The 115,343-nt window shown below is 55.9% G+C and carries 105 protein-coding genes and 1 tRNA gene (2 of these 106 cut by a window edge); 84 read left to right on the top strand and 22 right to left on the bottom strand.

What is annotated here, in order from left to right; translation table 11 throughout:
• From tssH to ACHH0Z_RS00625, 18 genes are all read left to right on the top strand, one after another.
• Window positions 1-1,295, top strand: partial view of a type VI secretion system ATPase TssH gene (gene tssH / locus ACHH0Z_RS00540; RefSeq protein WP_045409277.1) — the 3' portion only. 1,360 nt of this gene lie to the left of the window's left edge; only the last 1,295 of its 2,655 coding nucleotides appear in the window; the start codon falls outside the window, past its left edge; it ends in the stop codon at window positions 1,293-1,295.
• Entirely contained in the window at window positions 1,292-3,793 is a 2,502-nt protein-coding gene (locus ACHH0Z_RS00545) for a type VI secretion system Vgr family protein (RefSeq protein WP_045409275.1), read from the top strand. The genes tssH and ACHH0Z_RS00545 overlap by 4 nt, the downstream gene beginning before the upstream one ends.
• A complete protein-coding gene (locus tag ACHH0Z_RS00550) occupies window positions 3,790-4,620 on the top strand; it encodes a hypothetical protein (RefSeq protein ID WP_052672933.1) in 831 nt (276 codons plus the stop codon). Before ACHH0Z_RS00545 ends, ACHH0Z_RS00550 begins: the two co-directional genes overlap by 4 nt.
• Window positions 4,617-6,545 (top strand): alpha/beta hydrolase, encoded by a 1,929-nt coding sequence (locus tag ACHH0Z_RS00555; protein ID WP_045409274.1) that lies wholly within the window; start codon window positions 4,617-4,619, stop codon window positions 6,543-6,545. The genes ACHH0Z_RS00550 and ACHH0Z_RS00555 overlap by 4 nt, the downstream gene beginning before the upstream one ends.
• 439 nt (window positions 6,546-6,984) lie before the next feature.
• A complete protein-coding gene (locus ACHH0Z_RS00560) occupies window positions 6,985-7,554 on the top strand; it encodes a hypothetical protein (RefSeq protein ID WP_045409272.1) in 570 nt (189 codons plus the stop codon).
• A gap of 245 nt (window positions 7,555-7,799) precedes the next feature.
• A complete protein-coding gene (locus ACHH0Z_RS00565; RefSeq protein ID WP_102046737.1) occupies window positions 7,800-9,755 on the top strand; it encodes a DUF3274 domain-containing protein in 1,956 nt (651 codons plus the stop codon).
• A 101-nt stretch (window positions 9,756-9,856) separates the two neighbouring features.
• Window positions 9,857-10,906, top strand: a complete 1,050-nt coding sequence (locus ACHH0Z_RS00570) for a hypothetical protein (RefSeq protein ID WP_047722559.1) — start codon at window positions 9,857-9,859, stop codon at window positions 10,904-10,906.
• Complete coding sequence (locus ACHH0Z_RS00575) at window positions 10,896-12,830, top strand: DUF3274 domain-containing protein (protein WP_045409267.1); 1,935 nt, start codon at window positions 10,896-10,898, stop codon at window positions 12,828-12,830. The genes ACHH0Z_RS00570 and ACHH0Z_RS00575 overlap by 11 nt, the downstream gene beginning before the upstream one ends.
• 88 nt (window positions 12,831-12,918) lie before the next feature.
• A complete protein-coding gene (locus ACHH0Z_RS00580; protein WP_044597853.1) occupies window positions 12,919-13,182 on the top strand; it encodes a PAAR domain-containing protein in 264 nt (87 codons plus the stop codon).
• Window positions 13,182-14,618, top strand: a complete 1,437-nt coding sequence (locus ACHH0Z_RS00585) for a hypothetical protein (protein WP_045409260.1) — start codon at window positions 13,182-13,184, stop codon at window positions 14,616-14,618. The genes ACHH0Z_RS00580 and ACHH0Z_RS00585 overlap by 1 nt, the downstream gene beginning before the upstream one ends.
• 5 nt (window positions 14,619-14,623) lie before the next feature.
• Window positions 14,624-18,028, top strand: a complete 3,405-nt coding sequence (locus ACHH0Z_RS00590) for an ImcF-related family protein (RefSeq protein ID WP_045409258.1) — start codon at window positions 14,624-14,626, stop codon at window positions 18,026-18,028.
• Window positions 18,028-19,629, top strand: coding sequence for a type VI secretion system protein TssA (gene tssA, locus ACHH0Z_RS00595; protein WP_045409256.1), 1,602 nt, complete (start codon window positions 18,028-18,030; stop codon window positions 19,627-19,629). Before ACHH0Z_RS00590 ends, tssA begins: the two co-directional genes overlap by 1 nt.
• A gap of 42 nt (window positions 19,630-19,671) precedes the next feature.
• Window positions 19,672-21,426 carry a type VI secretion system baseplate subunit TssF gene (gene tssF, locus ACHH0Z_RS00600; RefSeq protein ID WP_045409253.1) on the top strand — a complete coding sequence of 585 codons (1,755 nt, stop codon included), beginning with the start codon at window positions 19,672-19,674 and terminating at the stop codon, window positions 21,424-21,426.
• A complete protein-coding gene (tssG, locus tag ACHH0Z_RS00605) occupies window positions 21,390-22,475 on the top strand; it encodes a type VI secretion system baseplate subunit TssG (protein ID WP_045409251.1) in 1,086 nt (361 codons plus the stop codon). Before tssF ends, tssG begins: the two co-directional genes overlap by 37 nt.
• Complete coding sequence (gene tssJ, locus ACHH0Z_RS00610; RefSeq protein WP_032675272.1) at window positions 22,453-22,998, top strand: type VI secretion system lipoprotein TssJ; 546 nt, start codon at window positions 22,453-22,455, stop codon at window positions 22,996-22,998. Before tssG ends, tssJ begins: the two co-directional genes overlap by 23 nt.
• Window positions 22,998-23,453: a type VI secretion system baseplate subunit TssE gene (tssE, locus tag ACHH0Z_RS00615; protein WP_025912749.1), complete on the top strand. Its 456-nt coding sequence runs from the start codon at window positions 22,998-23,000 to the stop codon at window positions 23,451-23,453. Before tssJ ends, tssE begins: the two co-directional genes overlap by 1 nt.
• Before the next feature lie 14 nt (window positions 23,454-23,467).
• Complete coding sequence (locus ACHH0Z_RS00620; protein WP_025912748.1) at window positions 23,468-23,938, top strand: hypothetical protein; 471 nt, start codon at window positions 23,468-23,470, stop codon at window positions 23,936-23,938.
• Window positions 23,939-24,042: 104 nt separating this feature from the next.
• Complete coding sequence (locus tag ACHH0Z_RS00625) at window positions 24,043-25,374, top strand: VasL domain-containing protein (protein WP_045409248.1); 1,332 nt, start codon at window positions 24,043-24,045, stop codon at window positions 25,372-25,374.
• A gap of 40 nt (window positions 25,375-25,414) precedes the next feature.
• On the opposite strand, the gene ACHH0Z_RS00630 is transcribed toward ACHH0Z_RS00625, so the two are convergent.
• Window positions 25,415-25,486: transfer RNA gene (locus ACHH0Z_RS00630), tRNA-Arg, on the bottom strand.
• Window positions 25,487-25,561: 75 nt separating this feature from the next.
• Window positions 25,562-26,491 (bottom strand): formate/nitrite transporter family protein, encoded by a 930-nt coding sequence (locus ACHH0Z_RS00635; protein ID WP_023325783.1) that lies wholly within the window; start codon window positions 26,489-26,491, stop codon window positions 25,562-25,564.
• Window positions 26,492-26,806: 315 nt separating this feature from the next.
• Here ACHH0Z_RS00635 and mlaA point away from each other — a divergent pair, with 315 nt between their 5' ends.
• Window positions 26,807-27,559 (top strand): phospholipid-binding lipoprotein MlaA, encoded by a 753-nt coding sequence (gene mlaA / locus ACHH0Z_RS00640; RefSeq protein ID WP_008502619.1) that lies wholly within the window; start codon window positions 26,807-26,809, stop codon window positions 27,557-27,559.
• Window positions 27,560-27,603: 44 nt separating this feature from the next.
• Here mlaA and fadL read toward each other — a convergent pair whose 3' ends face one another.
• Window positions 27,604-28,887, bottom strand: coding sequence for a long-chain fatty acid transporter FadL (gene fadL / locus ACHH0Z_RS00645; protein ID WP_008502618.1), 1,284 nt, complete (start codon window positions 28,885-28,887; stop codon window positions 27,604-27,606).
• Window positions 28,888-29,259: 372 nt separating this feature from the next.
• Between fadL and ACHH0Z_RS00650 the strand changes: the two genes are divergently transcribed.
• The 4 genes from ACHH0Z_RS00650 to sixA all read left to right on the top strand — a co-directional run bounded on the left by ACHH0Z_RS00650 (window position 29,260) and on the right by sixA (window position 33,975).
• On the top strand, window positions 29,260-29,544 hold the full coding sequence (locus ACHH0Z_RS00650; RefSeq protein ID WP_008502617.1) for a YfcZ/YiiS family protein: 285 nt from the start codon (window positions 29,260-29,262) through the stop codon (window positions 29,542-29,544).
• Window positions 29,545-29,822: 278 nt separating this feature from the next.
• Entirely contained in the window at window positions 29,823-31,133 is a 1,311-nt protein-coding gene (gene fadI / locus ACHH0Z_RS00655; RefSeq protein ID WP_021241580.1) for an acetyl-CoA C-acyltransferase FadI, read from the top strand.
• Window positions 31,133-33,280, top strand: coding sequence for a fatty acid oxidation complex subunit alpha FadJ (gene fadJ / locus ACHH0Z_RS00660; protein ID WP_045409245.1), 2,148 nt, complete (start codon window positions 31,133-31,135; stop codon window positions 33,278-33,280). Before fadI ends, fadJ begins: the two co-directional genes overlap by 1 nt.
• A gap of 209 nt (window positions 33,281-33,489) precedes the next feature.
• The gene (sixA, locus tag ACHH0Z_RS00665; protein ID WP_014884683.1) at window positions 33,490-33,975 is read left to right on the top strand and encodes a phosphohistidine phosphatase SixA; all 486 of its coding nucleotides are present in this window, start codon (window positions 33,490-33,492) and stop codon (window positions 33,973-33,975) included.
• A gap of 46 nt (window positions 33,976-34,021) precedes the next feature.
• On the opposite strand, the gene smrB is transcribed toward sixA, so the two are convergent.
• A complete protein-coding gene (gene smrB, locus ACHH0Z_RS00670; RefSeq protein ID WP_023344606.1) occupies window positions 34,022-34,573 on the bottom strand; it encodes an endonuclease SmrB in 552 nt (183 codons plus the stop codon).
• Between the two features lie 145 nt (window positions 34,574-34,718).
• Here smrB and prmB point away from each other — a divergent pair, with 145 nt between their 5' ends.
• Genes prmB through ACHH0Z_RS00700 form a run of 6 tightly spaced genes read left to right on the top strand, consistent with a single transcriptional unit; the run spans window position 34,719 to window position 39,267 of the window.
• Complete coding sequence (gene prmB / locus ACHH0Z_RS00675) at window positions 34,719-35,651, top strand: 50S ribosomal protein L3 N(5)-glutamine methyltransferase (RefSeq protein WP_008502612.1); 933 nt, start codon at window positions 34,719-34,721, stop codon at window positions 35,649-35,651.
• A 60-nt stretch (window positions 35,652-35,711) separates the two neighbouring features.
• Window positions 35,712-36,797 (top strand): chorismate synthase, encoded by a 1,086-nt coding sequence (gene aroC, locus ACHH0Z_RS00680; RefSeq protein WP_023325780.1) that lies wholly within the window; start codon window positions 35,712-35,714, stop codon window positions 36,795-36,797.
• Between the two features lie 2 nt (window positions 36,798-36,799).
• Window positions 36,800-37,624: a penicillin-insensitive murein endopeptidase gene (gene mepA, locus ACHH0Z_RS00685; RefSeq protein ID WP_008502610.1), complete on the top strand. Its 825-nt coding sequence runs from the start codon at window positions 36,800-36,802 to the stop codon at window positions 37,622-37,624.
• Window positions 37,624-38,433, top strand: a complete 810-nt coding sequence (locus ACHH0Z_RS00690; RefSeq protein WP_045409242.1) for a sulfite exporter TauE/SafE family protein — start codon at window positions 37,624-37,626, stop codon at window positions 38,431-38,433. Before mepA ends, ACHH0Z_RS00690 begins: the two co-directional genes overlap by 1 nt.
• The gene (locus ACHH0Z_RS00695) at window positions 38,433-38,978 is read left to right on the top strand and encodes an elongation factor P hydroxylase (protein WP_008502608.1); all 546 of its coding nucleotides are present in this window, start codon (window positions 38,433-38,435) and stop codon (window positions 38,976-38,978) included. The genes ACHH0Z_RS00690 and ACHH0Z_RS00695 overlap by 1 nt, the downstream gene beginning before the upstream one ends.
• A 13-nt stretch (window positions 38,979-38,991) precedes the next feature.
• Window positions 38,992-39,267, top strand: coding sequence for a YfcL family protein (locus ACHH0Z_RS00700; protein WP_008502607.1), 276 nt, complete (start codon window positions 38,992-38,994; stop codon window positions 39,265-39,267).
• A gap of 97 nt (window positions 39,268-39,364) precedes the next feature.
• On the opposite strand, the gene mnmC is transcribed toward ACHH0Z_RS00700, so the two are convergent.
• Window positions 39,365-41,362: a bifunctional tRNA (5-methylaminomethyl-2-thiouridine)(34)-methyltransferase MnmD/FAD-dependent 5-carboxymethylaminomethyl-2-thiouridine(34) oxidoreductase MnmC gene (mnmC, locus tag ACHH0Z_RS00705; RefSeq protein ID WP_045409240.1), complete on the bottom strand. Its 1,998-nt coding sequence runs from the start codon at window positions 41,360-41,362 to the stop codon at window positions 39,365-39,367.
• A gap of 158 nt (window positions 41,363-41,520) precedes the next feature.
• Between mnmC and fabB the strand changes: the two genes are divergently transcribed.
• Together fabB and ACHH0Z_RS00715 are read left to right on the top strand one after the other, a co-directional pair.
• Window positions 41,521-42,738, top strand: coding sequence for a beta-ketoacyl-ACP synthase I (gene fabB, locus ACHH0Z_RS00710; RefSeq protein WP_008502605.1), 1,218 nt, complete (start codon window positions 41,521-41,523; stop codon window positions 42,736-42,738).
• Between the two features lie 207 nt (window positions 42,739-42,945).
• The gene (locus ACHH0Z_RS00715) at window positions 42,946-44,124 is read left to right on the top strand and encodes an MFS transporter (protein WP_032663138.1); all 1,179 of its coding nucleotides are present in this window, start codon (window positions 42,946-42,948) and stop codon (window positions 44,122-44,124) included.
• A gap of 90 nt (window positions 44,125-44,214) precedes the next feature.
• Here ACHH0Z_RS00715 and flk read toward each other — a convergent pair whose 3' ends face one another.
• Window positions 44,215-45,219 carry a flagella biosynthesis regulator Flk gene (flk, locus tag ACHH0Z_RS00720; RefSeq protein WP_008502603.1) on the bottom strand — a complete coding sequence of 335 codons (1,005 nt, stop codon included), beginning with the start codon at window positions 45,217-45,219 and terminating at the stop codon, window positions 44,215-44,217.
• Between the two features lie 113 nt (window positions 45,220-45,332).
• Here flk and pdxB point away from each other — a divergent pair, with 113 nt between their 5' ends.
• The 15 genes from pdxB (at window position 45,333) to hisP (ending at window position 59,354) form a co-directional block, all read left to right on the top strand.
• On the top strand, window positions 45,333-46,469 hold the full coding sequence (pdxB, locus tag ACHH0Z_RS00725; RefSeq protein WP_023294134.1) for a 4-phosphoerythronate dehydrogenase PdxB: 1,137 nt from the start codon (window positions 45,333-45,335) through the stop codon (window positions 46,467-46,469).
• A gap of 67 nt (window positions 46,470-46,536) precedes the next feature.
• The gene (locus ACHH0Z_RS00730) at window positions 46,537-47,550 is read left to right on the top strand and encodes an aspartate-semialdehyde dehydrogenase (RefSeq protein WP_023325776.1); all 1,014 of its coding nucleotides are present in this window, start codon (window positions 46,537-46,539) and stop codon (window positions 47,548-47,550) included.
• Window positions 47,550-48,362, top strand: a complete 813-nt coding sequence (gene truA, locus ACHH0Z_RS00735; RefSeq protein ID WP_021241572.1) for a tRNA pseudouridine(38-40) synthase TruA — start codon at window positions 47,550-47,552, stop codon at window positions 48,360-48,362. Before ACHH0Z_RS00730 ends, truA begins: the two co-directional genes overlap by 1 nt.
• 28 nt (window positions 48,363-48,390) lie before the next feature.
• Window positions 48,391-49,050 carry a DedA family protein gene (locus tag ACHH0Z_RS00740; protein ID WP_008502599.1) on the top strand — a complete coding sequence of 220 codons (660 nt, stop codon included), beginning with the start codon at window positions 48,391-48,393 and terminating at the stop codon, window positions 49,048-49,050.
• Window positions 49,051-49,204: 154 nt separating this feature from the next.
• Window positions 49,205-50,110, top strand: a complete 906-nt coding sequence (gene accD / locus ACHH0Z_RS00745) for an acetyl-CoA carboxylase, carboxyltransferase subunit beta (protein ID WP_008502598.1) — start codon at window positions 49,205-49,207, stop codon at window positions 50,108-50,110.
• A 70-nt stretch (window positions 50,111-50,180) separates the two neighbouring features.
• A complete protein-coding gene (folC, locus tag ACHH0Z_RS00750; RefSeq protein ID WP_032663141.1) occupies window positions 50,181-51,449 on the top strand; it encodes a bifunctional tetrahydrofolate synthase/dihydrofolate synthase in 1,269 nt (422 codons plus the stop codon).
• Entirely contained in the window at window positions 51,439-52,137 is a 699-nt protein-coding gene (dedD, locus tag ACHH0Z_RS00755) for a cell division protein DedD (protein WP_008502596.1), read from the top strand. The genes folC and dedD overlap by 11 nt, the downstream gene beginning before the upstream one ends.
• A gap of 165 nt (window positions 52,138-52,302) precedes the next feature.
• The gene (cvpA, locus tag ACHH0Z_RS00760) at window positions 52,303-52,791 is read left to right on the top strand and encodes a colicin V production protein (protein WP_000262116.1); all 489 of its coding nucleotides are present in this window, start codon (window positions 52,303-52,305) and stop codon (window positions 52,789-52,791) included.
• Between the two features lie 33 nt (window positions 52,792-52,824).
• Window positions 52,825-54,342 carry an amidophosphoribosyltransferase gene (purF, locus tag ACHH0Z_RS00765; RefSeq protein WP_021241570.1) on the top strand — a complete coding sequence of 506 codons (1,518 nt, stop codon included), beginning with the start codon at window positions 52,825-52,827 and terminating at the stop codon, window positions 54,340-54,342.
• A gap of 89 nt (window positions 54,343-54,431) precedes the next feature.
• On the top strand, window positions 54,432-55,001 hold the full coding sequence (locus ACHH0Z_RS00770; protein WP_032663144.1) for a UbiX family flavin prenyltransferase: 570 nt from the start codon (window positions 54,432-54,434) through the stop codon (window positions 54,999-55,001).
• 291 nt (window positions 55,002-55,292) lie between these two features.
• Window positions 55,293-56,075, top strand: a complete 783-nt coding sequence (gene argT / locus ACHH0Z_RS00775) for a lysine/arginine/ornithine ABC transporter substrate-binding protein ArgT (RefSeq protein ID WP_008502593.1) — start codon at window positions 55,293-55,295, stop codon at window positions 56,073-56,075.
• Window positions 56,076-56,301: 226 nt separating this feature from the next.
• On the top strand, window positions 56,302-57,084 hold the full coding sequence (hisJ, locus tag ACHH0Z_RS00780) for a histidine ABC transporter substrate-binding protein HisJ (protein ID WP_008502592.1): 783 nt from the start codon (window positions 56,302-56,304) through the stop codon (window positions 57,082-57,084).
• A gap of 88 nt (window positions 57,085-57,172) precedes the next feature.
• Entirely contained in the window at window positions 57,173-57,859 is a 687-nt protein-coding gene (locus ACHH0Z_RS00785) for a histidine ABC transporter permease HisQ (RefSeq protein WP_008502591.1), read from the top strand.
• Window positions 57,856-58,572, top strand: coding sequence for an ABC transporter permease (locus tag ACHH0Z_RS00790; protein ID WP_008502590.1), 717 nt, complete (start codon window positions 57,856-57,858; stop codon window positions 58,570-58,572). The genes ACHH0Z_RS00785 and ACHH0Z_RS00790 overlap by 4 nt, the downstream gene beginning before the upstream one ends.
• Window positions 58,573-58,580: 8 nt before the next feature.
• Window positions 58,581-59,354, top strand: coding sequence for a histidine ABC transporter ATP-binding protein HisP (hisP, locus tag ACHH0Z_RS00795; RefSeq protein ID WP_014832781.1), 774 nt, complete (start codon window positions 58,581-58,583; stop codon window positions 59,352-59,354).
• Window positions 59,355-59,452: 98 nt separating this feature from the next.
• On the opposite strand, the gene ACHH0Z_RS00800 is transcribed toward hisP, so the two are convergent.
• The 4 genes from ACHH0Z_RS00800 to yfcG form a co-directional block, all read right to left on the bottom strand.
• Window positions 59,453-59,962, bottom strand: coding sequence for a GNAT family N-acetyltransferase (locus ACHH0Z_RS00800; RefSeq protein ID WP_032663146.1), 510 nt, complete (start codon window positions 59,960-59,962; stop codon window positions 59,453-59,455).
• A 44-nt stretch (window positions 59,963-60,006) separates the two neighbouring features.
• Window positions 60,007-60,900 (bottom strand): TIGR01777 family oxidoreductase, encoded by an 894-nt coding sequence (locus tag ACHH0Z_RS00805; RefSeq protein WP_021241567.1) that lies wholly within the window; start codon window positions 60,898-60,900, stop codon window positions 60,007-60,009.
• A gap of 13 nt (window positions 60,901-60,913) precedes the next feature.
• Window positions 60,914-61,282 carry a dihydroneopterin triphosphate 2'-epimerase gene (gene folX, locus ACHH0Z_RS00810; protein WP_008502586.1) on the bottom strand — a complete coding sequence of 123 codons (369 nt, stop codon included), beginning with the start codon at window positions 61,280-61,282 and terminating at the stop codon, window positions 60,914-60,916.
• 75 nt (window positions 61,283-61,357) lie between these two features.
• Window positions 61,358-61,987 carry a GSH-dependent disulfide bond oxidoreductase gene (gene yfcG / locus ACHH0Z_RS00815; RefSeq protein WP_008502585.1) on the bottom strand — a complete coding sequence of 210 codons (630 nt, stop codon included), beginning with the start codon at window positions 61,985-61,987 and terminating at the stop codon, window positions 61,358-61,360.
• 140 nt (window positions 61,988-62,127) lie between these two features.
• Here yfcG and yfcF point away from each other — a divergent pair, with 140 nt between their 5' ends.
• The 3 genes from yfcF to yfcD are packed head-to-tail and all read left to right on the top strand — an operon-like array spanning window position 62,128 to window position 63,990.
• Complete coding sequence (yfcF, locus tag ACHH0Z_RS00820; protein ID WP_008502584.1) at window positions 62,128-62,772, top strand: glutathione transferase; 645 nt, start codon at window positions 62,128-62,130, stop codon at window positions 62,770-62,772.
• 56 nt (window positions 62,773-62,828) lie between these two features.
• Window positions 62,829-63,380 carry a phosphodiesterase gene (gene yfcE, locus ACHH0Z_RS00825; RefSeq protein WP_032663148.1) on the top strand — a complete coding sequence of 184 codons (552 nt, stop codon included), beginning with the start codon at window positions 62,829-62,831 and terminating at the stop codon, window positions 63,378-63,380.
• A 55-nt stretch (window positions 63,381-63,435) separates the two neighbouring features.
• Entirely contained in the window at window positions 63,436-63,990 is a 555-nt protein-coding gene (yfcD, locus tag ACHH0Z_RS00830; RefSeq protein WP_008502582.1) for an NUDIX hydrolase YfcD, read from the top strand.
• A gap of 3 nt (window positions 63,991-63,993) precedes the next feature.
• Here yfcD and ACHH0Z_RS00835 read toward each other — a convergent pair whose 3' ends face one another.
• Entirely contained in the window at window positions 63,994-65,013 is a 1,020-nt protein-coding gene (locus ACHH0Z_RS00835) for a LacI family DNA-binding transcriptional regulator (RefSeq protein WP_021241565.1), read from the bottom strand.
• A gap of 234 nt (window positions 65,014-65,247) precedes the next feature.
• Between ACHH0Z_RS00835 and ACHH0Z_RS00840 the strand changes: the two genes are divergently transcribed.
• The 5 genes from ACHH0Z_RS00840 (at window position 65,248) to ACHH0Z_RS00860 (ending at window position 69,230) form a co-directional block, all read left to right on the top strand.
• Entirely contained in the window at window positions 65,248-65,691 is a 444-nt protein-coding gene (locus tag ACHH0Z_RS00840) for a PTS sugar transporter subunit IIA (RefSeq protein ID WP_044597875.1), read from the top strand.
• Between the two features lie 80 nt (window positions 65,692-65,771).
• On the top strand, window positions 65,772-66,044 hold the full coding sequence (locus tag ACHH0Z_RS00845; RefSeq protein ID WP_003861447.1) for a PTS sugar transporter subunit IIB: 273 nt from the start codon (window positions 65,772-65,774) through the stop codon (window positions 66,042-66,044).
• Between the two features lie 21 nt (window positions 66,045-66,065).
• Window positions 66,066-67,457 (top strand): PTS ascorbate transporter subunit IIC, encoded by a 1,392-nt coding sequence (locus ACHH0Z_RS00850; protein WP_008502880.1) that lies wholly within the window; start codon window positions 66,066-66,068, stop codon window positions 67,455-67,457.
• Entirely contained in the window at window positions 67,454-68,284 is an 831-nt protein-coding gene (locus ACHH0Z_RS00855) for a transketolase (RefSeq protein ID WP_045407720.1), read from the top strand. The genes ACHH0Z_RS00850 and ACHH0Z_RS00855 overlap by 4 nt, the downstream gene beginning before the upstream one ends.
• Window positions 68,277-69,230, top strand: coding sequence for a transketolase family protein (locus ACHH0Z_RS00860; protein ID WP_023294123.1), 954 nt, complete (start codon window positions 68,277-68,279; stop codon window positions 69,228-69,230). The genes ACHH0Z_RS00855 and ACHH0Z_RS00860 overlap by 8 nt, the downstream gene beginning before the upstream one ends.
• 111 nt (window positions 69,231-69,341) lie before the next feature.
• Here ACHH0Z_RS00860 and pta read toward each other — a convergent pair whose 3' ends face one another.
• Both pta and ackA read right to left on the bottom strand, forming a co-directional pair.
• Window positions 69,342-71,483 carry a phosphate acetyltransferase gene (gene pta / locus ACHH0Z_RS00865; protein ID WP_008502877.1) on the bottom strand — a complete coding sequence of 714 codons (2,142 nt, stop codon included), beginning with the start codon at window positions 71,481-71,483 and terminating at the stop codon, window positions 69,342-69,344.
• A gap of 76 nt (window positions 71,484-71,559) precedes the next feature.
• Window positions 71,560-72,762 (bottom strand): acetate kinase, encoded by a 1,203-nt coding sequence (gene ackA / locus ACHH0Z_RS00870; RefSeq protein ID WP_008502876.1) that lies wholly within the window; start codon window positions 72,760-72,762, stop codon window positions 71,560-71,562.
• 337 nt (window positions 72,763-73,099) lie between these two features.
• On the opposite strand from ackA, the gene yfbV reads away from it, so the two are divergent.
• The 4 genes from yfbV (at window position 73,100) to ACHH0Z_RS00890 (ending at window position 76,720) form a co-directional block, all read left to right on the top strand.
• On the top strand, window positions 73,100-73,555 hold the full coding sequence (yfbV, locus tag ACHH0Z_RS00875) for a terminus macrodomain insulation protein YfbV (protein WP_045407718.1): 456 nt from the start codon (window positions 73,100-73,102) through the stop codon (window positions 73,553-73,555).
• 91 nt (window positions 73,556-73,646) lie between these two features.
• Window positions 73,647-74,141, top strand: coding sequence for a YfbU family protein (locus ACHH0Z_RS00880; protein ID WP_008502874.1), 495 nt, complete (start codon window positions 73,647-73,649; stop codon window positions 74,139-74,141).
• A gap of 11 nt (window positions 74,142-74,152) precedes the next feature.
• Window positions 74,153-74,812, top strand: a complete 660-nt coding sequence (locus ACHH0Z_RS00885; protein ID WP_021241560.1) for a sugar phosphatase — start codon at window positions 74,153-74,155, stop codon at window positions 74,810-74,812.
• 75 nt (window positions 74,813-74,887) lie between these two features.
• The gene (locus ACHH0Z_RS00890; RefSeq protein WP_045407716.1) at window positions 74,888-76,720 is read left to right on the top strand and encodes an SLC13 family permease; all 1,833 of its coding nucleotides are present in this window, start codon (window positions 74,888-74,890) and stop codon (window positions 76,718-76,720) included.
• Window positions 76,721-76,800: 80 nt separating this feature from the next.
• Here ACHH0Z_RS00890 and yfbR read toward each other — a convergent pair whose 3' ends face one another.
• Both yfbR and alaA read right to left on the bottom strand, forming a co-directional pair.
• Window positions 76,801-77,400 (bottom strand): 5'-deoxynucleotidase, encoded by a 600-nt coding sequence (gene yfbR / locus ACHH0Z_RS00895; RefSeq protein WP_008503531.1) that lies wholly within the window; start codon window positions 77,398-77,400, stop codon window positions 76,801-76,803.
• Window positions 77,401-77,518: 118 nt separating this feature from the next.
• Entirely contained in the window at window positions 77,519-78,733 is a 1,215-nt protein-coding gene (gene alaA, locus ACHH0Z_RS00900; RefSeq protein ID WP_008500204.1) for an alanine transaminase AlaA, read from the bottom strand.
• 938 nt (window positions 78,734-79,671) lie between these two features.
• Here alaA and lrhA point away from each other — a divergent pair.
• The 14 genes from lrhA (at window position 79,672) to nuoN (ending at window position 96,181) form a co-directional block, all read left to right on the top strand.
• The gene (lrhA, locus tag ACHH0Z_RS00905; protein WP_021241557.1) at window positions 79,672-80,610 is read left to right on the top strand and encodes a transcriptional regulator LrhA; all 939 of its coding nucleotides are present in this window, start codon (window positions 79,672-79,674) and stop codon (window positions 80,608-80,610) included.
• A 630-nt stretch (window positions 80,611-81,240) separates the two neighbouring features.
• Complete coding sequence (nuoA, locus tag ACHH0Z_RS00910) at window positions 81,241-81,681, top strand: NADH-quinone oxidoreductase subunit NuoA (RefSeq protein WP_006176516.1); 441 nt, start codon at window positions 81,241-81,243, stop codon at window positions 81,679-81,681.
• Between the two features lie 15 nt (window positions 81,682-81,696).
• The gene (gene nuoB / locus ACHH0Z_RS00915; protein WP_003861482.1) at window positions 81,697-82,371 is read left to right on the top strand and encodes an NADH-quinone oxidoreductase subunit NuoB; all 675 of its coding nucleotides are present in this window, start codon (window positions 81,697-81,699) and stop codon (window positions 82,369-82,371) included.
• A gap of 89 nt (window positions 82,372-82,460) precedes the next feature.
• Window positions 82,461-84,263, top strand: coding sequence for an NADH-quinone oxidoreductase subunit C/D (nuoC, locus tag ACHH0Z_RS00920; protein WP_008500207.1), 1,803 nt, complete (start codon window positions 82,461-82,463; stop codon window positions 84,261-84,263).
• 2 nt (window positions 84,264-84,265) lie between these two features.
• Complete coding sequence (gene nuoE / locus ACHH0Z_RS00925) at window positions 84,266-84,766, top strand: NADH-quinone oxidoreductase subunit NuoE (RefSeq protein ID WP_008500208.1); 501 nt, start codon at window positions 84,266-84,268, stop codon at window positions 84,764-84,766.
• Complete coding sequence (gene nuoF, locus ACHH0Z_RS00930) at window positions 84,763-86,100, top strand: NADH-quinone oxidoreductase subunit NuoF (protein ID WP_008500209.1); 1,338 nt, start codon at window positions 84,763-84,765, stop codon at window positions 86,098-86,100. Before nuoE ends, nuoF begins: the two co-directional genes overlap by 4 nt.
• A 55-nt stretch (window positions 86,101-86,155) precedes the next feature.
• Window positions 86,156-88,879, top strand: a complete 2,724-nt coding sequence (gene nuoG, locus ACHH0Z_RS00935) for an NADH-quinone oxidoreductase subunit NuoG (RefSeq protein ID WP_025913145.1) — start codon at window positions 86,156-86,158, stop codon at window positions 88,877-88,879.
• The gene (gene nuoH, locus ACHH0Z_RS00940) at window positions 88,876-89,853 is read left to right on the top strand and encodes an NADH-quinone oxidoreductase subunit NuoH (protein WP_008500211.1); all 978 of its coding nucleotides are present in this window, start codon (window positions 88,876-88,878) and stop codon (window positions 89,851-89,853) included. Before nuoG ends, nuoH begins: the two co-directional genes overlap by 4 nt.
• A gap of 13 nt (window positions 89,854-89,866) precedes the next feature.
• Window positions 89,867-90,409, top strand: coding sequence for an NADH-quinone oxidoreductase subunit NuoI (gene nuoI, locus ACHH0Z_RS00945; RefSeq protein ID WP_003861491.1), 543 nt, complete (start codon window positions 89,867-89,869; stop codon window positions 90,407-90,409).
• 10 nt (window positions 90,410-90,419) lie between these two features.
• Window positions 90,420-90,974 (top strand): NADH-quinone oxidoreductase subunit J, encoded by a 555-nt coding sequence (gene nuoJ / locus ACHH0Z_RS00950; protein ID WP_008500212.1) that lies wholly within the window; start codon window positions 90,420-90,422, stop codon window positions 90,972-90,974.
• Window positions 90,971-91,273: an NADH-quinone oxidoreductase subunit NuoK gene (nuoK, locus tag ACHH0Z_RS00955; protein WP_003861496.1), complete on the top strand. Its 303-nt coding sequence runs from the start codon at window positions 90,971-90,973 to the stop codon at window positions 91,271-91,273. The genes nuoJ and nuoK overlap by 4 nt, the downstream gene beginning before the upstream one ends.
• A complete protein-coding gene (nuoL, locus tag ACHH0Z_RS00960; RefSeq protein ID WP_023325763.1) occupies window positions 91,270-93,111 on the top strand; it encodes an NADH-quinone oxidoreductase subunit L in 1,842 nt (613 codons plus the stop codon). Before nuoK ends, nuoL begins: the two co-directional genes overlap by 4 nt.
• Before the next feature lie 76 nt (window positions 93,112-93,187).
• A complete protein-coding gene (gene nuoM, locus ACHH0Z_RS00965; RefSeq protein ID WP_008500214.1) occupies window positions 93,188-94,717 on the top strand; it encodes an NADH-quinone oxidoreductase subunit M in 1,530 nt (509 codons plus the stop codon).
• Between the two features lie 6 nt (window positions 94,718-94,723).
• On the top strand, window positions 94,724-96,181 hold the full coding sequence (gene nuoN / locus ACHH0Z_RS00970) for an NADH-quinone oxidoreductase subunit NuoN (RefSeq protein WP_008500215.1): 1,458 nt from the start codon (window positions 94,724-94,726) through the stop codon (window positions 96,179-96,181).
• A 99-nt stretch (window positions 96,182-96,280) separates the two neighbouring features.
• Here nuoN and ACHH0Z_RS00975 read toward each other — a convergent pair whose 3' ends face one another.
• Both ACHH0Z_RS00975 and rbn read right to left on the bottom strand, forming a co-directional pair.
• Window positions 96,281-97,285, bottom strand: coding sequence for a chemotaxis protein (locus ACHH0Z_RS00975; protein WP_032652809.1), 1,005 nt, complete (start codon window positions 97,283-97,285; stop codon window positions 96,281-96,283).
• 64 nt (window positions 97,286-97,349) lie between these two features.
• Window positions 97,350-98,267: a ribonuclease BN gene (gene rbn, locus ACHH0Z_RS00980; RefSeq protein ID WP_395149484.1), complete on the bottom strand. Its 918-nt coding sequence runs from the start codon at window positions 98,265-98,267 to the stop codon at window positions 97,350-97,352.
• A gap of 71 nt (window positions 98,268-98,338) precedes the next feature.
• Here rbn and ACHH0Z_RS00985 point away from each other — a divergent pair, with 71 nt between their 5' ends.
• The 10 genes from ACHH0Z_RS00985 to ACHH0Z_RS01030 all read left to right on the top strand — a co-directional run bounded on the left by ACHH0Z_RS00985 (window position 98,339) and on the right by ACHH0Z_RS01030 (window position 108,208).
• A complete protein-coding gene (locus ACHH0Z_RS00985; RefSeq protein WP_045407712.1) occupies window positions 98,339-98,800 on the top strand; it encodes a GNAT family N-acetyltransferase in 462 nt (153 codons plus the stop codon).
• Window positions 98,801-98,853: 53 nt separating this feature from the next.
• Window positions 98,854-99,159, top strand: a complete 306-nt coding sequence (gene elaB / locus ACHH0Z_RS00990) for a stress response protein ElaB (RefSeq protein WP_008500219.1) — start codon at window positions 98,854-98,856, stop codon at window positions 99,157-99,159.
• Between the two features lie 86 nt (window positions 99,160-99,245).
• The gene (menF, locus tag ACHH0Z_RS00995) at window positions 99,246-100,541 is read left to right on the top strand and encodes an isochorismate synthase MenF (RefSeq protein WP_045407709.1); all 1,296 of its coding nucleotides are present in this window, start codon (window positions 99,246-99,248) and stop codon (window positions 100,539-100,541) included.
• Window positions 100,542-100,629: 88 nt separating this feature from the next.
• Complete coding sequence (gene menD, locus ACHH0Z_RS01000; protein WP_045407705.1) at window positions 100,630-102,300, top strand: 2-succinyl-5-enolpyruvyl-6-hydroxy-3-cyclohexene-1-carboxylic-acid synthase; 1,671 nt, start codon at window positions 100,630-100,632, stop codon at window positions 102,298-102,300.
• Window positions 102,297-103,073: a 2-succinyl-6-hydroxy-2,4-cyclohexadiene-1-carboxylate synthase gene (gene menH, locus ACHH0Z_RS01005; RefSeq protein WP_045407703.1), complete on the top strand. Its 777-nt coding sequence runs from the start codon at window positions 102,297-102,299 to the stop codon at window positions 103,071-103,073. The genes menD and menH overlap by 4 nt, the downstream gene beginning before the upstream one ends.
• A complete protein-coding gene (gene menB / locus ACHH0Z_RS01010) occupies window positions 103,070-103,927 on the top strand; it encodes a 1,4-dihydroxy-2-naphthoyl-CoA synthase (protein ID WP_045351809.1) in 858 nt (285 codons plus the stop codon). Before menH ends, menB begins: the two co-directional genes overlap by 4 nt.
• A complete protein-coding gene (gene menC, locus ACHH0Z_RS01015) occupies window positions 103,927-104,892 on the top strand; it encodes an o-succinylbenzoate synthase (RefSeq protein WP_045407699.1) in 966 nt (321 codons plus the stop codon). Before menB ends, menC begins: the two co-directional genes overlap by 1 nt.
• Window positions 104,889-106,250 (top strand): o-succinylbenzoate--CoA ligase, encoded by a 1,362-nt coding sequence (gene menE, locus ACHH0Z_RS01020; RefSeq protein WP_045407695.1) that lies wholly within the window; start codon window positions 104,889-104,891, stop codon window positions 106,248-106,250. Before menC ends, menE begins: the two co-directional genes overlap by 4 nt.
• Window positions 106,251-106,374: 124 nt before the next feature.
• On the top strand, window positions 106,375-106,914 hold the full coding sequence (locus ACHH0Z_RS01025; RefSeq protein WP_023294110.1) for a YfaZ family outer membrane protein: 540 nt from the start codon (window positions 106,375-106,377) through the stop codon (window positions 106,912-106,914).
• Window positions 106,915-107,008: 94 nt separating this feature from the next.
• Window positions 107,009-108,208: a nicotinamide mononucleotide deamidase-related protein YfaY gene (locus tag ACHH0Z_RS01030; protein WP_039023997.1), complete on the top strand. Its 1,200-nt coding sequence runs from the start codon at window positions 107,009-107,011 to the stop codon at window positions 108,206-108,208.
• 33 nt (window positions 108,209-108,241) lie between these two features.
• Here the strand turns inward: ACHH0Z_RS01030 and glpC are convergent, their stop codons facing one another.
• The 3 genes from glpC to glpA are packed head-to-tail and all read right to left on the bottom strand — an operon-like array spanning window position 108,242 to window position 112,264.
• Window positions 108,242-109,432: an anaerobic glycerol-3-phosphate dehydrogenase subunit GlpC gene (glpC, locus tag ACHH0Z_RS01035; protein ID WP_023325753.1), complete on the bottom strand. Its 1,191-nt coding sequence runs from the start codon at window positions 109,430-109,432 to the stop codon at window positions 108,242-108,244.
• Window positions 109,429-110,646 carry a glycerol-3-phosphate dehydrogenase subunit GlpB gene (gene glpB / locus ACHH0Z_RS01040; protein WP_039023999.1) on the bottom strand — a complete coding sequence of 406 codons (1,218 nt, stop codon included), beginning with the start codon at window positions 110,644-110,646 and terminating at the stop codon, window positions 109,429-109,431. The genes glpC and glpB overlap by 4 nt, the downstream gene beginning before the upstream one ends.
• Window positions 110,636-112,264 carry an anaerobic glycerol-3-phosphate dehydrogenase subunit A gene (glpA, locus tag ACHH0Z_RS01045; protein ID WP_045407692.1) on the bottom strand — a complete coding sequence of 543 codons (1,629 nt, stop codon included), beginning with the start codon at window positions 112,262-112,264 and terminating at the stop codon, window positions 110,636-110,638. Before glpA ends, glpB begins: the two co-directional genes overlap by 11 nt.
• A 251-nt stretch (window positions 112,265-112,515) precedes the next feature.
• Here glpA and glpT point away from each other — a divergent pair, with 251 nt between their 5' ends.
• Window positions 112,516-113,868 carry a glycerol-3-phosphate transporter gene (gene glpT, locus ACHH0Z_RS01050; protein WP_021241541.1) on the top strand — a complete coding sequence of 451 codons (1,353 nt, stop codon included), beginning with the start codon at window positions 112,516-112,518 and terminating at the stop codon, window positions 113,866-113,868.
• 11 nt (window positions 113,869-113,879) lie between these two features.
• A complete protein-coding gene (gene glpQ, locus ACHH0Z_RS01055; protein WP_045407690.1) occupies window positions 113,880-114,935 on the top strand; it encodes a glycerophosphodiester phosphodiesterase in 1,056 nt (351 codons plus the stop codon).
• Between the two features lie 96 nt (window positions 114,936-115,031).
• On the opposite strand, the gene yfaE is transcribed toward glpQ, so the two are convergent.
• Both yfaE and nrdB read right to left on the bottom strand, forming a co-directional pair.
• On the bottom strand, window positions 115,032-115,286 hold the full coding sequence (gene yfaE, locus ACHH0Z_RS01060) for a class I ribonucleotide reductase maintenance protein YfaE (protein ID WP_045407687.1): 255 nt from the start codon (window positions 115,284-115,286) through the stop codon (window positions 115,032-115,034).
• Window positions 115,286-115,343, bottom strand: partial view of a class Ia ribonucleoside-diphosphate reductase subunit beta gene (nrdB, locus tag ACHH0Z_RS01065; RefSeq protein ID WP_008500235.1) — the 3' end only. The gene runs 1,073 nt beyond the window's last position; only the last 58 of its 1,131 coding nucleotides appear in the window; the start codon falls outside the window, past its right edge; its stop codon occupies window positions 115,286-115,288. Before nrdB ends, yfaE begins: the two co-directional genes overlap by 1 nt.

The following is a 115,343-nucleotide window of genomic DNA, read 5'->3' on the forward strand; positions in this document are numbered from 1 at the left end:
TTACCTCTCTGGAAATGGAGAAGCAGGCGCTGCTGGAAGATATTGCTATCGGCAATCAGAGCCATGGTGAACGCCTGACCGTCATTGAGCAGGAAGAGAACGCTCTTATCGTTGCTCTCGACGAGCTTGAAACGCAGTACGGGCAGGAACTGAAACTCACCGAACAACTGCTGGAAAGCCGCCAGGACATCTCCCGTCAAAGCGAGACGCACGCGCTGCAGCAGGAACTGAACGGCATGCAGCACAGCAACCCGCTGCTCTCCCTGGATGTAGATGTACGCACCGTTGCCAACGTGATTGCTGACTGGACAGGCGTTCCGCTGTCATCGTTGATGAAAGATGAGCAGACCGAACTGCTGACCCTCGAAAATGAAATGGGTAAACGTGTCGTCGGGCAGGATGTGGCGCTCGAGGCCATCGCCCAGCGTCTGCGTGCGGCAAAAACGGGTCTCACCTCCGAGAATGGTCCGCAGGGCGTGTTTCTGCTGGTGGGACCGAGCGGGGTGGGAAAAACCGAAACCGCGCTTGCGCTGGCCGATGTCATGTACGGCGGTGAAAAGTCACTCATTACGATTAACCTCTCCGAATACCAGGAGCCGCATACGGTTTCCCAGTTGAAGGGTTCCCCTCCGGGCTACGTCGGTTATGGCCAGGGCGGCATTCTCACCGAAGCGGTGCGCAAGCGCCCGTATAGTGTGGTTTTGCTCGATGAAGTCGAAAAAGCCCACCGCGACGTGATGAACCTGTTCTATCAGGTCTTTGACCGCGGCTTTATGCGCGACGGCGAAGGACGTGAAATCGACTTCCGCAACACCGTCATTCTGATGACCTCGAATCTTGGCAGCGACCACCTGATGCAGCTGCTTGACGAACAGCCGGAGGCCAGCGAAGGCGATCTTCACGAGCTGCTGCGTCCGATACTGCGCGATCACTTCCAGCCGGCGCTGCTGGCCCGCTTCCAGACCGTGATTTACCGCCCCCTCTCGGAAGCAGCCATGCGTACCATCGTGGAAATGAAACTCTCACAGGTCAGCAAGCGCCTGCATCGACACTACGGCCTGAGCACGCATATTGATGAGAGCCTGTATGACGCGCTGACCGCCGCCTGCCTGCTGCCGGACACCGGCGCGCGTAACGTCGACAGCCTGCTCAATCAGCAAATTCTGCCGGTGCTCAGTCAGCAACTGTTGACCCATATGGCCGCAAAACTGAAACCACAGTCATTACGCTTTAGCTGGAGTGAGGAAGAGGGGATCGGGCTGGAATTTGATGTGAAACAGGGAGTGGACGCATGAGTAATAATCCTCCATTAAGATACAGTCATAGCCACCACCTGCTGGCGGTGAAGGGATGTGAACCAGAACTCGATGTGCTGGCGTTTGAAGGCGATGAGGCCCTGAGCACGCCGTTCCGCTATCGTATTGAATTCACCAGCAGTGACCACGCTATCGCCAGAGAGGCGATGCTGATGAAGCCCTGTTCGCTGACGCTGCAGGCCCCGGTAGACCAGGGTTACGGCATTAAAGTGCAGCAGGCCGTGCGCACTCTTCAGGGCGTGGTGACCGGTTTTGAACGCCTCAGCACGTCAAAAGATGAAACCCGCTACGCCCTGACGCTCCGGCCACGTCTGGCGCTGCTCGACCGCTCGCACCAGAACGCCATTTACCAGGACATGTCGGTTCCGCAAATCGTGGAAAAAATCCTGCGCGAGCGCCACGGTATGCGCGGTCAGGATTTTCTGTTCTCGCTGTCAAAAGAATACCCGCGCCGTGAACAGGTGATGCAGTACGGTGAGGACGACCTGCACTTTATCACCCGCCTGCTGGGTGAGGTCGGCATCTGGTTTCGCTTCACCACCGACACGCGCCTCAACATTGACGTGGTGGAGTTTTACGACAGCCAGCAGGGGTATGAAAAAGGGCTGACGCTGCCGTCGGTACCGCCATCGGGCCAGCATTCAAAAGGCATGGATTCAGTCTGGGGAATGGAATGCCATCACAACGTGGTGCAGAAGCAGGTCAGCACCCGGGACTACAACTACCGTCAGGCCACGCAGGACATGAACACCCTGGTGGATGCGACCCGCGGGGATGTCACCACGTACGGTGATGCCTATCACTGGGCGGATAACTACCTGACGCCGGGCAGTACCTATGACCGCAACCCGGCCCCGGAGTCCGGGGCGTTTTATGCCCGCCTTCGTCACGAACGCTACCTGAATGGTCAGACCCGGGCGCAGGGCATCACCAGCTGTCCGACCCTCTCGCCGGGTCAGGTACTGAAAGTCACCGGCGGGTATGAAGTGGCTGACGTGTTTGCGCAGGGCGTGGTCATCACGGCGATGCACACGTATGCTCGCCGTGATAAGGACTTTGCGGTTGATTTTGACGGCATTCCGGACAGCACCGATTTTGGTTTCCGCCCGGAACCTGGCTCACGCCCGGTGATGGCTGGCACCTTACCGGCCCGCGTCACCAGCACCACCGAAAATGACACCTACGGGCATATCGATAAAGATGGGCGCTATCGCGTCAACATGCTGTTTGACCGTGATAACTGGGAAACCGGGTTCGAGAGCCTTTGGGTGCGCCAGTCCCGCCCTTATGCAGGGGACACCTATGGCCTGCACCTGCCGCTGCTGGCGGGCACCGAAGTGGCGATTGGCTTTGAGGACGGTAACCCGGACCGGCCGTACATTGCCGGCGTGCTGCACGACTCGGCGCACGGCGACCACGTCACCATCCGCAACTACAAACGTAACGTCCTGCGTACCCCGGCGAACAACAAAATCCGCCTCGATGACGAGCGTGGAAAAGAGCACATCAAGGTCAGCACGGAGTACGGCGGGAAGAGCCAGCTGAACCTCGGCCACCTGGTCGACAGCGAGAAACAGCAGCGCGGTGAGGGGTTTGAGCTCAGGACGGACAGCTGGGGGGCGATACGGGCGCAGAAGGGGATTTTTATCAGTGCTGACGGGCAGAGTGCGGCGCAGGGGCAGGTTCTTGATATGGAACCCGCGCTCGCACGGCTTTCAGCAGCATTAGTTGAAATGGAATCTCTTGCTGCCAGCGCACAGCAGGCACAGGCACTGGCTGCCGACGTCGGCCGCCAGCAAAAACTTCTGAAACAAAAAATCGAGCAATTACATGAGGAAGTTATCCTGGGTAGTGCCCCGAAAGGAATGGCACTGGTGAGCGGTGAGGATATGCAGCTGTCAGCCAGTGATAATCTGACGCTGACTGCGGGTAAACAACTGGATGTGGGCGTGCAGAAGAACTTTACGCTGGCGGCCGGTAAACAACTCAGTCTGTACAGTCGTGAAGGGGCAAAATTGTTCAGCTCGCAAAATGATATAGATATTCAGGCTCAGGGCGGAAACCTCACCACCTGGTCCACGCAGGACACGCATATTTCGAGTGGGAAGAAGATGGTCGTGACGGCACAGGATGAACTGACACTGATATGCGGTGGTGGCTATATCACAATCAAGGGCGGGAATGTTGAAATTGGTGGGCCGGGCAAACTGCTGATTAAGAACACGGGCATCAGGAAGGCGGGCTCAGGCAGTATGCAGGGGGTGATGAAGTCGTTTGAACCCTCAACGTTTGATGAGAAGTTCAAATTAACTCATAGTCTGACACAAGAGCCATTATCTAATCAACGTTACCGCATCAAACTACCTAATGGAAAACTAATTGAAGGCATTACGTCGGAGTCAGGTGAAACCTCCTTAACGCAATCTCAGGTAACTGATAACATGGTAATCACTTGGCTGGAGAGAGTCATTAAATGAAGAATAAAACACTAATCATCATAGCGGGTGTTTGCTCATTATTTGTTGTCGGGTTGATTATATTATCCAATTTACCAACCGTTGGCGGGAGTTTTGGCTATGGAATGGCTCGTCCGGCTAAAGCGAATAGTGATGACAGAGTTGTAGTGACAGACGCTCCCCCGCAGGTGGTTTTCAGAATTGACGACCACCGTTTTTTGACGCTGGAGAACTATATCGCTTGTGATAAAAGCGGGCAGATTTATTACCACGATACGAAATTGGGAATAAAAACAAGAGTTGATACTGTAAATCGTGACCATCGTAAGGATGATGGGACGCTTATAAAGAACTATCGGGTAGGTGATGAGCAAATTCAGTTAAAAAATGTAGAAAATGGAATTGTAGCTTATGGAGGAATATTGCTGTATGACGCCACAAATGGGGCGCTTGCATTCCCATATGTCAATAACACATGGAGTGGATGCGATAATAATAGAGGATGCTATCAGGGGGCTATGGTTTCAACGGATGATGGCAGAACATTTTACAATCGTATTTACGAGAAATCTTCTAATGGCCCGTCAGTTAGAACAGTTATCACCGTTAATAATGATGTTTTCTACATAGGTAACGATTACGGTTATGGAGTGAAAATAGTTCCTTTTGATTATGGTGAGCTTACTGGGGGCGGGAGTCTTACCCGAAATGTTACTGAAGACAGAGATGTAAAATTTAATAAAGAGACCTTAGAAAATAGAAAGTATGACATCCGTTTTCATTGTGATAACTCGATTAAACCCACAAAAATTCGGTTCGTGAAATTTGAAAGGACAGCTGAAGAATGAGTGAGCATAACACTGAACCAACCCGTGTGCTGGAGACCTGCATTGATGCTAATGGCCGCCCCTCCTGGAAAAGTTTTACGTCACCTAAATCAGTGAAAGTACGTGGAGAATGTCAAATCCCACCTCATTTACCAGGCATTATTATTTTTGTCCATGGAGTTAATTCCACTGGTGAGTGGTATGAAATTGCAGAAAAAAATATTTGCTCGGGGTTAAATACACGACTGGGACTTAATGACACAAGCTTTAAGTTACAAGAAAATGTGTATAGTTGTGATAGTGGGTCTGCCAACAAAGGGTTTAGACGGATAATTCATGAAGGACGATCTCCGGTGATACGATTTTACTGGGGATATCGTTCTGCGGATGGAGAAGAAGGCAAGTATAAAATTCCGCTGGTCAATATCCATAATGAAGATTACCACCAACTTCTTGCTGAGGGCATTTCAGAGTCAGTTATTCGTCAAAAAGGGCCTTTCTTCTGGGGCGGTGGACCATTCCAGAATGGGACGACCCAGTTGGTCTCATTGTGGAGTAAAGAGGGGTTTAAATCTAAGGTTTTGGGCGTGGTTCCCGTTCAGAAATTTGCTCCTGACCTTGATCGCCTATTAACTGATGCACCACCCAGAGAATACTACGCCCATGCAGCGAAACGCCTTGCAGATTTGGTAGACTTAATTCGTGAAGAATACCCGCATGATACAGTGAGTCTTATTTCTCACAGCCAGGGAACGATGATTGCTATGGCGGCAACAACGCTAGCTAAAAAAGCGCCTGATGCGTTATTTATCCTAAATTCTCCATATGCCATGGAAGCCAAAACAACAGACAGTCTGGCTTTGTCTGCTGAGGAGGTTTCCTCCGATAATGCCCGTATCCAAACTTTATCCGCTATCATAGATAAGATTGCAGCACAGGCTGGGGGATTGAAACCGGAAGATTATAATGCATTGTGTGTGGGTAAAACGGACGATAATAAACGCTGGACTCCAAATGTTACATTACCTTCTCAGGACGGTGAAACAAGAGTCTCGGAGCGTGATAATCATGGACGGTTTTATATTTACTGTAATCCTCATGATAGGGTTATGGGTGCTAGTCCACTCCTGAGTCTTGGCTGGCAGGGATTGAAAAACACCCCGGATGGCAATCCTCACCCTATGCTGGAAAAGCATAAGGGACATCTGTATCAGCGTATTCTTGCACGCTGGTTACCCTGTGGAGATACGCCGAATCCCAGAACCTCCTTTACCCCAACAGATGGTAAACCATTCTGGGATGATGATGGAGACTGGTTAACCTACAATAATCCGGGGTTCTGGACCCTGAATATTAATGGTGAGAAAGTACCTACCCCAATTAAGGTTGTTGAGCTAACGGAACTGGAACTTGATGAAACGCGTGTTGGCAAAGAAGAAATACCTGGCAAGGAATATGGATATGGTTGGGGGCAAAAAAATAAAGATCAGCATGATAATTTTAATATCGATATTCCTAATGATGATACCTATCAGAACTATATCAATCTGTATCCGTTTGAGCAGGTTTTAACAGGCTATGAGCAGTCAGGCTTCACTCAGATTCCTCGATATCGTCGTGAAACTGTAGAAGAACGAAATATCAGAGTGGGGAAATATATCTCTCAGCCAACGGATCATAGTTCTTTGCCCAGGAACGAAATGTTTATGAGTCGGGTTGTTGCCTATGATATTCCTATTGGTTTTTGTGATGCCAGTCGAAATAAATCATTCATGGCAAAGCTTAGGGCAATGGCTGACTGGACGCAAGGATACGACTGTTATATGGAAAAAGGGGTTTTAGATATCCCCCCAAAACCTGACATTATAAATGATGAATCAACATCTGATGTTACCGAGAACAACAATCGCAATATGGGCAGGCCTGCAACAAAAAATCAATGGTAAAGGGAATTAATATAATTGATAAATATATGCCGTTGTTTTAGTAGATGCCAATACGCATAGTGGCAAAGTTACTTCCGTTTCGTCCTGTTGTTGAAATAGAAGATAAATATGCTGCGATCTTGAGTGACATAGTATCTTTTCACGAGCATAGTAGAAATAAGAACATTGAATGCGATGTTTCTGTCTATAAGAGAAATTGACGTGACATTGTATTTAAATGGCTGAAAAACGCAGTGTGGCGTGAGCATTATCCCGTTTCAGGTAAGCCGAGAATTATGATGTTCATATGCCGGATGGAAAAATTCTGTCTGGTGTCACAGATAGTTCAGGAAACTCATCATTAATAATGTCAAAATCGATTGATGGACTGAAGAACGTCTTTGATTCAGGGAGAAACACTAGACGATGTTATTTGGGGGTTGATTAAAGGAGATTAAGGATGTGTCATATTAAAGATGCGGTTTTTCGGATTGCAGGAATATCCGGGATCATATTGTCATGCCTTTCTATCTCCGGCTGTATTACAACATCTGGCGCTGCGTTCGGCGCTGCATCGGGGGCGATGGCGGCAAAAGGTGTTGGCAACGATTTTAAGTATTACGTTTTTGATGTGCCACCTCAGGTTATTTACCGTATTGATGATCATCGGTTTTTCACCCTGGAAAACTATAAGGATTGTGACCATGGCGGTATTGTTTATTATCGTGATGTAAATAAAAAAATCAAAAGATATATTAATGGTGGTTCGGACAGTAATTCAATTCTGAAAGCGAACCCGATGTTGTCGTGGAAGGGTAAGTTTATTTATGCTGCGTCAGATAAAGTTCTTGCATATATATATCGGCGCCCACTGATGAGTGACAGGGATACTCATAGTGGTGTTTTTGTTGTGTATGAAATTGATGGGGGATATGGGAAAATTGAAGTGGCTGGTGATACAGATCCTGGATTTGATGTAACGTTATTAATTACAGATGAAAATATTTATGTGACGTCGAAAAACTATTGATAGATATGCATATGATATATGGTCAACATCAGTGAAATCACGTAAACATCATATCGTGGGAAATGCATATAATTTACACACAACATCAGTATACCCATATAATGGAGCCTTAAGCGATTATGATGAAGTTGAAGATAAAGACTGGCCAAAAGTCAATACACCTTCTGGTGCTGTACGCTTTACCTGTAATATGTCAATCAGACCCACTAATTTCAGCATAACACCTGAACAGGTGTACGCTGCTGATGCCGCTGGGATCCCTCATCATGAGTAATATACAACCAGAACCCTTACGTGATGCGCCGATGAGTATGGATGATAATGGTAAACCAAGTTGGCGGGGGATGTGTTCGCATAAAAATATCAAAGTACGCTCCGCCTGTTATCACCCGGTTCAACTTCCAGGGCTAATTATTTTTGTTCATGGGGTTAACTCTGAAGGTGAATGGTATGATTCAGCAGAAGCAAATCTCTGCAACGGTCTGAATGGCCGTTTAAATTTGCCTCCTTATATGAAGCTCAAAGAGAATATTTATCAGACAGGTAAAACACAACTTCGGGAAATCGCTAACCCTGATGCCAGTCGTTCTCCGGTAATTCGCTTTTACTGGGGATATAGTGCAGAGCCGGGCACCGAAGACAATTACCAGATCCCGCTGCGTAACCTGGCGGGTGATGACTACCACGACCTGAAAAAATACCAGAAGCTGCCTGATGCGCAAATCGCCGCCCGCGGCCCCTGGTACTGGGGTGGCGGCCCGTTTCAGAATGGCTGCAACCAGTTGGTATCGCTGTGGAGCGACCAGGGCTTCAGTAAATGGCTGAAACAGACGCCGATCCCGTTCAGCGTCCAGTTTGTTAACTCTGAACTGGATCGCCTGCTGGCTAATGCGCCTGCCCGTCATTATTACGCTCATGCCGCACGGCGGCTGGCGGATTTGTTGGATACTATCCGCAACACTTACCCAAAAGATACGGTGACGCTGATTTCGCACAGCCAGGGTACGATGATTGCGATGGCTGCAACGTTGCTGGCGGATAAAGCGCCGGATGCCCTGTTTGTGATGAACTCGCCCTATGCCATGGAACACAAAGCCATGGATCGGTTTTCGTATCCTTTTGCGGAGTGTATTTCCACGAAAGCGCGGCACAAGACTTTTGGCTCGATTGTGGAAAAGGTGGCGAAGCAGGCCGGGCATCTCTCAGAAGTCGACTACAGCCGTCTGGTGGTTGGCGTGGATGCTGATGGCAAAAGCTGGAAACCCACCGGTATGGTCAATAACGAGATTCCTGAGCGGGATAATCACGGAAGGACCTGGATTTACTGTAATGCCCATGACCGGGTGATGGGGATGAGCGCACTGCTGAGTATTGGCTGGCAGGGCTTGCCCAACGATGTGGTAGGGAGACCTAACCAGCTACTAATCACCTACCAGGGGCATTTATTCCAGCGGATGATGGCTCGCGAAACGCCCTGCGGGGATATACCACGGCGGGATGCCCCCTTTGGCCGTTTGCCCCCCGCAGGATCGCCGTTCTGGGACGATGGCGGACAGTTTGGCGTCTATGACGCGCCGCCGCCTGAACAGAAGCTGTATATCAACGGTGAAAAAGTCCCTGAGCCGATTACGGCCAAAGAGATGGTTGGATTTGATGCTACCCGTGTGGGATTACAGAAAGAGAATGAAAAGAATACAGGTGAGGAGGGCTACGGCTGGGGGCAATATTCTGTCGATAGCAATGGTAACAAAACTTGGCATGATGATACCTTCCGCTGGTATGCCTCGTTGTACCCGGAGCAGTGGGTGACGGATAAGGGAACCATGAGTTGGTATCCACAAAACTCAAAAGATGAGCGTCAGAACCGGCGACGCGAAACCCGCGCGGAAAAGGATACACGGCTACGGATGTTTGTTTCCCAGCCCAGCGATCACAGTTCTCTTCCTTCCAATCCGCTGTTCATGAGACGGGTTGTGGCCTATGACCTGCCGGTAGGTATCTGTGAAAGCTCAAACGATAAAAGCTTCCTCGAACAGTTACGCCGGATGGCCGACTGGCAGTATTCAGACGCCTATTTTCGCACCGGCAGGCACCCGCAATACAGCAGGCCTGCCGAGGTGGATGCCGAGAGTGCAGGCGGCATCAGTCCGGAAGAGATGGCCGAAATGAGGAAAATGGAAGCCCGGCAGGGTGGTCATTAACTGGAACCGGATATTGACATGCCGTTGCTGACCCGATTCCAGCGTTTATGAACGCTACGTGGAACACCATCGTGAAGATGAAGCTATTAAGGCGCAATAATATGAAATGGAATCAGTCAGACAGAAAGGTTATCACTATTATAGTAATCACAGCTTTTGTGCTTTACGCTATTTACAAAGGCTTGCAGTTCCTGGCTGGGGCTAGTATGGGTGCCAGTTTTGGGGTGGGTCTGGGGGGGATGAGCGGCTCTCAGAAGGTAGAGGAGTCACGAACAGTTGAAACAGATGCACCGGCTCAAATTATTTATCGCATAGATAAATATCGATACCTGACGCTGGAAAACTACATATCTTGCGATAAGGGTGGACAGGTTTATTACAATGACACTCAGCGGGGAATAAAAACACACCTGGGATGGGATATCGATTTCAATGACTTCTCATATCGACTTTGGAATAGCGTGGCAGCATACCAGGGCACCATTGTTAATGGTGCGGACAATGGGTATCTGGCATTTCCTGGTGCATCTACCAGACAGTATTGTGGTAGCGGAAGGTCAGAGCGAGGTTGTCCTGTGTTTTTCTTCTTTTCAGCAGATTATGGAAAATCCTTTATCTATAAAATCATAGCCGAAGAATACAGAACTCCGGAGCGTTTTAGTCAACTTAAAGTTGTGGTGGCAAATGATGGGGTTTATCTAAGGGATGGGTCTCAGACAGAGAGTGTGTATTCTCATCCTATAGGTCTTCGCGATCTTCATGCAGTGAATAAATTAAGGTTTTCTGACGGTACTTTAATTAGTGTTTATGACGACTGGCAGGAAAAATATTATGAATTAGTAAAAGAAGAACTGATAAGAAAAAAAATGCCCTATGCGAATGAGTATGGACCAAGGTTTCATATATTCGACTATATAAGAACCTTAACGCCACCTAAAACTCATGAGGAAAGCAATTTGATGGCAGATGAATTGTCAGAGATTCGAATCAGGATTGAGGATGAGGTTTATAGTAACAGGATTGAATTCCCGAAAGTTGTAACGAAAAGTATTAATGCTAAATATTCATGTGATAAAAATATTAAAGCTAAAACTACTACGTATACACTCGAATCAAGCGGGAAGAAGGAAGTGGTGAAAAATGAGCAATAAAAAAGAGCCAATTCGTGTACTTGAGTGTACGTTCGATGATAATGGGCATCCCTCTTGGAACTCATTCCCGTCTCATAAAAATTGCCAAATCAGAGGCGGGTGTGATTTACCACCACATTTGCCTGGTATTATTATACTTGTACACGGTGTTAACTCGACAGGAGAGTGGTATTCAATTGCGGAGAATAAACTTTGTGAAGGTTTGAATAAGAGGCTCGGATTAAATGGGACAGATTATAAACTAGTGGCCAATAAATACCTTTCTGACGATAAAATAGATTCTGAACCTCTAGTGCCCCGAGACTTACCTGAAGTTGATAGAAATAAATCCCCTGTCATTCGCTTTTACTGGGGGTATTCCTCGTTTAAAGGTAATGAAGATAAATATGTTATACCGTTAGCCAATAGGAAAGGCGTTGATTATCATCAGTTGAAAATGCAAGGCGTTTCTCATGAAAATATTCTGGCTCAGGGGCCATTTTTTTGGGGCGGCGGTCCATTCCAGAATGGTACAAATAATCTGCACTCTTTATGGAGTGAGAAAGGATTTAAAGAGAGAGTCGCAGGTATCAAAGTCCAGTGGTTTAATGAAGACAAAGATCGTTTGTTAACCAATGCACCACCGCGAAAATACTACGCGCATGCTGCAAAACGCCTTGCAGACCTGGTTGACAGTATTCGTAATAAATATCCAAAAGATACAGTAACCATTATTTCTCATAGCCAGGGAACTATGGTTGCCATGGCTGCGGTAGCGATAGCCAGGAATGCACCTGACGCATTATTTGTACTTAATTCTCCCTACGCATTGGATCATAACGATCTTAATGGGGCGTCACTTCCGACAGATGAATGCATTTCGCCAGAAGGACGGCTGAATACGTTATCTGCCATCATTGATAAGGTGGCTTCCAGAAAAAATCATTTATCAACACTGGGCTATGAAGGGCTTTGTGTCGGACAGACGGCAGATAAAAAGAACTGGCGACCTGATGTCACTCTTGCTGGTGAAGGTGGCACCAGTCTTGCCGAACGAGATAACCACGGGCGCACCTACATCTACTTTTGCCCTCATGATCGTGTTATGGGGTCACGCCCGTTACGCTCTATTGGCTGGCAGGGATTACCCAATGATTCTCAGCGGCGGCCCCATCCTCTGCTGAAAAAGCATCAGGGATATTTATTTCAACGCATGCTGGCTCGCAGTACTTCATGTGGCGAAGCTCCAAATCCCGTGACGCCTTTTGCAAAACTGCCGGATGGAAAACCTTTCTGGGATCATAAAGGAGACAAGTATCAAAGTAGTCGTTTCACCTATCCGGATCCTCCAGAATGGCAAACAGTTTTTATTAATGCTGAAAAGGTACCTGAACCTATAGATGCTGCAAAATTAGCTGATTTTGATGTATCACGCGTTGGAGCTGAACATGATAATAGACAGATAGATGGTTGGGGAGAAATTAATCCGGATAAAAAACAAAAAAACGACAATACCTATGATAACTACATTAATCTTTATCCTAATCAGGATATTGTGATTGGATTTAAAAATGTGGGTACTGAATCTGAGCCCCGATTGGTGCCAGTGACCCGTAAGGAAACGTTTGAAGAAAAAGATCTTCGCCTACGAACATATGTTTCTCAGCCCACGGATCATAGCACTCTGCCAATGCATGCCGATTTTATGTCACATGTAGTGGCTTATGATTTGCCGATTGGGTATTGCGATTCAACCTGGGATAAAGCGTTCATGGCTGATTTGCGGCGAAAAGCGGATTGGACGCAGGGTGAGGATGCTTATCTCTTCAGTGGAATACCAGACAAAGTGCCTGAGCCTGATTTAATTAGTAGGGAAACTGTTGTTGATGAATTTGATAAAGAGCAAAGTAAGCTGCCAGCATATAGGGCTGTAAATAAAGCATAAACACACTTCGGTAGGTTGTTATTCAGTGAGTTTGCTAAATTTCAACGCTATATAATCAGTTGTTTTCTTCTAATTAAAGGATTAGCAAGTGGGGAAATTTGCCGTCGTTTTAGGTGACGCCACTACGCATGGTGGCAAAGTCATATCCGCCTCATCCAGTTTCGATATATCCGGTAAAAATGCCGCGCTCTTAAATGATAGCGTATCCTGCCCTGAGCATGGCACAAACAAAATCATTGAGTGCGATGTTTCTGCGTATGAAGAAAATGGACGTGGAATTGTATTGCATGGCTGTAAAACACAGTGCGGTGCGAGCGTTATCGCAAGCATGCAGGATATGGAGGTTGGCTGATGGGATGGTCTCTGCCAGAGGTGACTGAAAAAGAGCCAGCACCATCATGGTCACCGTGGATCTGTCTGTTGATTATCATCCTGGGTCTTTTTATCGGGTTGCTTGTGGCTGTGCTGAAGTCACCAACAACAGGCTTACCTTCATTGAGTAGTGGGGCCTGGTTACCACTTACGGCCTGGACATTTGCGGGCATTTCGGCAGCCATCGCGGTCTATAGCTTATGCCAGGAAACGCTGGCAATCCGCGTCTGGAACTGGAATGAGTGGTGCCGAAACACGCGTCTGAAATGGCGCTTACGCGCGCATCAGCATCTTGTCATTCTCAGTCATGTTTTCATCGCTGCAGATACTGGGGTGCTGTCTCGTCTTGCACATATAGATACACAAGAAGGGGACAGTACGGACACACCGCATTTGACGCTGTTGCCGGACGCTCCCCTTACACCGGGTATTTCACGTTTTGAGCAGCTACTTCGTCATCTTATTGCTCAGATAATGCCTTCGATTCGGCGGCGATATCCTTCCGGCCCACTCCAGATTATTGTTCAGACCAACGGTAGCGACAAAGACCGTGAATCTCAGTCATTCCATCGTATCTGGACAGCTGGCTCTCCCCCCTGGAAAGTCGAGATTCATTTTCAGGACGGTGACTCATCCTTTGATGACTGGAATCAGTTTGTCGGGTCCACAAAGAGAGCCGTACTGGTGCTGGCGATGCACTATCGGCTACCCGATGATGTTCTGCCTGAATTTGCCAGCGCGTTGTTTATGGTGCATCCGTCGATTGTAAGTGAAGGTGAAGGAAAAAATGCGTTACGGCTTTTCCGAGCGATGCCGCTCAACACCCGTACGCTTGCAACAGAACTCAGTGAATTATGGGATATGGCCCTCACTCCTGCCAGCAAGAAACACCTCATCTGGTACAGTGGACTGTCAGATGCGCCACGGCAGTCAGTGAGCAGGGTGCTGAATGATCTGTCGGTTCCTCTCTACGATAGCATTGGCACTGGCGGTGTCATTGACTATGACACAGCATATGTCCGGTATGGCGGTCTTGCTGGCTGGGCAATGATTGGCGCTGCGGCTGAAATGGCTGCTTATGGCCCAGCCAGCCAGTGGCTTCTTCTCGAAGGTGAAGATGATGCCTGGGCAGTGACGCTAGGAAACAACGCTCCCGAAGTCGGGTATGATCATTTCGTTATTCAGCCACCCTTTCCCGGAGGGTCTGTTCTGATGGCATTATTGCTCAATGCCGGGCTGTACAGCCTGATGATCCGCTACTTCCCTTCAACGGCATTCTCCTGGTCAGGGATCACTCTTCTTCTGCTATCACTGATAGTGACATTGCCCGGGCTGGCCATTTTGCTGAGACGAATGACAGCCCGTCTTCAACGCCCGGAATTTATCAGGGTTGCACGACACACCGGAAAGGAATAACCGGCATGAAAAAGGTTTCAAAGCCACTGGGCGCTGGGCTACTCATCGTGGCAGTCCTGCTGATGATACTCTTTGTTTTTGCACAGACAACGCCGTTGCCCTCTGAGAGTGGTGATGATAATTTCTGGTATGTACTGGCAGGTTTCATCATCCTGACTGCCACATTATGCACCCTGGTCTTTTTTACGTTGTCCAGGCAACAAAATCCCTCTCCCGTTACGCCTGATGGTGAAAACTATCACAACGAAGAAATAACGTCGGATCAATATTATTTTGCAGCACTGAGCAAGCACCTCAGGAGACGTTACTCGCTCTTCTGGTGTCGTAGAACCCGCCTGCTGCTTGTCACCGGTGATGAGACGGCAATCGAACAGTTGGTTCCTGGTCTACAGGAAAACCAGTGGTTCGAAGGTAACCGTACCGTTCTGATTTACGGTGGTAGCCTGACCGCTGAGCCCGATAAGGAAAAATACACCGCGCTGCGAAAACTGCGGCGCGGCCGCCCACTGGACGGTATTGTCCGCGTCATGCCTGCGTCGCTTAATCTGAGCCCACAAATCAGTGACAACGATTTACGTGGCCTGGAAAAAATCAGCGAATTGCTCCGTTATTCCGCGCCGGTCTGGCTGTGGCAACTGTGTGACAGCAAATGGTCGCAGGCAAAACGTACTGAACAGGCTGTAGGAGCCCGTTTCCCGCTGCATGCCAAAGCTGACGATATTAGCCGTCAGCTTGAGCTGATGCTGCCTGCATTGCGGATACAGGGGGTAAGTCAGGTCGCTGAGAACAACGGCCACGATTTCCTGCTGCGTCTGGGCCAGTACCTCAAAGACGGCGGTATCGTCCGCTGGACTCAACAACTGGTGCCATGGTTGGCTGCCTCTCAGCAGCGTGTTCCGTTGCGTGGTCTGATGTTCAGCCTGCCGGACAGTTACCCTGTTCATACTACTGAGGGGACAGCCGAACCTGAGAAATATATCCCCGAATCACAACGCCATGCCCTTGCTCTGCCCGCAACATGGCAGGGTATCGTTGATGACTGCATCCGTGTGCGTGGCCGCCGTGTCGGTATGGCCTGGGAGCAGACCCTTGCCTGGACACTGATGACCATTATTGGTATCTGGGGAGCGGGTACACTGCTGTCGTTCGCGGTCAACCGCATGCAGATAATCTCTGTTGCCGAGCAGGCGCATGCGCTGGTGGAGCATCCTTCCGTATCGGATTACCAGCTCACGGCTCTGCATACCCTGCGTAATGACGCTGGCCGCCTGCAGCACCGTATTCAGGATGGAGCGCCCTGGTACCAGCGCTTCGGTCTGGACCATAACCAGCAGCTGCTCGATGCGTTGCTGCCCTGGTACGGCGTGGCAAACAACCGCCTGATACGCGACCCGGCGAATCAGGCGCTGACACAAAAACTCAGCGCATTGGCAAACTCTGCCCCCAACAGCGACCAGCGTGCACAGCTGGCGAAGCCGGGTTATGGCCAGCTTAAAGCCTGGCTGATGATGTCTCGTCCGGATAAAGTCGACGGCGCGTTTTATGCGCAGACCCTGAAAACCGTGCAGCCGACACGAATGGGTATTTCTACCGGTCTGTGGCAAAGCCTGGCGCCGGATTTGTGGGCCTTCTACATCACCGAACTGCCTAAGCAGCCACAATGGAAAATCACACCGGATGCGCAGCTGGTCAGCCAGAGTCGCCAGCTGCTGCTGCAGCAAATTGGGCGTCGTAACGCTGAAAGCACACTGTATGAAAATATGCTCAAGTCAGTGCGTCGTAACTTCGCCGATGTCTCCCTGGAGGACATGACCAGCGGTACCGATGCGCGTCGACTTTTTACTACCGAGGAGGTCGTGCCGGGCATGTTCACCCGCCAGGCCTGGGAAGGTGGTATTCAGCAGGCTATCGAAAAGGCTGCAAATTCCCGCCGGGATGAAATTGACTGGGTGCTGAGTGATTCCCGTAAAGCCGTATCGGCGGATCTGTCGCCGGAAGCGCTCAAAGCACGCCTGACAGAGCGTTATTTCATTGACTTTGCCGGCAGTTGGTTGAATTTCCTTAACAGCCTGCACTGGAACCCGGCAAACAATATTGCGGACGTTACCGACCAGTTGACGCTGATGAGCGATGTCCGCCAGTCGCCACTGATTGCCCTGATGAATACCCTCGCCTGGCAGGGACAGACAGGCCAGCAAAGCGAAGGTCTTTCGGACTCCCTCATCAAATCGGCTAAAGATCTCGTCGGTGGAAAAGATAAACCTGCCATTGATCAGTCTGCGTCAGGGCCGCAGGGGCCGCTGGACGAAACCTTTGGTCCGCTGCTGCAGCTTCTGGGTAAAAACAAAGGTGATAATGTCATGTCGGCGGACAACTCCCTGAGTCTGCAGACGTATCTGACCCGTATCACCCGCGTGCGTCTGCGACTGCAGCAGGTGGCCAGCGCTTCTGACCCGCAGGCAATGATGCAGACCCTGGCGCAGACCGTATTCCAGGGCAAAAGCGTGGACCTCACCGACACTCAGCAATACGGCAGCCTGATTTCGGCAAGTCTTGGCGAGGAGTGGAGCGGATTTGGCAGCACAATGTTTGTGCAGCCGCTGACCCAGGCCTGGGAGACCGTACTTCAGCCGTCGGCAGCCAGTCTGAATGACAAATGGAGCCGCTCAGTTGTCGCGAACTGGCAAACTGCCTTTGACGGTCGTTTCCCGTTTGCTGCCAGCAAAAGCGATGCCTCTTTACCGATGCTGGCTGAATTTGTGCGTAAGGACAGTGGACGTATAGAGCGCTTCTTGTCGACAGAGCTCAACGGTGTGCTGCACAAAGAGGGTAGCCAGTGGGTGCCGGATAAGGTCAACAGCCAGGGACTGAATTTTAACCCGGCCTTCCTGCGGGCCATTAACCAGCTGAGCCAGCTGTCAGACATTCTGTTCACCGATGGTAGCCAGGGCATCAGCTTTGAGCTGCAGGCGCGTCCTGTGCCGCAGGTGGTGGAGACGCAGCTAACCATAGATGGACAAAAGCTGCACTACTTCAACCAGATGGCCGACTGGCAAAGCTTCCGCTGGCCGGGAGAGACTTACAAGCCGGGAACGATGCTGACATGGACCACGGTCAACGCCAGTGCGCGTCTGTTCGGGGATTACAGCGGGACCTGGGGCTTTATCCGCTGGCTGGACTTGAGCAAGCGTCAGCAGCTGGACCGCAGCCAGTGGATGATGAGCTTTACTGCACCGGATGGTCGCACCCTGCAGTGGGTGCTGCGCTCCCAGCTCGGAAAAGGCCCGCTGGCGCTATTGGATCTGCGTGGTTTCACGCTGCCGGATCACATATTCAGTGTCGACAGCGCGGCCACCGCTCAGGCGCTGATGGCTAATACGGAAAACAATGACATGGAGGGCGTCGAATAATGAGCACATTGCAGAATTTGGTTATCGCCTGTCAGGCTGACGATGCTCAGCTGCGTGAACAGGCGCAGACGCGCACGGATAACTGGCAGCCCTGGCTTGCTCCGGTAAGCGTAGCCAGTCCGACCGGGGAAGACCCGGGATATGACGATGATTTTCAGCGTATCCGCGAAGAGGTTAATAAGCTCTCTGGTATTGATACCGAACTGATATGCACGCTTGCTGAAAAGTTACTGACCACCACAGCCAAAGACATCCGTATTGCGACCTATTACTGCTGGGCGCGATTGCACCAGGATGGCGAAGCCGGCTTTGCCGAAGGGCTTGAACTGCTTGCCGGATTATTGCAGCGCTACGGCATGCAGCTTCACCCGCAGCGGGACCGAAGCCGCAAGGCTGCACTGGAATGGCTTGCCGGTAGCCGTGTCCTGGACAGTCTGTCACTGTTTCCGGAGGTCATCCGCGAGGATGCACAGCGTACCGCCGGGGCCTTGCTGCTCATCAGTACCCGTCTGGAGACCGAGCCGGAAGCATCGCGGCCAGAGCTGAATGCCCTGTACAGCGGGCTGGAGTCTCGCCTGATGAAGGCCGGGGGTGTGGATGCCGTGGTACCGCAGAACGCAGGGAATAAGGCGCAGTCACAGCCCTTTACGCATGCGACCGAGTCAGATGCGCCGGTTCTGAACCGCATCACCTCCGGTCAGGATTTGCTGGCCCAGGCCCGTACCCTGACGGGATATCTGCGCGAGCAGCCAGATGGCTGGCTTGCCGCACACCGGCTGATGAAAAGCCTGCGCCATGACACGCTGAGAGCGATCCCTGCACCGGATGCCGAAGGGAAAACACGTATCGAACCACCGCGGGCTGACCAGCGGGCCATGCTTAAACGGTTGTACCTGCAGCAGAGCTGGCTGGAGATACTGGAGCAGGCGGACAGCACCTTCTCGCGTGGCGCTAATCACCTCTGGCTGGATTTGCAGTGGTATATCCATCAGGCTCTGATGAAATTGGGGCACGATGTGCTGGCCGATATCATCATCGCCGATCTGAAAGGGCTGCTGAGCCGTCTCACAGGACTTGAAACGCTGGCCTTTAATGACGGAACGCCGTTTGCCGATGAGGTCACGCTCAACTGGATAAATCAGAGCGTGCTGGACGATTTGTCCAACTGGCGGGATGAGCCGGTCAGTGCTGCTGGTAAGACAGATAACGATATCCTGCTCCTCGAGCCGGAAGCGCTGGATAAAGCGGACACTGACGGTCTGGATGCCACACTTCACTGGCTCCAGACCCATCCTGGTTGCGACTCTACAAAAGACAAATGGCTGCTGCGCCTGCTGATGGCCCGCATAGCCGAGCAAAAGGGTAAAAATGAGCTGGCCCTGCATCTGCTGGGTGAACTCGATAGCGCCGCACGGTCAATCACCCTCACGCAGTGGACACCGGCGCTGTTATTTGAAGTGAAATCCCGTCGCCTCAGACTGCTACGCATGAAAGCTACACGCAGTGAAACCGATAAATCACGTCTTCAGCCTGAGATGGACCAGCTTCTTGCCGGTCTGATTGCGCTCGACCCGGCAAGCAGTGCGGTGCTTTGCGGATAAAAACGCCTGGCTACCTTTAACATTCCTAAATTCAGGTTTTTTATGGACGACTTAACCCTGCGTTATTACGACGCTGAAATGCGCTACCTGCTGGAAGCCGGTGAAGAGTTTGCCCGTGCTCACCCCGAGCAGGCGGCAATGCTCAATCTCGATAAAGCGGGCGCGCGCGACCCGTATGTTGAACGCCTGTTCGAGGGCTTTGCCTTCCTGATGGGGCGCTTGCGTGAAAAGCTCGATGACGACCTGCCTGAACTGACCGAAGGGCTGGTCAGCCTGCTGTGGCCGCATTATCTGCGCACCATACCGTCGATGTCGGTGGTGGAGTTCACCCCTGACTGGCGTGAGATGAAAGAGCCGATGCGTATCGTCAAAGGCTTCGAGGTGAACTCACGGCCCATCGGTGAGAAGGGAACACGCTGCCGCTACACCACCACCAGAGAGATGACCCTTCAGCCGCTGGCGCTGGAGCAGGCCCGCCTGTCGACTGACCCTGACGGGCGTTCTGTCATTAGCCTGCGTTTTAACTGCAGCCTCCTTGCCGACTGGAGCCGTGTCGATCTCAGCCAGATCCCATTTTACTTCAATGCTGACGCACCGCTGGCCTGCGCCATGCATGAAGCCTTTACCATGAACACGGCCCGTCTCTGGCTGCGCATGCCGGGTGACACGGACAGAAGACCGATGGACGGGTATTTCACCGCACTGGGGTTTGGTGATGATGACAGGCTGTGGCCGAAGGGAGACAGCAGTTTCAGCGGCTACCAGTTGCTGCTGGAGTATTTCACCTTCCGCGAGAAATTCATGTTCACCGGCCTGCGCGGGCTGGAGACAGTGGCCTTTCCGGCTGAGCTCCCATGGTTTGAAATCGACGTGGTGCTGGCAGAACGCTGGGAGCATGATTTCAGCTTTACCGAAAAGCATCTGCGCCTGAACTGTGTGCCGGTGATTAACCTGTTCCCGCTGGAATCTGACCCGCTGACGCTAAACTCCCTGCAGACCGAATACATGCTGCGCCCGATGCGCGTGCAGGATGGCCACACCGAGATATATGCGGTGGATTCGGTGATGTCATCGAGCCAGCATACCTACGTGCCATTTTCAAGCTTCCGCCACAAGGGCGGAATGATGCGCCATGAAGCCCCGGAATATTACTATCACACCCGCGTGCGCCGTGGCCCGTCGGGGTTGCATAACACCTGGCTTATCCTCGGCGGGGAAGCGTTTGATAACCACACGGTGCCGGAGGATGAAAGCCTGTCGCTGACGCTAACCGGCACCAATGGCCAACTACCTCGCAGAGCGTTGCAAAGTACCGTGCTCGATACAGTGATGAAAACCACTTCAGCCAGTATCGCCGTGCGTAACCTGTGTGCGCCGACGCTGCCTTGTTATCCCCCGGCGCAGGACCGTTTCCACTGGCGCGTGCTGAGCCACCTCGGCAGCGGGTTCCTGTCGATGATGGACAACGCCGACGTGCTGCGCGGCACCCTGGCGCTGTATGAGTGGACCGACAGCGAGATGAACCGCCGTCGTCTGGAGGCGATTATCGATGTGAAGCACAGTGAAACGGAACGCTTTGAGCAGGGATATCTGGTGCGCGGGGTGCAGATTGAGGTGACGCTTGAGAGCAACGGCTTTGCCGGGCGCGGCGATATCTGTCTGTTCGGCGAGATGCTGAGCCGCTTCTTTGCACTGTACACCGATATCTATCTGTTTAACCGCCTGATTATTATTCTGCAACCGACCGGAGAGCGCCTGGAATGGGAAGAGAAGCACAACCGCCGCATTCCCGGCTGACCCCGCGGCTGGAGGCCGATCTTCACCGCATCAACTTTTATCGTTTATGCCAGCTACTGGAGAAGCGCCATCCGGACAGGCCGCTGATGGGCTCTACCAGCCATCCGGCGGATGACCCGGTACGCTTTGCGCCGCACCCTGGAATGGGGTTCCCGGCCAGTGAACTGAAGGCTGTCGAGTATGACGAGGATGATGACAGCAGACCACCGCTTATCCGCACGACCTTTATGGGGATGTACGGTGTTGATTCGCCTCTACCGACCGCCTATCTCGATGACATTTCCCAGCGCCGGGAAGGACATGAGGCGCTGCAGGGGTTTCAGGATATTTTCAGTCATCGCATCCTGACGCAGTTTTACCGCGTCTGGCGTAAATACTCGTATCCGGCCACGTTTGAGCCAGGGGGAACTGACTCCATTTCGCAGTCGCTGCTGGGTCTGGTGGGGCTGGGCATACCGGGCACCGCGAACCATATAGCCACGCCAGTGTCCCGCTTTCTGGCGCTACTGGGTGTGCTGCAGCAGCCGGGCAAAACTCAGGAAGGGATGCAGGCACTGGTGCGCCTGCTGGCCCCCGATACGACGGTGCAGGTGAGTCCGTATTGTCTCCGGCCTGTAGAGATTGACAGGCCGCTGGGTTTTTACGGTGACGAAGAGTTTCTGCTTGATGGCAATACGCCTCTGGGTGACGAAGCGATGGATGCCAGCAGTCAACTGCTGATTGCGCTCACGACGGATAACGAACAGGAAGCGCAGGGCTGGAAACCGGACGGTCTGTTGTATCAGGACTTTCTGGTGATGCTGCGGGTTTATCTCGGGTGGCGTTTTAAGGCAAAAATTACTCTGACCACCCGGACCTGCCTGCTGGCTGCGCCGCCGCTCGGTGAAGGTAGCTTCTGGCTGGGGATGAATGGCGTGCTGGGCGCGGAAGACGAATATCTCCTGGACGATATCCCGCAGACCTTCACGACGGAACTGGGCTATTACACCGGCCTGCAGCCCTCAACACCACAACAAGGAAACCGATGTGTTACGTACAAATTCAATTAAGACTTCGCGCTGGCTGCTACCACTGCTGACATTCAGCCTGGCAGGCTGCGGGGTGACGCAGAGCGTCACCGATGGCACTAAATCGGCGTTTAACGCCGTGTTCTACAAAAAAATCAAGGTGCTGCACCTCGATTTCACCGCACGTGAGGCGCTGAACACCGACTCCCGTGAAAGTAACTCGCTGTCTCAGCCGGTGGTGATAAGGGTTTACCAGCTCAAAGACCGCAAAACCTTTGATAAGACGGTGTATCAGCAGTTGCTTCAGGATGATAGCACCATTCTGAAAGATGACATGCTGGCCAGTCGTGATGTCGTGGTGAAACCGGGTGGCGATGCAAACCTTGATATGCCAATGGAAGAAAAGGCGCAGTTTGTCGCGGTGGTAGGGCTCTTCCGCCATCCGGATATGGACAACAACGCCTGGAAGCAGGTTATCAAACGCAGTGACCTGGATCCGGATAAACCACGTATCCTGGAAGCAGGTGATAACTCTCTGACGCTACAGCCGCTTAAGGAAGACTGATGCCCTACGGACATAACGCGCCTTCGCTGTATGAAATGTTAACGGGAAATTTTACAGGCGGACTCAACCTTAGTCAGGTCAGTGAAGAAAATCAGGTCATCCTCTCGGTGCTGGATAACATGCAGCGCGTTCTCAACTGTCGTGCCGGTACGCTGTCGCATCTGCCAGACTATGGGCTGCCGGATATGACCAAAATTCTGCAAGGCATGCCGGGAACGGCCCATGAGCTGATGGGCACATTATCTGCCGTCCTGCTCAAGTATGAACCCCGCCTGAAAAAAATAACCGTTGTCCTGCTGGAACAGAACGTCCCCGGCGAACTGCGTTATGCCATTGACGCTGAACTTAAAGGGATTGGTCTGGTGCGCTACGGGACTGAGTTTATGCCCGAAGGACGGGTCCTGTTAAGGCATCTCAGGCAACAACAATATCTCGATACGACCCTCCGTATATAAGGTTTGATAACATCATGTCAGTAAAATCACAGTTCCTGAAAAAGTTGCAGGCACGACAACCTGCACCAGTTCCTGCCATCAGCAAGAGTCAGGCTGATATTGCAGAGTTTCGCCAGCGGATGGCTCAGCTTCAGGAGCAAATGGACGCGTGGCTGACGGATACGGGACTGAATGTGGAGCCACTGACCGTATCCGTTCCGGATCTGCTGGTGGAGGGCGGGGCTTTTGAGATTTCCGGTATCGTTTTGCGCTATGACAGCCGGGCGGTCAACTTTATGCCGATCTTTCTGTATGGACAGGGCGTCGCTGGTTGTGTCGAGGTGACTTTCTGTTCCGGAGATAAGGTGATTTCTCAAGGACGCCTGTTCATGCGGGTGGGGAGCGCAAATGGCTGGATCTTTACTCCCCCTGATACCTCATCCCGATCCGGACAACTATTTGATGAAGGTGTGTTTTTCGGTCTGATTTTAGCGCTGCTGCCATAGCGATAACATTCATTCCTTTAATGCGTCATTGCATTTTAAATCGCCAAATAGCCCTACAGATCAACTAACGAAATTAACCGAAACGGATATGCAGGCCCTCCAGGATGACCACACATATAACGTTAAAAACCGGCGGCGACCCGCGCACGCTGCCAGATTACGCCGCCCTCCGCGATGAACTCAGTAAGCTGACTCATCCTGCTCGCCCGGATGTGAACTGGCAATATGTCGAAAAACTCGGTCTCTCACTGTTCGAACAGAACGGTGTGGAGTTGCAGACTGCAGCCTGGTACACCCTTGCCCGGACTCATCTGTCGGGGTTAGCTGGCCTGAACGAAGGGTTGGCGATTCTGGAGGCCCTGATTAGCCATCAGTGGGACGTTTTCTGGCCGAAGACATTACATGCTCGTATGGAAATTCTTAGCGGCTTGAGCCAGCGCCTGCAGCAGCGCATGCGTATGCTTCCACTCAACAACAGCCATCTCAGTGAGCTTTATAGCGCTGAAGCGTTGCTTACCCGGCTGGGTTCGGTGCTCCAGCGCCTTGAACTGAAGCACCTTAGCCAGTTCGATACATTACGAACGTTGGTACGTTCGAATGCTGAACGGCTGGAAATCCGTAATGACGCATCAGATTTGAATGCGATTAAGCTGCCCGGTCGTGACTTACCTCAGGAGAGGGCGGAATCGGTTGGCGAAGTGAAATGGGTCTATGTTGTGCAGCCGGAAAATCAGCCGAATGCAGAGGATCGTAGGACAGCCCACGGAGCTGCCAGAGCATGGAAACCCTTTGTCGCCGGGATGTGTTCTATGCTGGCGATCGGCGTCGCCGTGGCGTGGGGAGGGGGCTTTCTGTCCAGACCCGATCCCTTAACGACCCAGGCCATTGCCTCGCTGGCGCCGTTACCTGAAGTGCTTACACCTGTTCAGCAAGACGCGTTAGCACAGCAAGGTACTTTACCGTCCACATTTATCACAGAAACGCAGCAGCAGCTTGCCCGACTGGATAAGCTGCCTCCTGACTGGAATATTTCCTACAGCCTTCAGCTGTTAGCGCAACTCCAGACAGTGCGGCCGGAGGAGGCGAAGCCGCTCACCTCACAGTGGCAGCAAAAATTTAACGCGGCAGCGTTGCCTGTCGACGCTATGAACAGTTGGTATGAGGGAATGATGAAGCTTCAGCAACTGAGTCATCGGCTGAGCAGTCTGGATGAGCAAAAAGGAAAATATATCACGGTGAGTGAGCTTAAATCGGTGGTTTTTTCGACTATACAGTCATTTAACCAAACAATACCGGCTGAAGAACAACTCAGACGCCTGTCACAGCATCCAGATGGAGATGCGCTTCCTGAAGCCGAAAAGACCCAACTGGAGTTGCGCCTAAGACAGCTTGCTGCGCGTTACGCTCAAATAAAACAGGAATCTTCTGCTCAGTGAATTCTGGCGATAGACAGGTGAATGCGCGTGAAGGTCAAAGTGTCCCCTGCAGGAATCGAACCTGCAACTAGCCCTTAGGAGGGGCTCGTTATATCCATTTAACTAAGGGGACGAGGCGGCACGAGTATAGCGTCATTTACACTTTGCGTTAAGCGCATCGCCGCCTGACTGCTCAAAGAGTCACCATTCAGGACGATTTTTTTGTCGATTTATCATCATTTTCCCGCGCTTTAAGCTCCGCTTTGCGTTTGTTCGACATGTCGTTACGGATTTGGGCATGGCTTAACAGCGCGAAGATAAACGTTCCGCCGCAGATGTTTCCTGCTAGTGTCGGTAAGGCGAACGGCCAGAAAAAGTCGCTCCAGTGAAGCGTACCGTTAAAGACCAGATACAGTATTTCTACGGTACCGACCACAATATGCGTGGTGTCAGCCAGCGCAATCAGCCAGGTCATCAATATAATCACCACAATTTTGGCGCTCCCTGCTGAAGGAAACATCCAGACCATCGTGGCGATAATCCAGCCAGAGATGATGGCATTAGAGAACATTTCGATCGGGGTGTTTTTCATCACATCCATGCCGATTTTTACAAATGCGTCCCGGGTGGGTTCATCAAAGATCGGCATGTACTCAAACGCCCAGGCCGCGATGCCCGTGCCGATGATATTACCCAGCAGGACGACGCTCCACAGACGCATCAATAAACCGAAATTGCCGAGGGTAGGGTTTTGCATCACCGGCAGAACGGCGGTCACCGTGTTTTCGGTAAACAGCTGCTGGCGGGCCATGATGACAATCACAAAGCCGAAGGTATAGCCGAGATTCTCGAGTAAAAAACCGCCCGGCACACCTTCCAGCTGAACATGAAATATCCCTTTGGCGAGCAGAGAGGCGCCCATTGAGAGCCCTGCGGCGATAGCTGACCAGAAGAGGGCCATGGCATCGCGCTCCATCTCTTTTTCACCGTCCTGGCGTATATGCTCATGGATGGCCATCGCGCGGGAAGGGAGGCGATCTTCATCAATTTCTATTTTCTCGCCACGCGCTTTCTCCTCGCTTTCAATTTCAAGTTCCTCATCGCTCTCGCCAATTTTTTCTTCGCCCACGTCTTTCATATCTGCTCCCGGAGGTTGATCTTTCTGTTAAGCGTAGCGGCTTTTATCGGGATGCCTGTGGGGATGCTCTTAAATTGGCGGCAATGACAACAAAGGTGATACATCTCTTTCAAAGACATTATAAAATTGCCAGCGAAACGAATTCTAAAAGCCAGGCTATGCTGAGATCAGAGTCACGGTGATTACTGCCCGTAATTGTGCTCATAGACATCGGTAAACGTGCTGTTACAATCGCTTGCACGTTTACAGACGGAGCATCAACGGCTCCGTTACGGATGGCAATCAACGATAGCCATACTGAACAGGGAGATATTTATGAAACTTCGGCTGTCGGCGCTTGCGCTTGGCGCGACGATGCTTGTGGGCTGCGCCAGCTCCGGGGAGCAAACGGGACGCTCCGATCCTCTCGAAGGATTTAACCGCTCCATGTATAACTTCAACTACAACGTGCTGGACCCGTATGTGGTTCGCCCGGTGGCAGTAGCATGGCGCGATTATGTTCCCCAGCCCGCGCGTAACGGGTTAAGTAATTTTACCAGCAACCTCGAAGAGCCTGCGGTAATGGTGAACTACTTCCTGCAGGGCGACCCGTATCAAGGGATGGTGCACTTTACCCGCTTCTTCCTGAACTCCATTCTGGGGATGGGCGGCTTTATTGACGTGGCAGGCATGGCGAACCCGAAACTGCAGCGTGAGCAGCCGCACCGTTTCGGCAGCACAATGGGACATTATGGCGTCGGGTACGGTCCGTACATGCAATTACCGTTCTACGGTAGTTTCACCCTTCGTGATGACGGCGGCGATATGGTTGATACGCTGTATCCGGTTCTGTCGTGGCTGACCTGGCCGCTGTCGGTGGGTAAATGGACGGTGGAAGGGATTGAAACCCGTGCGCAACTGCTCGACTCTGATGGCTTACTGCGCCAGTCTTCTGACCCGTATATTATGGTGCGAGAAGCGTACTTCCAGAATCATGACTTTATTGCCAACGGCGGTAAGCTGAAGCCGGAAGAGAATCCAAACGCGAAGGCGATCGAGAACGAACTAAAAGATATCGATTCGGAGTAAATAAAAAAGGTGAGCAATGCTCACCTTTTTCAATTCCTGCGCGATTAGAACGCGTAGTTGAAGTTCGTACCGAACAGCCAGGCTTTACCTTCAGAGGTAAACTCGTAAGGGCCTTCCTGGAACGTCACTTTCTGACCGTGCATATAAGATACGCCCGCATCGATAGATGCATTCTCGTTGAACGCATAAGTCGCGCCTGCACTTATCCAGAAGCGGTCCTGATCCGGAATGGAAATGGAACGCTTGTCTGCCGGAACCGGGCTGTCGTCAAATGCGATACCGGAGCGGAAAGTCCAGTTTTTATCGTAGTAGTAGGTGGTACCCAACGCAATACGATAAGCGTCGTGGAAGCTTTCGTCCTTATAGAACAGCGTTTGACCATTGCTTCCGGTCGCTTTCAGCTCCTGGAACTGGCTCCAGCTGGTATAGGCCAGGCTGTAGTGGATCGCCCATTGCGGTGCAACGCGGTTATAACCGGAGACTTCCCACATTTCTGGCAAATGCAGTGACAGCGAACCTGGAACGGTCTGGTTTGACGTTCCCCAAGGAATGGTGGTACCCGCACCAGGAACCACGTTGTTCACAGGCTTCAGGATGCCGCTCTTGTAATCGCCGTCGAAGTCAATTTTCACTTCGGAGCGATAGGTCAGGCCCCAACGGTTGTTTTTGTCCAGCTCGTACAGGATACCGGCGTTCCAGCCATAGCCCCACTCATCACCTTCAAGGCTGGCAATTTTGTTGCTGTTTTTTGGCAGGCGAGCAGTTTGCTCCCCGGAGTAACGTTCAATTTTGGCATCGGCGTAGACGGCATCAAAGCCCAGACCAAAGCTCCAGTTGTCGTTCAGGCGATAAGCACCACTCAGGTTCAGGTTCAGCGTAGTAAGGTCTGTTTTACCGCCGTATTCACCAGCCGGGTAGTTGCTATTGAACTCGGTAGCAAGCCCGTAGTTAGAGGTTACGGATGCTCCCCAGCCAAACTGTTCATTGATAGGCGCAACGAAGTGCAGGTTAGGGACCCATGCTGTTGGGGCAATATTGTCCGCTTTAAGGCTCGCACCCGTGTAAGGCGACTTGCCAGAAATGTTGACATCAGGATCGATATAAACCGCACCGGCAGAGAAGGTCGGACGATCAAACATCATGATCAATGCGGGGTTACGACTTGCGTTACCCGCATCATCAGCAATAGCGCCTTCCCCTGAATACGCGCGGCCAAGGCCAGAGGAAGAAAATTCGTTTAACTGAAAGCCCGCTGACCATGCGGAAGTGGAGACGAGTGCCACTGCGACTGCCAGCGCAGTCTTGTTGAACAGGGTTTTCTGGCTCATGACCATAACCTCATTGAGTTATTTTTATTCAATAATTGTTACATACCGTAACAGGAGCGCGAAGTGTAGGGTCTGAGGTATGACAGACAAATCAGACCAGTGGCCAGAGTATAGGTCCGACCAGCCTGAATGTTGCAAGTTTGTTTATTAATATTTTCAAACATGTTTCGTGAAACGAGATCTGGTTGGCAAAATTGTGACCATCGCGACTCACCCAAAAGGGTGGTTTTTGTTTTAGATCATTTTTTAGTGTGATATTGGTCACTTATCCGATTTTGCGCCATTAACGGCTGGAGAGAGCCCGCGCCGGGGCGTAAAATAGCAGCATCGTGTTTATCTCGCGCGCTGCGCGAATACAGAGGAAATTGAGCTATGAGTAAATGCAGTGCTGATGAAACCCCGGTTTGCTGCTGTATGGATGTTGGCACCATCATGGACAACTCCGATTGCACCGCGTCTTACAGCCGTGTGTTCACCAACCGCGCCGAAGCGGAAGAGACCCTGGCCGCGCTGAGCAAGCGTGCGCGTGATGTTGAATCCGAGCCGTGTGAAATCAAGTCGACCTTTACCGAAGTGGAAGGCGGCGTGAAGCTGGATATCGACTTTGTTTTTGCCTGCGAAGCTGAAACGCTGATTTTCCAGCTGGGTCTGCGTTAATTTCTGCGGCCTGATGCCCTCACCCCGACCCTCTCCCACGGGAGAGGGCGTAAGCATTAAAAACGGTAACCTACGGGTTACCGTTTTGCTTTTACCTTGCGCACCCGGCAACAAACCGCACTAATGCCCCTGCTATGCAGGGGCATTTTCTTTTTCTTCTCTGTGTTTTAGCTCGCACTTTTTCGTTTCCCCGATTGGCTGAATGTAAAAAAATGGTTAAGACTATTATCAGGTCAGACCACTTAGTGTTTGCGAATATTTTTTTACAGGGGAGTGTTATGAGTCAGGCATTACCGCTTATTACCCGTCAGGGCGATCGCATTGCCATAGTCAGTGGATTGCGCACGCCATTTGCGCGTCAGGCAACGGCGTTTCATGGCATACCGGCCGTCGACCTGGGGAAAATGGTAGTGGGGGAGATGCTGGCTCGCAGCGAAATTCCGCCGGAGGTCATCGAACAGCTGGTCTTCGGCCAAGTCGTGCAGATGCCTGAAGCCCCCAACATTGCGCGGGAAATCGTCCTCGGTACCGGGATGAATGTTCATACCGACGCCTACAGCGTCAGCCGCGCCTGCGCAACCAGTTTCCAGGCCGTGGCTAACGTCGCCGAAAGCCTGATGGCGGGCACCATTCGCGCCGGGATAGCGGGGGGAGCGGACTCCTCTTCGGTACTGCCGATTGGGGTCAGTAAAAAGCTGGCGCGTATCCTGGTCGATGCCAACAAAGCCCGCACGACGGGTCAGAAGCTCAAACTCTTCTCGCGTTTACGTCTGCGCGACCTGATGCCTGTACCTCCTGCCGTCGCTGAATACTCCACCGGCCTGCGCATGGGCGACACCGCCGAGCAGATGGCCAAAACCTACGGCATTACTCGTGAACAGCAGGATGCGCTGGCGCATCGTTCACATCAGCTTGCGGCAAAAGCCTGGTCGGAAGGCAAGCTGACCGATGAGGTCATGACCGCCTATATTCCGCCCTATCGCGAACCGCTTGCGGAAGATAACAATATTCGTGGCACGTCAACGCTGGCGGATTACGCCAAACTGCGCCCGGCGTTTGACCGCAAGCACGGCACCGTGACGGCGGCGAACAGTACGCCGCTGACGGACGGGGCTGCCGCCGTGATCCTGATGACCGAATCCCGTGCGAAAGAACTGGGCATTACTCCCCTGGGCTATTTACGCAGCTACGCCTTCACCGCCATTGACGTCTGGCAGGACATGCTGTTAGGTCCGGCATGGTCCACGCCGCTGGCGCTGGATCGCGCGGGGCTGACGCTGGCTGATTTAACCCTGATTGATATGCACGAAGCGTTTGCCGCGCAAACCCTGGCAAACGTCCAGCTGCTGGCAAGCGAGCGTTTCGCACGTGATGTGCTGGGCCGCGCGCATGCCACGGGTGAAGTGGATCAGAGTAAATTCAACGTGCTGGGTGGCTCTATCGCCTACGGTCATCCGTTTGCCGCTACAGGGGCGAGGATGATCACGCAAACATTACATGAACTCCGTCGCCGTGGCGGTGGGTTTGGCCTTGTTACCGCCTGTGCGGCGGGCGGCCTTGGCGCAGCAATGGTTCTGGAGGCTGAATAATGGATATGCCATCTGCATTTAATCTGACGGTTCGCCTCGATAACGTGGCCGTTATCACTATTGATGTGCCTGATGAAAAGATGAATACCCTGAAGGCCGAATTTGGCGTTCAGGTGCGCGCGATGCTAAAGCAGATCCGCGAGAACAAAGCCATTCGCGGCCTGGTGTTTATTTCTGCCAAACCCGACAACTTTATCGCCGGGGCGGATATCAACATGATTGCCCGGGCGCAAAGCGCGCTGGAAGCCGAAGAGCTGGCGCGTCAGGGCCAGCAGGTGATGTCGGAGATCAACAGTCTCCCAATCCCGGTCATCGCAGCGATCCACGGTGCGTGTCTGGGCGGTGGGCTGGAGCTGGCGCTGGCCTGCCACAGCCGCATCTGTACTGACGATGCGAAAACCATTCTGGGCCTGCCGGAAGTGCAGCTGGGCCTGCTGCCAGGTTCTGGCGGAACGCAGCGTCTGCCGCGGCTGGTGGGCGTCAGCACGGCGCTGGAGATGATCTTAACCGGTAAACAGCTGCGTGCCCGTCAGGCGCTGAAAGCCGGTCTGGTCGATGACGTCGTGCCGCAGTCCATTTTGCTGGAGGCCGCCGTTGAGCTTGCGCTGAAAGGGCGTCAGGCAAAACGTCCTCTGCCGGTTCGCGAGCGCGTGCTGGCCGGTCCGCTGGGGAGAACGCTCCTGTTCAATATGGTGGGCAAAAAGACCGAACAAAAAACCAAAGGCAATTACCCGGCGGCAAAGCGGATCCTCGACGTGATCGAAACCGGGCTGTCGCAGGGCAGCAGCAGCGGCTATGCCGCGGAGGCCAAAGCCTTTGGTGAACTGGCGATGACGCCGCAGTCACAGGCGCTGCGCAGCATCTTCTTCGCCAGCACTGACGTCAAAAAAGATCCCGGCAGCAAGGCGGAGCCTGCGCCTCTGCGTGCCATTGGCGTACTGGGTGGGGGGCTCATGGGCGGCGGTATCGCTTTTGTTACCGCCAGCAAAGGCAAATTGCCGGTACGCATCAAAGACATTAACCCTAAGGGAATCAACCACGCGCTGCAGTACAGCTGGCAGAACCTTGATCAAAAGGTCAAACGCCGCCATATCAAGGCAAGCGAGCGTGATAAAACCCTGGCGACGATCTCCGGTACGACGGATTACAGCGGTTTTGCGCACCGCGATCTGGTGATTGAAGCCGTGTTTGAGGATCTGGCCCTTAAGCAGCAGATGGTGGCAGACGTTGAGCAGCATTGCGCCCCGCACACCATTTTTGCCTCTAACACGTCGTCATTACCGATTGGCGATATCGCGGCGAAAGCCGCGCGTCCGGAGCAGGTGATCGGGCTGCACTTCTTTAGCCCGGTAGAAAAAATGCCGCTGGTGGAAGTTATTCCACACGAGACTACCAGTCCGCAAACCATCGCCACGGTAGTCAAACTTGCGAAGAAGCAGGGTAAAACGCCGATCGTGGTCGCAGATAAAGCCGGCTTCTACGTCAACCGTATTCTGGCGCCCTATATTAATGAAGCCATGCGGCTGCTGACGGAAGGCGAGAAGATCGAACACGTCGACGAGGCGCTGGTAAAGTTTGGTTTCCCCGTTGGCCCAATCCAACTTTTGGATGAGGTGGGAATAGACACCGGCACTAAAATTATACCTGTGCTGGAGGCGGCTTATGGCGATCGTTTTAGCCCGCCTGCAAACATTGTTTCTGCAATTTTGAAGGACGATCGCAAAGGCAGAAAAAATGAACGCGGTTTCTATCTTTACGGCGCGAAAGGGCGTAAAAGCAAGAAACAGGTCGACCCTTCGGTTTATGGGCTTATTTCGACCACCGGTCAGGGAAAACTGTCTGGCGTTCAGTGCGCTGAACGTTGCGTGATGATGATGCTCAATGAAGCGGCGCGCTGCTTTGGTGAGCAGGTGATCAAGAGCGCACGCGATGGCGACATCGGCGCGGTATTTGGTATTGGTTTTCCGCCGTTCCTTGGCGGCCCGTTCCGCTACATGGATACACTCGGCGCGGGTGAAGTGGTTGCCATTTTGCAACGTCTGGCCTCGCAATATGGCCCACGGTTTACACCGTGTGACGAATTATTGCAGATGGCGGAACGGGGCCAGACATTTTGGCCTGCACGGGAAACTGATTTCGTAAACTGAAGTCAAAGAAGGGTAAATCCTGAGGTGAATGAACCTGTTCTGGCGATTTTGTAAACAGAGATTGACTATACTTACGCCATTGAGGTAAAAAACAGCGTTTCATTCATCGAATGGATCAGGCACAATGCCCGGCCATCGGGTTTTCTACCTCTTAGCATTTATCGCGGGTAGTTAACGCCGGTGATTCTGGTTAACAAAAGCGGTGCAATATGCAAGTTTTCATCATGCGTCACGGCGACGCGGCACTCGATGCCGCCAGTGACTCAGTACGTCCTTTAACCGTCTGTGGCTGCGACGAATCCCGTCTGATGGCAACCTGGCTTAAAGGTCAAAAAGTGGACATTGAACGCGTTCTTGTGAGTCCGTTCCTGCGTGCAGAACAGACGCTGGATGTGGTAGGGGAGTGTATGAACCTGCCGTCCAGTGTGGATGTTCTCCCCGAACTGACACCATGCGGTGATGTCGGCCTTGTCAGCGCTTATCTTCAGGCGCTGTGCAATGAAGGTGTCGCTTCCGCACTGGTCATTTCCCACCTGCCGCTGGTCGGCTATCTGGTATCTGAGCTGTGCCCGGGCGAAACGCCGCCTATGTTCACCACTTCCGCGATTGCCAACGTCACCCTCGACGAAACCGGCAAAGGGGTCTTCAACTGGCAAATGAGCCCGTGCAACCTGAAGATGGCAAAAGCGATCTGACGTGACGTGTGACAGGGCGGGATGCTATATCTTTCCCGCCCTTCTGTCAGGGCAACTCTGGCGGCTGCCACTCCTCAACTTCAATCAATACCAGCAAGGCGGCATCTCCGCCGTACTCTTTCGGTGCCTGATGAAACGCCATTACGTGTGGGTGCTGAGCCAGCCACAGCGGCGTCTGTTGCTTAAGGATATGTTTCCCGTGGCCATGCATCACGCAGGCGCAAAAAACATGTTCGCGGCGACAGGCGGCAATCAACGCCCCCAGCTCCTGTTTCGCCTGCATTTGCGTTAAGCCGTGCAGATCCAGAAACAGCTCCGGCGAATAATCTCCCCGGCGTAACTTTTTCAGTTCGAAATGGCTGACGTCCTCGCGCACGTATTTCACCGCGCCCTGGGTATTAAGCAGCGGCTGAAACTCGTCTGAAAAGTAGTGGCTATTATCGGCCTGCTCCTGCAGCAGCCGTTTGACCGGAACTTCGCTGATTTTTTTACGCAGCGGGCGATGGACGATGGTGTCCTGCGCGATTTTCCGCGTCCCGGTCATTAGCTGGCGGAAGAGCGCCTGATCCTCCTCGCTGAGCGATGTTTTCTTTTTCATTCGTCATTCTCATCTCGTATTTCCGATAGTGTACCCGACTAAACGCATTTTTTAACCTCAAGCGGTACGCGTCATTGCTGATTTATCGCCGTCTTCATGGCAAACTAGCCGCCGAAAATTATGCGAGCATGCCCTGGAGGAAAGAGTGGATAAAATATTTGTCGATGAAGCAGTAAACGAGCTGCATACCATACAGGACATGTTGCGCTGGTCGGTTAGCCGCTTCAGCGCCGCCAATATCTGGTACGGACACGGTACCGACAACCCGTGGGATGAAGCCGTGCAGCTGGTGCTGCCGTCCCTCTACCTGCCGCTGGATATTCCGGAAGACATGCGCACCGCGCGCCTGACCTCGAGCGAAAAACACCGCATCGTTGAGCGCGTAATCCGTCGCGTGAACGAGCGTATTCCGGTCGCCTACCTGACCAACAAAGCCTGGTTCTGCGGCCACGAGTTCTATGTCGATGAACGCGTGCTGGTGCCGCGCTCGCCGATTGGTGAGCTGATTAACAACCACTTTGAAGGCCTGATCGGCCATCAGCCGCAGCACATTCTGGATATGTGTACCGGGAGCGGTTGTATCGCCATTGCCTGCGCTTACGCCTTCCCGGAAGCGGAAGTGGACGCGGTTGATATCTCCACCGACGCGCTGGCCGTGACCGAGCACAACATAGAAGAGCACGGTCTGATCCATCACGTTACGCCAATTCGCTCCGATCTGTTCCGCGATCTGCCGACGCTGCAGTACGATCTGATCGTCACTAACCCGCCGTACGTCGATGCGGAAGACATGTCCGATCTGCCAAACGAATACCGTCACGAGCCGGAGCTGGGTCTGGCGTCAGGCTCTGACGGCCTGAAGCTGACCCGCCGCATTCTGGCCTGCGCGCCGGATTATCTGACCGACGACGGCGTTCTGATTTGTGAAGTGGGCAACAGCATGGTACATCTGATAGAGCAGTACCCGGATGTGCCGTTCACCTGGCTTGAGTTCGACAACGGCGGTGACGGCGTCTTTATGCTGACCAAAGCGCAGCTGCTCGACGCGCGCGAACACTTCAGCATCTATAAAGATTAATCCAGCGGGCTTCGGCCCGTTTCACAACGCTCAAACACAAACAACAACATCGGAGCCGTGATGGCAGGAAACAGTATTGGACAGGTATTCCGCGTGACCACCTTTGGCGAGTCGCACGGGCTGGCGCTGGGCTGTATCGTTGATGGCGTACCGCCAGGCATCGAACTGACCGAAGCCGATTTGCAGCACGACCTCGACCGTCGTCGTCCGGGCACCTCTCGCTACACCACGCAGCGTCGCGAGCCGGACCAGGTCAAAATTCTCTCCGGCGTCTTTGAAGGCCGTACCACTGGCACCAGCATTGGTCTGCTGATTGAAAACACCGATCAGCGCTCCCAGGACTACGGCGCCATCAAGGACGTGTTCCGTCCAGGCCATGCCGACTACACCTACGAACAAAAGTACGGCTTCCGCGACTATCGCGGCGGCGGACGTTCCTCCGCGCGTGAAACCGCGATGCGCGTGGCGGCTGGCGCCATTGCTAAGAAATACCTGCAGCAGAAATTTGGCATCGTGATCCGCGGCTGTCTGACCCAGATGGGCGACATTCCGCTGGCGATCAAAGACTGGGATCAGGTCGAGCAAAACCCGTTCTTCTGTGCGGATGCCGACAAGCTGGACGCGCTGGACGAACTGATGCGCGGTCTGAAAAAAGAGGGCGACTCCATTGGGGCGAAAGTCACCGTCGTGGCCGACGGCGTCCCGCCAGGCTGGGGCGAGCCGGTATTTGACCGTCTCGATGCCGACATCGCGCACGCGCTGATGAGCATCAACGCGGTGAAGGGCGTTGAGATTGGCGACGGTTTTGACGTGGTATCCCTGCGCGGCAGCCAGAATCGCGACGAAATCACGAAAGCGGGCTTCCAGAGCAACCACGCGGGCGGCATTCTGGGCGGGATCAGCAGCGGGCAGCAGATTATTGCCAATATCGCGCTGAAACCAACTTCAAGCATTACCGTGCCGGGCCACACGATTAACCGCGATGGCGAAGAAGTTGAGATGATCACTAAAGGACGTCACGATCCGTGCGTGGGGATCCGCGCGGTACCGATCGCGGAAGCGATGCTGGCGATCGTGCTGATGGATCACTTCCTGCGCCAGCGCGCGCAGAATGCGGATGTGACGACCACCATTCCACGCTGGTAAACATGAAAAAAACCGCAATTGCTCTGCTGGCGCTGCTTGCCAGTGGAGCCAGTCTGGCCGCCACGCCGTGGCAAAAAATCACCCATCCGGTGGCGGGGAGCGCGCAGTCCATCGGCGCCTTTTCTAACGGCTGTATCGTGGGGGCTCAGGAACTTCCGCTGCAATCGGATACCTATCAGGTGATGCGTACCGACCAGCGTCGTTACTTCGGGCACCCGGATCTGGTGCTGTTCATCCAGCGGCTGGGAAACCAGGTGCATAATCTGGGGCTGGGCACGATGCTGATCGGCGATATGGGGATGCCTGCGGGCGGGCGTTTTAACGGTGGACACGCCAGTCACCAGACCGGACTGGATGTCGATATCTTCCTGCAGCTGCCTAAAGCACGCTGGAGTTCAGCCCAGTTGCTGAAACCGCAGGCGCTGGATCTGGTGTCGAGCGACGGTAAGCGCGTTGTGCCCTCACTGTGGACGCCGGATATCTTCAGCCTGATTAAGCTGGCGGCAAAAGATAACGACGTCACGCGGATCTTCGTCAACCCGGCTATCAAGCAACAGCTGTGCCTCGATGAGGGAACCGATCGCGACTGGTTGCGCAAAGTGCGCCCGTGGTTCCAGCATCGTGCGCACATGCACGTTCGTCTGCGCTGCCCGGCGAACAGCCTGGAATGCGAAGATCAGCCGCTACCGCCGCCAGGCGATGGCTGTGGTGCGGAACTGCAAAGCTGGTTTGAACCGGCAAAACCTGGAACCTCTAAGCCTGAGAAGAAGACACCGCCTCCGTTGCCGCCTTCCTGCCAGGCGCTACTGGATGAGCATGTACTTTAATGGATAATTTCGTCGAGCTGTTTATGGTGTCACCGTTGCTGCTGGTGGTGCTGTTCTTTGTGGCTATGCTGGCCGGTTTTATTGATGCTCTTGCGGGCGGCGGCGGGCTATTAACCGTACCCGCGCTGCTGGCGGCGGGCATGAGCCCGGCGCAGGCGCTTGCCACCAACAAGCTGCAGGCCTGCGGCGGCTCGCTTTCGGCGTCGCTCTATTTTATCCGCCGCAAGGTGGTGAGCCTGGCCGACCAGAAGCTCAATATCCTGATGACCTTTATCGGTTCCACGTCGGGCGCGCTGCTGGTTCAGCACGTGCAGTCGGATATTTTGCGCCAGATCCTGCCGGTTCTGGTTATCTGTATCGGTCTTTACTTCCTGCTGATGCCGAAGCTCGGCGAGGAAGACCGTCAGCGTCGTCTGCACGGCCTGCCGTTTGCGCTGATTGCCGGGGGCTGCGTCGGTTTTTACGACGGTTTCTTCGGCCCGAGGGCAGGCTCGTTTTACGCGCTGGCGTTCGTGACGCTGGCCGGGTTTAACCTCGCCAAGTCGACCGCCCATGCCAAAGTGCTCAACGCGACCTCGAACGTCGGCGGCCTGCTGCTGTTTATCATTGGCGGCAAGGTCATCTGGGCAACCGGGTTTGTGATGATGGCAGGGCAGTTCCTGGGCGCGCGCGCGGGCTCGCGTCTGGTATTAAGCAAAGGGCAAAAGCTGATCCGTCCGATGATCGTTATCGTCTCGGCCGTGATGAGCGCCAAACTTCTTTATGACAGCCATGGACAGGAGATCCTCACCTGGTTGGGGATGCACTAATGAACAGTACGCATAAATATGAACAGCTGATTGAGATCTTTGACGGCTGTTTTGCTGACGATTTTAATACCCGTCTGATTAAAGGCGACGACGAACCGATCTATCTTCCTGCTGATGACGAGGTTCCGTATAACCGCATCGTCTTTGCCCACGGCTTTTACGCCAGCGGTTTGCACGAAATTTCGCACTGGTGCATCGCCGGAAAAGCGCGTCGCGAGCTGGTGGACTTCGGTTACTGGTATTGCCCGGACGGGCGAGACGCCGCGACGCAGGGGCAGTTTGAGGATGTGGAAGTGAAGCCGCAGGCGCTGGAATGGCTGTTCTGCGTGGCGGCGGGTTTCCCGTTCAACGTCAGCTGCGACAATCTCGAAGGCGACTTCGAGCCAGACCGTATTGTCTTCCAGCGCCGCGTGCATGCGCAGGTGATGGAATACCTTGAGAAAGGCATCCCGGCACGTCCGGCGCGCCTGATCGAGGCCTTACAGAATTATTACCACACGCCGGCGATTGCGGCGGAAAGCTTCCCTTGGCCGGAAGATCTTTAACAGAGGAAAGAAGATGATCGCAGAATTTGAATCACGCATTCTGGCGTTAATTGATGACATGGTGGAACACGCCAGCGATGATGAGCTGTTCGCCAGCGGTTATCTGCGTGGTCACCTGACGCTCGCGGTAGCCGAGCTGGAAGCAGGTGACGATCACTCTGCCGATGCTGTTCATGAGGAAGTGACCCGCAGTCTGGAGAAAGCCATTCAGGCCGGGGAGCTCTCTCCGCGCGACCAGTCACTGGTGCTGGGCATGTGGGACAACCTGTTCCAGCAGGCTAAACGCTAAGTCATCGTTTTTCGCCCGGTGGCGCTGCGCTTACCGGGCCTACTAATTTTCCCTCTCCCTGTGGGAGAGGGTTAGGGTGAGGGCACCAGGCCGCACCTTACTTAACCATTTTCCCCTTCAGCAGTTTCCTTACCCACAAGCGATTCGGATTCAGTCCCGCAAGCGTAACCCTGTCCAGCGGAATTGGCTCGTCGCTCATTTGCGCGGCTAACGTTTCAGCCAGCAGCGGCGCGGAGCACAAACCTCGCGATCCTAATCCGCCCAGCATGAACAGTTCCGGATAAACCGGGGCACTTACCGCCGTTTCCTTGTTTTCAGCCAGATCTTCATAGGCCGCAAGCGTCGCGTCATAGTCCGGCGCGTTGCCCGCCATCGGCAGATGATCGCGGGTGGCGCAGCGCACGCCGCAGCGCGCGTCACCCTCGCTGACGTCAACCTCTTTCGCCCACGCCGCATGCGGGAAACAGTCAATCAGGCGCTGGCGGTTTTGCGCCTGATCCGCTTCGCTATAGCGCATATCCGTTTCGCCACGATGATAGCTGGCCCCGATGCAGTGATGGCCGTTAGACGGATTTTGCGGTGTCAGATAGCCGTCATAGCACAGCACCTGGCGCAGTTTGCCGAGCGCAGGCGCGGTGGGGATATGGCTTACCTGGCCGCCGACCGGATAAACCGGCAACGCTGCTGTCTGGATAAACTGGCTGATGTGATGCCCGTTGGCCAGCACAACGCTGGCATGGCTCGCCTCCTTGCCATAAGCAAAACGCAGATCCCAGCGTTCTGTCCGGGTGAGCGATTCCACCTTGTGGGCATACCGCACCGTCAGCCCTTGCGACTGCGCCAGGGTAATGACCGCCGCGGTCAGTTCAGCCGGACACAGCCAGCCGCCGAGCGGGTACTGAATGCCCCCACACCCGGTTTCTACGCCAGCGGTGTCCGCCACCTCTTGCGCACTGACCGCGCGGGCAATCTCTTCCGGCAGGCCCAGCGACAGCATCTGCGCGATCTTCTGCTGGCTCTTCTCATCCCAGCCGAGCTGCGTCACGCCACACCAGTCGTGGTCGAATGCCACTGGCAGCGCGTCGTACAGGCGGCGGGCGAAGGTAAAGGCCGCGGGGAAAAACTGGAACAGGGCCGGATCGTGTGCGCTTAAAAGCGGATAGAGCGCCCCCTGACGGTTGCCGGATGCGCCGCTGGCGGGCGCGTCGTCAGCGCAGTAGAGCGTGACCTGCCAGCCACGCTGGAGAAGGGCGAGCGAGAGCAGGGCGCTGGCGATCCCACCGCCAACGATCGCTACGTCGCGCGATGCGCTGGCGCGGCGCGCAAACCAGGGCGTCTGAGCGGGGATCTCCAGCGTCTGCTCCATCCTGCCGACCAGCATGTCGCGCTTGCGGCCAAAGCCTTTGGTCTTCTGCATGGTAAAGCCCGCCTCCTGCAGCCCACGGCGGACAAAGCCCGCCGAGGTGAAGGTGGCAAGGGTAGCCCCAGGGCGCGCCAGCCGCGCCATCGCGTTAAACAGATGCTGGCTCCACATGTCCGGGTTTTTGGCAGGGGCAAAACCGTCCAGAAACCACGCGTCGACCTTCTGATTCATCGAATCATCGAGCCTGTCGGTCAGGTCGTTGATGTCGCCGAGCCATAAGTCCAGCGTGACGCGTCCACCGTCCAAAATCAGACGGTGACAGCCGCCGATGTGGGGCGGCCACTGCGCCTGAAGCTGTTCTGCCCAAGGCGCAAGCTCCGGCCAGCGCTGGTGGGCAAGCCGCAGATCGTGCGCGGTGAGCGGGAATTTTTCGAAACTGATGAAATGTAATCTTTGTAGCGTAGCCTCAGGGTGAGCAGCGTGGAACTGATTAAACGCCTGCCAGAGGGTTAAAAAATTCAGACCGGTGCCGAATCCACTTTCCGCGACCACAAACAGGCTCCGCGGGTGCGCCGGGAAGCGGGTGCTGAGCTGGTTTCCGTCGAGGAAAACATAGCGAGTTTCTTCGAGTCCGTTATCATTAGAAAAATAGACGTCATCAAAATCTCGGGAAACAGGTGTACCCTCAGCGTTGAATTCGAGGTTGGCGGGTTGTATAGCGTTTTGTTTCACGTAAGTTACTCGTCTGACAGGCAGTGGCACGATCTTAACGATGTGAGTCCATCGGTGCAAATTTCCGCAGAAAATGTCTGATCGGACTTGTTCGGCGTACAAGTGTACGCTATTGTGCGACTCGAAACTTACTATAGTGCGACTTACAGAGGTATTGAATGAAACGTGCAGTGATTACTGGCCTGGGCATTGTTTCCAGCATCGGTAATAACCAGCAGGAAGTCCTGGCATCTCTGCGTGAAGGACGCTCCGGGATCACTTTCTCTGAAGAGTTTAAAGATTCAGGTATGCGTAGCCACGTATGGGGTAACGTCAAACTGGACACCACCGGTTTGATCGACCGCAAAGTGGTTCGTTTCATGAACGATGCCTCTATTTATGCTTATCTCTCCATGCAGGAAGCGATCAAAGATTCCGGCCTGAGCGAAGAGGTTTATCAGAACAACCCGCGCGTGGGTCTGATTGCCGGCTCCGGCGGCTCATCTAAAGCGCAGGTATTCGGTGCTGACGCCATGCGTAGCCCGCGTGGTCTGAAAGCGGTAGGTCCGTACGTGGTCACGAAAGCCATGGGTTCTGCGGTTTCCGCGTGCCTGGCGACCCCGTTCAAAATCCACGGTGTGAACTACTCCATCAGCTCCGCGTGTGCGACCTCCGCACACTGTATCGGTAACGCTGTTGAGCAGATCCAGCTGGGTAAGCAGGACATCGTATTTGCTGGCGGCGGCGAAGAGCTGGGCTGGGAAATGGCCTGTGAATTCGACGCGATGGGCGCACTGTCCACCAAGTACAATGAGACCCCGGACAAAGCCTCCCGTACCTACGATGCGCACCGTGACGGTTTCGTTATCGCGGGCGGCGGCGGTATGGTTGTGGTTGAAGAGCTGGAGCACGCTCTGGCACGTGGCGCGCACATCTATGCTGAGATCGTGGGCTACGGCGCAACGTCCGACGGCGCCGACATGGTTGCGCCATCCGGCGAAGGCGCGGTGCGCTGCATGAAGATGGCGATGCACGGTGTTGATACCCCAATCGACTACCTGAACTCCCACGGTACCTCTACGCCGGTAGGTGACGTGAAAGAGCTGGGTGCGATCCGTGAAGTCTTCGGCGACAACAGCCCGGCAATCTCCGCGACAAAAGCCATGACCGGTCACTCTCTGGGTGCGGCTGGCGTACAGGAAGCGATCTACTCTCTGCTGATGCTGGAAAACGGCTTTATCGCGCCAAGCATCAACATCGAAGAGATGGATGAGCAGGCTGCTGGCCTGAACATCGTGACCAAACCAACGGACGCGACGCTGACTACCGTCATGTCCAACAGCTTCGGTTTCGGTGGCACCAACGCCACGCTGGTCATGCGTAAGCTGAAAGCATAAGTTTTATGTTTGATTCGAAAGGGGAGCCATAAGGCTCCCTTTTTTATGCATTGACAAGCGGCTGATCTCACAGGCAAACTTCACCACTCAACATTATCCTCACGATAATGCGTAAGCGTTTAACGTCAACCAACGCACCTTAATCCTGATAATCAGGTAGAGGGGGCGTGGCATTTCCCCGCCTTACTCTTCATTTCGGAGTAAAGCATGACTGCAGTAACTCAAACAGAAACAACCCCTTCAGCGAACGTCTCGCTGTTCCGTATCGCCTTTGCGGTATTCCTGACCTATATGACCGTTGGCCTGCCGCTGCCGGTGATCCCGCTGTTCGTTCATCAGGAGCTGGGCTATGGCAACACCATGGTCGGCATCGCCGTGGGCATTCAGTTTTTAGCGACGGTTTTAACCCGCGGCTACGCCGGACGTCTGGCGGATCAGCACGGTGCCAAACGCTCGGCGCTGCAGGGGATGTTTGCCTGCGGGCTGGCGGGCGGCGCCTGGCTGCTGGCGGCTCTCCTGCCGGTAGACGCCGTGTATAAATTTGCGCTGCTGGTGCTGGGCCGTTTAATTCTTGGCTTCGGTGAAAGCCAGCTGCTGACCGGCACCCTGACCTGGGGAATGGGGCTGGTAGGGCCAGCACGTTCCGGCAAGGTGATGTCCTGGAACGGCATGGCCATCTACGGCGCGCTGGCCGCCGGGGCACCGCTTGGTCTGCTGATCAACAGCCAGTTCGGTTTTGCGGCGCTGGCTGCCACCACCATGGCGCTGCCGCTGGTGGCATGGGCGTTTAACGGCTCGGTGCGTAAGGTGCCCGCGCACAAAGGCGAGCGTCCTTCCCTGTGGAGCGTGGTCGGCCAAATCTGGCAGCCGGGCCTGGGCCTGGCGCTGCAGGGCGTGGGTTTTGCGGTGATTGGGACGTTCGTCTCGCTCTATTTTATGAGCCGCGGCTGGGCGATGGCCGGTTTTACGCTTACCGCGTTTGGCGGCGCGTTTGTTCTGATGCGCGTGCTTTTTGGCTGGATGCCGGATCGCTTTGGTGGCGTAAAGGTGGCGGTGGCATCGCTGGTCATTGAAACCATCGGTCTTCTGCTGTTGTGGAATGCACCCGTGGCATCCGTTGCGCTGCTTGGTGCGGCGCTGACCGGCTGCGGCTGTTCTCTGATCTTCCCGGCGCTGGGCGTTGAAGTGGTGAAGCGCGTGGCTCCGCAGGTGCGCGGGACGGCGCTCGGCGGCTATGCGGCGTTTCAGGATATCTCATACGGGGTAACCGGGCCGCTGGCCGGGCTGTTAGCCACCTCGTTTGGCTATCCGTCCGTCTTCCTGGCCGGTGCGGTTTCCGCGGTGGTGGGGATCGTGGTGACGCTGGTGGCGTTTCGCAGAACGTGAGTCGTTGTTGCCGGGTGGCGGCTGCGCCTTACCCGGCCTACGGTTCGAGCCGTTGTAGGCTAGGTAAGCGCAGCGCCACCGGGCAAAATATCAGGCAACCAGCCAGAAAATCGCCAGCGCAATCAGTAATGCAATAAACATCAATCCCGGACGCGCAGAAAGTGTTCTGAAGGTCTCCACGACCGGCGCAAACAGCGGGCTGTAGATCGGCTGAATATTTCTCACCTCCGGTACGCCGCCTTCGCGCTCGGCGCGGCGAACGAAGATCTGGTTGAGCAGATCCTGCACCTGCGCGGTAGTCAGTACCGTTTGCGGCGTGGCCTGCCAGTTCTGCTGGGCATAATCCCGAATCACCTCGAACTCGTGCGGCTCAAGCGGCTGTTTCAGCGCGGCCTGCACAGTATGCAGGGTAGGGGCGCTCTGGGTGCTGAGCGTCTGGCGTGCCTGGAGCCAGGTCACCAGATGGGTAAACTGTTTGGCCGGGATCAGCTCGCCTGCCTTCACGCCCGACAGCTCCAGCATGGATTGCCAGATAAGCTTCGTCGGCTCGCCGGTGGCCGCGGCCAGCTTCGTCACCATCTGCTTGAGCGTATTGTGCTCGGCGGGCAGCAGCGGACGCTCGGTCGCCGGGCGCACCTGCGGCTGCGGAATCGACAGCTCATTGTTCTGCAGCAGCGTCAGCACGGTTTTGAGCTGGTCGGGCGTCAGTTGGCCCAGCGCGGTCTGACCATACTGCTGGCGAATAAAATCACTCACCGCCTGGCGGTTATTTCCCTGGCCCAGCAGCTCCGTCAGCTGAGAAACAATCTGGCGCGTGGTGTGGTTCTGCTGCGCGGTCGTAATACGCTGGTTCAGATTTTGCTCGGCTGCGGGGAAATGGCGCGACTGCAGCGGTGCGTCGTTCCTCACGCCTAAATCATGCTTCACCCCGGCCCAGACTTCCGCGTTTTGCTGTGAAGTCAGCGCAATCAGGCGCGTGATCAGTCGCTCCAGCACGGTGCGCTGTTGCGTGGATAGCGGTTGTTCACCGGCAACGTTTGGCGTGACGGGGCCTTCACCCGGAGGGCGTGGCGGCGTACCTGAAATGGGCTGCATCGTCAAAAATCCTTAAAGTCAAAACTCAGCGTAAACCTGGCAGACGTATATGCCTGGCGGCCAGATTATGGCACACTTGGCAGGTTTTCTTCCTCTCAAACAGGTACTCAGACGTGAAAATCCTCGTTGATGAAAATATGCCTTACGCCCGTGAGCTGTTTAGCCGCCTGGGTAACGTTAAGGCTGTTCCTGGTCGCCCGATCCCGGTCAACGAACTGGACGATGCCGACGCCCTGATGGTGCGCTCGGTGACCAAAGTAAATGAGGCGTTGCTCGCCGGTAAGGCGATTAAGTTCGTTGGGACCGCAACGGCAGGGACCGATCATGTGGATGATAAATGGCTGAAGCAGGCCGGAATCGGTTTCTCCGCCGCGCCGGGCTGTAACGCGATTGCCGTCGTGGAATACGTTTTCTCCTCGCTGCTGATGCTGGCCGAGCGCGACGGGTTTGCGCTGAAAGACCGCACCGTGGGGATTGTCGGCGTGGGTAACGTCGGCGGACGCCTGCAAAAGCGCCTGGAAGCGTTAGGGATCCGCACGTTGCTGTGCGATCCGCCGCGCAAAGACAACGGCGATGATGGGGATTTCCGTTCGCTGGACGAGCTGGTTGAACAGTGCGACGTGCTGACGTTCCACACGCCGCTGTTTAAAGAGGGGCCGTATAAGTCTCTGCATCTGGCCGATGAGGCGTTAATTCGCCGTCTGAAGGCTGGCACTATTCTGATAAATGCCTGCCGTGGTCCGGTAGTCGATAACGCCGCGCTGCTGACGTGTCTGAACGAAGGACAAGACCTCAGCGTGGTGCTGGACGTCTGGGAGCCGGAGCCGGACCTCAACGTTGAGCTGCTAAATAAGGTTGATGTGGGCACGGCGCATATCGCTGGTTATACCCTCGAAGGGAAAGCCCGCGGTACGACGCAGGTCTTCGAAGCCTACAGCGCCTTCATCGGCCATCCGCAGCAGGTGGCGCTGGATACCTTACTCCCCGCGCCTGAATTTGGCCGCATTACTCTTCACGGCCCGCTCGATCAGGCAACGCTGAAAAGGCTAGTGCATTTAGTGTATGATGTGCGCCGCGATGATGCGCTGCTGCGTAAAGTGGCGGGGATCCCGGGTGAGTTTGATAAGCTGCGCAAGAACTACGTTGAGCGCCGCGAGTGGTCTTCCCTCTATGTGATGTGCGACGACGCGTCGGCGGCGACGCTGCTGCACAAGCTGGGGTTTAACGCCGTTCATCACCCGGCGCATTAATGTCTTCTTAATGCTCCCTGTCGGATACTCCGACAGGGACGCTTTTTTATTTCTGGAGTAAACCACCATGTCTGAAGGCTGGAACATTGCCATTTTAGGTGCCACGGGTGCCGTGGGCGAAGCCCTGCTCGAAACGCTTGCTGAGCGTCAGTTCCCGGTGGGCGATATCTATGCGCTGGCGCGAACGGATAGCGCGGGTGAGCATCTGCGTTTTAACAATAAATCCGTCATGGTTCAGGATGCGGCGGCGTTCGACTGGACGCAGGCGCAGCTGGCGTTTTTCGCCGCGGGCGCTGAAGCCACTGCGGCGTACGTTGAAGAGGCGACCAACGCAGGCTGCCTGGTCATCGATCTGAGCGGTCTGTTCTCCATGGAGCCGGATGTGCCGCTGGTGGTGCCGGACGTGAACCCGTTTGTACTGGCTGACTACCGCAACCGTAACGTCATTGCGGTGCCGAACAGCCTGACCAGCCAGCTGCTGACTGCACTGAAACCGCTGATCGACGACGGCGGCCTGTCGCGCATTACCGTCACCAGCCTGCTGTCGGCGTCCGCAAACGGCAAAAAGGCCGTTGACGCGCTGGCCGGGCAGAGCGCGAAGCTGCTGAACGGCATTCCGATTGATGAAGATGATTTCTTTGGCCGCCAGCTGGCGTTCAACATGCTGCCGCTATTGCCGGACCGCGAGGGCTCCGTGCGCGAAGAGCGTCGTATCGTCGATGAGGTGCGTAAAATTCTGCAGGACGATGGCTTGATGATCTCCGCAAGCGTCGTGCAGTCCCCGGTCTTCTACGGTCACGCGCAGATGGTCGGCTTTGAAGCGCTGCGTCCCCTGGCGGCAGAAGAGGCGCGCGATGCGTTTGGGCGCGGGGAAGACATCGTCCTCTCTGAAGAGAGCGAGTTCCCGACGCAGGTGGGCGATGCCACCGGTAGCGCGCATCTTTCCGTTGGCTGCGTGCGTAACGACTACGGTATGCCGGAGCAGGTTCAGTTCTGGTCCGTTGCCGACAACGTTCGTTTCGGCGGCGCGCTGATGGCGGTCAAGATCGCTGAAAAACTGGTGCAGGAGTACCTGTACTGATGTCAGACGTGGAACAAAAGCCGGTTCATAAAATTGCCCTCGGTATTGAGTACGATGGCAGTAAATATTATGGCTGGCAGCGTCAGAATGAGGTGCGCAGCGTCCAGGAGAAACTGGAGAAAGCGCTCTCTCAGGTGGCAAACGAGCCGATTAACGTCCTGTGCGCAGGCCGGACGGACGCGGGCGTTCACGGCACGGGGCAGGTGGTGCACTTTGAGACCACCGCCGTGCGTAAGGATGCCGCCTGGACGCTGGGTGTAAATGCGAATTTGCCTGGTGACATTGCGGTGCGTTGGGTGAAAGCTGTGCCGGATGATTTTCATGCGCGTTTCAGCGCCACCGCGCGTCGTTACCGTTATGTCATCTACAACCAGCGTCTGCGTCCGGCGGTGTTAAGCCAGGGCGTGACGCATTTTTATGAACCGCTCGATGCGGAACGCATGCATCGCGCGGCGCAGTGTCTGATTGGTGAAAATGACTTTACCTCGTTTCGTGCGGTGCAGTGTCAGTCCCGCACGCCGTGGCGTAATGTCATGCACATTCACGTCAGCCGTTTTGGCGCGTATGTGGTGGTGGATATCAAAGCCAATGCCTTTGTACATCATATGGTGCGGAATATTGTGGGCAGCCTGATGGAAGTGGGTGCCGGACACCAGCCGGAGAGCTGGATTGCAGACCTGCTGGCAGCGAAGGACAGAACGCTTGCGGCAGCCACGGCGAAAGCGGAAGGGCTGTATCTGGTCTCGGTAGACTATCCGGATCGGTTTGACCTGCCGAAACCGCCAATGGGGCCGCTGTTTTTAGCGGACTAAACAAAGGTGCAATTAAGGCTTAGACAATATGGACGTAATTCGTTTTTTGATTGATTTCATCCTGCATATTGATGTTCACCTGGCAGAACTGGTCGCGCAGTATGGCGTCTGGGTTTATGCCATTCTGTTCCTCATTCTGTTTTGTGAAACCGGGCTGGTTGTCACGCCGTTCCTGCCGGGCGATTCACTGCTGTTTGTCGCCGGGGCGTTATCGGCGCTGCCCACCAACGATCTGAATGTGCATCTTATGGTGGTGCTGATGGTGATTGCCGCCATCGTCGGTGATGCGGTCAACTACACGATTGGACGCGTATTCGGTGAGCGGCTGTTCAGCAATCCGGATTCAAAAATTTTCCGCCGCAGCTATTTAGATAAAACGCATGCGTTTTATGAACGCCATGGCGGAAAAACCATTATCCTTGCGCGCTTTGTGCCTATTGTGCGCACATTTGCACCGTTTGTGGCGGGAATGGGACATATGTCCTATCGTCATTTTGCCATGTATAACGTCGTGGGGGCGCTGCTTTGGGTACTGCTGTTTACCTATGCAGGCTACCTGTTTGGCGATCTCCCAGTGGTTCAGGAAAATCTTAAGTTACTGATTGTAGCGATTATTGTGCTTTCCGTACTGCCGGGCGTTATCGAAATCATTCGTCATAAACGTGCGGCGGCAAAGCAAGCGAAGTAAATGCACACTGGCGGTTCGACCACTTTTTTATCCAAAGTTTCGGGCTGTTATGTTTTAATGTGCAACATTCATGGTCTGTTGGAGGCAAAAATGGCATTATTCGCCTCTTATAGCAAAACTGGCATACGACCAGGTTCAGGCAGAAAGGTTATCAATGAGCTGGATTGAACGAATTAAAAGCAACATTACCCCAACGCGTAAAGCGAGCATTCCTGAAGGGGTATGGACGAAGTGTGATAGCTGCGGCCAGGTTCTGTATCGCGCAGAGCTGGAGCGCAACCTTGAGGTGTGTCCGAAGTGTGACCACCATATGCGTATGTCGGCGCGCAACCGCCTGCATAGCCTGCTGGACGAAGGTTCTCTGGTAGAACTGGGCAGCGAGCTTGAGCCAAAAGACGTGCTGAAGTTCCGCGACTCCAAAAAATATAAAGATCGTCTGGCCTCCGCACAGAAAGAGACCGGCGAGAAAGACGCGCTGGTCGTCATGAAAGGCACCCTGCATGGGATGCCGGTTGTTGCCGCTGCGTTTGAGTTCTCCTTTATGGGCGGCTCAATGGGCTCCGTGGTCGGTGCGCGCTTCGTGCGTGCCGTTGAGCAGGCGCTGGAAGACAACTGTCCGCTGATCTGCTTCTCTGCCTCCGGTGGAGCACGTATGCAGGAAGCCCTGATGTCCCTGATGCAGATGGCTAAAACCTCTGCAGCGCTGGCGAAGATGCAGGAGCGCGGTCTGCCGTACATCTCCGTGCTGACCGACCCAACCATGGGCGGCGTCTCCGCGAGCTTCGCGATGCTGGGCGACCTGAACGTCGCTGAGCCAAAAGCGCTGATCGGCTTTGCGGGTCCTCGCGTTATCGAGCAGACCGTTCGTGAAAAACTGCCGCCGGGATTCCAGCGCAGTGAGTTCCTCATTGAGAAAGGCGCCATCGACATGATCGTCCGCCGTCCGGAAATGCGCCTGAAGCTGGCGCGCATCCTGGCGAAGCTGATGAATCTGCCAGCGCCGAACCCGGATGAGCCGCGTGAAGGCGTGGTGGTACCGGATCAGGAACCCGAGGCCTGATAACTGAAAAGGGCAGGGCCAGTTGGCGCTGCCCTTTTGCTTTCTAATCTGTTAATGACAACCGGGCATTATGGAAAATAAAAGCATTCCCCAAGCCACGTCGCCCCTGGCCGCGTGGCTTTCTTATCTGGAAAACCTGCACAGTAAAACCATCGATATGGGGCTTGAGCGCGTAAGCCAGGTTGCCGCGCGTCTTGATGTGCTGAAACCGGCGCCTTTCGTGTTCACCGTCGCAGGCACCAACGGCAAAGGTACCACCTGCCGCACGCTGGAATCCGTCCTGATGGCGGCGGGCTATAGGGTCGGCGTGTACAGCTCGCCACATCTGGTACGCTACACCGAGCGGGTTCGTGTGCAGAACAGCGAGCTGCCGGAGTCGGCGCATACGGCATCGTTCGCGGAAATTGAAGCCGCGCGCGGAGAGACCTCATTAACCTATTTTGAATACGGCACTCTGTCGGCCCTGTGGCTGTTCAAACAGGCCCAGCTGGACGTGGTGATCCTTGAGGTTGGTCTTGGCGGACGTCTTGATGCGACCAATATCGTCGATGCAGACGTGGCGGTAGTGACCAGCATCGCGCTGGATCATATCGACTGGCTGGGGCCCGATCGTGAAAGCATTGGCCGCGAGAAGGCCGGTATTTTCCGGGCAAATAAACCTGCCGTGGTGGGCGAGCCGGACATGCCGCACACCATTGCTGACGTGGCGAACGAAAAGGGCGCACAGCTGCTGCGCCGCGGCGTTGACTGGCAGTATGAGGTTCAGGACAACGGCTGGCGCTTTAGCGACGCGCAGGGGGCGCTGGATAACCTGCCGCTGCCGCAGGTCCCGCAGCCAAATGCGGCAACCGCACTGGCGGCACTGCGCGCCAGCGGCCTCGTGGTCAGCGAACAGGCGATCCGCGAGGGTATACAAAACGCGATTCTGCCAGGACGTTTCCAGATTGTGAGCGAGTCACCGCGCCTGATTCTGGACGTGGCGCACAACCCCCACGCGGCGGCGTATCTCGCGGGACGTCTCAAATCGTTACCAAAAACCGGGCGCGTGCTGGCGGTTATCGGTATGCTTCATGATAAAGATATCGGCGGGACGCTGGCCTGCATGGAGAGTGTGGTCGATAGCTGGTATTGTGCTCCTCTGGAGGGGCCGCGCGGCGCGACGGCTGAGCAGCTGATGGAACATCTCGGCAAAGGCGCAATCTACAGTAGCGTGGCGCAGGCCTGGCATGCCGCGATGGCGGAGGCTAAACCAGAAGATACCGTGCTGGTGTGTGGTTCATTCCACACGGTGGCACATGTCATGGAAGTGATGGACGCGGGGAGAACCGGTGGCGAGTAAGTTTCAGAACCGTTTAACAGGAACCATTGTGCTGGTCGCGCTCGGGGTGATTATTCTTCCCGGGCTGCTCGACGGGCAGAAAAAGCATTATCAGGATGAGTTTGCCGCGATTCCGCTGGTGCCGAAACCGGGCGACCGCGATGAGCCGGATATGCTGCCCGCGGCGACGCAGGCGCTGCCTGCTCAGCCTCCGGAAGGGGCGGCGGAAGAGGTGCGCGCGGGCGATGCCGCCGCACCGTCGCTCGATCCGTCTCGCCTGGCGGCCACGAGCAACAGCGATATCGATCCTGTGCCGGTCGAGCAGCCTAAACCGGTTGAAAAACCGAAGCCGGTTGAGAAGCCGCAGCCGAAACCGCAGCGTGATAAAGCGGCAGAACAGCTCGCCGCAGCGTCAGAGACGCCTCCGCCAGCAAAACCGACGCAGCAGGACGCTGCTGCCCCAACGGGCAAAGCCTACGTGGTGCAGCTCGGTGCGCTGAAAAATGCGGACAAGGTGAATGAGGTGGTGGGTAAACTGCGCAGTGCGGGATATCGTGTTTACACTTCACCTTCCACGCCGGTGCAGGGTAAAATTACCCGTATCCTCGTGGGGCCAGAAGCGTCTAAAGACAAACTGAAAGGGTCGCTGGGTGAGCTGAAGCAGATCTCCGGCCTGAGCGGTGTGGTGATGGGCTACAGCGCGAACTAAGTACGACCTGCTCCAGTAAGAGAGAGGCGACAAGCCACGGCGTTGAACATTTTTTCAGCGCCTTTTTTATTTACGCGCGGGAAGGAAATCCCTACGCAAACGTTTTCTTTTTCTGTTAGAATTCGCCCCGAACTGGATGACAGGGCGTTTAATCGTGGGACACATATGGTCTGGATTGATTACGCCATCATTGCGGTGATTGGTTTTTCCTGTCTGGTTAGCCTGATCCGTGGCTTTGTTCGTGAAGCGTTATCGCTGGTGACCTGGGGTTGTGCTTTCTTTGTCGCCAGTCATTACTACACTTACCTGTCTGTCTGGTTCACGGGCTTTGAAGATGAACTGGTCCGAAATGGAATCGCCATCGCGGTGCTGTTTATCGCGACGCTGATTGTTGGCGCTATCGTCAATTACGTGATAGGTCAGCTGGTCGAGAAAACCGGTCTGTCAGGAACGGACAGGGTACTCGGGATCTGTTTCGGGGCGTTGCGAGGCGTGCTGATTGTGGCCGCGATCCTGTTCTTCCTGGATACCTTTACCGGGTTCTCCAAAAGTGAAGACTGGCAGAAATCGCAGCTCATTCCAGAGTTCAGCTTCATCATCAGATGGTTCTTTGACTATCTGCAAAGCTCGTCGAGTTTTTTGCCCAGGGCATAAACCCTGAGATGTGGCTTAACGAGGAAAAGACGAATGTGCGGTATTGTCGGTATCGCCGGTTTCATGCCGGTAAACCAGTCGATTTATGACGCGTTAACGGTGCTTCAGCACCGTGGGCAGGATGCTGCGGGTATCATCACCATTGATGCAAACAACTGCTTCCGTTTACGCAAGGCGAATGGCCTGGTAAACGATGTGTTTGAAGCCCGCCATATGCAGCGTCTGCAAGGTAATATGGGGATCGGTCACGTTCGTTATCCTACCGCTGGCAGTTCCAGCGCCTCTGAGGCACAGCCTTTCTACGTCAACTCACCGTATGGCATCACCCTTGCCCATAACGGCAACCTGACCAACGCGCATGAGCTGCGTAAAAAGCTGTTCGAAGAGAAACGTCGCCACATTAACACCACCTCTGATTCTGAAATCCTGCTCAACGTGTTCGCCAGCGAGCTGGATAACTTCCGTCACTATCCGCTGGAAGCGGACAACATTTTTGCCGCGATTGCCGCGACAAACCGTCAGATCCGCGGCGCGTACGCCTGCGTGGCGATGATCATCGGTCACGGCATGGTGGCCTTCCGCGATCCAAACGGCATTCGTCCGCTGGTACTCGGCAAGCGCGACCTCGGCGATGGCCGTACCGAATATATGGTTGCCTCGGAGAGCGTGGCGCTGGATACCCTGGGCTTCGAATTCCTGCGCGACGTTGCGCCGGGCGAAGCGGTCTACATCACCGAGAAGGGCCAGCTGTTTACCCGCCAGTGTGCCGACAACCCGGTCAGCAACCCGTGCCTGTTTGAATACGTTTACTTTGCCCGTCCGGACTCCTTCATCGACAAGATTTCCGTCTACAGCGCGCGCGTCAACATGGGCACCAAGCTTGGCGAGAAGATTGCCCGCGAGTGGGACGATCTCGACATCGACGTGGTGATTCCTATCCCGGAAACCTCCTGCGATATCGCGCTGGAGATCGCCCGCATTCTGGATAAGCCATACCGTCAGGGCTTCGTGAAGAACCGCTACGTTGGCCGCACCTTCATCATGCCGGGGCAACATCTGCGCCGTAAGTCCGTGCGCCGCAAGCTGAACGCTAACCGCGCGGAATTCCGCGACAAGAATGTTCTGCTGGTGGATGACTCCATCGTTCGCGGTACCACCTCTGAGCAGATTATCGAGATGGCACGCGAAGCGGGTGCGAAGAAAGTCTATCTGGCCTCTGCTGCGCCGGAGATTCGCTTCCCGAACGTGTACGGTATTGATATGCCAACCGCCAACGAGCTGATCGCTCACGGGCGTGAAGTGGATGAAATTCGCCAGATCATCGGTGCTGACGGCCTGATTTTCCAGGACCTCAACGACCTCATCGACGCGGTGCGTGCCGAGAACCCGGAAATTCAGCAGTTTGAATGCTCCGTGTTCAACGGTATTTACGTGACCAAAGACGTTGACCAGCAGTATCTCGACTATCTTGATTCGCTGCGCAACGACGATGCGAAAGCCGTCCAGCTGCAGAACGATCTTGAAAGCTTAGAGATGCACAACGAAGGTTGATGTTCCGGCAGGTGAGGGCGTATGCCCTCACTTGCAACTCCCTGCAAAATCCTGCACAGTCTGCCCTGAAATCAGTAAGGGCGAAAATCATGAAACGACTCATAGTTGGGCTCAGCGGTGCCAGCGGTGCGATTTACGGCGTACGTTTGCTACAGGTTCTGCGTAACGTGGCGAACGTCGAAACCCATCTGGTGATGAGCCAGGCGGCGCGGCAGACCCTCTCTCTGGAAACCGATCTCTCCCTGCGCGATGTTCAGGCGCTTGCGGATGTCGTTCACGATGCCCGTGATATCGCCGCCAGCATCTCCTCAGGCTCGTTTAAAACCGCCGGCATGGTGATCCTGCCCTGTTCAATCAAAACGCTCTCCGGCATTGTGAACAGCTATACCGACACCCTGGTGACGCGTGCGGCGGATGTGGTGCTGAAGGAGCGGCGTCCTCTGGTGCTGTGCGTGCGGGAAACGCCGCTGCACCTGGGCCATCTGCGCTTAATGACGCAGGCTGCTGAGCTGGGGGCTGTGATCATGCCGCCGGTGCCCGCGTTCTACCATCGTCCACAAACGCTGGACGACATTATCAACCAGACCGTTAACCGCGTACTCGATCAGTTCGACATCGACCTGCCCGAGGATCTCTTCACCCGCTGGCAGGGTGCCTGAATCTGTGCACATAGCCGGTGCATGAAAAGACACGTTGCCCTGTTTCAGGGCAATTATGCAACGGCGATCATATCCTCGACATTTAATTCGTTTTTTCCCTTTTTCTCTCTCCGGTTCGTTCGGCAGACCTGCTATCTTTCACCATTAAGGCAGTATCGCAACGTTTTATTAACATATTTAACGTCGAAGTTTTAACCAGACGGCAATGTGGCATAAGACCTGCAAGATGAAGCCTGCAACACAACACACAACACAATACATAATAAAATCACGGTACTTGAGGGTAAATGTATGAAGAAGACGGTTCTGGCTCTGTCTTTGCTGGTGGGGTTAAGTGCGGCAGCAGGTAGCTACGCAGCGCTTCCACAGACGGTTCGTATCGGTACAGACGCAACCTACGCGCCATTCTCTTCCAAGGATGCGAAAGGCGATTTCGTGGGGTTTGATATCGATCTGGGTAATGAAATGTGCAAACGCATTGCGGTGAAATGCACATGGGTGGGCAGCGACTTTGACGCGTTAATCCCGTCGCTGAAAGCCAAGAAAATCGACGCCATTATCTCTTCTCTTTCCATCACTGAAAAACGCCAGCAGGAGATTGCCTTCTCTGACAAGCTCTACGCCGCGGATTCTCGCCTGATTGCGCCTAAAGGCTCCCCGATTAAGCCCACCATCGACTCGCTGAAAGGCAAGCATGTCGGCGTGCTTCAGGGTTCGACTCAGGAAGGCTATGCCAATGCTAACTGGCGTGAGAAGGGCGTAGACGTGGTGGCTTACCAGAACCAGGATCTGATTTACTCTGACCTGGCGGCAGGCCGTCTGGATGCGGCATTCCAGGATGAAGTCGCCGCGAGCGAAGGCTTCCTGAAGCAGCCTGCGGGTAAAGACTACGCGTTTGCAGGCCCGTCGGTGAAAGACAAAAAGTACTTTGGCGACGGCACCGGGATTGGCCTGCGTAAGGATGATACCGAGCTGAAAGCCGCCTTCGACAAAGCCTTTGCAGAGCTGCGTAAAGACGGTACGTACGACAAACTGGCGAAGAAATACTTCGACTTCAACGTATACGGTGAATAACACCTGACGGTGACGCACCGGAAAGGTGCGTTACGGGAGCGGTTGACCCAATACGGTGCATTTGATGCACTGTATTGGATCGCTGTGTGCATACTTACGCATTAATAATGCAAAAATTCCCGCTGGAAAGGCATTAATCTTTGCCTGACTGAGGGGATTAATGGCACATTAGCACCACCCCGTCGTCGTAAAAATCCCGTATGAAGACAGTTTGTTGAGGACAAATATGAAAAAACTCGTGTTGTCATTATCACTGGTACTGGCCTTTTCCAGCGCCACCGCGGCATTCGCAGCTATTCCGCAGAAAATTCGAATTGGTACCGACCCTACCTATGCGCCGTTCGAATCGAAGAATTCAAAGGGTGAACTGGTCGGTTTTGACATCGATCTGGCCAATGAGCTGTGCAAACGCATCAAAGCACAGTGTACCTACGTTGAGAACCCGTTGGATGCGCTGATCCCGTCCCTGAAAGCGAAAAAAATCGACGTAATCATGTCCTCCCTCTCCATCACTGAAAAACGCCAGCAGGAGATTGCCTTCACCGACAAACTCTACGCGGCCGATTCACGTCTGGTGGTGGCGAAATCGTCTGATATTCAGCCAACGCTGGAATCGCTGAAGGGCAAACGCGTGGGCGTGCTGCAGGGCACCACTCAGGAAACCTACGGCAACGAGCACTGGGCACCGAAGGGGATTGAAATTGTCTCCTATCAGGGCCAGGAAAATATCTACGCTGACCTGACGGCAGGCCGTATTGATGCCGCATTCCAGGATGAAGTCGCGGCTAGCGAAGGCTTCCTGAAAACGCCGGTAGGTAAAGATTACAAGTTTGGCGGCCCGTCCATTAAGGATGTGAAGTTGTTTGGTGTGGGCACCGGTATGGGCCTGCGCAAAGAAGACAACGAACTGCGTGAAGCGCTGAACAAGGCGTTCGCTGAAATGCGCGCAGACGGCACCTACGACAAGCTGGCGAAAAAGTACTTTGATTTTAATGTTTACGGCGGCTAATCGCCCCGTCATATAACGTGCGGCCCCTCCCACGGCGGGAGGGGAAAAGACACGGTTCCACCACTCACGATACGACAGGGCTCGCGGTATGCTGTACGGATTTTCTGGCGTTATTTTACAGGGCGCGCTTGTCACCCTTGAGCTGGCTATCAGCTCCGTGGTGCTGGCGGTGCTGATAGGTCTGGCAGGCGCAGGGGCGAAGCTTTCAGCTAACAAACCCCTGGCGCTAATCTTTGAAGGCTACACCACGCTCATTCGCGGCGTTCCCGATCTGGTGCTGATGCTGCTGATTTTTTACGGTCTGCAGATTGCGCTTAACGGCATAACAGACGCGATGGGCATGGGACAAATTGATATCGACCCGATGGTGGCCGGTATTATTACCCTCGGTTTTATCTACGGCGCCTACTTCACTGAAACCTTCCGCGGTGCTTACATGGCCGTGCCGAAAGGTCACATTGAGGCGGCAACCGCATTTGGTTTTACCTCATCACAAACGTTTCGTCGGATTATGTTCCCGGCCATGATGCGCTACGCGCTGCCGGGCATCGGGAACAACTGGCAGGTTATCCTCAAAGCGACAGCGCTGGTCTCGCTGCTCGGTCTGGAAGACGTCGTGAAAGCGACTCAGCTGGCGGGTAAGAGCACCTGGGAGCCGTTCTATTTTGCGGTGGTCTGTGGCGTGATTTATCTGGTCTTTACGACCGTCTCCAATGGTGTGCTGCTTCTGCTGGAGCGTCGCTACTCCGTGGGTGTGAAGAGGGCTGACCTGTGATTGAGATTATTCAGGAATACTGGAAATCGCTGCTGTGGACAGATGGCTACCGCTTTACCGGCGTGGCGATTACGCTCTGGCTGCTGATCTCCTCCGTGGTAATGGGCGGTATTCTGGCGGTGTTTCTTGCCATTGGCCGCGTCTCGAACAATAAATTTATCCAGTTCCCGATCTGGCTGTTCACCTACGTCTTTCGCGGTACGCCGCTGTACGTGCAGCTGCTGGTGTTCTACTCGGGAATGTATACGCTTGAGATCGTAAAAGGCACTGAGATGCTGAATGCGTTCTTCCGCAGCGGTCTGAACTGCACGGTGCTGGCGTTGACGCTCAACACCTGCGCCTACACCACGGAGATTTTCGCGGGGGCGATTCGTTCTGTTCCTTACGGTGAAATTGAAGCTGCCCGGGCCTACGGCTTCTCGTCGGTGAAACTCTACCGCTGCATCATTCTGCCATCGGCCCTGCGTATCGCGTTACCGGCCTACAGTAACGAAGTGATTTTGATGCTGCACTCGACTGCGCTCGCCTTTACCGCGACGGTGCCGGACCTGCTCAAAATAGCGCGCGATATTAACTCCGCAACCTATCAGCCGTTTACCGCGTTTGGCATTGCGGCGGTGCTCTATTTAATTATCTCTTATGTTCTGATTAGCCTGTTCCGTAAGGCTGAAAAACGCTGGTTGCAGCATATAAAACCTTCTTCGACGCACTGAGAAAGATGATGGCTGAGAACAAATTAAACGTAATTGATTTGCACAAACGCTACGGCGAACATGAAGTGCTGAAAGGGGTGTCGCTGCAGGCGAATGCGGGCGACGTGATCAGTATCATCGGCTCATCTGGCTCGGGAAAAAGTACCTTCCTGCGCTGCATCAACTTCCTCGAAAAGCCGAGTGAAGGCTCAATTGTGGTGAGCGGGCAGAATATCAACCTGGTGCGTGACAAAGACGGCCAGCTGAAGGTGGCAGACAAGAACCAGCTGCGCCTGCTGCGTACGCGCCTGACGATGGTATTCCAGCACTTTAACCTCTGGAGCCACATGACGGTGCTGGAGAACGTGATGGAAGCACCGGTTCAGGTGCTGGGCCTGAGCAAGCATGAAGCCCGCGAGCGCGCGGTGAAATACCTGGCGAAAGTGGGCATCGACGAACGCCAGCAGATGAAATACCCGGTGCATCTCTCCGGCGGTCAGCAGCAGCGTGTCTCTATCGCCCGCGCGCTGGCGATGGAGCCCGAGGTGCTGCTGTTCGACGAACCGACCTCCGCGCTGGACCCTGAACTCGTTGGCGAAGTGCTGCGCATCATGCAGAAGCTGGCCGAAGAGGGCAAAACGATGGTGGTCGTGACGCACGAGATGGGCTTCGCCCGTAACGTCTCGAACCACGTGATTTTCCTGCATCAGGGGAAAATTGAAGAGCAGGGGCATCCGGATGAGGTGCTGGCAAACCCGCAAAGCCCGCGTTTGCAGCAGTTCCTTAAAGGCTCTCTGAAGTAAGAGGGCATCAGACCGCAGTGCAGCCCAATCGCCCGGTGGCGCTTCGCTTACCGGGCCTACAAAACCGTAGGCCGGGCAAACGCAGTGCCGCCCGGCATTCAGGCCGCACTACACTCCAGCCGGTACACCCAGTCGTCATAGCGCACGCCGTCAATCTCATACGCCTTTTCCAGTACCTGCATACGCACAAACCCGGTTTTCTCCAGCACCCGTATCGACCCGCCGTTGTCCGCCAGCACGTACGCATTAATCGCCTTCACGCCGGTCTGGTTAAAGGCGTAATCACACACCGCGCGCAGCGCTTCGCTGGCGATACCTTTCCCCTGCGCGGCAGGCACAACCGTATAGCCGATATCCGCCTCTTCACGATTCTCAGCGCTAATCTGCAGGCCGATATCGCCCAGCGGCGTATCATCATCCCGGGCGCGAATGACAAACACATGAGCAGCAGCGAGTCGCGCGGCAAACACGCGTCGGGTCTCTTTTTCCGGGGCGATGGCGGCCATATAGCGCATGATGCGGCGATCTTCACGCAGCGAGCGAAAGAAGGCCCAGTCAGCGGGTTCAAAAGGGGTGAGGTGAAGCCGGGGTGTGGTGATGGTTGCCATTGTTACGCCATTTCTTCGGAACATGGCCTGTCACTGTACCATATTCACCGCACCACATCCCCCAGCGCCTCTTCTAATTCATACCAGCGGAACGCAAACCCGGCCGCTTCCAGCCGTTTTGGCAGCGCTCTCTGTCCGCCCAGAACCAGAACAGACGCTTCACCCATCAGCAGCCGAATCGCCGTCGCAGGAACGCGCAATATCGCCGGGCGGTGCAGGGCATGTCCCAGCGCGTGGGCAAACTGTTCATTTCGCACCGGATACGGCGCAACCATGTTAAACGGCCCGCGCAGATCGTTATCCAGCAGCCAGAGAATCCCGTTGACCATATCGTCGATATGGATCCACGCCATATACTGACGGCCATTGCCGATGGGGCCACCGAGTCCTAGCCTGAAAGGGGGAAGCATCTTCGCCAGAATGCCGCCTTTCGGCGCGAGGACGACACCGGTCCGCAGCAGGCAAACGCGGGTCCGATCGCTCTGCGCCGCGCAGGCGATACGCTCCCACTGGGCGCAGAGCTTATGGGTGAACTCGTTATGGGGAGGCTCTTCCTCGGTCACCACCACCTCGCCAAGATCGCCGTAATAGCCTACTGCGGAACCCGAAATCAGCACGGAAGGCGGCGTATGGCTGTTGCGGATCAGCTCGACCAGCTTTTCGGTAATGTTCCACCGGCTGCTGCATAACAGCTGTTTTTGCTCTTCCGTCCAGCGCTTATCGGCGATGGGTTCTCCCGCGAGGTTAATAACGGCGTCGAAACCGTCCAGATTTTGCTGCTCGGCCAGATTTTTCCAGATATCAACACCTGCCCCCAGCACCTGACGCGCTTTTTCCGGGCTGCGCGAGACCACGGTGATGTCGTGGTGCAAGGCCTGCAGACGCGCAATGAGGTGACGACCAATCAGGCCAGTACCGCCGGTCAGCAAAATCTTCATACAACCTCCAGATTTACGCCTGGCGTTTCCAGCTTAACGTCATAGAGACGGAGTCGGCGTAACGCAGGGCGTGAAGTTTATCGATCTCAACTTCAGCATAAGTGACCCAGTGATGTTCGCGTGCGATATCGAGCACATCCTGAGTTAATTTTTCCAGCAGAGAGAAACGGTTATTCTCCACAAACTGGATAATGTTCTTGGTGATTGTGCGGTAGTTCAGCGCGTCATTGATGTCTTCGCTGGCGCGCGCTTTGTCTGCGGGGTAGTGAATCACCACATTAATAACAATATCCTGACGGTTGGCGATCTCTTCCTCTTTGATACCGATGAAGGTACGCAGGCGTAAATTTTTTATACGAATAATGGCGTCTGGCTGTGACATTGCAGGTCTTCTCCGTGTCAGTATTTCCTGCCCATAATACATGAGAGCCTCACAGGCACCCAGCCTCATACCGGGTTAAATTTGCTGGATTTTTTGCATCGCTCGCTCGGTCGCCGGGCGGGTCCGGATGCGCTCAAACCAGTTGTTCACCGCCGGGTAAGCGGCCAGGTCAATTCGGTGTTTTTCATGCGTATTGACCCACGGCCAGCAGGCGATGTCGGCAATACTGTAATGATCGCCCCCGAGCCACGGCGTTTTCTCCAGCCGACGGTTCAGAACGTCGTAGAGCCGCTGCGTCTCAACCTGATAGCGCTCTATCGCATAAGGAATGGGTTGCGGGGCGTAAGCGGTAAAATGATGATTTTGTCCCAGCATGGGGCCCAGCCCGCTTGCCTGCCAGAAAAGCCATTGCAGCGTATGGTGGCGCTCGCGCAGTTCGCCGCTCAGCAGCTTGCCGGTTTTCTCCGCCAGGTAGAGCAAAATTTCACCGGATTCAAACAGGCTCAACGGTCTGCCCCCGTCCGCCGGCTGGTTATCAATGATGGCCGGGATTTTATTATTCGGCGAGATAGCCAGAAAGAGAGGGCTGAACTGCTCGCCTTTGCTGATATCCACGCGAATGATCCTGTAATCCAGCTCGGCTTCTTCAAGAAAGAGGGTGATCTTATGGCCGTTTGGGGTAGGGGCATAATAAAGGTCGATCATTCTCAACTCCTGTCCATGCGAATAGTGGTGCCATGACAAATGAGTATAGGTGGTTGTTGTAAATCGTGAGTTTTCATCAAGTGACAGCGAGGCCAAGAGATTATATGTTGAGTAAAAACCGATCAGCCTATGAGGATGTTATGAACCAGCCCGTCATCACGTTGTGGTCCGATGCGAACTTCTTTTCTCCCTATGTCATGAGCGTTTACGTTGCGCTGGCCGAAAAAGGACTCGCTTTTACCCTGAAGACCGTTGATCTCGACGGCGGTGAACATCTCAAGCCGCAGTGGCAGGGTTACGACCTGACCCGTCGCGTGCCGGTGCTGGAGATTGACGGATTTGCCCTGAGCGAATCGTCGGCGATCGATGAATACCTGGAAGATCGGTTCGCCCCCCCGGAGTGGGAGCGTATCTATCCTCACGATCTGCAAAAGCGCGCCCGGGCGCGGCAGATCCAGGCGTGGCTGCGCAGCGATCTGGTGCCGATTCGCGTTGAACGCTCGACGGACGTCGTGTTTGCCGGGGTGAAAAAGCCCGCCCTCAGCGCAGAAGGGCAGGAAAGCGCGCAGAAGCTGATTGAAACCGCCTCCTTACTGCTCGCCCATGGCAACCCAAACCTGTTCGGCGAGTGGTGCATTGCGGATGCCGATCTGGCGCTGATGCTAAACCGCCTGATCCTCAACGGTGACGAGGTGCCGCAGCTGCTGGTGGATTATGCCGCGTTCCAGTGGCAGCGTGCCTCCGTGCAGCGCTATGTGGCACTCTCGGCCAAGCGCGCGGGCTGATAAGCCCTGACGCTTCAGGTATGATGGGGGCAGTCTGTTTTCCCGAGGAGTGACTGATGAAACTGATGTTTGCGTCGGATATCCATGGATCGCTGCCCGCGACCGAGCGTGTCCTTTCTCTGTTTGAGAAAAGCGGTGCGAAGTGGCTGATTATTCTGGGTGACGTGTTGAATCACGGCCCACGCAACGCGCTGCCGGAAGGCTATGACCCTGCGCAGGTCGCGGAAAAACTCAACCCGTATGCCTCGCGCATCATCGCCGTTCGCGGCAACTGTGACAGCGAAGTGGACCAGATGCTGCTGCATTTTCCCATTACCGCGCCGTGGCAGCAGGTGCTGCTCGAACAACACCGTCTGTTCCTGACCCACGGGCATCTTTTCGGCCCGGATAATCTCCCGACCCTCGCGGCTGGCGATGTCCTGGTTTACGGTCATACTCATATTCCGGTTGCGGAAAAACGCGGTGAGATTTATCACTTTAATCCGGGCTCGGTCAGCATCCCAAAAGGCGGGTATCCTGCGAGCTACGGCATGCTGGAGGGAAATACCCTGAGCGTTATCGCACTTAATGATCAGCAAGTTATTGCGCAGGTAGCGATTAATCCGTAAGTTACACCTCAACTGCAAACGCGCCGAAAGAGCGCTAAGAAAAGAAGGTTTCCCGATGGTGGAGCAGAGTCATTTGGCAAGTACAGAGTGGGTTGACATTGTCAACGAAGAGAATGAAGTGATCGCGCAGGCCAGCCGCGAGCAAATGCGTGCGGAGCGCCTGCGTCACCGTGCGACATATATCGTTGTGCATGACGGTATGGGTAAAATTCTGGTTCAGCGCCGCACGGACACCAAAGATTTTCTCCCGGGTATGCTGGATGCCACTGCAGGCGGCGTCGTCCAGGCGGATGAAGTGCTGCTGGATTCTGCGCGTCGTGAAGCGGAAGAGGAGTTAGGCATCGCCGGCGTGCCGTTTGCCGAGCACGGTCAGTTCTATTTCGAAGACGAGAACTGCCGCGTCTGGGGCGGGCTGTTTAGCTGCGTCTCCCACGGCCCGTTCGCCCTGCAGGAAGAAGAAGTGAGTGAAGTCAGCTGGATGACGCCGGAAGAGATCACCGCGCGCTGCGACGAGTTCACGCCGGATTCGTTAAAAGCGCTGGCGCTGTGGATGACCCGCAACGCCAAAAACGAATCGACCAAATCAGAAAAAGAGGAAGAGGCTGAGTAAGCGTCAGCAGCTCTCTCTCAGACACAGGCTGGACGCGATGGGCTTTTGATCGCGCCAGTCTCCACCATTCAGGCGCTCCAGTAGCGCTTTCCCGGCTTCGATGCCAATCTTACGATGCGGCACCGCCATGGTCGTCAGCGGCGGCTGACAGACGCGGCTCACGTCGCTATCGCCAAACCCTACCACTGCCAGATCGTCCGGCACTTTGATTCGCCTGCGCTGGCACTCGTACAGCGCGCCGCAGGCCAGCTCGTCAGAGACGCACACCAGCGCATCCAGCTCAGGCCATGCCAGCAGGAATTCGGGCAGCTGCGCCGCGCCGGTCGAGAAGCTCGGCGGCATCGCCGCGTTAATGACCCGGTTAGGCGACATATGGTGGCGAAGCATGGCTTTATACCAGCCCTGCAGATGCTGCTGGAAAATCCACTGCTCCTGGTTGGCGCACAGCAGGCCAATGTTTTGATAGCCGCGCTTAATGACCATCTCCGTGAGCTCAAACATGGCCGCCACGTTATCAATCCCGATGTTCATATCAATCGGATCGGCGCGCATGGCGCCCATCTCCATCACCGGAATCGAGGCGTTTTTCAGCCAGTGGCGAACGGTGTCGGTATGTTCAACGCTGAGCAAAATCGCTGCGGCGATATTTGACGCCAGCAGCGTCTCCAGCAACTTCTCCTCCTGCTCAAGACGATGCTGGGATTCTGCCAGCATGATCTGATATCCGGCAGGCTGCAGCACCTGCTGTAGCCCGGCGAACATCTCCGAGCAGCCGGCTTCGGAGAGGTTGGGCACCACCATGGCTATTGTCCATGACGAGGCCGAGGCAAGGGCACTGGCGGCAAGATTGGGCATATAGCCTAACTCTTGTACCGCGGCTTCTATTTTTTCTCGTAGTTTATCGGAAACCTGTTCGGGCGTGCGAAGCGCACGGGACACGGTCATCGTGCCCACACCGGCAAGCTGTGCGACATCGGCGAGTGTCACTTTACCAGTACTGCGCCGTTTTCGGGTTAGAGACATACACCTTCCTGCTGACCAGACGCGTTCTTTTTTTCCTTCGTTTCACGTGACAGGCAGTATACGCCTTAAATCCCTTTTTTTGCTGTGATTTAGCAACGTGATTGCAATTTGATAGCGCTATCACATTTCTGCATGTTAACGATTGGTAGCGCTATCTTTGTGATCGCGATCGCAGTCAATCCGCGATGCGTTGAATAAAGTTTGCTCATCTTAAACGTGTGGCGGGAGTGAAAAGTGCTCAAAAAATGGATATATGATACAACCATCACGCTGCAGGAGAGCGTGAAAGACTGGCCGCAGGCGCTGAAGCTGTGCGCGAAGCCGCTGCTGGATTTGCAGGTGATTGAGCCTGACTACGTCACGGCCATCATCAAGCAGCACCACGCGTTAGGACCTTATTATGTGCTGGCACCAGGGCTGGCGATGCCGCATGCGCGGCCGGAGGAAGGCGCCAAAGGACTGGGGTTGTCGTTATTAAAACTAAAACAGGGCGTCTCGTTTGGTGCCGGTGAGTTTGACCCTGTCGATGTGATTATCATGCTTGCGGCACCGGACAAACATAGCCATATCGAAATGATATCCGCACTCGCAGAATTATTTTCCAGCGACGAGGAGATGGAGAAACTGCATCAGGCGAATACCCTGGAGGAAATTAAAACAATTATTAACCGCTTCTGATTTAATTCTGTAATCCGGTTTTTCACTACATTACGCGTCAGCGTGATGAGGCGTACTCTACTCAAAATAAGGGGACAACAATGAAAATCATGGCTATTTGCGGTTCTGGCCTGGGCAGCAGTTTTATGGTCGAAATGAATATTAAAAAGGTGCTCAAAAAGCTGGAGATTGAGGCTGAGGTTGAACACTCCGATCTCTCCTCGGCGACGCCGGGCGCGGCCGATCTGTTCGTGATGGCAAAAGACATTGCGGCCAGCGCCAGCGTGCCGGAGAGCCAGCTGGTGGTGATCAACAACATAATCGACATCAACGAACTTGAAGCGCAGCTGCGCGCCTGGTTCGAAAGACAATAACCCTGATAAGGCGAGGTGGATATGTTTATCCTTGAAACGCTGAATTTCGTTGTTGATATTTTAAAAGTCCCTTCGGTGCTGGTCGGCTTAATTGCGCTTATTGGTCTGGTTGCGCAGAAAAAAACGTTTTCGGACGTGGTGAAAGGGACGATTAAAACCATTCTCGGCTTTATTGTGCTGGGCGGCGGCGCCACGGTGCTGGTGGGATCATTAAATCCGTTAGGCGGCATGTTTGAACACGCTTTTACTATTCAGGGCATTATTCCAAATAATGAAGCCATTGTGTCCATTGCGCTCGAAAAATACGGTGCAGCGACCGCGCTGATTATGGCCTTCGGGATGGTGGCGAATATTATCGTCGCCCGCTTTACCCGCCTGAAGTATATCTTCCTGACAGGACACCATACGTTTTATATGGCGTGCATGATTGGCGTGATCCTGACGGTGGCGGGCTTTGAAGGCGTAGGGCTGGTCTTTACCGGGTCGCTGATCCTCGGCCTGATCATGGCTTTCTTCCCGGCGATTGCGCAGCGCTACATGAAGCGCATTACCGGCAACGATGAGATTGCCTTCGGCCACTTCGGCACGCTGGGCTACGTGCTGTCCGGCTGGATTGGCAGCAAGGTCGGTAAGGGCTCCCGCTCAACGGAAGAGATGAACCTGCCGAAGAACCTGAGCTTCCTGCGCGACAGCTCAATCTCCATCTCCCTGACCATGATGATTATCTACCTCATCCTGGCGGTGAGCGCCGGGCGTGAGTACGTCGAGGCCACCTTCAGCGCCGGTCAGAACTACCTCGTGTACGCCATCATCATGGCTATCACTTTCGCGGCGGGCGTGTTCATCATCCTTCAGGGCGTACGCCTGATTCTGGCGGAAATCGTCCCGGCTTTTACCGGCTTCTCGGAAAAACTGGTGCCGAACGCGCGTCCTGCGCTGGACTGCCCGGTGGTGTATCCCTATGCACCTAACGCGGTGCTGATTGGCTTCCTGTTCAGCTTCCTCGGCGGGATTGTGGGGTTGTTCATCTGCGGTCAGTTTAGCTGGGTGCTGATCCTCCCGGGCGTGGTGCCGCACTTCTTCACCGGCGCAACCGCGGGCGTGTTCGGTAACGCCACCGGCGGACGTCGCGGGGCGATGATTGGCGCCTTTGCCAACGGCCTGCTGATTACCTTCCTGCCGGTCCTGCTGCTGCCGGTACTGGGCGCCATTGGCTTTGCCAACACCACCTTCTCTGACGCCGACTTCGGCGCGGTTGGGATTGTGCTCGGCAACCTGGCGCGCTTCCTGTCGCCGCTGGCCATCACCGGGCTGGTCGTGGCGCTGTTCGCGCTGCTGGTGGCGTACAACGTCTTCGCGAAAAACAAACCTGCGGGCGGTAACGCGCAGGAAAACACCGGAGCCAAATCATGAATGAGAAAGAGATAACCGAACTCGCGCGTCAGATCCGTCTTGAGACGCTGAAATCCCTGACGCAGCTGGGATTTGGCCACTACGGCGGTAGCATGTCGGTGGTTGAAACCCTGGCCGTGCTGTACGGCGCGGTGATGAAAATCGACCCGGCGGACCCGGACTGGCCAGAGCGAGACTACTTTGTGCTGTCAAAAGGCCATGCGGGCCCGGCGCTCTACAGCACCCTGGCGATCAAGGGCTACTTCCCGATAGAAGAGCTGAGCACGCTCAACCAAAACGGGACGCGCCTGCCCAGCCACCCGGACCGCCTGAAAACGCGCGGCGTAGATGCTACCACCGGTTCGCTGGGGCAGGGGATTTCCATCGCCGGCGGCATGGCGCTGTCGCACAGGCTGGCAGGGCGGCCGAATCGGGTCTTCTGCATCGTCGGCGACGGCGAGCTGAACGAAGGTCAGTGCTGGGAAGCGTTCCAGTTTATTGCCCACCATCGCCTGAACAACCTGACGGTGTTTGTCGACTGGAACAAACAGCAGCTCGACGGCGAGCTGGACGAGATCATCTGCGCGTTCGACCTCGAGGGCAAATTCCGCGCCTTTGGCTTTGACGTGGTGACGGTCAAGGGGGACGACATTCCGGCGCTGCTGGCGGTGACGTCGCGGGTCCCGGCTGCCGATGCGCGTTCGTTAGTCGTCATCCTCGATAGCATTAAGGGGCAGGGTGTACCGTACCTGGAACAGCTCAGCAACTCGCACCACCTGCGATTGACCGCGGAGAGCAAAGCGGCCCTCAATGAGACGATTCGCCAACTGGAGGCTTCACATGATTAAGGTTGCACCGGCAGGACAGAAAGACGCCGTTGAGATGCGAAAAGTTTACGCGGGCTTCGTGGCAAAGCAGATTGAGGCCGGAAGCGACATCATTGCGCTTGAAGCCGACCTGATGAGCTCGATGGCGATGGACGGCGTGGCGCGCGATTATCCGCAGCACGTGATTAACTGCGGCATTATGGAAGCTAACGTCATCGGCACGGCAGCCGGGCTGTCGCTTACCGGCCGCAAGCCGTTCGTTCACACCTTCACCGCCTTTGCCAGCCGCCGCTGCTTTGACCAGCTGTTTATGTCCCTGGACTATCAGCGCAACAACGTGAAGGTGATTGCCTCAGACGCGGGCGTGACGGCCTGCCACAACGGCGGAACGCATATGTCGTTTGAGGATATGGGCATTGTGCGCGGGCTGGCGCATTCGGTGGTGCTGGAGGTGACCGACGCGGTGATGTTTGAGGACGTGCTGCGCCAGCTTATCGATCTCGACGGCTTCTACTGGGTGCGGACCATTCGTAAGCAGGCGCCGAGCGTGTATGCGCCGGGCTCCACCTTCACCATTGGAAAAGGTAACGTGCTGCGCGAGGGGAGCGATATTACACTGATTGCCAACGGCATCATGGTTGCAGAAGCCCTTGAGGCGGCGCGGCAGCTTGAGCAGGAGGGCGTCAGCGCGGCGGTCATCGACATGTTTACCCTGAAGCCCATCGACCGGATGCTGGTGAAAAACTACGCCGAGAAAACCGGGCGCATCGTGACCTGTGAAAACCACAGCATTCACAACGGGCTGGGGTCGGCGGTAGCGGAAGTGCTGGTGGAAACCTGTCCGGTGCCGATGCGGCGGGTCGGGGTCAAGGAGCGTTACGGCCAGGTGGGAACGCAGGATTTCCTGCAGAAAGAGTATGGCCTGACGGCACATGACATTGTATCGGCGGCGAGAGAGCTGCTGTAAATAAAAAAGGCGACCGGTTAAGTGGTCGCCTTTTTGTTGCCCGGTGGCGCTAGCGCTTACCGGGCCTACGGTTTTGTAGGCCGGATAAGCGAAGCGCCATCCGGCAATACATTACTGCTGCTGCGAAGACTGGATCGCTGTCAGCGCGATGGTGTAAACGATATCGTCTACCAGTGCGCCACGAGACAGGTCGTTCACAGGTTTGCGCATGCCCTGCAGCATTGGCCCGATGGAGATCAGGTCGGCAGAACGCTGTACCGCTTTGTAGGTGGTGTTACCGGTGTTCAGATCCGGGAAGATGAACACGGTAGCGCGACCTGCAACCGGAGAGTTCGGCGCTTTGGATTTTGCAACGTCAGCCATGACTGCGGCATCGTACTGCAGCGGGCCGTCGATCATCAGATCAGGGCGTTTTTCCTGCGCAATACGGGTCGCTTCACGCACTTTCTCTACGTCGCTACCTGCACCAGATGTGCCGGTGGAGTAGGAGAGCATCGCCACGCGTGGCTCGATACCGAAAGCGGTCGCGGAGTCTGCGGACTGGATAGCGATCTCTGCCAGCTGCTCTGCGGTTGGATCCGGGTTGATCGCGCAGTCGCCGTAAACGTAAACCTGTTCAGGCAGCAGCATGAAGAACACGGAAGACACCAGAGAGCTGCCTGGCGCGGTTTTGATCAGCTGCAGCGGTGGACGGATGGTGTTCGCCGTGGTGTGAACCGCACCGGAAACCAGACCGTCAACTTCGTCCTGCTCCAGCATCAGCGTGCCCAGCACCACGTTGTCTTCCAGCTGCTCACGCGCAACGGCTTCGGTCATGCCCTTGCTCTTACGCAGCTCAACCAGACGGGCAACGTAGCTTTCGCGAACCACTTCCGGGTCAACGATTTCGATGCCAGCGCCCAGCTCAACGCCCTGAGAGGCCGCTACGCGGTTGATCTCATCCGGGTTACCCAGCAGCACACAGGTCGCGATGCCGCGCTCTGCACAGATAGCCGCCGCTTTAACGGTACGTGGTTCGTCGCCTTCTGGCAGAACAACGCGTTTGCCCGCTTTACGCGCCAGCTCGGTCAGCTGGTAACGGAAGGCTGGCGGAGACAGACGGCGGCTGCGCTCGGAGGTCGCGGTCAGGGATTCGATCCAGTCTGCGTTGATGTAGCCCGCAACGTATTCCTGAACTTTCTCGATACGCTCGTGGTCATCAACCGGCACTTCCAGGTTGAAGCTCTGCAGGCTCAGGGAGGTCTGCCAGGTGTTGGTGTTCACCATGAAGACCGGCAGGCCGGTAGCGAACGCGCGTTCGCACAGCTTGCTGACGCGTGGGTCCATCTCGTAGGCACCGGTCAGCAGGATCGCACCGATTTCCACGCCGTTCATTGCGGCCAGGCAGGCTGCAACCAGCACGTCAGGACGGTCTGCGGAGGTCACCAGCAGGGAACCTGCGCGGAAGTGTTCCAGCATGTGCGGAATGCTACGCGCACAGAAGGTCACGGACTTCACGCGACGGGTGTTAATGTCGCCTTCGTTAATCACGGTCGCGTTCAGGTGACGCGCCATGTCGATTGCACGGGTGGCAATCAGATCGAAGCTCCATGGCACCGCGCCCAGAACCGGAAGCGGGCTGGATTCCTGCAGCTTAGCCGGGTCAACTTTGATGACTTTCGCTTTGGACGAGTCGTCGAAGATCTCGGACAGGTCAGGGCGAGTACGGCCCTGCTCATCCACTGGCGCGTTCAGCTTGTTGACGATCACGCCGGTGATGTTGGTATTTTTCGCGCCGCCGAAGCTGCTGCGCGTCAGTTCGATACGCTCGTTCAGCTGTTCCGGGGTGTCAGTGCCCTGAGACATCACGAAAACGATCTCTGCGTTCAGGGTTTTCGCGATTTCGAAGTTCAGAGACTGGGCAAACTGGTGTTTGCGGGTTGGAACCAGACCTTCAACCAGCACCACTTCCGCGTCTTGCGCGTTAGCATGGTAGTTGGCGATGATCTCTTCCATCAGCACGTCTTTCTGGTTGCTGGAGAGCAGAGACTCAACGTGGCTCATCTTCAGCGGTTCAGCCGCCGGCAGATTGGAGTTCTTGCGAACGATGGTGGTGGTCTGGTCTGGTGCATCGCCACCGGCACGTGGCTGGGCGATTGGCTTAAAGACGCTCAGACGAACGCCTTTGCGTTCCATAGCACGGATAACGCCAAGGCTGACGCTGGTCAGGCCGACGCTGGTTCCGGTAGGGATCAGCATAATAGTACGGGACACGGTTTATCCTCTTTCGTTACCGCCCAAATCGGGCGGGTTACAAAACAGCACCGCCAGCATTGCTGGCGGTGTGGAATCAGGCAGTCAGGCGGTGCGCGTCTTGCGCGATAACCAGTTCTTCGTTAGTTGGGATAACGAGAGCAGGGCGGGTGCCTTCTTTGTTGATGAAGCCAGACTTGCCGAAGCGGGCAGCCAGGTTACGCTCGTGATCAACGTCGAAGCCCAGAACGCCCAGTTTGCCCAGGGACAGTTCACGAACCATTGCCGCGTTCTCACCGATACCACCGGTGAAGATAACCGCGTCCAGACGGCCTTCCATCAGCGCAGTGTAAGAGCCGATGTATTTCGCCAGACGGTGGCAGTAAACGTCCATTGCACGTTTAGCGTCTTCTTTCTCTGCGTAGTTGTCTTCAACGTAACGGCAGTCGCTGGTGACTTCGGTCAGACCCAGCAGGCCTGACTCTTTGGTCAGCATTTTGTTGATCTGGTCAACGCTCATGCCCAGGGTGTCGTGCAGGTGGAAGATGATCGCCGGGTCGATGTCACCGGAACGGGTACCCATCACCAGACCTTCCAGCGGGGTCAGACCCATGGACGTATCAACACATTTACCGTTGCGGATAGCAGAAACAGAACCACCGTTGCCCAGGTGGCAGGTGATGATGTTCAGTTCTTCAACCGGCTTGTTCAGCACTTTTGCCGCTTCCTGAGTCACATAGAAGTGGCTGGTGCCGTGCGCGCCGTAGCGACGTACGCCGTGCTCTTTGTACAGGCTGTATGGCAGGGCATAGAGGTAAGACTCTTCCGGCATGGTCTGATGGAACGCGGTGTCGAATACGGCCACGTTTTTGTCTTTCAGATTCGGGAAGGATTTCAGCGCTTCAGCGATACCGATCAGGTGAGCCGGGTTGTGCAGCGGTGCGAAAGAGGCAGAGTCTTTGATGCCCTGGATCACAGAGTCGTCGATCACCACGGAGCTGGTGTATTTTTCGCCGCCGTGGACGATACGGTGACCAATCGCAGTCAGCTGAGCAGACAGTTCTGGTTTTTGTGCCAGAATAGTGTTAACGATAAAGTTCAGCGCTTCACTGTGAGCGGCGCCTGCACCTAAAGCCGCTTCTTGTTTGCTGCCGTCCATCTTCCACTTGATACGTGCTTCAGGCAGATGGAAACATTCGGCCAAACCAGAGAGGTATTCGTCACCGTTGAGCGCATCGATGATGGCGAATTTCAGTGAGGAGCTACCGCAGTTCAGAACCAGTACTAACTTACTCGACATGGAAGTACCTATTATTGATACGTGGCTAAAAAAACGTCAGTGAGTCTAACAGCGTAACGCATGATGACCCGGACATTTATGATTAACATCATGCCAAACGAACATTGTGGCATGATGGAAGAAATAACTATGATTTTATGCCATTTTGCACAATTTTCAGCCAATGGCATAATATGCAATAATTTGACGAGCTAATGATTCTCGTCTAAGGCCCTATCAGGCTGGCACAGGATACCCGATACGGGGTAGTGATGACAAAATATTTTGAACGTTGTCATAGCTTGTTGTGGTTTTGCACGAAAATTTTAATTTTTATATGTGAAGTTGAGGTACAGCCATGTCGACACCAGAGAACCCGTCCGTTAATTTCTTTAGCCTGTTTCGTCGGGGACAGCATTACGCAAAGACGTGGCCGATGGAAAAGCGCCTTGCGCCGATGTTTATTGAGAATCGCACCATCCGCGCCACGCGCTATGCGATTCGCTTTATGCCGCCTGTCGCTATCTTTACGCTGTGCTGGCAGATTGCGTTGGGTGGACAGCTTGGTCCTGCCGTTGCCACGGCGCTCTTCGCATTAAGCCTGCCAATGCAGGGCCTGTGGTGGTTAGGTAAACGGTCCATCACGCCACTTCCCCCTTCTATTTTACACTGGTTTTATGAAGTGCGCGGTAAACTGGAAGAGGCCGGGCAGGCGCTCGCCCCGGTGGAAGGCAAGCCGGATTACCAGGCGCTGGCGGACACGTTAAAGCGTGCATTTAAGCAACTGGATAAAACATTCCTCGATGAATTGTGATTGATCATCGAAACGACCAAGAAAAGAGGGCACAGTAACAATCAGTTACCGTGTCTTTTTTTTAAGTGCAATGCGCTACAGGAGTCGAAAGATGGAAATGACCCATGCCCAACGTCTGATTTTGTCTAACCAGTACAAGATGATGACTATGCTTGATCCCGATAACGCTGCGCGCTACAGCCGCCTGCAAACCATCGTCGAACGCGGCTTTGGTCTACAAATGCGCGAACTGGACCGCGAGTTTGGCGAGCTGAAAGAAGAAACCTGTCGCATCGTGATCGACATTATGGAGATGTATCACGCCCTGCATGTGTCCTGGACGAATCTCAAAGATCAGCAGTCCATTGACGAGCGCCGCGTGACCTTCTTAGGTTTTGATGCCGCAACGGAAGCGCGTTATCTGAGCTATGTGCGCTTCATGGTGAATACGGAAGGACGTTATACCCACTTTGACGCGGGCACCCACGGCTTCAACGCGCAGACCCCGATGTGGGATAAATATCAGCGTATGCTGAGCGCGTGGCACGCCTGCCCGCGTCAGTACCATTTAAGCAGCAACGAAATTCAACAAATCATTAATGCCTGACGGAGGTGCGTGTGCAGTGTAGAGGTTTTCTGTTTGATCTGGACGGTACGCTGGTGGACTCGCTGCCGGTTGTGGAACGTTCCTGGTGCCATTGGGCTGACAGACATGGCATCGACCATCAGGACGTGCTGAATTTTATCCATGGCAAACAGGCCATCACCTCGCTACGGCACTTCCTGGCCGGACGCTCTGAGGAGGACATTCAGGCGGAGTTCAAGTACCTGGAACACATTGAAGCCACCGATACGGACGGCATCACCGCGTTACCGGGCGCGCGCGAACTGCTTGAGCATCTGAACGAGGCGCAGATCCCGTGGGCTATTGTCACCTCCGGTTCCGTGCCGGTGGCCCACGCCCGGCACAAGGCTGCAGGGTTGCCGACGCCGGACGTGTTTATCACGGCGGAGCGCGTGAAGCGGGGTAAACCGGAGCCTGACGCATTTTTACTGGGCGCTGAACTGCTGGGCCTGGACCCTGCAGAGTGCGTGGTGGTCGAAGATGCGGCGGCTGGCGTACTGGCCGGGCTGAACGCAGGAAGCCACGTCATCGCCGTTAACGTTCCGGCGGAATCTCCCCGCCTGGACGAGGCAGACCTGGTGCTGGATTCACTGACGGCACTGTCTGTTTCAAAAGCCTCTGACGGAGTTGTAACCGTCTCGCTAAAAATGTAATCCCATGATATGGCCCCACATTGCTGGGGCTTTTTTATGGCAAAATTTCTCATCTTCCACTGACAAGGATAGGTTGTGAACGGTGAACTGATTTGGGTCCTGAGCCTGCTTTTAATCGCCATCATTCTTTTTGCCACGGGCAAGGTTCGCATGGACGCCGTCGCCCTGTTTGTTATCGTCGCATTTGTGCTCAGCGGAACGCTGACGCTGCCGGAAGCCTTCTCCGGATTTAGCGATCCCAACGTTATCCTGATTGCCGCCCTGTTTATCATCGGGGATGGTCTGGTGCGCACCGGCGTAGCGACCATTATGGGGGCGTGGCTGGTAAAAGTGGCGGGCAGCAGCGAAACCAAGATGCTGATCTACCTGATGGTGACCGTCGCCGGGCTGGGGGCGTTTATGAGCTCCACGGGCGTGGTCGCCATCTTTATCCCGGTGGTGTTGAGCGTTTCCATGCGGATGCAGAGCTCGCCGTCGCGCCTGATGATGCCCCTGAGCTTTGCCGGGCTTATCAGCGGCATGATGACCCTGGTGGCCACGCCGCCGAATCTGGTCGTCAACAGCGAACTGATCCGGGAAGGATTTGAGGGCTTTAGCTTTTTCAGCGTCACCCCGCTTGGGCTGGTCATTCTGGTCATGGGCGTGGTCTACATGCTGCTGACCCGTTTTGCCCTGAAAGGTGAAAAACAGGACAAAAATCAAGAAGGATGGAAGCGACGCACCTTCCGCGATCTGATTAAGGAGTACCGCCTTACCGGGCGCGCGCGCCGTCTGGCGATCCGGCCCGGCTCGCCGATGGTGGGGCAGCGGCTGGATGACCTGAAGCTGCGTGAGCGCTATGGCGCGAATGTGATCGGCGTAGAGCGCTGGCGACGGTTTCGCCGGGTGATCGTCAACGTCAACGGGGTGTCGGAATTCCGCGCGCGTGACGTCCTGCTGATTGATATGTCCACCGCGGATGTGGACCTGCGCGAGTTCTGCAGCGAACAGCTGCTGGAGCCGATGGTGCTGCGCGGGGAGTATTTCTCCGATCAGGCGCTGGATGTCGGCATGGCCGAGGTGTCACTGATCCCGGAGTCGGAACTGCTGGGTAAAACCGTGCGGGAGATGGGGTTCCGCACCCGCTACGGCCTGAACGTCGTGGGGCTGAAGCGCGATGGCGTGGCGATGGAAGGGGCGGTGGTGGATGAGCCGATCCTGCTGGGCGATATTTTTCTCGTCGTCGGTAACTGGAAGCTGATTAGCCAGCTCGGGCAAAAAGGGCGTGATTTTGTGGTGCTCAACATGCCCGTTGAGGAGAGCGACGCCTCCCCGGCCCACAGCCAGGCGCCCCATGCGATTTTTTGCCTGGTATTGATGGTGGCGCTGATGCTGACCGATGAGATCCCCAATCCGGTCGCCGCAATCATCGCCTGCCTGTTGATGGGTAAATTCCGCTGCATTGACGCCGAAAGCGCCTATAAGGCCATTCACTGGCCGAGCATCATTCTCATTGTCGGGATGATGCCCTTCGCCCTGGCGCTGCAAAAAACCGGCGGGGTAGACCTGATCGTTAAAGGCTTAATGGACGTGGGCGGAGGGTATGGGCCGTACATGATGATGGTCTGCCTGTTTATCATGTGCGCCACCATCGGCCTGTTTATCTCGAACACCGCGACGGCGGTACTGATGGCACCTATCGCCCTGGCGATGGCGAAGTCCATGGGCGTATCGCCGTATCCGTTTGCGATGATGGTGGCGATGGCCGCTTCCGCGGCATTTATGACGCCGGTCTCTTCACCGGTAAACACGCTGGTGCTGGGACCGGGGAACTATCGATTCAGCGATTTCGTGAAGCTGGGCGTGCCGTTCACCGTGCTGGTGATGGTGGTGTGCGTGGTATTGATACCGGTACTGTTTCCGTTCTGAGCATTTTGCCGGGTGGCGGCTGCGCCTTACCCGGCCTACAAGCCCGTAGGCCCTGTTAGCGCAGCGCCGCTGGGCGAAAATCAGAGGGGAGAATCCTGGCTAATCTCATCCAGCGATAAATGGAAGCTCGGTACAAACACCTGCATAAAGTAATCCATCTCTTCGCTGCGGCGGGATTCCAGCGTTTTTTCCAGGCGCGTTTTCGCCAGCAAGAATTCATTATTCCCTGCGGACAACTCTTCGAGACACTTCAGATAGGCACACAGCGCGTCGGCCTGTTTGACCAGCGACTTTTCATCTTCCGTGTACTGATGCTCGTTGATAAGCGGCTCGAAGATATCACGCAGTTCTTCGGGCACCATCTCAATCAGCTTCTGCTGGGCAATTTTCTCAATGGCCTTATATTCCTGCGCAATTTGCGAGTTGAAATATTTCACCGGCGTAGGCAGGTCGCCGGTGAGCACTTCTGACGCATCGTGGTACATCGCCAGCAGGGCGATGCGCTCTGGATTGACCTGACCGTTGAATTTGCGGTTTTTAATGGCGGCAAGCGCGTGAGCGACCATCGCAACCTGCAGGCTGTGCTCTGACACATTTTCCGTGCGGACATTGCGCATCAGCGGCCAGCGGTTGATGAGTTTCAGGCGGGAGAGGTGGGCAAAGAAATGACTCTGACTCATAGGTTACCTTTTGTCTTCACTGCGACAGGCGTTCATTGTGCGGGGAGGGGAGGCAAGATGCAAATTTGCGGGTTTTGCAGGCCGGGTGAGCGCAGCGCCACCCGGCAGAAAGGCAACGTTACTGATGGTATCCGGAGAGGAAGCGGCCGAAACGGCTGATGGCCATTTCCAGGTCATCTTCGCGCGGCAGCGTCACGATACGCACGTGATCCGGCCACGGCCAGTTAAACGCCGTGCCCTGGACCAGCAGCACTTTTTCCTGCAGCAGGAAATCGAGCACCATTTTCTGGTCGTCGTGGATATTGAAACGCTTTGCGTCAATTTTCGGGAACATATAGAGCGCCCCGTTCGGCTTCACGCAGGAGACGCCCGGAATATCGTTAATCAGCTCCCACGCGCGGTTACGCTGTTCGTACAGGCGTCCACCGGGCACGATAAACTCGCTGATGCTCTGATAGCCGCCGAGCGCGGTCTGGATCGCGTGCTGCGCCGGCACGTTGGCGCATAAACGCATGGAGGCCAGCATCTCCAGCCCTTCAATATAACCTTTGGCGTGCTTTTTCGGACCGTTTAACACCATCCAGCCCTGGCGGAAACCAGCCACGCGGTAGGTTTTGGACAGGCCGTTAAAGGTGACGGTCAGCAGGTCCGGGGCCAGCGCGGCGATGGAATGGTGCTGCGCCGCGTCGTAGAGGATCTTGTCGTAAATTTCGTCTGCAAAGATGATCAGGTTGTGCTGGCGGGCCAGCTCGACGATCTCCATCAGCAGCTCTTTTGAGTAAACCGCGCCCGTCGGGTTGTTGGGGTTAATAATGACGATACCGCGCGTGCGGGGCGTAATTTTTGCGCGTATATCATCCAGGTCCGGGAACCAGTCGGAGGATTCGTCGCACAGATAATGCACTGCTTTACCGCTGGACAGTGATACGGCAGCCGTCCACAGCGGATAGTCCGGCGCGGGTACCAGCATTTCGTCCCCGCTGTTCAGCAGGGCCTGCATTGCCTGCACAATCAGTTCGGAGACGCCGTTGCCGATATAGATATCTTCAACGGTAACATCACGCATACCGCGTGCCTGGTAGTGCTGCATAATGGCTTTACGTGCGGAGTAAAGTCCTTTTGAATCGCAATAGCCTTGTGCAGTCGGAAGGTTGCGGATCACATCAACCAGAATTTCATCCGGCGCTTCAAAACCAAATGGCGCAGGGTTACCAATGTTGAGTTTCAGAACCTTGTTGCCTTCTTCTTCAAGGCGTTTTGCCTCTTTCAGAACCGGGCCGCGGATGTCATAACAGACGTTATCTAGCTTGCTGGATTTTTCGATAGGGGACATGAACCTTTAACCTTTTCGCTATTATTGCCGCTCCCTGCCGTGGAAGTCAGCACGGAATAATGTACTCCCCCCTCGCTTCGTTTTGAAGGGTGTGCAGGAGAAGATTTTGTGCCCGGAGCAAATTATTGATGAATCTTTTTCGCTGCGCGTACACTTTTTCACTGTCTTAAAGTTGCGCGCTTAGCGAGAGGTTAGGTTAAATGTGCTATCCATTTGCCAAAATACTGTATAATGTGCTGTTAAAAATAAGTGGTAAGCTGGACAGAGGTGGCAATCACCCTGAGTGACTTTTCGTAAAACCTGAATGCTTGATGCCTGTTTCTGTAATAGCATACTGTGGATAAAAGTTACTCATGTGAAATTAATGTTAAGTGCCATTAATGAATAGTCTTAATCTAAATTAAAATTTATTTATTATTAACCTATAAAATGCAACTTTAGTTAATTTTAATAAAATTAGTTTAGAAGCTTAACATTCTTCTTTAATCCTTAATATTGCAATAAGACTTATAAATAAAGTGGATTTGGGTTAAGATGTCTTCAAGGAAAGCAGAGGACAGATGCACGTTTTTTGTATATCTGACACTGGTTTTCTGAATTAATTGATTGTTATTGTTAGAGTTATCTCTGGCTGGAATGTGTCGCACATCTCCTGCTACGTTGACAGCGCTGCGATACAGATGGCAGAAAAGGTGTTATACCTTTAATGTAATTTACATAAACCTGCGAACATCTAAATATCCTGAACGTTTAAGAGAATAAAAATAACGTCATGAAACGTGCTTTCTGACTGTTGATATAAAGCAGCACAATAACTATCTGTCAGGCAGTCTGCCGGGCCGGGATGCGAGGGAAAATCTTCAGAGGGAATTGCTTAACTGTACACACACAGCTTCAACCCGGGCAGCTCCGCACGAGCAACCTGAAAGTGAATAGATATGATAAATGCAAATCGTCCGATAATGAATCTCGACCTCGATCTGCTGAGAACGTTTGTTGCGGTCGCCGATCTCAACACTTTTGCAGCAGCTGCTGCCGCCGTTTGCCGAACTCAGTCCGCCGTCAGCCAGCAAATGCAGCGGCTGGAGCAACTGGTTGGTAAAGAGCTATTTGCCCGCCACGGGCGTAATAAGCTCTTAACGGAACACGGTATTCAGCTTCTGGGTTATGCCAGGAAAATTCTTCGCTTTAATGATGAAGCATGTATGTCATTAATGTTTAGCAACCTTCAGGGCGTGCTAACGTTAGGTGCATCTGATGAGTCGGCGGATACTATATTGCCGTTTCTTCTCAATCGCATCAGTTCGGTTTATCCGAAGCTTGCGCTGGACGTTAGCGTAAAGCGTAATGCTTTTATGGTTGAGATGTTAAATGAGAATAAAGTCGACCTGGTGGTCACCACGCATCGTCCCGGGCAGTTTGATTGCCTGACGCTGCGTACATCACCTACGCACTGGTATTGCGCGGCCGAATACGTGCTGCAAAAAGGCGAGCCGGTGCCGCTGGTGTTACTGGATGACCCGAGCCCGTTCCGCGATATGGTGCTGACGGCGCTGAATGAGGCCAATATTCCGTGGCGTCTGGCGTATGTGGCGTCGACGCTGCCAGCGGTGCGTGCCGCCGTGAAAGCCGGTCTAGGTGTCACCGCCCGCCCGGTAGAAATGATGAGCCCCGATCTGCGCGTTCTGGGAAAATCTGATGGCCTGCCTGCGCTGCCGGATACGGAATATCTGCTCTGCCACAATTCGTCCAGCCATAACGAGCTGGCAAAGGTGGTGTTCGAGGCGATGGAAAACTACCATAACCCGTGGCAGTTCGAGCGCGTTACCTCCGAAGGGGGGGATGATTCCCTGATCGTTGAAGGGGATTTTGAGTGATCGCCCGCTCAAAATTCTGGTAACAAAATGTAAGTGTAAAAAAAAGCCACTCGTGTGATTTTCACATGCAGTGGCTTTTTTTTAGCAATAATACCCGCGTATGCCGCGTGGATTTCCGGGATACCCTCTATTTATCAATAAGCTAAATGCTTTTGATTAAAACTCATCCGTTTTCCGTTCTAACTTCATCCATATCCCCCCTATGTTAAAAAAACAGGAAATATGTTGCCGTTTTCCAGGTTGAATTAACAAAAGCGTGTCGCAGATCAAGAAAATACTCCTATTTGGGGGGAGGAATCGTTGGCAAATCCTGTCAAAATAGGAGGGTTATTTTTTTTACTTCCGAAACGGACACGATTCAACAACATACATTTGACGGAAAGTCATGTACCCACCAGGGTTAAAGGGCACCAAATGTTAATGAGAATCGCTCGATGTAATTTAATGTGAAGAAACCTTTGTTAAAGTTGACAATAGGTTATAGAAAGGAGTAAAAAACCCCATCATTTTGCTGTCTACGTCTCATTTCTGACAGTTAGTGTAAGGTTATTTGTTCCTCCCCATGAATCGATGTGATGCCCATCTGCCAGCAAGAGCAGTGTCGTTGGTATCACTTTTGATGAGTAAGCAATGAGTATGTCAACATCCACAGAAGTCATCGCTCATCACTGGGCATTCGCAATCTTTCTTATTGTAGCCATTGGCCTGTGCTGCCTGATGTTAGTCGGCGGCTGGTTCCTGGGCGGTCGCGCCCGTGCAAGGCACAAAAACACACCTTTCGAATCAGGTATTGATTCAGTAGGTACCGCTCGCTTACGCCTGTCTGCCAAGTTCTACCTGGTAGCCATGTTCTTCGTCATCTTCGACGTGGAAGCGCTTTACCTCTTCGCGTGGTCTACCTCCATTCGCGAAAGTGGTTGGGTGGGCTTTGTCGAGGCCGCAATTTTCATTTTAGTGTTACTGGCCGGTCTGGTTTATCTGGTGCGTATTGGCGCGCTTGACTGGACGCCTGCGCGTTCACGTCGTGAACACATCAACCCGGAAAACAGTATCTCTAATCGTCAGCAGTAACAGCGAGGCAATAAGATGGATTATACGCTCACCCGCATAGATCCTAACGGTGAGAATGACCGTTACCCCCTGCAAAAACAGGAGATCGTAACCGACCCCCTGGAGCAAGAAGTCAATAAAAGCGTGTACATGGGCAAACTCGAACATGCCATGCACGATATGGTCAACTGGGGTCGTAAGAACTCCATCTGGCCTTACAACTTTGGCCTTTCTTGCTGCTACGTTGAAATGGTGACGTCATTCACTGCGGTGCATGACGTTGCGCGTTTTGGGGCAGAGGTACTGCGTGCTTCCCCACGTCAGGCTGACCTGATGGTGGTGGCCGGTACCTGCTTTACCAAGATGGCACCTGTTATTCAGCGTCTTTATGACCAGATGCTGGAGCCAAAATGGGTTATCTCCATGGGCGCATGTGCTAACTCTGGCGGTATGTACGACATCTATTCCGTCGTACAGGGCGTAGATAAATTTATCCCAGTGGATGTGTACATCCCGGGTTGTCCGCCTCGTCCGGAAGCCTACATGCAGGCGCTGATGCTGCTGCAGGAGTCCATCGGTAAAGAACGTCGCCCACTGTCGTGGGTCGTTGGCGATCAGGGTGTGTATCGCGCGAACATGCAGTCTGAGCGCGAGCGTAAACGTGGTGAACGTATTGCCGTCACCAATCTGCGTACGCCTGACGAAATTTAATTTGCGCCTGTAGGCCTGGAGAACACCTTCGCATATCACTACTCAAATAGCGCGAAGCCAGGCTCAACAGTCACCACGGACCATTTGCAATGGTGAACAATATGACCGACTTAACCGCGCAAGAAGCCGCCTGGCAGACCCGGGATCATCTGGATGACCCAGTCATTGGCGAACTGCGCAACCGTTTTGGGCCGGATGCCTTTACTGTTCAGGCTACCCGCACCGGGGTACCCGTTGTTTGGGTGAAGCGTGAACAATTGCTGGAAGTTGTCGATTTCCTCAAGAAATTGCCAAAACCATACGTCATGCTGTTTGACTTACACGGCATGGATGAACGTCTCAGAACGCACCGCCAGGGTCTCCCTGCTGCGGATTTTTCCGTTTTCTACCACCTGATCTCAATAGACCGTAATACGGATATCATGCTCAAGGTGGCATTGTCTGAAAACGACATGCATCTGCCGACGATCACCAAACTTTTCCCGAACGCCAACTGGTACGAGCGTGAAACCTGGGAAATGTTCGGGATGACCTTCGACGGTCACCCACACCTGACGCGCATCATGATGCCGCAGACCTGGACCGGCCACCCGCTGCGTAAAGACTACCCGGCACGTGCTACCGAATTCGATCCGTTTGAGCTGACCAAAGCCAAGCAGGATCTGGAGATGGAAGCGCTGACCTTCAAACCGGAAGACTGGGGCATGAAGCGCGGTACCGACAACGAGGACTTCATGTTCCTCAACCTCGGTCCGAACCACCCGTCTGCGCACGGTGCTTTCCGTATTATTCTTCAGCTCGACGGCGAAGAGATTGTCGACTGCGTGCCAGACATCGGCTACCACCACCGTGGTGCTGAAAAGATGGGCGAGCGTCAGTCCTGGCACAGCTACATTCCGTATACTGACCGTATCGAGTACCTCGGCGGCTGCGTCAACGAAATGCCATACGTGCTGGCCGTTGAGAAACTGGCAGGCATTACCGTGCCGGATCGCGTTAACGTGATTCGCGTCATGCTGTCAGAACTGTTCCGTATCAACAGCCACCTGCTGTACATCTCCACGTTCATTCAGGACGTCGGCGCAATGACCCCGGTCTTCTTCGCCTTTACCGATCGTCAGAAAATCTACGATCTGGTAGAAGCCATTACCGGTTTCCGTATGCACCCGGCTTGGTTCCGTATCGGCGGTGTGGCACACGATCTGCCGCGCGGCTGGGACCGTCTGCTGCGTGAATTCCTCGACTGGATGCCGAAACGTCTGGCCTCTTACGAGAAAGCCGCGCTGCGTAACACCATCCTGAAAGGGCGTTCCCAGGGCGTTGCTGCCTATGGCGCCAAAGAGGCGCTGGAGTGGGGGACAACAGGTGCAGGTCTGCGCGCGACCGGTATTGATTTCGACGTGCGTAAAGCCCGTCCTTACTCTGGCTACGAGAACTTCGACTTTGAAGTCCCGGTGGGCGGCGGCGTTTCCGACTGCTACACCCGCGTGATGCTGAAAGTGGAAGAGCTGCGCCAGAGTCTGCGCATCCTTGAGCAGTGCCTCAACAACATGCCGGAAGGCCCGTTCAAGGCGGATCACCCGCTGACCACGCCGCCACCGAAAGAGCGCACGCTGCAACATATCGAAACCCTGATCACCCACTTCCTGCAGGTTTCCTGGGGCCCGGTCATGCCGGCACAAGAATCCTTCCAGATGATTGAAGCGACCAAGGGTATTAACAGTTACTACCTGACCAGTGACGGCAGCACAATGAGCTACCGTACCCGCGTGCGTACGCCGAGCTTTGCGCACCTGCAGCAGATCCCGTCCGCCATCCGCGGCAGTCTGGTCTCCGACCTGATTGTGTATCTGGGTAGTATCGATTTTGTTATGTCAGATGTGGACCGCTAATTATGCACGAGAATCAACAACCACAAACCGAGGCTTTTGAGCTGAGTGAAGCAGAGCGTGCCGCCATTGAGCACGAGATGCACCACTACGAAGACCCGCGTGCGGCGTCCATTGAAGCGCTGAAAATCGTACAGAAACAGCGTGGTTGGGTGCCGGACGGGGCGATCTATGCGATCGCGAAAGTGCTGGGTATTCCGGCAAGTGACGTAGAAGGCGTAGCCACGTTCTACAGCCAGATCTTCCGTCAGCCGGTAGGCCGCCATGTGATCCGCTACTGTGACAGCGTGGTCTGCCACATCACCGGTTATCAGGGCATTCAGGCTGCGATTGAGAAGAAGCTCAATATCAAGCCGGGCCAGACCACGTTCGATGGGCGCTTTACTCTGCTGCCAACCTGCTGCCTGGGTAACTGCGACAAGGGGCCGACCATGATGATTGATGAGGACACTCACAGCCATCTGACGCCGGAAGCGATTCCTGACCTGCTGGAGCAGTACAAATGAAAACTGTAATTCGTACTGCTGAGACGCATCCACTGACCTGGCGTCTGCGTGATGACAAACAGCCGGTATGGCTCGACGAATATCAGAGCAAAAACGGCTATGCCGGTGCGCGTAAAGCCCTTGGCGGCATGGCGCCGGACGACATCGTTAACGCGGTAAAAGAGTCTGGCCTGAAAGGCCGCGGCGGCGCGGGCTTCTCCACCGGTCTGAAGTGGAGCCTGATGCCAAAAGACGAATCCATGAACATCCGTTACCTGCTGTGTAACGCCGATGAAATGGAGCCGGGTACCTATAAAGACCGCCTGCTGATGGAGCAGCTGCCGCACCTGCTGGTGGAAGGCATGCTGATCTCCGCGTTCGCGCTGAAAGCGTACCGTGGCTACATCTTCCTGCGCGGTGAGTACATCGAAGCGGCAGAAAACCTGCGTCGCGCGATTGCCGAAGCCACCGAAGCGGGCCTGCTGGGCAAAAACATTCTGGGCACCGGGTTTGACTTCGAACTGTTCGTGCACACCGGTGCCGGGCGTTATATCTGCGGTGAAGAGACCGCGCTGATTAACTCCCTGGAAGGCCGCCGTGCGAACCCGCGTTCCAAGCCACCGTTCCCGGCAAGCTCCGGCGTGTGGGGTAAACCGACCTGTGTGAACAACGTCGAAACCCTGTGCAACGTTCCGGCTATCCTCGCGAACGGCGTGGAGTGGTATCAGGGCATCTCTTCAAGCAAAGATGCCGGTACCAAGCTGATGGGCTTCTCCGGTCGCGTGAAAAATCCTGGCGTCTGGGAACTGCCGTTCGGTACCACCGCACGTGAAATTCTTGAAGACTACGCGGGCGGCATGCGCGATGGCCTGAAATTCAAAGCCTGGCAGCCGGGTGGGGCAGGGACAGACTTCCTGACCGAAGCCCACCTTGACCTGCCGATGGAATTCGAAAGCATTGGTAAAGCAGGCAGCCGTCTGGGTACGGCGCTGGCGATGGCCGTCGACCACGAGATCGGCATGGTCTCGCTGGTGCGTAACCTGGAAGAGTTCTTCGCCCGTGAGTCCTGCGGCTGGTGCACACCGTGCCGTGATGGTCTGCCGTGGAGCGTGAAGATCCTGCGTGCAATCGAACGTGGCGAAGGCCAGCCTGGCGATATCGAGACACTTGAGCAACTGTGTCGATTCTTAGGCCCGGGTAAAACCTTCTGTGCCCACGCACCGGGTGCCGTCGAACCTCTGCAGAGCGCGATCAAATATTTCCGCGACGAGTTCGAAGCAGGCATCAAGCAGCCGTTCAGCAATACCCATGCGATTAATGGGATTCAGCCGAACCTGCTTAAAGCGCGCTGGTAACGACAAGAATTTTGATTAACGCTCGGTTTCGACCGAGCCAACTGGAAGCATGCTAATGGCTACGATTCATGTAGACGGCAAAGAATACGAAGTCAACGGGGCGGACAACCTGCTGGAAGCTTGTCTGTCTCTTGGCCTCGATATTCCGTACTTTTGCTGGCATCCGGCGCTGGGCAGCGTCGGTGCTTGCCGCCAGTGTGCGGTGAAGCAATATCAAAACGCGGAAGACACGCGTGGTCGCCTGGTGATGTCCTGTATGACGCCAGCCACCGAAGGCACCTTTATTTCGATTGATGACGAAGAAGCGAAACAGTTCCGTGAAAGCGTTGTGGAATGGTTGATGACCAACCACCCGCACGACTGTCCGGTCTGTGAAGAGGGCGGTAACTGCCACCTTCAGGATATGACCGTGATGACCGGTCACAGCTTCCGTCGCTATCGCTTTACCAAGCGTACCCACCGTAACCAGGATCTGGGGCCGTTCATCTCTCACGAAATGAACCGCTGCATCGCCTGCTACCGCTGCGTGCGTTACTACAAAGACTATGCAGACGGTCAGGATCTGGGCGTGTATGGCGCGCATGACAACGTCTACTTCGGTCGTCCGGAAGACGGCGTACTGGAAAGCGAATTCTCCGGTAACCTGGTAGAAATCTGCCCGACCGGCGTCTTCACCGATAAAACCCACTCCGAGCGTTACAACCGTAAATGGGACATGCAGTTTGCGCCAAGCATCTGCCAGCAATGTTCTCTCGGCTGTAACACCAGCCCGGGTGAGCGCTACGGCGAACTGCGTCGTATCGAAAACCGCTACAACGGTACCGTTAACCACTACTTCCTGTGCGACCGCGGTCGTTTCGGCTATGGCTATGTGAACCTGAAGGACCGTCCGCGTCAGCCGGTTCAGCGCCGTGGCGACGACTTCATTACCCTGAACGCTGAACAGGCGATGCAGGGCGCGGCAGATATTCTGCGCCAGTCGAAGAAAGTGATTGGTATCGGCTCCCCGCGTGCCAGCATCGAAAGCAACTTCGCGCTGCGCGAGCTGGTCGGGGCGGAAAACTTCTATACCGGCATCGCCCAGGGCGAGCAGGAACGTCTGCAGCTGGTACTGAAAGTGCTGCGTGAAGGCGGTATCCATACCCCTGCGCTGCGCGAAATTGAATCCTATGATGCGGTTCTGGTGCTGGGTGAAGACCTGACGCAGACCGGCGCACGCGCGGCTCTGGCGGTTCGTCAGGCGGTGAAGGGGAAAGCACGTGAAATGGCAGCGGCGCAAAAAGTGGCTGACTGGCAGATTGCGGCGATCCTGAACATCGGCCAGCGCGCGAAGCATCCTCTGTTTGTGACCAACGTCGACAATACCCGTCTGGACGATATCGCGGCGTGGACCTACTGCGCACCGGTTGAAGATCAGGCGCGCCTCGGCTTTGCCATTGCCCACGCGCTGGACAACAACTCACCGGCCGTTGAGCTGGATCGCGACCTGCAAAACAAGGTTGACGTGATTGTTCAGGCCCTGGCCGGTGCGAAGAAACCGCTGATTATTTCCGGTACCAACGCCGGTAGCGCAGAGATCATTCAGGCAGCAGCCAACGTGGCTAAAGCTCTGAAAGGCCGCGGTGCTGACGTTGGCGTGACCATGATTGCCCGTGCGGTGAACAGCATCGGTCTGGGCATGATTGGCGGCGGCTCGCTGGAAGCTGCGTTAAGCGAACTGGAATCCGGTGCCGCTGACGCCGTGGTGGTGCTGGAAAACGACCTGCATCGTCATGCGTCTGCCGCTCGCGTTGACGCCGCGCTCTCCAAAGCGCCGCTGGTGATGGTGATTGACCATCAGCGCACCGCGATTATGGACAAAGCGCACCTGGTGCTCTCTGCGGCAAGCTTCGCAGAAAGCGACGGTACCGTTATCAACAACGAAGGCCGCGCACAGCGTTTCTTCCAGGTTTATGACCCGGCGTACTACGACAGCAACACCGTGATGCTGGAAAGCTGGCGCTGGCTGCACTCCCTGCACAGCACCGTGCAGAGCCGTGAAGTGGACTGGACGCAGCTCGACCACGTTATCGATGCGGTAGTCGAAAAACTGCCTCAGCTGGCGGGCATTAAAGATGCCGCGCCTGAAGCGAGCTTCCGTATTCGCGGCCAGAAACTGGCGCGTGAACCGCACCGTTACAGCGGCCGTACCGCAATGCGCGCCAATATCAGCGTGCACGAACCGCGCCAGCCGCAGGATAAAGACACCATGTTCGCCTTCTCCATGGAAGGGAACAACCAGCCGTCTGCGCCGCGTTCGCAAATCCCGTTCGCATGGGCACCGGGCTGGAACTCCCCGCAGGCATGGAACAAGTTCCAGGCTGAAGTGGGCGGCTCCCTGCGCCACGGCGATCCGGGCGTGCGTCTGATTGAAGCCTCCGAAACCGGTCTGGACTTCTTCACCACCGTACCGGCGAGTTTCCAGGCGCAGGACGGTAGCTGGCGTATTGCCCCGTACTACCACCTGTTCGGTAGCGACGAGCTGTCCCAGCGTTCACCGGTCTTCCAGACCCGCATGCCGCAGCCGTACATCAAGCTCAACCCGGCGGACGCCGCGAAGCTTGGCGTTAACGCGGGCGCGAACATTGCCTTTAGCTATGACGGCCAGACCATCAGCCTGCCGCTGATTATTTCTGAAAGTCTGACAGCAGGGCAGGTCGGTCTGCCGATGGGTATGCCTGGCATCGCGCCGGTTCTGGCGGGTGCGCGTCTTGATAATCTGCAGGAGGCAAAAGCATGAGTTGGTTAACGCCGGATCTTATCGACATCCTGCTGAGCATTCTGAAAGCGATTGTTATCCTGCTGGTGGTGGTCACCTGCGGCGCGTTCATGAGCTTTGGTGAACGTCGTCTGCTCGGTCTGTTCCAGAACCGTTACGGACCGAACCGCGTGGGCTGGGGTGGTTCACTCCAGCTGGTCGCGGACATGATCAAGATGTTCTTTAAAGAGGACTGGATCCCGCGCTTCTCGGATCGCGTGATCTTTACTCTGGCACCGATGATCGCCTTCACCTCGCTGCTGCTGGCGTTTGCTATCGTTCCGGTCAGCCCGACCTGGGTGGTCGCTGACCTGAACATCGGCATTCTGTTCTTCCTGATGATGGCAGGTCTCGCGGTTTACGCGGTCCTGTTCGCAGGCTGGTCCAGTAACAACAAATACTCGCTGCTGGGTGCGATGCGTGCGTCTGCGCAGACGCTGAGCTACGAAGTGTTCCTGGGTCTCTCCCTGATGGGCGTAGTGGCGCAGGCCGGTTCATTCAACATGACCGACATCGTCAACAACCAGGCCGACATCTGGAACGTGATTCCGCAGTTCTTTGGGTTTATTACCTTTGCCATCGCGGGCGTGGCGGTGTGTCACCGTCACCCGTTTGACCAGCCAGAAGCCGAACAGGAACTGGCCGACGGTTACCACATCGAATATTCCGGTATGAAATTCGGTCTGTTCTTCGTGGGCGAGTACATCGGTATCGTCACCATTTCCGCGTTGATGGTAACGCTGTTCTTCGGTGGCTGGCATGGCCCGTTCTTACCGCCGTTCATCTGGTTCGCGCTGAAAACCGCGTTCTTCATGATGATGTTCATTTTGATTCGCGCAGCGTTACCGCGTCCGCGTTATGACCAGGTAATGTCCTTCGGCTGGAAAGTGTGCCTGCCGCTGACGCTCGTCAACTTGTTGGTAACGGCCGCTGTCATTCTCTGGCAGCAGCCATAAGGGGCAATAGACCATGACCTTAAAAGAATTACTGGTAGGCTTCGGTACCCAGGTACGCAGTATCTGGATGATCGGCCTGCACGCGTTTGCCAAACGCGAAACCCGGATGTACCCGGAAGAGCCGGTATATCTGCCGCCGCGCTACCGTGGCCGTATCGTGCTGACGCGCGACCCGGACGGTTCCGAGCGCTGCGTTGCCTGTAACCTGTGTGCGGTAGCGTGCCCGGTTGGCTGTATCTCTCTGCAGAAAGCCGAGACGGTAGACGGCCGCTGGTACCCTGAGTTCTTCCGCATCAACTTCTCACGCTGCATTTTCTGCGGTCTGTGTGAAGAAGCGTGCCCAACCACGGCGATTCAGCTCACCCCAGACTTCGAATTGGGTGAGTACAAGCGTCAGGACCTGGTGTACGAGAAAGAGGATCTGCTGATTTCCGGTCCGGGCAAATACCCGGAATATAACTTCTACCGGATGGCGGGTATGGCAATCGACGGCAAAGATAAGGGCGAAGCGGAGAACGAAGCCAAGCCTATCGACGTCAAGAGCCTGTTACCGTAAGGAGAGGGCAATGGAATTCGCTTTTTATATCTGTGGCCTTATCGCCATCCTGGCTACGCTGCGAGTGATTACGCACACCAATCCGGTGCATGCGCTGCTGTACTTAATCATTTCGCTGCTGGCTATTTCCGGGGTGTTCTTCGCACTGGGCGCGCACTTCGCCGGTGCGCTGGAAATCATCGTCTACGCCGGGGCCATCATGGTGCTGTTCGTGTTCGTCGTGATGATGCTGAACCTGGGCGGCTCTGAAATCGAGCAGGAACGTCAGTGGTTAAAACCGCAGGTGTGGATCGGCCCGGCAATTTTGTCGGCCATCATGCTGGTGGTGATCGTGTACGCCATTCTGGGTGTTAACGATCAGGGCATCGACGGCACGCCGATCGGCGCTAAAGAGGTCGGTATTACGCTCTTTGGCCCATACGTTCTGGCGGTTGAACTGGCCTCCATGCTGCTGCTGGCAGGTCTGGTTGTGGCCTTCCACGTTGGCCGCGAAGAGCGTGCTGGCGAGGTGCTGAGCAACCGCACTGACGACCGCGCGAAAAGAAAAACGGAGGAGCGCGCATGATCCCCTTAACACATGGACTGATCCTCGCTGCGATTTTATTCGTTCTGGGTCTGACTGGTCTGGTTATCCGCCGCAATCTGCTGTTTATGCTGATCGGGCTGGAAATCATGATTAACGCCTCCGCGCTGGCCTTCGTGGTCGCCGGAAGCTACTGGGGCCAGACCGATGGTCAGGTGATGTACATTCTCGCCATCAGCCTTGCGGCTGCCGAAGCGAGTATTGGCCTGGCGCTGTTGCTGCAGCTCCATCGTCGCCGCCAGAATCTGAACATCGATTCAGTAAGTGAGTTGCGTGGATGAACATGCTTGCCTTAACCATTATTTTTCCGCTGATTGGCTTCGTGCTGCTGGCGTTTTCTCGTGGCCGCTGGTCTGAGAATCTGTCTGCAACCGTCGGCATGGGCTCTGTTGGCCTGGCTGCGCTGGTGACAGCGTATGCGGGTATCGACTTCTTTAACAACGGGCGTCAGCCTTTCAGCGTGCCGCTGTGGACCTGGATGTCGGTCGGTGATTTCAACATCGGTTTCAACCTGGTGCTGGATGGTCTCTCCCTGACCATGCTCTCCGTGGTGACCGGCGTCGGCTTCCTGATCCACATGTTCGCCTCCTGGTATATGCGCGGTGAAGAGGGTTACTCCCGCTTCTTCGCCTACACCAACCTGTTTATCGCCAGCATGGTGGTTCTGGTGCTGGCCGATAACCTGCTGCTGATGTATCTGGGCTGGGAAGGCGTGGGTCTGTGCTCTTACCTGCTGATCGGTTTCTACTATACCGATCCGAAGAATGGCGCAGCGGCCATGAAAGCGTTCGTCGTGACCCGCGTGGGTGACGTCTTCCTCGCTTTCGCGCTGTTCATTCTTTACAACGAACTGGGCACGCTGAACTTCCGCGAAATGGTTGAACTGGCGCCAGCGCACTTCGCCGCAGGCAACAACATGCTGTGGTGGGCAACGCTGATGCTGCTGGGTGGTGCCGTGGGTAAATCCGCGCAGCTGCCGTTGCAGACATGGCTGGCCGACGCGATGGCGGGTCCAACCCCTGTCTCCGCGCTGATCCACGCTGCGACCATGGTTACCGCCGGTGTGTACCTGATTGCGCGTACCCATGGCCTGTTCCTGATGACTCCGGAAATTCTGCACCTGGTGGGTATCGTCGGTGCGGTCACGCTGGTGCTGGCAGGCTTTGCCGCGCTGGTGCAGACCGACATCAAGCGCGTTCTCGCGTACTCCACCATGAGCCAGATTGGTTACATGTTCCTCGCGCTGGGCGTTCAGGCGTGGGACGCGGCCATTTTCCACCTGATGACGCACGCGTTCTTTAAAGCGCTGCTGTTCCTCTCATCCGGTTCAGTGATTCTGGCCTGCCATCACGAGCAGAACATCTTCAAAATGGGCGGACTGCGTAAGTCCATCCCGCTGGTGTATGTTTGCTTCCTGGTGGGCGGCGCGGCGCTGGCGGCTCTGCCGCTGATCACCGCGGGCTTCTTCAGTAAGGACGAAATCCTTGCGGGTGCCATGGCGAATGGTCATATCAATCTGATGGTTGCGGGTCTGGTCGGTGCGTTCATGACCTCCCTGTATACCTTCCGTATGATTTTCATCGTATTCCACGGTAAAGAACAAATTCACGCTCACGCAGGGAAGGGGATTACCCATCACCTGCCGCTGATTGTGCTGCTGGTACTGTCCACCTTCGTTGGCGCGATGATTGTGCCTCCGCTGCAGGGCGTGCTGCCAGACACCACCGAGCTTGAGCACGGTCGCGTTCTGACGCTTGAAATCACCTCCGGTGTGGTCGCTATCGCGGGCATCCTGATTGCGGCATGGCTGTGGCTGGGCAAACGTACGCTGGTCACTGCCGTGGCCAACAGTGCGCCGGGCCGCCTGCTGGGCACCTGGTGGTACAACGCGTGGGGCTTCGACTGGCTGTACGACATGATCTTCGTTAAGCCGTTCCTTGGCATCGCGTGGCTGCTGAAGCGCGACCCGCTGAACAGCCTGATGAATATCCCGGCGATCCTTTCCCGCTTTGCAGGCAAAGGCCTGCTGTACAGCGAGAACGGTTACCTGCGCTGGTATGTGGCGTCCATGAGCATCGGTGCGGTTGTGGTGCTGGCGCTGCTGATGGTGTTGCGTTGATCGTTAAGTGAATTTTATTCGAATTCGTTGAAAATCAGGCCCCTGCTGGGGGCCTTAAAAAGGAATGTAAATCGCCATGTTACTACCCTGGCTAATATTAATTCCCTTCATCGGCGGCTTCCTGTGCTGGCAGACTGAACGCTTTGGCGTGAAGATGCCGCGCTGGATCGCGCTGATCACCATGGGATTGACGCTCGCGCTTGGCCTGCAACTGTGGTTGCAGGGCGGTTACTCACTGACCCAGTCTGCGGGCATTCCGCAGTGGCAGTCTGAGTTCATCCTGCCGTGGATCCCGCGTTTCGGCATTACGATCCACCTGGCGATTGACGGTCTCTCACTGCTGATGGTGGTGCTGACCGGCCTGCTCGGCGTTCTGGCGGTACTTTGCTCCTGGCGAGAAATCGAAAAATACCAGGGCTTCTTCCACCTGAACCTGATGTGGATCCTGGGCGGCGTGATCGGCGTGTTCCTTGCCATCGACATGTTCCTGTTCTTCTTCTTCTGGGAGATGATGCTGGTGCCGATGTACTTCCTGATCGCGCTGTGGGGCCACAAGGCGTCCGACGGTAAAACGCGTATCACGGCGGCAACCAAGTTCTTCATCTATACCCAGGCGAGTGGTCTGGTGATGTTGATTGCCATTCTGGCGCTGGTGTTTGTTCACCACAACGCGACCGGCACCTGGACCTTCAACTACGAAGACCTGCTGAAGACCCCAATGTCTCACGGCGTAGAATACCTGCTGATGCTGGGCTTCTTCATCGCCTTCGCGGTGAAAATGCCGGTGGTTCCGCTGCACGGCTGGCTGCCAGACGCGCACTCTCAGGCGCCAACGGCGGGTTCCGTTGACCTGGCGGGCATCTTGCTGAAAACGGCGGCCTACGGTCTGCTGCGTTTCGCTCTGCCGCTGTTCCCGAACGCCTCCGCAGAATTCGCACCGATTGCCATGTGGCTGGGTGTGATCGGTATCTTCTACGGTGCCTGGATGGCCTTCACCCAGTACGACATCAAGCGTCTGATTGCCTACACCTCCGTTTCCCACATGGGATTCGTGCTGATTGCTATCTACACCGGCAGCCAGCTGGCGTACCAGGGGGCGGTGATCCAGATGATTGCGCACGGTCTGTCCGCAGCCGGCCTCTTCATCCTGTGCGGCCAGCTGTATGAACGTCTGCACACCCGCGACATGCGTATGATGGGCGGCCTGTGGAGCAAAATTAAGTGGCTGCCAGCGCTCTCCATGTTCTTCGCGGTGGCGACTCTGGGGATGCCGGGCACCGGTAACTTCGTCGGCGAATTTATGATTCTGTTCGGCAGCTTCAAAGTGGTACCGGTGATTACCGTGATCTCCACCTTTGGTCTGGTGTTCGCTTCCGTGTACTCGCTGGCGATGCTGCACCGCGCTTACTTCGGTAAAGCGAAGAGCGAAATTGCTGCACAAGAACTGCCGGGGATGTCGCTGCGTGAGCTGTTCATCATCCTGCTGCTGGTCGTACTGCTGGTGCTGCTGGGCTTCTTCCCGCAGCCGATTCTGGATACCTCGCACAGCGCGATGGGCAATATCCAGCAGTGGTTTGTTAATTCTGTTTCTACTACAAGGCCGTAATTCGCCATGACAATAACTCCACAACAACTGATCGCGCTGCTACCGCTGCTGATCGTCGGATTGACGGTGGTGGTTGTGATGCTCTCCATTGCGTGGCGACGCAATCACTTCCTGAATGCCACGCTGTCGGTCATCGGCCTGAACGCCGCGTTAGTCTCACTCTGGTTTGTTGGCCAGGGGGGGGCGATGGACGTCACCCCGCTGATGCGCGTTGACGGTTACGCCATGCTGTACACCGGTCTGGTGCTGCTGGCGAGCCTGGCAACCTGTACCTTTGCTTACCCGTGGCTCGAAGGCTACAACGACAACAAAGAAGAGTTTTACCTGCTGGTTCTGATTGCCGCGCTGGGCGGCATTCTGCTGGCGAATGCTAACCACCTGGCCGCGCTGTTCCTCGGCATTGAGCTGATCTCTCTGCCGCTGTTCGGTCTGATTGGTTACGCCTTCCGCCAGAAGCGCTCGCTGGAAGCAAGCATCAAGTACACCATCCTGTCTGCGGCGGCGTCCTCGTTCCTGCTGTTTGGTATTGCGCTGGTGTACGCACAGTCCGGTAACCTCTCCTTTATGGCGCTCGGCAAGAGCCTCGGTGACGGCATGCTGCATGAGCCGCTGCTGCTGGCGGGTCTGGGCATGATGATTGTTGGCCTTGGCTTCAAACTCTCGCTGGTCCCGTTCCACCTGTGGACGCCAGACGTCTACCAGGGTGCACCGGCTCCGGTGTCGACCTTCCTGGCGACGGCGAGCAAAATCGCCATATTCGGGGTGGTGATGCGTCTGTTCCTGTACGCGCCGGTGGGTGACAGCGAAGCGGTTCGCGTGGTGCTGGGCATCATCGCGTTCGTCTCCATCATCTTCGGTAACCTGATGGCGCTGAGCCAGACCAACATCAAGCGTCTGCTGGGCTACTCGTCTATCTCTCATCTGGGCTACCTGATGGTGGCGCTGATTGCGCTGCAGAGCGGTGAGATGTCGATGGAAGCCGTGGGCGTCTATCTGGCCGGCTACCTGTTCAGCAGCCTCGGCGCCTTCGGCGTGGTGAGCCTGATGTCCAGCCCGTACCGTGGTCCGGATGCCGATTCACTGTTCTCTTACCGTGGTCTGTTCTGGCACCGTCCGATCCTGTCCGCCGTAATGACCGTGATGATGCTCTCTCTGGCCGGTATTCCGATGACGCTTGGCTTTATCGGTAAGTTCTATGTGCTGGCCGTCGGTGTGCAGGCGCACCTGTGGTGGCTGACCGCGGGCGTGGTGATCGGCTCCGCGATTGGTCTCTACTACTACCTGCGTGTGGCCGTGAGCCTGTACCTGAGCGCACCTCAGCAGCTCAATCGTGATGCTCCAGGCAACTGGCAGTACAGCGCTGGTGGTATCGTGGTACTCATCTCCGCGCTGCTGGTGCTGATCTTCGGTATCTATCCGCAACCGCTGATTGATATCGTGCAGCGCGCGATGCCGCTGATGTAAAAACAAAAAACCCGCCTCGGCGGGTTTTTTATTGCCCAGCGTCGCTACGCTTGCAGGGCCTACGGGTTTTGTAGGTCGGGTAAGCGTAGCGCCACCCGACTAAGCCAGCTGTTTACGGCTAATCAACGGCCCGTCAATCTTCTTCATCGAGCGGTCCAGCACCTCCTCAATCACCGACGACAGCTCGTTCAGCTCAAACTTCGCGACGTAGCCATCCGCCTTCACCTTGCGAATATGGTCTTCGTTGGCGTTGCCGGAAAGGGAAGAGTGGATCACCACCGGAATATCTTTCAGAACCGGGTCGGTTTTGATTTTGCGCGTCAGCGTAAAACCGTCCATCTCCGGCATTTCGAGGTCGGTCAGCACCAGCGCGATCTTATCGGTGATCGGCACGCCCTCAGCCTGCGCCTGTGCGGCCAGAACCCCAATTTTCTCCCACGCCTCTTTGCCGGTGATGTGCAGCTGCGCCGGGATCTCCATCGCCTGCAGGCCTTTCTCCAGCATCGATCGCGCCACTTTGGAGTCTTCCGCGACGATGGCGACCGCGCCCGGCTTGATATGGAATTTGGTGGTTTTCAGATTGGTGGCGTGCAGATCGTGATTGGCCGGAGTGATGTCATACAGGATCTGCTCAACGTCCAGCACCATCGCCAGATCGTTGGTATCGCTCTTCTCGTCAAGACACGCAATGCTGGTGATGTAGCGACCGCTGACGGCAGTTTCCGCCGCGTGCACCTGCTTCCAGTCCAGACGCATGATGTTCTCAACCGACTCCACGGCAAACGCCTGCACGCTGCGCGCATATTCGGTGATCAGCAGGATATTCAGCCCGGTGGTGGGCTTACAGCCCGCCACGGCGGCCAGGTCGATCACCGGGATCACCTGATCGCGGATATTCACCATTCCCATCAGCGGTGATTTCATCCCGGCGGGTTTCGTGAACTCCGGCATCGGCACAATTTCACGCAGCTTAAAGACGTTAATGCCAAACAGCTCAGATTTATTTTCGTTAAGAGAGGTGCCAAGACGGAACAGCAACAGTTCAAAACGGTTCGACAGGGTGAGATTCGCCCTGTCATCAATATCTTTTTGGAAATTATCCATTCTACCCTCGAGAGAAATGCTGACCTTTTAATCGTTATCGGCATTCTGAGAGAAAAATGAAGGGCTAAACGCTGACCTGAGCGAAATCTTCGGCCAGCTCACATTCCGGGAACAGCGCGCGGCACTCCTCCAGCAGCTTTTCACAGCCCCGCGCGTCGTAGCGCGAGCTGACGTGGGTGATGATGAGCCTCCCGACGCCCGCGTCACGGGCTAGCTGCGCCGCCTGACGCGTGGAGCTATGACCCCGGCCGTTGGCTTTCTCTTCCATCGCCGTTTCCAGCGTGGCTTCGTGCACCATCACGTCAACGCCCTGGGCAAGCTGAAGGGCGGCAGGGCACGGCGCCGTGTCGCCAAAGATAGCCAGCTTCTTGCCCGGCTGCGGTGCGGCGAGATAATCCTGCCCATCGATGACGCGACCGTCCTCCAGCGTGACGGTCTCGCCGTGCTTCAGGCGCTGGAACAGCGGTCCGGGTTTTACGCCAGCGGCCATCAGCGCGGCGGCGTCCAGCGCGTCGGGTTTGTCATGCGCTTCAATGCGATAGCCATAGCACTCAACGGGATGATTCAGCGGCTGAGCGCTCACCTTATAATCACCGTCATCGAAAACCAGGCCTTCGCTAATCTCAACGACCTCCAGCGGATAATCCGTCCACGACCCGCTCAGGCGCAGCGTGGTTTCAACAAATTCACGAATACCCGCAGGCCCGTAAATCGTCAGCGGGTTGGCGTTACCGGCCATCGAGCGGCTGCACAGCAGGCCGGGAAGGCCAAACAGATGGTCGCCATGCAGATGGGTGATAAAAATTTTATCCAGCTTGCCGGGGTGATAAGCGGTGTGTAGCAGCTGATGCTGCGTCCCTTCACCACAGTCAAACAGCCACAGCCCGCCGCGGGTGGGGTGTTTAAGATCCAGCAGTATCGCCGTCACATTCCGTGAGCGGGTTGGCACGCCCGCGGACGTACCCAGAAAAATCAGTTCCATAACGCAATCAGCCCTTTGCTGAACGGGGAGGTGTTTAGTATAACGTGATGAACCCCAGGAAGGAGACTGACATGATCCAGTGGCAAGATTTACACCATAGTGACCTCACCGTTCATTCACTTTACGCCCTGCTGAAACTGCGCTGCGAAGTGTTCGTGGTTGAACAGACCTGCCCGTATCAGGACATCGACGGCGACGATCTCGTCGGTGAGAACCGCCATATTCTTGGCTGGCGGGATAACGAGCTGGTGGCGTATGCGAGGATTCTGAAAAGCGAGGACGCATTCGAGCCTGTCGTGATTGGTCGGGTCATCATCAGCGGCAAAGCGCGCGGCGAAAAACTGGGCTATCAGCTGATGGAGAAAACGCTGGAGGCATGCCAGAAACAGTGGCCGAACAAGGCGTTATACCTGGGCGCACAGGCGCACCTGCAGTCCTTCTACGGCCACTTTGGTTTCGTGCCGGTCACCGAAGTATACGACGAAGACGGCATTCCCCACGTCGGCATGGCGTGGGAAGCGAAGCAGGCGTAATGGCGAGTCGTTGGCTATAGTTAGCGAACTGGTGTACTAACATGGAGAAAAATATGTCATTTCAATCCTGGGATACCCGTATCGACGACGACCTGGCCTTACTGAGCGAAACGCTGGAAGAGGTGTTACGTTCCTCGGGCGACCCTGCCGATCAGAAATATATTGAGCTAAAAGCCCGTGCCGAACAGGCGCTGCATGAAGTGAAAAACCGCGTCAGCCATGCGTCTGATACCTACTACTACCGCGCCAAAAAAGCGGTGTATCGTGCCGATGATTACGTGCATGAAAAACCGTGGCAGGGTATTGGAGTAGGTGCTGCCGTAGGCCTGGTACTGGGGCTGCTGTTGGCCCGTCGTTAAGCCGCTTAACCACTCCCTATACGTGGGTACTGCTATTTATGGTCAGTACCCCGTATAATATGAGGTTTTAACAGGGAGAGGTTCGCGTGAATTCGATTTTCCTCGCGCTGGAGCAATTGCGTACCCAGCTTTCGCAAGCGTTACCCGCAACGCCCGGCATACGTCATTTCGACGTCTCTTTCCCGTTAAACGATGCCTTCGACCCTCTCGCCTGGCTTGGGGCGCAGCAGTGCTATCCGCAGTTTTACTGGCAGCAGCGTAACGGCGATGAAGAGCTGGCCGCGCTGGGGGCGGTTATCACCTTTTCCTCTCTGGCGTTAGCCACGCAGTTTTTGCGCGAGCAAAACGCGGCAGGTGATACCCGCATCTGCGGCCTGAACGCCTTTAATCCGGAGCAGGGCAGCCTCTTTTTACCGCGACTGCTCTGGCGACGTACCGCCGGCACCGCTACGCTGCGTCTGCAGCTGTGGAGCGATTATTCACTTCAGGAAGATGCCCATGCCGCGCGGGATTTTTTACAGCAGCTCCAGCCAGCCAGGCCTATCCGTCCGCTGGCCGTTCAGGTTGAGCACGAAAACCATCAGCCTCAACGGGCCGAATGGCTGAAACTTGTCCGCAGGGCGACCGAAACCATCGCGCGCGGTGATTTTGAAAAGGTTGTCCTTGCGAGGGCCACCGATCTTCAGTTTACACAGCGCATTAACCCCGTCGCGCTGATGGCGGCCAGCCGCGCCCTCAATTTACATTGCTATCACTTCTGCATGGTATTCGACGCCAGCAACGCGTTTCTCGGCTCGACGCCCGAGCGTCTCTGGCGGCGACGCGGCACGCTGCTGCGCACCGAAGCGCTGGCGGGCACCGTCGCCAGCCATACCGATGATAAAAAGGCGCAGCGTCTGGGCGAGTGGCTGCTGAACGACGATAAAAACCAGCGCGAGAATATGCTGGTCGTGGAAGATATCTGTCAGCGTCTTCAGCACTCTACGCAGACGCTTGAGGTACTGCCTGCCCAGGTGGTACGCCTGCGTAAGGTGCAGCATCTGCGCCGCTGTATCTGGACCGAGCTCAAACAGGCCGACGACGAGCAGTGCCTGCATATGCTACAGCCGACGGCGGCCGTTGCCGGTTTGCCGCGACAGCCTGCGCGCGAGTTTATTCAGAAGGTTGAGCCCTTTAACCGCGAGTGGTACGCCGGTTCGGCCGGGTATTTATCGCCTGACCAGAGTGAGTTCTGCGTGGCGCTGCGTTCAGCCCGCGTCCATGAGGACTCGCTGCGGCTCTACGCCGGGGCCGGCATTGTCAGCGGATCTGACCCGGAGCAGGAGTGGCAGGAGATTGAAAACAAAGCGGCCGGGTTGCGCTCTCTGCTCCTAAGGGATTAATACTGATTCGCGCAATCCCGATTCACATCAAAATTCCAATTTTTTCTATTATTTATACTGTGTCGCATTCTTGATACCGGACAATCTCATGTCAGTAAGTTCTTTTAACCGACGCTGGGCGGCGGTGATCCTTGAAGCCCTGACGCGCCATGGCGTCAGGCACGTGTGTATTGCACCGGGTTCTCGCTCAACGCCGCTGACGCTGGCGGCCGCCGAAAACCGGGCGTTGATTCACCACACCCACTTTGATGAGCGCGGCCTCGGTCATCTTGCGCTCGGTCTGGCGAAGGTCAGCAAAGAACCCGTGGCGGTGATCGTCACCTCCGGTACCGCCGTGGCGAACCTCTATCCGGCCCTGATTGAAGCCGGGTTAACCGGTGAAAAACTGATCTTACTGACGGCCGATCGTCCCCCTGAGCTTATCGACTGCGGCGCCAATCAGGCCATCCGTCAGCCGGGACTCTTTTCTTCGCATCCTTCGCAGACGATTTCGCTGCCCCGGCCCACCCAGGATATTCCGGCAAGCTGGCTGGTCTCCACCGTCGATCACGCCATGGAGACGCTGCGCGGCGGGGCGCTGCATATCAACTGCCCGTTTGCCGAGCCGCTGTACGGCGAGCTGGACGATACGGGTCTTGACTGGCAGCAGTCCCTCGGTGACTGGTGGGGGAGTGAGAAACCGTGGCTGCGCGAGCAGACGCACCTTGAGAGCGCGAAACAGCGCGACTGGTTCTTCTGGCGGCAGAAGCGCGGCGTGGTTATCGCCGGGCGCATGAGCGCTACCGAAGGCAAGCTGGTCGCCGAATGGGCGCAAACCCTGGGCTGGCCGCTGATCGGCGACGTGCTTTCCCAGACCGGGCAGCCGCTGCCGTGCGCGGATCTCTGGCTGGGTAATGCCAAAGCGGTCACCGAGCTGTCGCAGGCGCAAATTGTGGTCCAGCTTGGATCGAGTTTAACCGGCAAGCGGTTACTGCAGTGGCAGGCCACCTGCACGCCGGACGAATACTGGCTGGTGGACGCGCTGGAAGGGCGTCTTGATCCGGCGCACCACCGCGGTCGTCGTCTGGTCAGCCGTATCGACGCCTGGCTGGCGCTCCATCCGGCTGAAAAACGCAAACCCTGGGCGGTTACCCTCCCGGACCTGTCGCGCCAGGCGTGGGAATTGACCCATGCGCGCTGTGAAGCGTTCAGCGAGGCCGGGCTGGCGCACCGTATTCGCCAGTACCTGCCCGAGCAGGGGCAGCTGTTTGTCGGCAACAGCCTGGTCGTGCGGCTGATTGACGCCTTTTCGCAGCTGCCCGCGGGCTACCCGGTGTACAGCAACCGTGGCGCCAGCGGCATCGACGGGCTGATCTCGACGGCGGCGGGCGTGCAGCGCGCCAGCGCAAAATCGACGCTGGCCATCGTGGGGGATCTCTCCGCGCTTTACGATCTCAACGCGCTGGCGCTGCTGCGTCAGGCGTCTGCCCCGTTTGTGCTGATCGTGGTTAACAACAACGGCGGGCAGATTTTCTCCCTGCTGCCCACGCCGCAGAGCGAGCGCGAGCGCTTCTATCTGATGCCGCAGAACGTGCACTTCGAACACGCCGCGGCAATGTTCAGCCTGAAATACCATCGCCCGGAAAGCTGGGAACAGCTGGATGCGGCGCTAAGCTCCGCCTGGAAGCAGCCGGGCGCGACGCTGATTGAGCTGGTGGTGAACGAGGCTGACGGTGCGCAGGCCCTGCAAAGCCTGCTGGCGCAGGTGAGCCAGCTGTGATCCTCTCTGGCGTGCAGCAGGCTGGAAAACCAGGCTATCCCTGGCTGGTCTTTTTGCACGGTTTTTCCGGCGATTGCCGCGAGTGGCAGGGTGTTGGTGAGCGGCTTTGCGATTACCCCAGGCTGTATCTGGATCTGCCGGGACACGGCGGATCCAGGAATCTGGGCGTGACGGGCTTCGACGAGATGAGCGCGTTGCTTACCCGAACTTTGATTAGTTACAACATACTGAAATTCTGGCTCGTCGGGTACTCCCTCGGCGGCCGCATTGCGATGTTCCATGCCTGCCAGCAGCCGAAGGGGCTGTTGGGCGTGACGGTAGAAGGCGGTCATCCGGGCCTGCAGGATGCCGATGCGCGACAGGCGCGGCTGGCATCAGACCGCCGCTGGGCGACGCGTTTTCGCAGCGAACCGCTGGAAAAGGTATTCGCTGACTGGTACCAACAGCCCGTGTTTGCCTCCCTGACGGACGCCCAGCGCGACGCGCTGATTACCCTGCGCAGCCAGAACAACGGCGCGGCGCTGGCGATGATGCTCGAGGCGACGTCGCTGGCCGTGCAGCCCGACCTGCGTACCGCGCTCAGCGCACGTGATTTCACTTTTGATTATCTCTATGGCGAACGTGATGAGAAGTTTGCGGCCCTTGCTGCGGAGCTGAACGCCGTCTGCCATGCAATTCCCAACGCCGGACACAACGCCCACCGGGAAAACCCCGACGCGGTTGCCGCGAGTCTGGCTCAGATACTGCGTCTTCGAATAAAGGACACTCTATGATCTATCCTGATGAACACATGCTTTACGCCCCGGTTGAATGGCAGGACTGCTCCGAAGGCTACACCGACATTCGTTACCACAAATCCGCCGACGGTATTGCCAAAATCACCATCAACCGCCCGCAGGTGCGTAACGCCTTCCGTCCGCTGACCGTGAAAGAGATGATTCAGGCCCTGGCGGATGCGCGCTATGACGACAACATCGGCGTGATTGTCCTGACCGGCGAAGGCGAGAAAGCGTTCTGCTCCGGTGGCGATCAGAAAGTGCGCGGCGACTACGGCGGATACCAGGACGATGCGGGGACGCACCACCTGAACGTCCTCGATTTCCAGCGTCAGATCCGCACCTGTCCAAAACCGGTGGTGGCGATGGTGGCGGGCTACTCCATCGGTGGCGGCCACGTGCTGCACATGATGTGCGACCTGACCATTGCCGCTGAAAACGCCATCTTCGGCCAGACCGGCCCGAAAGTGGGATCTTTCGACGGCGGCTGGGGTGCCTCCTACATGGCGCGCATCGTCGGGCAGAAAAAAGCCCGTGAAATCTGGTTCCTGTGCCGTCAGTACAACGCGCAGGAAGCGCTGGATATGGGCCTGGTGAATACCGTGGTGCCGCTTGCCGATCTCGAAAAAGAGACCGTGCGCTGGTGTCGCGAAATGCTGCAAAACAGCCCGATGGCGCTGCGCTGCCTGAAAGCGGCACTCAACGCCGACTGCGACGGTCAGGCGGGTCTGCAGGAGCTGGCGGGCAACGCCACCATGCTGTTCTACATGACCGAAGAGGGTCAGGAAGGGCGCAACGCGTTTAACGAAAAACGCCAGCCAGACTTCAGCAAATACAAACGGAATCCGTAATGCGTCGCGCGCAGGTTTACCGCTGGCAGATACCGATGGACGCGGGCGTGGTGCTGCGTGAACGGCGGTTAAAAACCCGTGACGGCTTCTTCGTGCATCTGCAGCGGGGCGAGCGGGAAGGCTGGGGCGAGATTTCGCCTCTGCCGGGCTTTAGCCTCGAGTCGCTGGATGACGCGCGGGCGGCCTTGCTGGCGTGGGCGGACGCGTGGCGCGAGGGGGCGGATCCGGCGCTGCCGGACGTCCCTTCCGCGGCCTTTGGCATCAGCTGCGCGCTGGCGGAGCTGGACGGCAGCCTGCCAGAAGCGGGGAATTACCGCGCGGCACCGCTCTGTACGGGCGATCCGGACGAGCTGTTCACGCAGCTCTCCGCTATGCCGGGCGAGAAGGTCGCGAAAATCAAAGTCGGGCTTTATGAAGCGGTGCGTGACGGCATGGTCGCCAACCTGCTGATGGAGGCGATCCCCGATCTGCATCTGCGTCTGGACGCCAACCGCGCCTGGACGCCGCTTAAGGCGCAGCAGTTTGCAAAGTACGTCAATCCGGCGTACCGCAGGCGCATTGCCTTCCTCGAAGAGCCGTGCAAAACCCGTGAGGATTCGCGCGCGTTCGCCCGCGAAACGGGGATTGCCATCGCCTGGGATGAAAGCCTGCGCGAGGCCGATTTTGAATTTGCTGCAGAGCCCGGCGTCAGCGCGGTGGTGATTAAACCGACGCTGACCGGCAGCCTGGCGAAAGTGCGCGAGCAGGTCGCGGCGGCGCACGCCTTAGGGCTGACGGCGGTCATCAGCTCGTCGATTGAGTCCAGCCTTGGGCTAACCCAGCTGGCGCGCATTGCCGCCTGGTTAACGCCTGACACGGTCCCCGGCCTCGACACGCTGAACCTGATGCAGGCTCAGCTTCTTCGCCCGTGGCCGGACAGCGCGCTGCCGTGCCTCGACGTCGCGGCGCTGGAGCCGTTGCGATGAGTTTTACCGACTGGCCGTGGCGGCACTGGCGTGCGCAATTTGCCGATAAACCGGCCCTGAGGCTGAACGACGAGGTGCTCAGCTGGCAACAGCTGTGCGCGCGCATCGACAGCCTTGCGGCGGGCTTTCACCGTCAGGGCGTGGAGGAGGGCGACGGCGTGCTGCTGCTGGCCCATAACCACCCGCACACCCTGCTGGCGTGGCTGGCGCTGCTCCAGTGCGGGGCGCGTATTCTTCCCGTTAATCCGCAGCTGCCGCGCCCGCTGCTGGACGTGCTGCTCCCGCAGATGACGCTGCGCTTTGCGCTGGTGCTGGACGGCAGCTACGACGGCCTTCCTGCCCTGAACATGCGCGAGACCGCCGATGCGTATCGCGCTGCGTGGCAACCGGCGCGGCTGGCCTCCATGACGCTGACCTCAGGCTCCACAGGACTGCCGAAAGCGGCGGTCCATACCTGCGAGGCCCATCTTGCCAGCGCGCGCGGCGTTTTGTCGCTGATGCCCTACGGTGAAGATGACGACTGGCTGCTTTCGCTGCCGCTGTTTCACGTTTCCGGCCAGGGGATTTTATGGCGCTGGCTGCAGGCCGGCGCGCGGTTAACCGTGCGCGAGAAACAGCCTCTGGAGCAGGCGTTGTGCGGCTGCACCCACGCCTCGCTGGTGCCAACCCAACTCTGGCGTCTGCTTAATGCCCACCAGCCTGTCGTACTGAAAGCGGTGCTGCTGGGCGGGGCGGCCATCCCTGTGGAATTGACCGAACAGGCGCGAGAGCAGGATATACGCACCTTCTGCGGCTACGGTCTGACCGAGTTTGCCTCTACCGTCTGTGCGAAAGAGGCGGACGGCGAGCCGGACGTGGGCCGTGCGCTGCCGGGCAGAGAGGTGCAGGTCGTTAACGGTGAAGTCTGGATCAGAGCGCAAAGCCTGGCCTCAGGCTACTGGCGGGATGGCGAACTGATTCCGCTGACCAACGCGCAGGGATGGTTCGCCACCCGCGATCGCGGCGAATGGCATGACGGCCGTCTGACGATCCTCGGCCGCATGGATAACCTCTTTTTTAGCGGCGGAGAAGGGATCCAGCCGGAATCGCTCGAGCGCGTTATCGCCACGCACCCGCAGGTTAACCAGGTGTTTATCGTTCCGCTGGACGACGCTGAGTTCGGGCAACGTCCGGTGGCGGTGGTGGAGTGCGAGCCGGGAACGGATATCACCACTTTACCCGACTGGGTCAGGGACAAGGTGGCGCGTTTTGAGCAACCCGTCCGCTGGCTGCTTTTGCCGACCGAACTCAAAAATGGCGGCATTAAAGTTTCGCGCCGCGCGTTGCAGGAGTGGGTGAACGCAACGCTGAAGGGATAATAGCCGTTTCAAATAGTTACAATCTACTGGCCTGCCGCACGCAGAGTGCTTGATCCCCGGAAGACCCAGGTTAAAATCTCGCGGTTTTGGGACTTCTCTATAAAAATTGTGCGGGATCACGACAATGAAAAAAGTGGCATTACTGGGCTTCGGCCTGATGGTTGTATCTGCGGCGGCGAACGCCATTAGCATTAACGGCTCGGCGGGTCAGGATTATACCCACCTGGGCTTTGGCATGGGTACCGAGACATCCGGTCTGGCGATGACCGGCGGCTGGACGCATAACGATGACGACGGCGACGCGGCAAGCCTCGGCCTGGGCCTCAACATTCCTCTGGGCCCGTTCCTGGCGACCGTCGGCGGTAAAGGTATCTATACCAACCCAAATGACGGTGACGAAGGATATGCGGCGGCAGTGGGCGGCGGCCTGCAGTGGAAAATTGGCGACAGCTTCGGCCTGTTTGGCGAGTACTACTACTCTCCGGACTCCCTCTCAAGCGGTATCGACAGCTATGAGGAAGCCAACGCTGGCGCACGCTGGACCATCATGCGTCCAATCACCATCGAAGCAGGCTATCGCTATCTGAACCTGGCCGGTAAAGACGGCAACCGCGACAACGCGCTGGCCGACGGTCCGTACGTGGGCGTGAGCGCAGGCTTCTAATCTCTCCGGCGCGGCATGCTGTCGCGCCAGTTTCTCCTCTTCTCCACCCCGCGTTTGCGCTATAGTGTTTTGACCAAATAAGCGGGAGAACACAATGATTAACGTGGAGATGTTATCCACCGGCGACGAAGTGCTGCATGGACAAATTATTGATACCAATGCTGCCTGGCTTGCCGATCTTTTCTTTGAGCAAGGATTACCGTTAACGCGCCGCAATACGGTGGGCGACAATCTGGAGTCACTGGTCGCTGTTCTGCGCGAGCGCAGTGAACAGTGCGACGTGCTGATTGTGAACGGCGGGCTCGGCCCCACCAGTGACGATCTCAGTGCCCTGGCCGCCGCGACCGCAAAAGGCGAAGGGCTGGTGCTGCATGAGGCGTGGCTCTCGCAGATGGCGCGTTTTTTCTCCGAACGTGGCCGCGTCATGGCCCCCAGCAACCGCAAACAGGCTGAAATTCCCGCCAGTGCTGAACTGGTCGATAACCCGGTCGGTACCGCGTGCGGGTTTGCCATGCAGCTGAACCGCTGCCTGATGTTCTTCACGCCGGGCGTGCCCTCAGAATTTAAAGTGATGGTCGAGCAGCAGATCCTGCCGCGCCTTCGCCAGCGTTTTACCCTGCCGGAACCCCCGCTGTGCCTGCGTCTGACCACTTTTGGCCGTTCGGAAAGCGATCTGGCTCAGAGCCTCGATCACCTCTCACTCCCGCCGGGCGTGTCTATGGGCTATCGATCCTCCATGCCGATCATTGAGCTTAAGCTGACCGGACCGGCCACCCAGAAAGAGGCGATGCTGGCGCTGTGGCCTGAGGTGCAGCGCGTAGCGGGTGAAAGCCTGATCTTTGAAGGCACGGAAGGGCTACCGGCGCAGATTGCGAAGCATCTGCAGTCGCGTCAGCTGAGTGTGACCTTAAGCGAGCAGTTCACCGGTGGCCTGCTGGCGCTGCAGCTCTCGCGCGTCAACGCGCCGCTGCTGGCCAGCGAAGTGGTGCCGTTCCAGCAGGAGACTCTCGCGCAAACCGCCCGCTGGGCGTCCGAGAGAAGGGTGAAGCATTTTGCCGGTCTGGCGCTGTTTGTCGGCGGGCTGGATGAGGAATACCTCAACTTCGCGCTGGCGACGCCCGAGGGCACCCATGCCCTGCGGGTAAAAATGAGCATTACCCGCCACAGCCTGACGGTGCGTCAGGAGGTGTGCGCCATGATGGCGCTGAACATGCTGCGCCGCTGGCTGAATGGCAAAGAGGTGGCCAGCGAGCACGGCTGGATTAACGTGGTTGAATCGCTGTTCGTGGAGTAACGCCTGTGCCGGGGCCTTTCGCCCCGGCCATGTTCACCCGAGCGCCTTTGCCAGCAGCGTAATCGGATGCTCGCAGCGCTTGCTGGTGGACATCTCAATCTGCCACTTGCAGGTTTCGCAGTCCGTCACCACGATATCCGCGCCGCTCTCCTCAATCTGACGGAACAGCGGGGCGCCGATCGCCTGCGACGTTTCGTAGTTTTCACGCTTAAAGCCGTAGGTTCCCGCAATCCCGCAGCAGCGTGAGTCCAGCACCGTCAGCTCCAGCCCCGGAATTAACCGCAGCAGCTCAAGCGTATAGAGTGACCAGCCCATTTTTTCCATATGACACGGCGTGTGGTACACCACTTTCAGGGGTAATTTCCCCAGCGGCAACGTCTGTCCGCTGTCCAGCTTGCGCCACAGGAAGCGCGTCGCCAGCTCGATGTGCTCTCGCAGGCCGGTGTTGTCCACGTCCAGCAGGTGCGGATACTCGTCGCGCAGGGTAAAGGTACAGGTGGACGAGGTCGCCAGCACTGGTATGCCTTTCTCGACAATCGCCTCGCGCAGGGAGGTGACATTGCTTTGAGCCTGCCTGCGTGCTTTATCGGTAAACCCGTTGGCAATCAGCGGCACGCCGCAGCACTTTTCTTTATTCAGTAGCTGAACGCCCGTTCCCATGGCGTTCAGCACTTTCAGCAGATCTTTACCCAGCTGCGGGTGGTTGTAATTCACATAGCAGCCGTGGAAAAAAGCCACCTGCTCGGCGTACTGCGCCTGCTCCGCCGCCACGGATTTATACCAGCGACGGAACGTACCGTGAGAATATTTTGGCAGGCTGCGGTGATGGTCTATCTTCAGCGTGGCATCCAGCAGCTGGCGCACCGGCTTGAGAGCGGTCGCGGCATTCACCAGCGGGGCAAACGGCGTCGAGACGCTGCCCATCAGATCGGTGTGGCTCAGAATCGCGTCCCGCAGCGACGGCTTTTGCGTGCTGTAGCGCGCCCGGGCGCGCTGAATAATATCGCCGATTTTCACATCCGACGGGCAGGCGACTTCGCAGCGTTTGCAGTTGATGCAGTATTTCAGGGCTTCATCGTACAGCTTGCCGTCCTTCAGGCGCAGACGCTCGCCGTCCGGCCCGGCCTGTTTAGGCCCGGGATAGCGTGGGTTCACGCCGCTGACCGGGCAGACGGTGGTACACACCGTGCATTTGATGCAGCTTTCAAAACGGGTATCGTTCATTGTTCAGCCTCCGTGCGCTGGCTAATCTGCTCTGCCACATACAGCGCCGTGACGGCGCAGACTCCGCCACCGCATCCCTGGGTAATGGGATCGTACCCGCCCAGCAGCGAGCCGATGGCAAAGAGATTACTGACGGGCTTACCGGCAAGCTGCGGATGCAGGTGGTTATCGACAATCACGCCGAACTGCTGCCAGGGCTGCGGCGAGAAGAAATCACTTTGATACCAGTCCGCGCGGGAGGCTCGCTGGCGAACAGTCAGCCCCATAATGGCTTCCCGGATGCCCTCCCGGCTGCTCAGCAGCCCGTTGCTGAAGAAGCTGCCGCTTGCCAGCACCGTATAGCGTGCACGAAGCGGAATATCGTCGTGGTTGCGCGTCCAGATTTCGCTCACCGCGCCGTCTGTCAGGGTGATTTTTTTCACTTCATCACCTGCCATCCAGACGCCACCCTGCGCAACAAACTTACGCTGGAGCTGGGTATGCAGGCGAATGCCGGGGACAGACGGGGGCAGCGTGGGCAGCAGGCCGAGCGAGCAGGGCAGACGATCCGAGAGCCAGCGCCAGAGTCGGTTATCGTTCAGGCCAAAGCACGCGGGCATCAATAGCGCATCGCATCCTGCCGCAAGCGGGCTGAGCGCCTCATACAGCAGCGGCCATTTGTCCTCGTTATCCAGAAAACGGGCGATATTCACCGCGCGAAATTCGCTCGGGTTATCGCGCAGGACATCAAGCTCAGGCAGCTCTATCTCTGCCGTTTCGGCGTTAACGCCCTGGCGACAAAGTGACGCCGCCGCGAGATGGGGCTGAAAATCCAGAAAGCCGCTAATCCCTACCACCCGCACGCGTCCCGCGCGAATGGGGGCAACGGGCACTTCCTCCGGGCTGAGCCAGGCGGAACGCAGGGTGCCGAGCGGCGTAACGCGCTGGTGATTGAACCTGGCGCTGCCCTGCAGACGCGCGCCGCACTCCGCCAGCAGCGCTTCGGTTTCCAGCGCAAAGCGGTCAATATGCTGTGCACCAACCAGGTGATACGGGTGCTCCGGCGGCAGCTTATCGCGGTACGCTTCGTCCACCAGATCCAGCGAGCCCGACGAGAAGTGCAGGGCGCTCTGCCCCCGGGTGATAATGGCGCAGCGCAGCCCCTGCTTCGTGAGCTTAATGCCGCAGAGCAGGCCCGCCAGCCCGCCGCCGACAATCACGGTATCAAATTTCATCGTGTAGCTCCTTCTCCAGACCGCAAAGCCCCTGGTAGACCCAGCGGGTAAATTCACTTTCACGCAGGGCATCGCCCCAGGCGACAGGCTGAATGCCTTTCCAGCGCTCGTTTAAAAACGCGCTGAGCTGATCGAGCGACTGGGTGGCGGTGGTGGTATGAAAGCGCTGCAGCAGCCCCGCAGCACGGCAGGCGCACAGCTCGCCCTGACAGGTGCCCATTCCGACGCGGGTGCGGCGGCGGAGATCGAGCAGGCTGTTGACCGTCAGGTTCTCCACCGCGTACTGCACCTCACCGGCCGTCACGGCTTCGCACTCGCACACCAGGCTGCGGCTCAATCTTCCTTCACCAAGCCACGGTGGCGTTCTGTCGCCGTGGCGGTATACCGCGGACCCGCGCAGCGGCGCGGGCAGGGAGATGATTTTCTGCAGCGTTTTTTCGGTGGACTGACGCGATCCCGGCAGCGGCTGTTCTGCCGTGACGCAAGGCTCGGTATTTCCGAGCTTGCGGCAGACGGCATCGGTCGCCCACTCGGCCATCAGGCGATAGGTCATCAGCTTGCCGCCGGTGATGGTGATAAACCCGTCCATGCCGTCGCGCGCGGCGTGATCGAGCAGCACGATGCCCCGGCTGACGTTCCGTCCGCTCGGGTCGTTGTCGTTGGCGACCAGCGGACGCACGCCCGCGTAGGCGCGCAGAATCCGCGTCTGGGCCATCACCGGGGCCAGTTTTTCCCCTTCCCGCAGCAGGATATCCACCTCTTCAGCGGTGACGCGGTTGTAATCAATCTCGCTGTAGTCCACGTGCGTTGAAGTCGTCCCGATTAACGAAATGGTATCGCCCGGGACGAGGATATCGGCGTCAGACGGCTTGCGGCAGCGGTTAATCACGTGTTTGTTGATGCGGTGGTCGAGGATCAGCAGCGAGCCTTTCGCCGGGAACATACGCACCGACAGGTCCGCGTATTCCGCTATACGCTGGCCCCAGATCCCCGCCGCGTTAACCACTACGGCGGCATACAGCTCGCCGTGCTCGTTGTACTGCGTATCAAACACCCGCACCCCACAGATGCGATGACCTTCGCGAATAAGCCCGGTCACTTCATGTCCGGTCAGAATGCGTGCGCCATGCTCACGGGCGTCCAGCATGTTGGCGGCGGTCAGGCGGAACGGATCGACGGTACCGTCAGGGACTTTCACCGCGCCGATAAGCGCCGGGTTAACCGACGGTTCCAGCCGCCGCGCCAGCGCCGGATCCATGGCCTCCGCCTGAATGCCCGCGGCAGTGCAGGCGGTAATAAAGGTCTCCTGAAAGGCGAGGTCATCTTCAGGAAGGGTAATAAAGAGGCCGTCGGTCGGCTCAATGCAGTGGCGTGCGATACGCTTGAGGATCTGGTTTTCAGCAATACATTCACGCGCGGATTCCGCGTCGGTGACCGCATACCGGGCACCGCTGTGCAGCAGGCCGTGGTTCCGTCCGGTTGCGCCCGTGGCGATATCATGGCGTTCCAGAAGCGTAACGCTTAAGCCGCGAAGGGCGCAATCGCGCGCGATCCCGGCGCCGGTTGCGCCACCACCAATGATTATCACATCACTATAACGAGGATCGTGACTGGTCATTGTTTACCCTCTATGTTCGTTTTTTATCATTTAGCCATAGTAATTTTGTGGTTTGTTTGATTTCGAACATAAACGCGCGGAATTCGAAAGTGAAACGTGATTTCATGCGCTTTTTTGCGCATTCTGTCATATTTCTGTAACAATCTGTGCGTTGATTCACAGTAACAATCACCGTGATTTCTTAACATCCCCGCCTCTGGAATTCAGGTGCGAGCCACCTGCTCATTCATTTCAAGGCCACGGAGGCTGTTATGCTCAGTATCTTCAAACCTGCGCCCCACAGGGCGCGTCTGCCAGAGGCAGAAATAGATCCGCTCTATCGCCGTCTGCGTTGGCAAATCTTCCTGGGGATCTTCTTCGGGTATGCGGCGTACTACCTTGTACGTAAAAACTTCGCGCTCGCCATGCCGTATCTGGTAGAGCAGGGCTTCTCCCGCGGCGATCTGGGGTTCGCGCTGTCGGGGATATCCATCGCCTACGGTTTTTCCAAATTCATCATGGGTTCCGTGTCGGATCGCTCGAATCCGCGCGTGTTCCTGCCTGCCGGTCTGATCCTGGCGGCAGCGGTGATGCTGTTTATGGGCTTTGTGCCATGGGCAACCTCCAGCATTGCCATCATGTTCGTGCTGCTGTTCCTCTGCGGCTGGTTCCAGGGAATGGGGTGGCCGCCGTGCGGACGCACCATGGTGCACTGGTGGTCGCAGAAAGAGCGCGGCGGCATCGTGTCGGTGTGGAACTGCGCCCATAACGTGGGCGGCGGTATTCCGCCGCTGCTGTTCCTGCTGGGGATGGCCTGGTTCAACGACTGGCACGCGGCGCTCTACATGCCTGCCTTTGGCGCTATTCTGGTGGCGATTATTGCCTTCGCCCTGATGCGCGATACGCCGCAGTCCTGCGGCCTGCCGCCGATTGAAGAGTACAAAAATGACTATCCGGATGATTACAGCGAGAAGCACGAAGAAGAGCTGACCGCGAAGCAAATCTTCATGAAGTACGTCCTGCCGAACAAGCTGCTGTGGTACATCGCGGTCGCCAACGTGTTCGTTTATCTCCTGCGCTACGGCATTCTGGACTGGTCCCCGACCTACCTGAAAGAGGTGAAGCACTTCGCGCTGGATAAATCCTCCTGGGCGTACTTCCTGTATGAATACGCCGGTATCCCGGGCACCCTGATTTGCGGCTGGATGTCTGACAAGGTGTTTAAGGGCAACCGCGGTGCGACGGGCGTCTTCTTTATGACCCTGGTGACTATCGCAACGGTAGTGTACTGGCTCAACCCGCCGGGAAATCCGGGTGTGGATATGGCCTGTATGATCGTCATCGGCTTCCTGATTTACGGTCCGGTGATGCTGATCGGTCTGCACGCCCTGGAGCTGGCGCCGAAGAAAGCGGCAGGCACGGCGGCGGGCTTTACCGGCCTGTTCGGCTACCTCGGCGGTTCGGTCGCGGCGAGCGCCATCGTGGGCTATACCGTTGACTTCTTCGGCTGGGACGGCGGCTTTATGGTGATGATCGGCGGCAGCGTGCTGGCGGTACTGCTGCTGGTTGTTGTGATGATCGGGGAAAAACGTCACCACGCGGAAGTGCTGGCGCGTCGTCAATAAGGAGCTTTGCGATGAAATTAACTCAGTTAGCAACCGGCCTGCTGCTGGCGGGCCTGATGACAGGCTCCGCGCTGGCGGCGGATAAAATCGTTATTGCCCACCGCGGTGCGAGCGGCTATCTGCCGGAGCATACGCTCCCGGCGAAAGCGATGGCCTATGCGCAAGGCGCGGATTACCTGGAGCAGGATCTGGTGATGACGAAGGACGACCAGCTGGTCGTCCTGCACGACCATTATCTTGACCGCGTGACGGACGTGGCAGAGCGTTTCCCGAATCGCGCCCGCAAAGATGGCCGCTTCTACGCCATTGACTTCACGCTGGCGGAGATCCGCTCCCTGAAGTTCACCGAAGGCTTCGAGATTGAAAACGGCAAGAAGGTGCAGGTCTATCCGGGACGTTTCCCGATGGGCAAATCTGACTTCCGGATCCATACCTTCCAGGAAGAGATTGAGTTTGTTCAGGGGCTGAACCACTCCACCGGTAAAAACATCGGCATCTACCCGGAAATCAAAGCCCCATGGTTCCACCATCAGGAAGGGAAAGACATTGCCGCGAAGACGCTGGAGGTGCTCAAACAGTACGGCTACACCAGCAAGCAGGACAAAGTCTACCTGCAGTGTTTTGACGCCGCCGAGCTGAAGCGCATCAAAACCGAGCTGGAGCCGAAGATGGGGATGGATCTCAATCTGGTGCAGCTGATTGCCTATACCGACTGGAATGAAACCCAGGAGAAGCAGCCGGACGGCAAGTGGGTGAACTACAGCTACGACTGGATGTTTAAGCCGGGTGCGATGAAGCAGATTGCGCAGTACGCCGACGGCATCGGGCCGGATTACCACATGCTGGTGGCGGAAGGCTCAACGCCGGGACACGTGAAGCTGACGGCGATGGTGAAAGAGGCGCATGCCAGCAAGATGCAGGTGCATCCGTACACCGTGCGTGCAGACCAGCTGCCGCCGTATGCCACGGATGTGAATCAGCTTTATGAGGTGTTGTATAACCAGGCGGGCGTGGACGGACTGTTTACGGATTTCCCGGATAAAGCGGTCAGCTTCCTGAAGGATTAACGCTGAAATTGCCGGGTGGCGGCTGCGCCTTACCCGGCCTACGAACTGCGGTTTTGTAGGTCGGGTAAGCGAAGCGCCACCCGACACCCGACACCATCACATCTCGATCTCGATATCGCCTTTTGCCCGGCAGCAGCAGGGCAAAATTTCCCCTTCGTTGATAAAGGCCAGCGGTTCGGTCAGCCAGTCCACCTGGCCGGCGACCAGACGGCAGCGGCAAGAGCCGCAGTAGCCGGAACGACACTGGTACTCTACTTCGACCTGATGCGCCTCAAGCGCTACCAGCAGAGAAGGGTGCTCTTCCCGACACAGTACCTCAGTGCCGGAAAGACGTAACGTGACGCGTGGCATCAGAGCTGGAAGTCGCTCAGGTCGTCGGTGTTGACTTCAGAATCAATCTGACCGACC

It is taken from the genome of Enterobacter cloacae complex sp. 2024EL-00227 (assembly GCF_043945315.1).
In the GTDB taxonomy this organism is placed as follows: Bacteria; Pseudomonadota; Gammaproteobacteria; order Enterobacterales; family Enterobacteriaceae; genus Enterobacter; species Enterobacter roggenkampii.

Bases quoted from the DNA above. Each gene is read 5' to 3' on its own strand.
- nuoJ (WP_008500212.1), top strand. From the start codon at position 90,420: ATGGAATTCGCTTTTTATATCTGTGGCCTTATCGCCATCCTGGCTACG.
- yfcF (WP_008502584.1), top strand. From the start codon at position 62,128: ATGAACCAGCCCGTCATCACGTTGTGGTCCGATGCGAACTTCTTTTCT.
- ACHH0Z_RS00625 (WP_045409248.1), top strand. From the start codon at position 24,043: ATGACCACACATATAACGTTAAAAACCGGCGGCGACCCGCGCACGCTG.
- menD (WP_045407705.1), top strand. From the start codon at position 100,630: ATGTCAGTAAGTTCTTTTAACCGACGCTGGGCGGCGGTGATCCTTGAA.
- ACHH0Z_RS00700 (WP_008502607.1), top strand. From the start codon at position 38,992: ATGATCGCAGAATTTGAATCACGCATTCTGGCGTTAATTGATGACATG.
- smrB (WP_023344606.1), bottom strand. From the start codon at position 34,573: ATGAAAAAGAAAACATCGCTCAGCGAGGAGGATCAGGCGCTCTTCCGC.
- nuoA (WP_006176516.1), top strand. From the start codon at position 81,241: ATGAGTATGTCAACATCCACAGAAGTCATCGCTCATCACTGGGCATTC.
- ACHH0Z_RS00835 (WP_021241565.1), bottom strand. From the start codon at position 65,013: ATGTCTCTAACCCGAAAACGGCGCAGTACTGGTAAAGTGACACTCGCC.
- nuoB (WP_003861482.1), top strand. From the start codon at position 81,697: ATGGATTATACGCTCACCCGCATAGATCCTAACGGTGAGAATGACCGT.
- glpT (WP_021241541.1), top strand. From the start codon at position 112,516: ATGCTCAGTATCTTCAAACCTGCGCCCCACAGGGCGCGTCTGCCAGAG.
- ACHH0Z_RS00585 (WP_045409260.1), top strand. From the start codon at position 13,182: ATGGGATGGTCTCTGCCAGAGGTGACTGAAAAAGAGCCAGCACCATCA.
- tssG (WP_045409251.1), top strand. From the start codon at position 21,390: ATGGGAAGAGAAGCACAACCGCCGCATTCCCGGCTGACCCCGCGGCTG.
- ACHH0Z_RS00550 (WP_052672933.1), top strand. From the start codon at position 3,790: ATGAAGAATAAAACACTAATCATCATAGCGGGTGTTTGCTCATTATTT.
- ACHH0Z_RS00800 (WP_032663146.1), bottom strand. From the start codon at position 59,962: ATGGCAACCATCACCACACCCCGGCTTCACCTCACCCCTTTTGAACCC.
- yfcG (WP_008502585.1), bottom strand. From the start codon at position 61,987: ATGATCGACCTTTATTATGCCCCTACCCCAAACGGCCATAAGATCACC.
- aroC (WP_023325780.1), top strand. From the start codon at position 35,712: ATGGCAGGAAACAGTATTGGACAGGTATTCCGCGTGACCACCTTTGGC.
- ACHH0Z_RS00785 (WP_008502591.1), top strand. From the start codon at position 57,173: ATGCTGTACGGATTTTCTGGCGTTATTTTACAGGGCGCGCTTGTCACC.
- nuoC (WP_008500207.1), top strand. From the start codon at position 82,461: ATGGTGAACAATATGACCGACTTAACCGCGCAAGAAGCCGCCTGGCAG.
- ACHH0Z_RS00850 (WP_008502880.1), top strand. From the start codon at position 66,066: ATGTTTATCCTTGAAACGCTGAATTTCGTTGTTGATATTTTAAAAGTC.
- elaB (WP_008500219.1), top strand. From the start codon at position 98,854: ATGTCATTTCAATCCTGGGATACCCGTATCGACGACGACCTGGCCTTA.
- alaA (WP_008500204.1), bottom strand. From the start codon at position 78,733: ATGTCCCCTATCGAAAAATCCAGCAAGCTAGATAACGTCTGTTATGAC.
- ACHH0Z_RS00560 (WP_045409272.1), top strand. From the start codon at position 6,985: ATGTGTCATATTAAAGATGCGGTTTTTCGGATTGCAGGAATATCCGGG.
- nuoG (WP_025913145.1), top strand. From the start codon at position 86,156: ATGGCTACGATTCATGTAGACGGCAAAGAATACGAAGTCAACGGGGCG.
- mepA (WP_008502610.1), top strand. From the start codon at position 36,800: ATGAAAAAAACCGCAATTGCTCTGCTGGCGCTGCTTGCCAGTGGAGCC.
- cvpA (WP_000262116.1), top strand. From the start codon at position 52,303: ATGGTCTGGATTGATTACGCCATCATTGCGGTGATTGGTTTTTCCTGT.
- argT (WP_008502593.1), top strand. From the start codon at position 55,293: ATGAAGAAGACGGTTCTGGCTCTGTCTTTGCTGGTGGGGTTAAGTGCG.
- yfcE (WP_032663148.1), top strand. From the start codon at position 62,829: ATGAAACTGATGTTTGCGTCGGATATCCATGGATCGCTGCCCGCGACC.
- ACHH0Z_RS00570 (WP_047722559.1), top strand. From the start codon at position 9,857: ATGAAATGGAATCAGTCAGACAGAAAGGTTATCACTATTATAGTAATC.
- yfbR (WP_008503531.1), bottom strand. From the start codon at position 77,400: ATGAGTCAGAGTCATTTCTTTGCCCACCTCTCCCGCCTGAAACTCATC.
- nuoL (WP_023325763.1), top strand. From the start codon at position 91,270: ATGAACATGCTTGCCTTAACCATTATTTTTCCGCTGATTGGCTTCGTG.
- glpA (WP_045407692.1), bottom strand. From the start codon at position 112,264: ATGACCAGTCACGATCCTCGTTATAGTGATGTGATAATCATTGGTGGT.
- ACHH0Z_RS00620 (WP_025912748.1), top strand. From the start codon at position 23,468: ATGTCAGTAAAATCACAGTTCCTGAAAAAGTTGCAGGCACGACAACCT.
- menE (WP_045407695.1), top strand. From the start codon at position 104,889: ATGAGTTTTACCGACTGGCCGTGGCGGCACTGGCGTGCGCAATTTGCC.
- sixA (WP_014884683.1), top strand. From the start codon at position 33,490: ATGCAAGTTTTCATCATGCGTCACGGCGACGCGGCACTCGATGCCGCC.
- ACHH0Z_RS00855 (WP_045407720.1), top strand. From the start codon at position 67,454: ATGAATGAGAAAGAGATAACCGAACTCGCGCGTCAGATCCGTCTTGAG.
- ACHH0Z_RS00575 (WP_045409267.1), top strand. From the start codon at position 10,896: ATGAGCAATAAAAAAGAGCCAATTCGTGTACTTGAGTGTACGTTCGAT.
- tssA (WP_045409256.1), top strand. From the start codon at position 18,028: ATGAGCACATTGCAGAATTTGGTTATCGCCTGTCAGGCTGACGATGCT.
- nuoI (WP_003861491.1), top strand. From the start codon at position 89,867: ATGACCTTAAAAGAATTACTGGTAGGCTTCGGTACCCAGGTACGCAGT.
- ACHH0Z_RS00805 (WP_021241567.1), bottom strand. From the start codon at position 60,900: ATGAAGATTTTGCTGACCGGCGGTACTGGCCTGATTGGTCGTCACCTC.
- ACHH0Z_RS01030 (WP_039023997.1), top strand. From the start codon at position 107,009: ATGATTAACGTGGAGATGTTATCCACCGGCGACGAAGTGCTGCATGGA.
- fadI (WP_021241580.1), top strand. From the start codon at position 29,823: ATGAGTCAGGCATTACCGCTTATTACCCGTCAGGGCGATCGCATTGCC.
- hisJ (WP_008502592.1), top strand. From the start codon at position 56,302: ATGAAAAAACTCGTGTTGTCATTATCACTGGTACTGGCCTTTTCCAGC.
- glpQ (WP_045407690.1), top strand. From the start codon at position 113,880: ATGAAATTAACTCAGTTAGCAACCGGCCTGCTGCTGGCGGGCCTGATG.
- ACHH0Z_RS00590 (WP_045409258.1), top strand. From the start codon at position 14,624: ATGAAAAAGGTTTCAAAGCCACTGGGCGCTGGGCTACTCATCGTGGCA.
- ACHH0Z_RS00555 (WP_045409274.1), top strand. From the start codon at position 4,617: ATGAGTGAGCATAACACTGAACCAACCCGTGTGCTGGAGACCTGCATT.
- ACHH0Z_RS00740 (WP_008502599.1), top strand. From the start codon at position 48,391: ATGGACGTAATTCGTTTTTTGATTGATTTCATCCTGCATATTGATGTT.
- menB (WP_045351809.1), top strand. From the start codon at position 103,070: ATGATCTATCCTGATGAACACATGCTTTACGCCCCGGTTGAATGGCAG.
- ACHH0Z_RS00690 (WP_045409242.1), top strand. From the start codon at position 37,624: ATGGATAATTTCGTCGAGCTGTTTATGGTGTCACCGTTGCTGCTGGTG.
- ACHH0Z_RS00845 (WP_003861447.1), top strand. From the start codon at position 65,772: ATGAAAATCATGGCTATTTGCGGTTCTGGCCTGGGCAGCAGTTTTATG.
- nuoM (WP_008500214.1), top strand. From the start codon at position 93,188: ATGTTACTACCCTGGCTAATATTAATTCCCTTCATCGGCGGCTTCCTG.
- ACHH0Z_RS00985 (WP_045407712.1), top strand. From the start codon at position 98,339: ATGATCCAGTGGCAAGATTTACACCATAGTGACCTCACCGTTCATTCA.
- tssF (WP_045409253.1), top strand. From the start codon at position 19,672: ATGGACGACTTAACCCTGCGTTATTACGACGCTGAAATGCGCTACCTG.
- fadL (WP_008502618.1), bottom strand. From the start codon at position 28,887: ATGAGCCAGAAAACCCTGTTCAACAAGACTGCGCTGGCAGTCGCAGTG.
- glpC (WP_023325753.1), bottom strand. From the start codon at position 109,432: ATGAACGATACCCGTTTTGAAAGCTGCATCAAATGCACGGTGTGTACC.
- ACHH0Z_RS00975 (WP_032652809.1), bottom strand. From the start codon at position 97,285: ATGGATAATTTCCAAAAAGATATTGATGACAGGGCGAATCTCACCCTG.
- ACHH0Z_RS00715 (WP_032663138.1), top strand. From the start codon at position 42,946: ATGACTGCAGTAACTCAAACAGAAACAACCCCTTCAGCGAACGTCTCG.
- fabB (WP_008502605.1), top strand. From the start codon at position 41,521: ATGAAACGTGCAGTGATTACTGGCCTGGGCATTGTTTCCAGCATCGGT.
- ACHH0Z_RS00880 (WP_008502874.1), top strand. From the start codon at position 73,647: ATGGAAATGACCCATGCCCAACGTCTGATTTTGTCTAACCAGTACAAG.
- tssE (WP_025912749.1), top strand. From the start codon at position 22,998: ATGCCCTACGGACATAACGCGCCTTCGCTGTATGAAATGTTAACGGGA.
- folX (WP_008502586.1), bottom strand. From the start codon at position 61,282: ATGTCACAGCCAGACGCCATTATTCGTATAAAAAATTTACGCCTGCGT.
- glpB (WP_039023999.1), bottom strand. From the start codon at position 110,646: ATGAAATTTGATACCGTGATTGTCGGCGGCGGGCTGGCGGGCCTGCTC.
- ACHH0Z_RS00730 (WP_023325776.1), top strand. From the start codon at position 46,537: ATGTCTGAAGGCTGGAACATTGCCATTTTAGGTGCCACGGGTGCCGTG.
- mlaA (WP_008502619.1), top strand. From the start codon at position 26,807: ATGAAACTTCGGCTGTCGGCGCTTGCGCTTGGCGCGACGATGCTTGTG.
- ACHH0Z_RS00650 (WP_008502617.1), top strand. From the start codon at position 29,260: ATGAGTAAATGCAGTGCTGATGAAACCCCGGTTTGCTGCTGTATGGAT.
- yfbV (WP_045407718.1), top strand. From the start codon at position 73,100: ATGTCGACACCAGAGAACCCGTCCGTTAATTTCTTTAGCCTGTTTCGT.
- ACHH0Z_RS00770 (WP_032663144.1), top strand. From the start codon at position 54,432: ATGAAACGACTCATAGTTGGGCTCAGCGGTGCCAGCGGTGCGATTTAC.
- ACHH0Z_RS00695 (WP_008502608.1), top strand. From the start codon at position 38,433: ATGAACAGTACGCATAAATATGAACAGCTGATTGAGATCTTTGACGGC.
- nuoK (WP_003861496.1), top strand. From the start codon at position 90,971: ATGATCCCCTTAACACATGGACTGATCCTCGCTGCGATTTTATTCGTT.
- nuoH (WP_008500211.1), top strand. From the start codon at position 88,876: ATGAGTTGGTTAACGCCGGATCTTATCGACATCCTGCTGAGCATTCTG.
- folC (WP_032663141.1), top strand. From the start codon at position 50,181: ATGGAAAATAAAAGCATTCCCCAAGCCACGTCGCCCCTGGCCGCGTGG.
- ACHH0Z_RS00635 (WP_023325783.1), bottom strand. From the start codon at position 26,491: ATGAAAGACGTGGGCGAAGAAAAAATTGGCGAGAGCGATGAGGAACTT.
- menC (WP_045407699.1), top strand. From the start codon at position 103,927: ATGCGTCGCGCGCAGGTTTACCGCTGGCAGATACCGATGGACGCGGGC.
- nuoF (WP_008500209.1), top strand. From the start codon at position 84,763: ATGAAAACTGTAATTCGTACTGCTGAGACGCATCCACTGACCTGGCGT.
- yfaE (WP_045407687.1), bottom strand. From the start codon at position 115,286: ATGCCACGCGTCACGTTACGTCTTTCCGGCACTGAGGTACTGTGTCGG.
- ACHH0Z_RS00565 (WP_102046737.1), top strand. From the start codon at position 7,800: ATGCCGCTGGGATCCCTCATCATGAGTAATATACAACCAGAACCCTTA.
- lrhA (WP_021241557.1), top strand. From the start codon at position 79,672: ATGATAAATGCAAATCGTCCGATAATGAATCTCGACCTCGATCTGCTG.
- ACHH0Z_RS00545 (WP_045409275.1), top strand. From the start codon at position 1,292: ATGAGTAATAATCCTCCATTAAGATACAGTCATAGCCACCACCTGCTG.
- purF (WP_021241570.1), top strand. From the start codon at position 52,825: ATGTGCGGTATTGTCGGTATCGCCGGTTTCATGCCGGTAAACCAGTCG.
- nuoN (WP_008500215.1), top strand. From the start codon at position 94,724: ATGACAATAACTCCACAACAACTGATCGCGCTGCTACCGCTGCTGATC.
- hisP (WP_014832781.1), top strand. From the start codon at position 58,581: ATGGCTGAGAACAAATTAAACGTAATTGATTTGCACAAACGCTACGGC.
- accD (WP_008502598.1), top strand. From the start codon at position 49,205: ATGAGCTGGATTGAACGAATTAAAAGCAACATTACCCCAACGCGTAAA.
- ackA (WP_008502876.1), bottom strand. From the start codon at position 72,762: ATGTCGAGTAAGTTAGTACTGGTTCTGAACTGCGGTAGCTCCTCACTG.
- fadJ (WP_045409245.1), top strand. From the start codon at position 31,133: ATGGATATGCCATCTGCATTTAATCTGACGGTTCGCCTCGATAACGTG.
- nuoE (WP_008500208.1), top strand. From the start codon at position 84,266: ATGCACGAGAATCAACAACCACAAACCGAGGCTTTTGAGCTGAGTGAA.
- rbn (WP_395149484.1), bottom strand. From the start codon at position 98,267: ATGGAACTGATTTTTCTGGGTACGTCCGCGGGCGTGCCAACCCGCTCA.
- yfcD (WP_008502582.1), top strand. From the start codon at position 63,436: ATGGTGGAGCAGAGTCATTTGGCAAGTACAGAGTGGGTTGACATTGTC.
- ACHH0Z_RS00860 (WP_023294123.1), top strand. From the start codon at position 68,277: ATGATTAAGGTTGCACCGGCAGGACAGAAAGACGCCGTTGAGATGCGA.
- truA (WP_021241572.1), top strand. From the start codon at position 47,550: ATGTCAGACGTGGAACAAAAGCCGGTTCATAAAATTGCCCTCGGTATT.
- flk (WP_008502603.1), bottom strand. From the start codon at position 45,219: ATGCAGCCCATTTCAGGTACGCCGCCACGCCCTCCGGGTGAAGGCCCC.
- ACHH0Z_RS01025 (WP_023294110.1), top strand. From the start codon at position 106,375: ATGAAAAAAGTGGCATTACTGGGCTTCGGCCTGATGGTTGTATCTGCG.